Genomic DNA, 115,343 nt, shown 5'->3' on the forward strand with positions numbered 1-115,343 from the left:
CCTGCGCCGTCTCGTCGACTTGCGCGTGCACCGTTTCGGCACCGGGGCGGACCGCTTCCCCGTGCTCAGGCATCGTGTTCCCGGGGACCTCGCGGACGCCAACCCCAGTCTGCAGGCCCTCGCCGTGAACGCGTCGATGGCGCACCGGGTGGCTGGTGCCGAAGTCGTGCACAGTCACACGTGGTACACGAATCTGGCCGGCCGCCTGGCCCAGCAACTGCACGACATTCCGCACGTGGTCACCGCCCACAGTCTCGAGCCGCTGCGGCCCTGGAAGGCGCGGCAGCTCGACGGCGGCTACGAGATCTCCAGCTTCATGGAGCGCGAGGCGCTGCGGACGGCGGACCGGGTCATCGCCGTTTCCCGGGCGATGGCCAGGGACATCACCGACGCCTACCCGGAGGTCGATCCCGAGCGCATCGTCGTGGTGCACAACGGAGTCGACTCCGCGCAGTACGCCCCGGACCGCGGCACGGACGCACTCGACACCCACGGCATCGGGACGGAGCGCCCCATGGTGGTGTGCGTGGCGCGCATCAGCCGCCAGAAAGGGCTGCCGTATCTCCTGGAGGCTGCACGCCTCTTCGTCCCCGGTACCCGCCTGGTGCTGGTGGCGCAGTCGGCCGACACGCCCGCCGACCGTGATGACTTCGCCACCGCCGTGCGCGGGCTGCGGGACGCGGCCGTCGACGTCCAGTGGATCGACGGGCCGTTTTCGAAGCGGGCCCTGGTGCAACTCCTCAGCCACGCGAGGGTCTTCGTGTGTCCGTCCCTCTACGAGCCGCTGGGGATCGTCAATCTGGAGGCGATGGCCTGCGGTACGCCAGTGGTCGCGACGGCGACCGGAGGCATCCCCGAGGTCGTCGTCGAGGGGGAGACGGGCTACCTGGTCCCACTGCGGGCCGGTACCGCCTCGGGTGTGCCCGACGAGCCTCTGGTCCTGGCCAAGGAGCTTGCCGTCCGGGTCAACGCGCTGCTCGCGGACGCGGCGACTGCGGACCGCATGGGCCGTGCCGCCCGAGACCATGTGGTGTCCCACTTCTCCTGGTCCCGCGCCGCCCGCCGGGTTGCCGACCTGTATCGGTCGGTAGTTCGGTGACCTGTCCCCCGGGCCGACCGCCCGGGGCAATGGGACGGGCACCCGGAGGACCGTACTCCGGGGTGCCCGTCTGCTGTGGGGTCAGAACTCTGCGATCGGGTTTTTCAGGGTGCCCACCAGTTGGAGGGCGCCGGACGGGTCCGAGAGGTCGACCATCTGCTCGTTGTTGCGGAGCTGGAGGCGGTTGAGGCAGGACAGGGCGAACTCGGGGGCGAACATGTCGTACTGCTTGAACTTGTCGGCGAGTTCGGGCATCGAGTCCTGGTAGGCGCGGGTGACCTCCGCGACCGTGCGCCAGAAGTCGGCCTCCTCCAGGATGCCCTCGGAGGCGAGGTTCGCCGCGAGGAAGCGGAAGAAGCAGTCGAAGACGTCCGTGAAGACCGACAGGAGTTTCTTGTCCTCCGGGACCTCCACGCGCAGCCGCTCGACCGCCGGCGGCAGCACCGCGTCCGGGTCCATGACGGCGATCTCCTCGGCGATGTCCTTGTAGATCGCGCGCTGCACGACCCCGTCCTTCAGCACGAGGATGACGTTCTCGCCGTGCGGCATGAAGACCAGGTCGTAGGCGTAGAAGCTGTGCAGGAGGGGCGTGAAGTAGGCCTGGAGGTAGCGGCGCAGCCATTCCGTCGGGGCGAGGCCCGACTGCTCGATCAGGGCACCCGCGACCGACGCACCCTCGTGGTCGACATGGACCAGGGACGCCATGGTGGCCAGGGACTCGCCGTCCTTCAGGGACGGCACCGGGCTCTCCCGCCACAGCGCGGCGAGCATCTTGCGGTACGGCGAGTAGCGGTCCGTCGCCTGCTCGTACTCCAGGTGCCGGTAGCCGACGGCGGCGCGCTCCCGGATGATCGACAGGCCGGTCGACCTCAGGACCTCGTCGTTGTCGATGAGCTGGGCCAGCCAGTCGTTGATCGCGGGCGTGGCCTCCATGTAGGCGGCCGACAGCCCGCGCATGAAGCCCATGTTGATGACGGACAGGGCCGTCTTCACGTAGTGCTTCTCGGGGCTCGTCCGGTTGAAGAAGGTCCGGATGGACTGCTGGGCCAGGTACTCGTCGTCGCCCTCGCCGAGGCAGACGAGGTGCTTCCTGGCGACCTCGGCCGCGAAGGTGACGGTGAGCTTGTTCCACCACTGCCAGGGGTGGACCGGGATGAGGAGGTAGTCGGCCGGGTCCAGGTCCTGGTCGCGCAGGACGCCGTGGAAGCGCTCGACGGTCTCCGCGCCCAGCTCCTCGCGCAGGAACGACTCGTACTCGATGCCGACACCGGCCGTGAACGCGGCCCGCGAGCGGTGTGCCGCGAGCCAGACGAGCCGGACGGGGCTCGCCGTCTCCGGCGCGTACGACAGGTACTCGTGGACGCCGAAGCCGAGCCGGCCGTTGTTGGCCACGAAGCAGGGGTGGCCCTCGGTCATGCCGGTCTCGATGGTCTGGAAGTCGCTGCGCGCGAGCTCGGCGGCCGTGGTCTGCGGCTTGGTGAGCTTGTAGCAGGTGCCCGAGAGGGTGGAGGAGATCTCCTCCAGGTAGACGGGCAGGATGTCGTCGCTCAGACCCAGGGACTTCTGCATCTCGATGAAGAAGTCCAGGGCGGCGAGCGGGAGTTCGGCGCCGTCCCGGTGCCGGGTGATCGATTCGGCGTCGACCTGCCAGTGGTCGAGGGCGCGGAGCGTGGCCGTGAAGGTGTACCGGGTCTGGCCGTCGTCGCTGCGGACGACGTAACCGTCCCCGTCCTGCTCGGGGGTGATCAGGCGCTCGTGCGCGAACTCGGCGAGTGCCTTGCGGATCAGAAGGCGGTTGGCCCGCGCCCAGCGGTGGGGGGACAGATGCGCTACGGCGTCGGACAGGGTCATACGGCTACTCCTCGGGCGGCCAGGAACTGTTCGCGCGTGCAGAAGCTCAGCAGCGCGCGCTTCTCCGGCTTGTCGATCTCACGGACGGGTACGAAGCCCACGGCCTCGTTCAGCGCGTGCACGGCCTTGTTGCTCACGTCGGGCTCCACGACGACCCGCCGGGTGCGCGGGTCTGCGAACAGCTCGTCCATCACGGCGGTGATGACGGCCCGGGTGAAGCCGTGGATCGGCCGGTCGGTCGGCGCGACCAGGAAGTGCATGCCGACGTCGCCGGGCTCCGGCTCGTACAGCCCGGTCAGCTCGACGTACCGGGGGTCGTACTTCTCCATCAGGAAGGCCGGCCGGCCCTCGTGCAGACCGAGGTAGGCGTGGTGGTGCTCGTGCGCCGCGATGCGCATGTACTCGCGCTCGACGTCCTGGAGTTTCGCGTCCTGCATCATCCAGTAGGCCGCCTTGGGGTGGGTGACCCAGGAGTGCAGCAGCTCGGCGTCCTTCAGGGGGTCGAGCGGGCGGATGGTGAAGGTGCCGATGCCGGTGGTGGCGCTCATACCGAGAACTCCTGGAAGGCGATCGTCTTCTCGACCGGGTAGTACTCGGTGCCGAGCAGCTCGCGGATGATGTACGCGTTCCGGTACGGGCCCATCCCCAGGTCGGGGCTGGTGATGCTGTGGGTGTGGACGCCGGCGTTCTGGAGGAAGATCCCCCGGCCGGTGACGTCGATGGCGTAGTTGCGCGCGACGTCGAAGTTGCCCCGGGAGTCGTAGACCAGCCGGTCGCGGACGGGCTTGAGGAACTCCGGCTCGGCGTACCGGTAGCCCGTGGCCAGGACCAGGCCCTCGGTGGTCAGCTCGAAGTCCTTCTCCTGCTCCTCCTGACGGAAGCCGAGCGTGTACGTGCCGTTCTCGTACGCCGCGCCGGTCAGCGAGGAGTTGGTGAGCAGACGCGTGGGCACGGGACCGCCGAGGTTCTTCTGGTAGAGCAGGTCGAAGATCTCGTTGATCAGGTCGCCGTCGATGCCCTTGAACAGGCCCTTCTGCTCGGCCGTGAGGCGGTAGCGGGTGGCCTCGGGCAGCTCACGGAAGTAGTCGGCGTACTCCGGCGACGTCATCTCCAGCGTGAGCTTGGTGTACTCCAGCGGGAAGAAACGCGGGGAGCGGGTGACCCAGTTCAGCCGGTAGCCGTGGACGTCGATCTCGCTGAGCAGGTCGTAGTAGATCTCGGCGGCCGACTGGCCCGAGCCGACGATCGTGATCGAGTCCTTCTTCTGGAGCTCCGCCTTGTGGCTCAGGTAGCGGGAGTTGTGGATGAAGTCGCCGCCCAGGTCCTGGCAGGCCTCGGGGATGTGGGGCGGGGTGCCCGTGCCGAGGACGAGGTGACGGGCGCGGAAGACGTCTCCGGCCTCGGTGTGCACGAGGTAGACGTCGTCCTCGTACCGGACTTCCGTCACCGTCGTGTCGAAGCGGATGCTGCGGAGCCGGCTCGCGGCCCAGCGGCAGTAGTCGTCGTACTCGACGCGCAGCGGGTAGAAGTTCTCGCGGATGTAGAACGAGTACAGCCGGCCCTTCTCCTTCAGGTAGTTCAGGAAGGAGTACGGGGACGTCGGGTCGGCGAGGGTGACCAGGTCCGACATGAACGGGGTCTGGAGGTGGGCGCCGTCGAGGAACATCCCGGCGTGCCACTCGAAGTCGGGCTTCGACTCCAGGAAGACGCCGTCGAGTTCGTCGATCGGCTCGGTGAGGCAGGCCAGGCCGAGGTTGAAGGGGCCGAGCCCGATGCCCACGAAGTCGTGGATTCTGTTCGGGTTTTCAGGACGCGCGGTCAAGGGACTCTCCCAGGTACTGCTCGGCGTGGCCGGCGATCAGATCGAGGACGGCGGCGATGTCGGACGCCTGCGTCTCGGGGTTGAGCAGGGTGAACTTCAGGTAGTGACGGGCGCCGACCTTGGTGCCCGCGACGATGGCGTCGCCGGAGGCGAACAGGGCCTTGCGGGCGTAGAGGTTGGCGCGGTCGATCTCGGCGGGGTCGGTGACGGACGCCGGGATGTAGCGGAAGACCAGGGTGGACAGGCTCGGCTCCACGACGACGTCGAAGCGCGGGTCGGCGGCGAGCAGCTTCCAGCCCTCCCGGGCCAGCTCGCACACCTCGTCGAAGAGCTGCCCGATGCCGTCGGCGCCCATGGTCCTGAGCGTCATCCACAGCTTGAGGGCGTCGAAGCGGCGGGTGGTCTGCAGGGACTTGTCCACCTGGTTGGGGATACGTTCCTGCACCATGCGGCGCGGGTTCAGGTACTCGGCGTGGTAGGTGGCGTGCCGGAGCGTGGCCGCGTCGCGGACCAGCACGGCGGACGAACTCACCGGCTGGAAGAAGGACTTGTGATAGTCCACGGTGACGGAGTCGGCGCGCTCGATGCCGTTCAGCCGGTCCCGGTGCTTCAGGGAGGCGAGCAGGCCGCAGCCGTAGGCGGCGTCGACGTGCATCCAGGTGGCGAACTGCTCGCACAGCTCGGCGATCTCGGGCAGCGGGTCGATCGAGCCGAAGTCGGTGGTGCCGGCGGTGGCGACGACGGCCATGGGGACGAGGCCGTCCTGCTTGCAGCGTTCCAGCTCGCGGGCGAGGGCGACGGTCTGCATGCGCTTGTCGTGGTCGACGGGTATGGAGACCACGGAGTCCTGGCCGAGGCCCAGCAGTTTCGCGGACTTCTTCACGCTGAAGTGGCTGACCTCGGAGGCGAAGATGCGCAGTTTGGCGAGGGAGTCCGTCTTGCTCTCCTCGCGGGCCAGCAGCAGCGCCTGGAGGTTGGACTGCGTGCCGCCGGAGGTGAACACGCCGTCGGCGGCGGGGCCGAGACCGATGCGCTCGGTCGTCCAGTCGATCAGTTTGCGTTCGATGAGGGTGCCGCCGGCCGACTGGTCCCAGGTGTCCAGGGAGGAGTTCACAGCGGACAGGACGGCCTCGCCGAGCACGGCCGGGATGACGACCGGGCAGTTGAGGTGGGCCAGGTAGCGGGGGTGGTGGAAGTAGACCGCGTCCCGGAGGTAGACGTCCTCCAGTTCGTCGAGCACCGCGGCGGTGTCGTGCAGCGGCTTGTCGAGGTCGATCGCGTCGATGGCGGGAGCGAGGGCGTCGACGGTGACGCCGGTGAACGGCCGTTCGGTGGTGGCGATTTTGGCGGCCACCCGCTCGACTCCGTCGGTCACGGAGCGGCGGTACTGCTCCGCGGTGGTGTCGTTGAGCAGGTGCGAGCGCATGTAGGGGTCCTCCGGTGGGGACAGTCCGGTGCGGGACAGGGGCGGGCTGAACCGCGGGTTCAACTTAGGTAAGCCTAACCTAAGTTGTTTACCGTGGAACCAGGCCCTGCCGTGACTGTGGTCACTTGGGTCACATGGGTGGGGAGGGGGCGGGGAGGGGAGATGGGGGCGGGGATGCTGGGGTGCGGGCGGGTTGCGGGCTACCCCTCCGTCCGCAACTGCTCCTCGCTCACGCCACGACGCCAGTAGCCGACGAACGTGACCCGGCGGCGGTCGATCCCGCGCTCGCGCACGAAGTGCCGGCGCAGCTCCTTCACGCAGCCGGACTCGCCGGCGATCCAGACGTACGGCCGCTCGGCCGGGGGCAGTTGGGCCTCGCGGAGGGCGTCGAGGGCCATGGAGGAGTCCTCGCGGCCCGCCTCCTCCCGCACGAGCCAGGTGATCTCGGCGTCCGCCTCGGTCACCAGGTCCTGGATGTCCGCGGCGTGCGGCACCTCCAGCCAGACCCGGGCACGGGTGCCGGCCGGCAGCGACTCGACGATGGCCGAGGCTGCCGGTACGGCGGTCTCGTCACCCCAGACGACCACGAGGTCGGTGTCCTCGGGCGGCCGGAAGCGGATCGCCCGGTTGTCGGCGACGGCCGGCCCGAGCAGCAGCACCCGGTCTCCGGCGGCGGCCCGGGCGGCCCACCGGGAGGCGGGGCCGGCCTGGACCGAGGCGCCCGGCTCGATGCCGTGCAGGGCGAAGTCGATGTCGATCTCGTCCGGGTCGCGGCGCAGCTCCCGCAGGGTGTACGACCGCATCACGGCCCGTACGTCGTCCGGCAGTTCGCGCCAGCCCTGCCACCACCCGTCCCCGAGCTCCAGCGGGACGACCGGCTCGGGCTGCCCGGGGTGGGGCAGGAACAGCGACAGCGACTGGTCACGCCCGTCGGAGTGGAAGGCGTGCAGATCGGGCCCGCCGAAGGTGACCCGGACCAGGGACGGACCGAGCCGCCTCGTCCGTACGACCTGGAGCGAGAAGAAACGGAACGGGGCGGCCACGGCGGTGGTCATATACGACTCCTGATTTGTCGTCAGGCGGTGGGGTAGCGCCCTTTCAGGGGCGCGGGGAACTGCGCGACCAGCCACCGCGAACCCGCAGTCGCAGGCCGGCACAGCCCCCACGGCGCTGAATCCCTAGCTGACCTTCTTCGCGCTCTCGATGGCCTTGGCAAGGTTCTCCACCAGCGGCACACACTTGTCGTAAGACAAGATCGGCTCGGCCGACCGCGAGATGACCTGCCCCGCCTTCACCGCGGGCAGCTTCTTCCACGTCGCCTCGGTGATGTTCGCCGGCTGGATCGCCGAGGACCGGTCGTCCATCATGATGATGTCGGCCGCGTACTTGTCGACGTTCTCCCAGCTCAGGCTCTCGAACCAGCCGCCGCCCTTCGCCTTGGCCTTCTCCGGCGGTTCGACGAAGTTCACGCCGAGGGCCTTGAAGTACTCCAGGTCGACGGAGAGATTGGTGCCGGAGACGTAGAAGAGCTCCTGGCTCGCGGAACCGGCCATCACCTTGATGTCGGGGTGCGCCTTGGCGGCCTTGCGCAGCCGCTCGGAGGCCTCCTCGAAGCGCTTCTTGGCGTCGGTGACCTTCGCGGACTTCATGTCGCCGCCGAGGGACTCGGCCAGCTCCCACATGCGCTGGAGCGGGGCGGTGAGCTGACGGTCGTAGACGGAGATGCCGACGCTCGGGGCGAGCTTGGCGATCTTGTCCTTGGAGGCCTCGGGGACGTACCAGAGGGTGCCGACGGAGTCGAACATGGTGCTGATCAGCACGTCGGGGGCGAGGGCGGCGTACTTCTCGACGTTGAACTGGTCCCAGGAGTTGCCGAGGATGGTCACCTTGCTGATGTCCATGTCGCCGGCCTGGACGTCGGGCTTGCCGTCCTGCGTCTTGGTCGGGCCGAAGACGCCCTTGACGGAGACGCCGTAGTCGAACAGGGCGGCGGCGACGCCGGTGAAGGCGACGATGTTCGCGGGGACCTTGTCGAGCTGCACGTTCTTGCCGCGGTCGTCCTTGAAGGACCACGGGCCGGACTTGGCGGACGCCTTCGAGTCCGAGCCGCCGTCCGTCGAGTCCTCGCTGCCACACGCGGTCACGAGCGCACCGAGTCCGAGGGCACCGCCGGCGGCGAGGATGCCGCGACGGGAGAAACGGGCGGTTCTGGCGTTCGACATCGCTGGGTCTGCTTTCGTGCGTACGGAGCCACTGCGGGCACGGCTGACAGCCAGTTGGCTGGATTTAAGCTTAGGTTAGCCTAACCTCACGCTGTGTCCAGGGGGGCCCTGGTGCCTGTGCCCGGGGGAGGGCGTGGGGATGCCCTCGAGGTCAGTGATCCGGATCACGAAGGGACGTGCCGAAGTTCCCGAACGGGACTCCGCCTACGGCTTGAGACGGCGCGTCACGGCCCGGACCAGGTCGACACGGGCGACCTGCAGGGCGAATTCCTGTCCGCGTCCCGGCGCAGGCTTCGCGAACCAGGGGAGGCCGCGGCGACGCCACTTGGCGGGCACGAGGTTCCCGGGAATCGGCGGCAGGTCCAACGACCATGTGCTCAGTCGCAGTTGCCCCCTCCACAGCCCGGTCGGCAGCTCGGTGACCGGTACTCGTACGACGAATTCGCCGCCGGGCTGTGAGGCGGTGCGGGCGGGGAAGACGGCGGTTCCGCCCCGGCCGTCCCGCAGGTGGACCGCGAGCGCGCCGTCCGGGAAGGCGGCCAGCGTGCACCGGCCGGCCAACTCCAGTTCCGTCGACGAGCCCGGGGCCCACCGCACGCTGCGCAGGCTCAGTCGCGGCAGCACCTCGTGCTTGCGTTCACCGATGTCGAGCGTGAAGTTGCCGTGGGTGTTGGTGGTGTAGAGCGTCACGGCACGGGCCTCGCCGCCGCTGTCCACGATGTGCGTCGCCGGCGCGCCCGAGACCTCGCCGTCCCGCTTGCTGCCGATCCGGACCTCGCGGGAGATGCCCTGAACGCCGATCGCGAGGGAGATGTCCCAGAGTCCGTCGGGGAGTGGGCCGCCGTCACCGGCGGTGGTGATGTCGACGGAGGCCTCGAAACCGGCCTGTTCGTAGAGATACCGTCCCTCGTCCTCCTCTTTGCCGAGCCCCGGAGCCGCTGTGTGGGCTACCGGGAGGCGGTACTCCGTGCCACTGGCCCGCTCGCGCAGGACGAGTTCGGTGGAAACGTCGTCGGTGGCGATCCGGTGCAGATAGCCGTGGCCGGCCAGGTGCAGCGTGGTGCCGCGCAGCTCCGCGCGGGTGACGTGGTGGCGCACGCCGAGCTGGCGGGTCACGTCGTAGCAGGCGTCGGGGATGCCGCGGGACGGGTCGCGGAGGTAGGGGTAGCGGGCGTAGGCGCGGCCGCGGTCGACGAGGACGGGCGTTGCCACGCCGCTCCTGGCCAGCTCGGCCTCGAACCGGACCAGTTCGAGCAGCTCGTCCAGCATGGTGTGGCGTACGAGGTGCAGACGCAGGCGGGCCATCGCCGACAGTCGGTCGTTCAGCCCCTCGTGCCACAGCGGGGCGATGATTTCCGCGAGCCTGGCCAGGCCCTTCTGCTGCTCGGGGCGGGGCTCGTGTACCAGGTGGTCGAGGAGCTGCTGCACTTCCACGGTCAGGTGCCGGTGCGCCAGGTGGTCACGGCCTGGGCCGGGCGGCACCTGTTCGAGGAGCATGTCGACCACGCGGGGCAGAAAGCGCAGCCGGGGCTCGGAGCTGCCGGTCCGCAGAGTGATGTTGCCGCTGTCCTCGCGCTCGACCCAGAACAGGCAGTCGTAGTCGGCGAGTACGGAGATTCCGTCCGCGTGCAGGTAGGCCGGGCCGACGAACAGCTGGTCCTCGCCGATCTTCAAATCCGTCGGGAACCGCAGCTCCAGCCGCTCCAGTAGGTCGCGGCGGAACAGTTTCATGGGATTGAGAGTCCAGTACACGCGGGACGAGAAGACGTCGGTTCGCGGCTGGTTGCGCCGGAACATCGAGGTGGGCGCCCCGCGTCCGCCGACCCCCACCATCTTGCCGAGCACGATGTCGGTGCGGTTCTCCTCGGCCATGGCCACCATGCGTTCCAGGGCCTCGGGGCCCAGGTGGTCATCGGCGTCCAGGAAGAAGACGAACTTCCCCCGGGCGTGGTCGAGCCCTTTGTTTCGCGGCGCCGATGGCCCACCGGAATTCTCCTGGTGAAAGACCTGCAGCAGTGTCGGGTATTTCTTCGCGAGGCGGTCGAGTTCCTCGCCCGTGCCGTCGGTCGAACCGTCATTGACGGCCAGGATCTCCAATGCGTCCCGGCCGATGCTTTGCTCGGCGACGGATGCGATGCAACGCGTGATATAGGGCATCGCATTGTATGCAGCAATAACCACCGAAACGGCAGGGCCGGTCATCGTAACGCTCCCCCAGGCAAACGAGGCACGTTCCCTCATTCGGCTTGGTCAGAATGCGCGGGTGGTCTGTTCGCACGCAGGGGAAGGCGCCATATGCGCTGTGAAGATACCATGAAGTAAGCGTGGCTGCGAAGTGTCCTGGTAGAGAAGTGGCAGCTCGGAGCGCTTTTCGGCCGGATGGCTGGATGGATGGTTTGTCTCCTTCTTGGTGGGGATTGCCGCTTCCTGTGCAGCACGGTGGAGGGTTGACAGGCTTTACCCGCGCCATATTTAGTCTGCGCTTACAACTTTCATAGCGGGCGGGGGTGGGTCTGCCCGGATGAGCCCAAGGGGTGGGGTGTGCGTACGCGTATGCGTCCGGGCTGGGTATTTGCCGCGACGGCAGGAGTCTTTGCCTTGGCTATAGGCGGTTTGTCGGTGAGCTCTCCACAGGCAGTGGCGGCCACCTGCGCGGCAGGAACAACGAGTGACTTCAACGGCGACGGCGTGGCCGACACGGTCATCGCCGACCCGAAGGCCACGGTGAACGGGGCCAAGTCCGCCGGCCTGATCCGCATCGTATTCGGGGGCGGCAAGGGCGTTTCGGAGATCTCCCAGGCGACGAGCGGCATGGGAGCGACTCCCGAAGCCGGTGATCAGTTCGGCTTCTCCCGCACGTCGTACGACGCGGACGGGGACGGGTGCACCGACCTGGTCGTAGGTGCCCCGTACGAGGACGTCGCCAAGGACGGAAACCAACTGGTCGACGCGGGAGCCGTGTACGTCATCCACGGCACACCGACCGGCCTCGGAGCCGGCTCGAAGATCGAGGGATATACCCAGTCGGAACTCGACTCCAGCACCTCCACCGAGGCGTACGACTGGTTCGGTTACGCGGTGAGGGCAGGAGGCACGGCGAGCGGCTCGCCGTACCTGGTCGTCGGGGTGCCTGGTGAGAACGTCACCGTGGGCGGGACGACGTATGCCGACGCCGGCTGCGTCGCGTACGTGCAGGGGACGACGAAGGTGTCGGTCAGTCAGAAGGACCCGGGCGTCCCCGGCAACGTCGAGGCGCATGATCGCTTCGGCTACTCGGTGACAGGGACGAATCGGTTCTTCGCCGTGGGTGCTCCGGGTGAGGCGATCAGCGACGCCAAGTTCGCCGGCGGTGTGAGTGTGTTCAGCCACACGATGGCCGACGGACTGCCCACGCCCCTCGTCGGACTCGACCAGGACGGCTCTGGGATCGACGGCGTCGCCGAGGCCGGCGACGGGTTCGGTACCTCGCTCTCCATGACGGGCTACCGGCCAGGCGACCTGACGTACAACTCCGACGTGCTCCTGGCGGTCGGGACGCCGGGCGAGGACATCGACGAGACCGCCGACGCCGGCGGTGCCGCCGTGTTCCGGGTCCAGCCGTCCGGCTCGTACACCGAGGTGGCGGCGATCGACGCCGTGGACCTCGGAGAAACCCCGGCTGCCGGGGACTTCATGGGACAGCGCGTGACCATCGCCAACACCGACACCGCTGTCGTCACGACGTCCGCGACGGTCCGGCTCGCCGTCGGTGTTCCCGGTAGGGACACCGCCTCGGCCAAGGACGTGGGAGCCGTCCGGATCCTCCGCCCGCTGGACACGGCCGTCGGCTCGGCCGACAAGACCCTCGTGCGTGGTTCCGGCCTGCCCGGGACCGCGACCGCCCGCGACTACAACGGCACTGCCCTGACTTCCGGGTCCGTCTACCTCTACCTCGGAGTCCCCTACAGCAAGGCTTCCGACTCCCCCAAGGGAGCGCTCTATGTCCTCCCTTGGACGGACATCGACGGCGTGACCAAGGTCGGCACCACGACGTACCTGCCCGGCTCCGGCGGGTTGCCCAACGAGGGTGTGTCGTTCGGAACGGTCGGATGAGCAGCGGATCGGGAAGAAGGAAGCGCGTCACGATGAATACCCGACGCCGTACGGCGACGGTCGCCACCGCGCTCGTGGCCCTGCTCGCGGCCGGTATGAGCGGGGCGCCCGCCGCGGAGAAGGCAGTCGCCTTCGGCGCGCCAACTGGCGAGAACACCGATGTCCCGGCACTCAGCATGGCCGACGCCCGGACCAGGGCCGCGAAGTCAGGCAAGCCGGTCGAGATCCTCAGCTTGCGCGACGAGCACAGCAGCACCGTCGCCAACCCGAACGGGACCTTCACCAGCACCGAGTACGTACAGCCGGTCCGTGTGCGGAAGAACGGCACATGGACGGACATCGACACCACACTGGTCGAGCAGAAGAACGGCACCTTCGCGCCGAAAGCGGCTCTGACCGCGATGTCCTTCTCCGGCGGTGGCGGGACCACGTTCGCCGAGATCGAGAAGGACGGACGCACGCTTGCCCTGAACTGGCCGAACAAGCTGCCCAAGCCCAAGACGGACGGTTCGACCGCCACGTACGGCAACGTGCTGCCGGGCGTCGACCTCAAGGTGACGGCGCGCGCCGAGGGCTTCTCGCACGTACTGGTCGTCAAGAACGCCGAGGCCGCGGCCAACCCTGAGCTGGCCAGGCTGGCATTGCCGATCGACACGTCGTCGCTGAAGCTGTCCGAGACTGCGAGCGGCGGGCTCGCCGCCGCCGACAGCGGGGCCGGGGGGAACGTCTTCGAGGCGCCGCAGCCCGTGATGTGGGACTCCAGCAAGGGGGCGGTCCCGGAGGAGCCCTCCGCTCCTGACACGGCCGTCGGAGAAACGGCCACTCCGCCGGACGGCGCTCAGGTGGCCGACGTCGCCGTGGACCTGACGCCGGGCACCATGACCCTCACTCCTGACCCGGGAATGCTCACCGACGCGGACACCGTCTACCCGGTCTACATCGACCCCGTGGTCAGGACGGCGAACCGCAGCGGCTGGACCATGGTGTCGTCGCACTACTCGTCCGCGGAGTTCTGGAAGTTCGACGACGACGAGGGCGTCGGGCGGTGTCCCTCCGACGTGTCGTACCGATGTTCCAGCACCAGCGACGTCAAGCGTCAGTTCTTCGCGATCCCGACCGGCGGTTTCAAGGGCAAGGACATCGTCAGCGCCGAGTTCGCCGTGACGATGGTGCACACCTACAGCGATTCCGGGCGCGAGGTGCAGCTGGCCCGGGTCAACAGTACGGGCGCGAGCGCGATCAACTCCTCGACGAACTGGTCCAATCAGCCTTCGTCGAAGGAGACGGTCGCTTCCAAGTCACCGACGAATCCGGCGGGTTCGTGCACCTCAACCAACCAGAACGTGCGCTTCGGCGTGACGGACACGGTCCAGAAAGCCGCCGACAACGGCTGGGACACCACAACGTTCCGTCTCAAGGCCGGAAGCGAGTCCGACACCTCGTATTGGAAGCGCTTCTGCGGCAACGCGCATCTCTCCGTGACCTACAACCGGCCGCCGCTCAGGCCGGACCAGGACGACCTGAACATGACGCCCGGCGGCACATGCGAGTACGGGCGCGCCACCGAGCACTACGTCACCAAGGCGCCCGCCTTGTACGCCGTCGTCAAGGACTACGACCACGGTGACCTGGGTTCCAACTCAGAGGATCTTCAGGCCGAGTTCAAAGTGTGGTGGACCAACAGCTCCGGCGCAGAGGTCGTTCACTATGCGAAGACGGGCAAGAAGAGCACGGTCGACGCGAGCAAGGACGGCCAGACGGGCCAGGCGACATTCAAGTACACCGTCGGCTCCGACCTGTCGGGTGACGAGAAGCCAGGTTTCTCCCTCCCCAAGAACACCACCATCGGCTGGGCGGTCCGCGGCTATGACCAGAAGGCGTCCGGCCCTTGGTCCAGCGACGGCGACCAGACGCGTTGCGAGTTCATTCTCGACGACACCAAACCCCAGGCCGCCGCGGTCACGTCGCCCCGGTACCCGAGCGACGACGAGTGGCACGTCGGTGTCGGCGACTACGGCGACTTCACCATGGACTCGCCGGCCGCGGACGTGACGCAGTACAGGTACTACTTCACGGGTCCCCAGGCGGATACCACACGCAGGACGGTGAGTCCCCGGTCCACCGGTGGTCCGGTGACCATCCGCTGGATGCCACCGGCCGAGGGGTCGTACACCCTTCATGTCACCGCGGTGGACGGCGCGGGGAACCCGCAGAAGACACCGACCAGCCATGTCTTCCTGGTCAACGACGGCCGTGCGCCCGTGGCGGCCTGGACGCTCGGTGACGCCAAGACCTCCACGAAGGCCGCCGGCAGCAGTGGAGCGCCCGACGCCGCCGCCGGCTCCGGAGTGACGTTCGAAGCGGACGGGCCTCTGGGTTCCACCGATACCGCAGCCTCGCTGGACGGGACGGAGAAGGCCTACCTCGACGCCGGCAGATCCGCCGTCGACACCAGCGGCACCTTCTCCGTGAGCGCGTGGGTGATGCTGCCGTCGCTGCCCACCGAGAACGTCACCGTGGTCAGCCAGGACGGCATCGCGCAGCCCGGCTTCGAGCTGGGGTACGACGTCGACACCTCGTCGTGGACCTTCCGCATCCCGGTGAGCGACATCGAGTCGCTCGGCTCGTGGAAGGTCTCCGGTGCGGCGGCCGTGGCCGGGAGCTGGACCCACCTCATCGGTGTGTACGACGCCGAGCTCGGCAAGATGATGCTGTATGTCAACGGAGTGCTGGTCGCCGACGACGTTCAGGCGCGTCACACGGCCTGGAACGCGACGGGAGCGCTCCAGATAGGCCGCAGGATCGATCTCGAGGGATACACCAACCACCTCAAGGGCAGTGTGGCCGACGTTAAGCTGCACGACCGCGTCATCCCGCCCACCGAGGGGCAACAGCTCGGTGGCATCCAGCCCCACCAGCTCGCTTACTGGCAACTGGACGAGGCGGCGAACGGCCGGTCCCCGGAAGCGGCGGGCGGCGCCGGCCTGACTCTCGGCGGAGGTGCTTCCGTCTACGTGCCGGACGAGTCCTGCGATCCCACGGCCGACCCGGACTGCGTGCCTCCCGCCGCACCGCTGTGGGGTGACGGGCACCTGGCCCTGAACGGCACAGGGGCCTACGCGATGCGATCCGCCGGGCTGCTTTCCCCGGAGGACAGCTTCACCCTGACCACTCGCGCCCGGCTCGCCTCGGCGAAGCCGACAACGGATCAGACGGTGCTCGCCCTGACCGGAAGCAACGGCAGTGCGATCAGAGTGAAGTACAGCGCCGCGGCAGCCCGGTGGCAGCTCGTGGCGGCAGATGCTGGTTCTACCACCCCGGTGACGGTTCTGGACCCGAACCGTGTACCGAGCTCACAGGGAGCCGGAGACCACCTCGCGCTGGTCTACAACGCGGTCTTCGGCGAGGTGGTCCTCTACGTCAACGGCTCGGCCGTGGGTAAGACGGCCTGGGACAACACCTGGGACTTCAGCACGACGAGCCTCCAGGTCGGCCGGGCACTGACCGGAGCCACGGCCGGCGAGTACCTCTCCGGCGCCATCGATGAAGTCCGCATGTATCAGGGTCCGCTCGATGCCGCTCTGATGGCGATGGTGTCGGTCCTGCCGGCCGGCGCCAGCATCGAGGAATCCTCGGCCTGACACCCCTTAGCCATGGGGGCGGGCGGCGCAGTGGCCGCTCGCTCTCCTGGCTCCTGCGCTCTTGCTCCCCCGCATCCCCCGATCACTCATGGAGATGTCATGTCCTCGCCCCCATGGTTCCGGTCTGCGAGACCGGCCTGGCGCAGCGGCCGTCGCGGTGCGGCGGTGCTGCTCGGCCTGGCGCTGTCGATAGGCCTGCTTCCGCAATCCGCCCCCGAAGCCGCGGCCGACGAGGGCATGAAGAGGCCCAAGGCGCAGACGGACCTGGACGATCCGGTCCGCGGGAAGAACGCCAAGCCGAAGGTCTTCAAGAGGACCGATCAGGCCGAGAAGGCGGCGGTCAGGCAGGTCGATGACGTCCGCTGGCCCGAGGCCGGCAGCGCTGAGGTCAAGCTGTCCGGCACGGCGGTCAAGGCGGCGGGGCTGCCGGTGCGCGCCAAGGAATCCGGGGCCAAGAAGGCCGCGGAGTCCATACGCGTCGAGATGCTCGGCCGCAAGGCGTCCAAGGCGGCCGGCCTCGACGGCGTCCTGTTCACCGTGGTCCGCACCGACGGTGAAACGGCCCAGGGCGGCGCTCAGATCACGCTGGACTACTCGGACTTCTCCGACGCCTACGGCGGTGTCTACGGCTCCCGTCTCCGCCTCGCCCAGTACCCGGCGTGCGTGCTGACGACTCCGGAGAAGAAGGGCTGCTCGACACCGACGTACCTGAAGAGCGTCAACAACTCGGTGAAGGAGACGCTCACGGCGACCGTGAGCGCTGCCGGTGACACCTCCGGCGCGGCCCCCCAGTTCCTTGACGCACAGTCGAGCACCTCCACCGTCACCGTTCTGGCGGCCACCGCGAGCAGCAGTGGTGACGGCGGTGACTTCAAGGCGACCGGGCTCTCCGCCTCCTCCGAGTGGGGCGTCGACACCAGGTCGGGCGCCTTCACCTGGACGTACCCACTGACCACGCCTCCCGTCCCGGGCGGCCTGCAGCCCAGTATCGGACTGGGTTACAACTCCCAGTCGATCGACGGGCAGACAGCGACCACGAACAACCAGGGGTCGTGGATCGGGCAGGGCTTCTCCTACGAGCCCGGCTACATCGAACGCCGGTACAAGCCGTGCGCCGACGATGGTCACGACGACACCTACGGCGACCAGTGCTGGGCATACGACAATGCCACCCTCGCCTTGGCCGGCGGCACCTCCGGCGAGATCATCAAGGACGACGAGAAGGGCAGGTGGCGACTCAGCAGCGACGACAACTCCAAGATCGAGCGGCTGACCGATACCACCAACGGCGACGACAACGGCGAGTACTGGAAGCTCACCACCACGGACGGCACCCAGTACTTCTTCGGCCGGAACCGGCTGCCCGGATACACCACAGGCAACGAGGAGACCCACTCGACCTGGACGGTCCCCGTCTACGGCGACGATCCCAACGAGCCCTGCTACAAGGCCACCTTCGCAGACGCCTACTGCTCCCAGGCCTGGCGCTGGAACCTCGACCACGTCATCGACCCGCACGGCAACGTCATGTCGTACTTCTACGGCAAGGAGACGAACTACTACACGCAGGGCCTGAAGACGGGGGAGAACGGCAAGCCGTACATCCGCGGCGGATATCTCAAGCGGATCGACTACGGCCAGCGCGAGGACAAGGCCTACTCGACCAAGCCCGCGGCCCAGGTCATCTTCACCACGGCGGAACGCTGCATCGGCGCGCCGGCCGACTGTGAGCCCGGAGACCTCACGGATGCCACGGCCGCCAATTGGCCGGACGTGCCCTGGGATCAGAACTGCAAGGCGAGCACCAAGTGCGCGGGTCAGAACTCGCCCACCTTCTGGACTCGCAAGAAGCTGACGAAGATCACCACGCGGATCCGTACCGGAGATGCCACGTACAGCCCGGTCGACGAGTGGAGCCTGGACCACATCTTCACCGATAACGGTGACGGCTCCAAGTCACTGTGGCTCGACCGGATCGACCACATCGGCAAGGTCGGCACGGACGCATCCGTCCCGTCCGTGAAGCTGTACGGCAAGCAGCTCCCCAACCGCGTCGACAAGACCAGCGACAACATCCAGCCCTTCCACCGGTTCCGCATGTCCGGGGTGGAGAACGAGACGGGCGGCGCGCTGAGCGTCAACTACGCGCCCAACGAGTGCACGCCGAGCAACCTGCCTGCCGAGGACGCCTCGACCAAGCGCTGCTTCCCGGTGAAATGGAACCCGCCGGGCGAAGAGGATCCGATCGTCGACTGGTTCCACAAGTACGTCGTCGAGTCCGTGATTGAGACCGACCTGACCGGCGGCAACGACGACCAGGTCACGTCGTACACCTACGTCGGAGATGCGGGCTGGCGCAAGAGCAAGGCTGACGGCATCAGCAAGGCCGAGTACCGCACCTGGGGCGATTGGCGCGGGTACGGCAAGGTGCGCGTCGCCACCTCGAACGGAGCCAACTCTCCCTCCAACACCAAGACAGAGCACGTCTTCTTCCGCGGCCTCCACGGTGACGTGAACGCGAGTGGCGCAACGCGCTCGGCATCCGTGACCGACTCGAACGAGACCTCTTACGAGGACACGGAGTGGAAGGCAGGTCAGGAACTCGAAACCCTCACGTACAACGGCGCCGATGTCACCGAGAAGTCGGTAGCGGTTCCGTGGACCGCTGTGACGGCGACGAGCACCAAGGACTGGGGAACGCGCAAGGCGCGCTACATCGCGAACGGTACGACCGACACATATGTCGCGCTTGCCACGGGCGGCTGGCGTCGTACGAGGGCGACCACCCAGTACGACGCGGAGACCGGACGGGTCCGTCAGGTCGACGACTACGGCGAGGTCGGCGTCGCCGACAATCAGTGCGTCCGCACCGAGTACGCGGACAGCGAGAGCCGGCACATGTACGCGTACGTGTCGCGGGTGGAGAAGGTCAGCGTCGAGTGCGCCGCGACTCCCGATCGGCGCACCCAGGTCATCTCCGACGACCTGACCTACTACGACGGCTCCACCACGCTCGGCGCGGCCCCCACCAAGGGTGAGGTGACCACGACCAAACGCCTGGAGTCCCACAGCGGCACGACGGCGAGCTATCAGACGACCGCCGTCACGACGTACGACGACTTCGGCCGTCCGCTCGTGGTGAAGGACGCGGAGACGGCCTCGTCACCGACGGAGTACGCCTCCTCGACCACGTACACGGAAACGTACGGACTCGCCACGAAGTCGGTGGTGACCAACAGAGCGGGCTGGACGGCCACTACCGAGTACGCGCCGCAGTGGGGCGTGCCGACCGCCAAGGTCGACCAGAACAACCGGCGTACGAAGCTGGCATACGACGGGCTGGGCCGCCTTACGTCGGTATGGCTGCCGGACCGCATCGGTGCGAGCGAATCGATCAAGTACGAGTACCTGGTGCGCGGTAGCGCCGGCCCGACCGCCGTGCACACCCAGAAGATCGAGAAGGGCGGCCAGTCGTACGGCAGTGAATGGACGCTGTACGACGGTCTGCTGCGGCCCCGGCAGGAGCAGACCGAGGGGCCGGGAGGCGGCCGCATGGTCGCCGACACCCTCTACGACGGCTCCAACCGCGTGGTGCAGGTCAACGACACCTACTACGCCGCGGGTGCCCCGTCCCCGAAGCTCTTCGAACCGGTCAACGGTGATCTCACCGGGCAGACGCTGACGGAGTACGACGGGGCCGGCAGGGTCACCGCCTCGATCTTCAATGTGCAGGGCGAGGAGAAGTACCGCACTACGTACGTGCACGGTGGCGACCGTGTCACCACAACCCCGCCGACGGGCGGTGCGAAAACCACGGTCGTCAAGGATGCCCGGGACCACACCACGACCCAGATCCAGTATCCCCAGGACGCGGACGCGGTCACCACGTCTTATGGCTACACCCCTGCCGGTCAGCTGCAGAAGGTGACGGACGACGCCGGAAACGCATGGACGTACACATACGACCAGTTGGGACGTAAGAAGAAGGCGGTCGACCCGGACACGGGCACGTCGGAGTTCGCCTACGACGCCCTGGACCGCCAGATCTCGGTGACGGTCAACGGCAACAAGACGTCCACCAAGTACGACGAACTGGGCCGTCCCGTCTCCACCTGGCAGGGTGAGCCGGACACCGGCACGAGGCTGTCGGTGACGAAGTACGACACGGTCGTCAAGGGCGAGCTGTACGGCGTCTACAGCTACAAGGACGGCGCGGTCCATTCGTCGGTCACCTATCCGACCCTCGACGCGAACAACGACTACAAGCCGGTCTCGACGAAGTACTTCCTGTCGAAGACGGCCGAGCCGCAGCTGGGCGGGACCTACGAGTTCACCGCGCAGTACAACGACGACGGGACCGTGCAGGGTCAGGGCCTGCCGGCGGCGGGAGACCTGCCCGCCGAGGCCGTCGGCTACACGTACGACGAGCTGCAACGGCCGACGGGCCTGAACACCTCGCTGGGCGGACTGAAGTACGTCACCGACGTGTCGTACTCACCGACGTCCGACCTGGAGCAGGTGGAACTGTCCACCGGCGAGTCGACTGCCAAGAAGACCTGGCTCAACAACACGTTCGAGGCGGGCACACACCGCCTTGCCAACGCCAGTGTCAGGGTGGAGGGCGCGTCGAGCGCCGCCTACGACGCGGACTTCACGTACAACGCCGTCGGCGACGTCCTCTCGATCGCGGACACACCCACCAACGGCACGAGCGACGTTCAGTGCTTCAGGTACGACGGCCTGCGTCGTCTGACCGACGCGTGGTCCTCGTCGGTGAGCTCCAACGGGGCCAAGGGCACCGGCAGCGCGGATGCGGCCTGCACGTCGGCGGCGTCGTCCTCGACGGTCGGTGGGGTGTCTCCCTACTGGACGGAATACGGCTACGACGCGATCGGCAACCGGAAGAGCGAGACGCGGCACGGCCTGAACGGGGCCCCGACCTCCACCCGGACGTACACCTACGGGGAGAAGTCCGGCCCCAACGGGACCAACTCCGGTCCGCACACGGTGTCGTCGGTCGTCGAGAAGACGGCGGCCACGAGTACCACGCCCGAGGTCACCTCTCAGGACACCTACACCTACGACGTCACGGGCAATACCAAGACCCGTGTCCTCAACGGGGACACCCAGTCCCTGGACTGGGACAAGCAGGGTGAGCTGACCAAGGTCACCAACGCCGACGGCACGGTGACGCAGTACACGTACGACGCGTCGGGCGAGCGGATCCTCCGGGACACCTCCAGGGAGAAGACGTTCTACCTGCCGGGCATGGAGCTGCGCCTGGACAAGTCGACGTCCAAGGTGACGACGACCCGCTACTACTCGTTCGGCTCCATGCAGATCGCCATGCGGGACGCGTCCGGTGTCCACTTCCTGGCGTCGGACCACCAGGGAACGGCCCAACTGGCGATCAATGCCAAGACCGGTGAGACGACGCGCCGCCGCACGGACCCCTTCGGAAACCCCCGCGACGAGTCCACGGCGTCCACCTCGTCGCCCGCCTGGGTCAACGACAAGGGCTTCGTCGGCGGCACGGTCCAAAAGTCCACGGGCCTGACCACCCTCGGGGCGCGTGAATACGACTCCGACACGGGCCGCTTCATCTCGGCGGACCCGATCATCGACTACTCCGACCCGCAGCAGATCAACGGCTACTCGTACAGCAACAACAACCCGGTCACCTTCTCCGACCCCAGCGGCCTGAAGCCCGACGACTGTGTGAACGTCGGGATCACCTGCACCCTCGAGCGTGACGGTGGGTGGGAGGTCAAGGCGACCGACACCTACTACACGTACTACGGCGTTCAGAAGCCGAAGGAGTCGCCGGCGCAGTACCGGGCGCGCCAGCAGAAGGCCCAGGCGAACGCGGCCAAGCAGCGGGCCATCGCCGTCGCCAAGGAACTGGCGAAGATCGTCGCGGACGAGCTGGGCATCACGGACGCGCTGGACTGCTTCACCACGGGGGCGTTGGGCTCCTGCGGGGCCACGGCACTCAACGTGGTGTCGTCGCTCGTGGCCGGTGGGCCGCTGGCGCGGCTGGCCGCGAAGTACTGGAACAAGATGGACAAGGCCTGGGCCCTGATCAAACGGATCGGGGGCCTGAGCCGCAGGCTCTGGGAGAACTTCCAGGACTGGCGCAAGAGCAGCAAGGCGGCGGACGAGGCGACGGAAGCCGTGACCTGCAAGGTGGACAACAGCTTCACGCCAGACACCAAGGTGTTGATGGCCGACGGTTCCACCAAGAAGATCAAGGACGTCGACATCGGCGACAGGGTCTTGGCGACCGACCCGGAGACGGGCGAGACCAAGGCCGAGACGGTTACAGCCGAGATCAAGGGCAAGGGCCTCAAGCACCTCGTCAAGCTCACGATCGACACCGACGGTAAGAAGGGCTCCAAGACGGCGTCGGTTACGGCGACCGATGGTCATCCGTTCTGGGTGCCTGAGCTGGGGGGGTGGGTCGACGCCACTGATCTGAAGGCTGGAGCGTGGCTGCGTACCGGAGCGGGGACGCGGGTCCAGGTCACTTCGGTGGAGCAGTGGACGGTCGGTTCGGCCACGGTTCACAACCTCACGGTCAGCGATCTCCACACGTACTATGTGCTGGCGGGAGCCACATCGGCTCTGGTGCACAATTGCCCTAGCGCGAACGGCGGAAAGTATGGTGACCTGCAGCCTGCAGGGACCGGGAAAGAGATCAATCACGTCCCTGCTAATGCATCCAGCCCTCTCAGTAAGTACAGTGGTCCGTCAATTCGGATGGACTACGCTGACCATCGGGCGGTTTACAGCACGGGGTCTTCTCTCGCCTCCAAGGCTTGGCGGATGAGGCAGAAAGAGCTGATAGACGCCGGAGATTTCCGCGGTGCTATTCAGATGGATGTTGACGACATTCGTGCCCGCTTCGGTAACAAGTACGACGGGGCGATTGCTGAGATGTGGATGAGCCTCAGCTCCAACAAGGCCCTCCGCCAATGGGCGTCGGAGCGAAACTCCTAGCATGCTGCTGAATGAAACGAGGTTCGGATGTCGTCAGATTGGAAAGTTGAGATCGTCGAGTGTGGTGACCTCGTGCAGGATGATGACGAGAGTGCGCCTCCAGGCGAAGCTGAGCGTCGCTGGAACCGGTATGTCGAGTTGGCCGACTCGGTGACTGGGAGTGAGGGACCGGATGGCGTTGCGGCGATTGTGTCTTCTTTGCGGGCTGAAGAGGATTATGGGGCCTACCAGGCGGCACACGCAGCCTTGAGTCGATTCCCTTGTTCGGACCTCGGTCGAGGAGTGGCTGCGGCTGCCGGAGAGCTTCTCACCATCCCAAGAGATGGAAGTGGGAATGTTCTGCTGCTCCTGGTCCGTGCGGGTTCTGCTGCCGTGAGCAGTTTCAATGAGGCGATGCGGTCCCTGGATGCGTCAACGCAGCAAGAGATGCGCGAACTCGTAGAGCTTCACGAGTCTGAGGAGTGGCTGTCCGATGAGGCCGTTCAAAACGTTCTTCTGACGCCGCGGACATAATCTGGTGAGCGTGTTGAAAGCCCCGCCGGGTTGTAGCTGGTGGGGCTTTCAGCGATTGCGGCGCTGTATCAGCTGACCAGCCCCAACTCCCGGGCGATCAGCATCCGCTGGACCTCGCTCGTGCCCTCGCCGATCTCCAGGATCTTGGAGTCGCGCCACATGCGGGCGACCGGGTACTCGTTCATGAAGCCGTAGCCGCCGTGGATCTGGGTGGCTTCGCGGGCGTTGTCCACGGCGATGGTGGAGGAGTAGAGCTTGGCCAGGGCCGCTTCCTTCTTGAAGGGGGCGCCGGACACCAGGCGGGCCGCCGCGTCGCGCCAGGCGAGGCGGGCCGTGTGGGACTTCATCTCCATGTCGGCGATCTTGAACTGGATCGCCTGGTTGGCGGCGATCGGCTTGCCGAAGGCGTGGCGTTCCTTGGCGTACTTGACGGATTCGTCCACACAGCCCTGTGCCAGGCCGGTGGCCAGCGCCGCGATGGCGATGCGGCCCTCGTCGAGGATGCGGAGGAACTGGGCGTAGCCGCGGCCCTCCTCGCCCAGGAGGTTCGCAGCCGGGACCCGCACGTCCGAGAAGGACAACTCGCGGGTGTCCGAGGCGTTCCAGCCGACCTTCGAGTACGGGGCCGCGATCGAGAAGCCCGGCGTGCCGGACGGGACGATGATCGAGGAGATGAGCGGCTTGCCGTCCGGGGTGCGGCCCGTGACCGCCGTGACCGTCACCAGGCCCGTGATGTCCGTGCCCGAGTTGGTGATGAAGCACTTCGTGCCGTTGATCACCCACTCGTCCGTCGACTCGTCCAGGCGGGCCGTCGTGCGGGTCGCGCCCGCGTCGCTGCCGCCGTCCGGTTCCGTCAGGCCGAACGCGCCCAGGACCTCGCCGGAGCAGAGGCGGGGGAGCCACTCCCGCTTCTGGGCCTCCGTGCCGTAGCGGAACACCGGCATCGCGCCGAGCGAGACGCCGGCTTCGAGCGTGATCGCGACCGAGGAGTCGACCCGCGCCAGCTCCTCCAGGGCGACGCCCAGCGCCAGGTAGTCGCCGCCCATGCCGCCGTACTCCTCGGGGAACGGCAGCCCGAACAGGCCCATGCGGCCCATCTCCCGGACGATCTCGTACGGGAACTCGTGCCGCTCGTAGAAGTCGCCGATCTTCGGCGCCACGACCTCGTGCGCGAACTCCTCGACCGTGCGGCGGAGTTCCTCCAACTCGGGGGAGAGGCGGTAGTCCATGGTGATCACTGCTCCTCGGTGTCCTCATGGGACAGGGCTCGGACGGTGCGGGACGGGCTGGGTCGGCCCAGACGGTTGGCCATCCACGCGCTCGTGGCGACGAGGCGGCCGAGGTCGATTCCGGTGTCGATGCCGAGGCCCCGCAGCATCCACACGAGGTCTTCGGTGGCGAGGTTGCCGGTCGCCGACTTGGCGTACGGGCAGCCGCCCAGGCCGCCCGCGGAGGCGTCGACCGTGGTGACGCCCTGCTGGAGGGCCGCGAGCGTGTTGGCGAGGGCCTGGCCGTAGGTGTCGTGGAAGTGGACGCCGAGGACGGACGGCGGGATTCCTGCTTCGTCGAGGGCCGCGAGGAGCGCGACCACATGGCCCGGGGTCGCCACGCCGATCGTGTCGCCCAGGCTCAGCTCGTCGCAGCCCATGTCCAGCAGGGCCTTGCAGACCCGGACCACCTGGGGGATGGGGACCGCGCCCTCCCAGGGGTCGCCGAAGCACATGGAGAGGTAGCCGCGGACGTGGACGTCGTCCGCCTTCGCCCGGGCGACCACCGGGTCGAACATCGCCAGTGCCTCGTCCACCGTGCGGTTGAGGTTGGCCTTGGCGAAGGACTCCGTGGCGCTGGCGAAGACCGCGACCCGCCGGGCACCCAGGGCCAGGGCGCGGTCCAGGCCGCGTTCGTTCGGGACCAGGACCGGCAGTGCCACCGGGAGGTCGGCGACCAGGGGGTAGAGCTGCTCCGCGTCCGCCAGTTGGGGGACCCACTTGGGGTGGACGAAGCTCGTCGCCTCGATCGTCGTCAGGCCCGCTTCGGCCAGACGGCGGACGAACTCCGCCTTGACCTCCGTGGGGACCGTCGCCTTCTCGTTCTGCAGGCCGTCGCGTGCGCCGACCTCGTGGATGCGGACGCGGGTGGGCAGGTCCGTGGTCGGGACCACCATCGGGAGACCGTCGACTGTCATTCCGCCGCCTCCTCCTGCGGTGCCTCCTGGGGTGCGATGACCGCCAGTACCTGGTCCATGGCGACTGTCGAGCCCGGGGTCACGTCCAGTTCGGTGACCTTGCCGGCGTGCGGGGCGGAGATGACGTGCTCCATCTTCATCGCCTCCACCACCAGCAGGCTCTGGCCCGCGGTCACCTCGTCGCCGACGGCGACCTTCACCACCGTCACGGTGCCCGGCATGGGCGCGGTCAGCGAGTCGGCGCCCGCGTGGGCCGCGCGGCTCAGGGAGGCGGCCACCGGGTCGTGGTCGCGTGCGTGCCAGGCGTCGCCGTCGCGGCCGAGCCAGTCGGCGGCCCGGTGGAAGGTGTGGCGGACGCCGTCCAGCGTGACGGAGACCCGGTCGCCGGTGACCGTGGCGGTGCCGCGCGGGGTGTACTCCAGCGGGTCCTGGACCCTGAGGTGGAATGCGGGCGGTTTCCGTCCCCCGCCGAGCCGCCAGCCGCTGGGGACCGAGAAGGGGTCCGTCCAGCCGCCGGGCTCGGGCGTCAGCGCGTCCAGGCGTACGGCCGCCGCCGCCTCGTACACCTCCTCCGGCACGTCCGTGGGGACCAGACCCTCGACCTCCCGCTCGACCAGGCCGGTGTCCAGGTCGCCGGCGACCACCGCCGGGTGGGCGAGCAGCCGGCGCAGGAAGCCCGCGTTGGTCTGCACCCCGAGCGTGACCGTCTCCGCCAGGGCCGAACGGAGCTTGCGCAGGGCGGTCGCGCGGTCCGGGCCGTACGCGATGACCTTCGAGAGCATCGGGTCGTACAGGCTGCCGACCTCTGTGCCCTCCGTGAGGCCCGAGTCGGTGCGGATGCCGTCGCCCTGCGGTTCGCGGAGCTTCAGGACTGTGCCGCCGGAGGGCAGGAAGCCGCGCGCCGGGTCCTCGGCGCAGATGCGGGCCTCCACCGCGTGACCCGTGAGCCGTACTTCCTGCTGGGTGAAGCCGAGGGGTTCGCCGGCCGCCACGCGCAGCTGCCACTCGACCAGGTCCAGGCCGGTGATCAGCTCCGTGACCGGGTGCTCCACCTGGAGGCGGGTGTTCATCTCCATGAAGTAGTACGACGACGGGTCGGTGCCGGGGACGATGAACTCCACCGTGCCCGCGCCCCGGTAGCCGCAGGAGCGGGCCGCCTGGACCGCCGCCTCGCCCATCGCCGAGCGCGTCTGCTCGTCGAGGAGCACGCTCGGCGCCTCCTCGATGATCTTCTGGTGGCGGCGCTGCAGGGAGCACTCGCGCTCCCCGAGGTGGACGACGTTCCCGTGGCCGTCGGCCAGGACCTGGATCTCGATGTGGCGGGGGCGGTCGATCCAGCGCTCGACCAGGAGCGTGTCGTCGCCGAAGGAGGCGCGGGCCTCGCGGCGGGCCGCGGCGATCTCCTCCTCCAGCCGGGTCAGGTCCCGCACCAGACGCATGCCCTTGCCGCCGCCGCCCGCGCTCGGCTTCAGCAGCACGGGCGCGCCCAGCTCGCGGGCCGCATCGGCCAGGCCCGGGTCGCGTCCGCCGGGGACGACCGGCACTCCGGCGGCCTGGACCGTCTCCTTGGCGCGGATCTTGTCGCCCATGAGGGAGATCGCGTCCGCCGGGGGGCCGATGAAGACCAGGCCGGCCTCGGCGCAGGCGCGCGCGAAGGCGGCGTTCTCGGCGAGGAAGCCGTAGCCGGGGTGGACGGCCTGGGCGCCGGTGCGCGCCGCCGCCTCCAGCAGGCGCTCCACCGACAGATAGCTCTCGGACGCCGGGGCCGGTCCGATCCGGACCGCGGTGTCCGCCTCGCGGACGTGCCGGGCGTCGGCGTCCGCGTCGGAGAAGACGGCCACCGAGCGCACGCCCATCGACCGCAGCGTCCGGATGACGCGTACGGCGATCTCGCCCCGGTTGGCCACAAGCACTGTCTCGAACATCGTCGTCCGTCCCCTCACATCCGGAAGACGCCGAACTGGGGGTCACCCAGGGGCGCGTTGGCGCACGCGGTCAGGGCCAGGCCCAGGACCTGCCGGGTGTCCAGCGGGTCGATCACACCGTCGTCCCAGAGGCGGGCCGTCGCGTAGTAGGCGTTCCCCTGGCGCTCGTACTGGGCGCGGATCGGGGCCTTGAAGGCGTCCTCGTCCTCGGCCGGCCAGGACTCGCCGCGCGCCTCCAGCTGGTCGCGCTTGACGGTCGCGAGGACAGAGGCGGCCTGCTCGCCGCCCATGACGGAGATCTTGGCGTTCGGCCACATCCACAGGAAGCGGGGGGAGTACGCCCTGCCGCACATCGAGTAGTTGCCGGCGCCGTAGGAGCCGCCCACCACCACCGTGAGCTTCGGCACGCGGGTGCAGGCGACGGCCGTGACCATCTTGGCGCCGTGCTTGGCGATGCCGCCCGCCTCGTAGTCCTTGCCGACCATGAACCCGGAGATGTTCTGCAGGAACACCAGCGGGATGCCGCGCTGGTCGCACAGCTCGATGAAGTGGGCGCCCTTCTGGGCGGACTCGGAGAACAGGATGCCGTTGTTGGCGACGATGCCCACCGGGTGGCCGTGGATCCGGGCGAAGCCCGTGACCAGGGTCTGGCCGAACTCGGACTTGAACTCGGCGAAGCGGGAGCCGTCGACCACGCGCGCGATGATCTCCCGTACGTCGTACGGGGTGCGGGAGTCGACCGGGACCGCGCCGTAGAGGCCGTGGGGGTCGACCTTGGGTTCCGTGGGTTCCGTGACCTCCCAGGGGAGCTTCCCGCGCGCGGGCAGGGTGGAGACGATGGTGCGGACGATGCGGAGCGCGTGCGCGTCGTTCTCCGCGAGGTGGTCCGTGACGCCCGAGACGCGGGAGTGGACCTCGCCGCCGCCGAGCTCCTCCGCCGTGACGACCTCGCCCGTGGCCGCCTTCACCAGGGGCGGGCCGCCGAGGAAGATCGTGCCCTGGTTGCGGACGATCACCGCCTCGTCGCTCATCGCCGGGACGTACGCCCCGCCGGCCGTGCAGGAGCCGAGGACGGCGGCGATCTGGGGGATGCCGGCGCCGGACATGCGGGCCTGGTTGTAGAAGATCCGGCCGAAGTGGTCCCGGTCCGGGAAGACCTCGTCCTGCATGGGGAGGAAGGCGCCGCCGGAGTCCACGAGGTAGACGCAGGGGAGGCGGTTGTCGAGGGCGACCTCCTGGGCGCGGAGGTGCTTCTTGACCGTCATCGGGTAATACGTGCCGCCCTTGACCGTGGCGTCGTTGGCGATGATCACGGTTTCGCGGCCGCTGACCCGGCCGATGCCGGCGATGACGCCGGCGGCCGGGGCCTGGCCCTCGTACATCCCGTCGGCCGCGAGCGGGGCCAGCTCCAGGAAGGGCGAGCCCGGGTCGAGGAGGGTGTCGACGCGGTCGCGGGGGAGCAGCTTGCCGCGCGCGGTGTGGCGGGCGCGGGCCTTCTCGCCGCCGCCCTGCGCGGCTGCGGCCAGCTTGGCGCGCAGCTCCTCCACGAGGGCGTGGTGCGCCTCCTCGTTGGCCCGAAAGGCCTCCGACGCGGGGTCTGCCGCGCTCGTGAGCTCCGGTGCCTCGTGCATCCTGCGGTCCCCTCACCTTGTTAATGAGCGTTAACGCATTTCCTTCAGGTTAACGACCGCTAACCTCCCTGTCTAGAATTGTTTTCATGGCCACCAGAACCGACGCCCCCACCCGACGCGAGCAGATCCTCAAGGAGGCTGCCCGGCTCTTCGCCGAGCGGGGCTTCCACGGGGTCGGAGTCGACGAGATAGGCGCCGCTGTCGGGATCAGCGGGCCCGGGCTGTACCGGCACTTCGCGGGCAAGGACGCGATGCTCGCGGAGCTGCTGGTGGGGATCAGTGGGCAGCTGCTGACCGGGGCGAAGCGGCGGGTGGCGGAGGCGGACGGGGGTGCGGGTGCGGAGGCGGTCCTCGACTCGCTGATCGAGGGGCACATCGACTTCGCGCTCGACGACCGGCCTCTGATCACCCTGCACGATCGCGAGCTGGACCGCCTCCGGGACAGCGACCGGAAGATGGTGCGGCAGCTCCAGCGGCAGTACGTGGAGCTGTGGGTGGGGGTGGTGCGGGAGGTGTATCCCGGGCTGGGGGAGCCCGCGGCGCGGTCGGCTGTGCACTCGGTGTTCGGGCTGCTGAACTCGACGCCGCATCTGGGGAGGGCGGGGTCTTTGCCCGGCCGGGGGGCCACGGCGGAGCTGTTGCATCGGATGGCTCGGGGGGCGTTTGCGGCGGTAGGCGTATAGCGGGGAGTTTGCCCACCCGCCCGCCCGAACCAGTTGGGCAAGAGGTGCCCTCACCTCGGGGCTCCGCCCCGGACCCCGGCGGGGATTCCGGCCTCCCCCGCCCTCGGCGGATCCGGAGCCGCCGCCTGCCCCCACGGAGTGGATCAGCGACCGGCGTCGCCGACCCACCCGGCCGGGCACCTTGGCGATTCGGTCGGCGTGGCCTTTCTCGTCGTGCTGGAGGCGAAGGCCCCCGGCCGAGCCGGCTCAGGTGGCCGGCTCGGCACGGGCGCGCTCCGGCTCGGGCCCGACGAGGTTCGGGCTTGGACTGCCGGGCGGGTCTAGGCGGTCGTTCTCACCCGCAGGGCGTAGAAGCGGGTCGTCTGGGTCTTGTTCTCGTTGTCGTCGCTGGCCAGGAGGACCTTCAGGGTGTTCTTCGTCCGGCCCGTGATCGTCATGGCCTCGATGTTGTCGAGGAGAGGGTTCGGCTGGGGTTGCTTGGCCGTCGCTCCCAGGGAGGGGCAGGACGCCAGGTCGGTCAGGAGGGTCTTCCCGATCAGGCGGGCCTCGGGGCGGGCCGGGAGGGTCTCGATGCCGCTCGTGTCCGTCGCCCCGCGGGGGTCGGCCAGGTAGAGGCGGACCGTGTTGCCCACGCCGGAGGTGAAGCCGCGCTCCAGGACCAGGAGGCGGCCGTCGGGGGTCGCCTGGACCTCGGGGACGCCCAGGCCGGGGTCCGTGCGGTAGGCGTACTGGGCGCCGAGGGCGAAGTGGCCGTGGGCCGTCCTGCGCCAGGTCTGGAAGCGGACGATCGTCGAGTCGTCGCCGGAGAGCGCGTACTCCATGGAGGCGAGCAGGGTACGGCCGCCGGGGAGCAGGGTCAGGCCCTCGAAGGTGCCGTTGGGCTGCGCGCGGCCCGCGGGGCTCACGCGCAGGGCGTCCGGGACCGGGAGGCGGTCGAGGAGCCTGCCGGTGCGGGAGTAGCGGCGGATGGAGGGCTCCGTCTCGGAGGAGACGAGGTACGTGCCGTCGCGGGCGACGGCCAGGCCCTCGGAGTCGAGCGCGGTGCCCTGCTCGTCGGCGAGCGGGACCACGGACCGGGGCTTCAGCGTCCTCGCGTCCAGGCGGAAGAGCGACGAGCGGTCGGAGAGGGCGGCCAGGGAGCCGTCGCGCTCCATGGCGAGGGCCGAGAAGTTGCCGACGTAGGTGTTCTCGTACGTCGTCTTGTCGAGCGCGTCGGAGAAGCCGTCGATGGAGACGGCCGGCGAGCAGGCGTGCCCGGTGTCGTGCGCCTGGGCGGGGCCGGCGGCACTCAGGCAGGTGGCAGCCGCCAGGCCTGTGGTGAAGAGGGCGAGATGGGTTCTCAGGGGCATGGGCGTCACCGTAGGGCGGGCCGGTGACGCCGGGTAGGACGCGTGGTGAAGGGTCAGCTCGCGGCCAGGTCCTTGTGGATGACCTTGGCCACGGCCTGGATGGTCGCGATGCCGTAGTTCATGGTGCTGTTGCCGTGGGTGAGCACGGTCATCACGTAGTCGTGGCCGCCGCCCTTGAACGCGCCGACGCTGTGCACCCGCCAGCCGTTCGTGGAGCGTTGCAGCCAGCCGTTCTTCACGGCCACGGTGACGCCGGACGGCACTCCGTACGGCGTGCCCCAGCGCTGGGACGAGACGACCTGCCCCATCAACTTCAGGATGTAGGCACGGGAGTTGTCGCTCAGGACCGCGTTCTTGGCGGTGAGGAGCTTCAGCAGCTTCTGCTCGTCGGTGACGGTGATCTGCGTCAGGCCCCAGTAGCCGTTCGCGCCGGGCTTGGTCTGGGTCATGCCGGCGGCGGTGAGGAAGCCCTTGATCTTCGTCATGCCGAGCTGCTTCCACAGGGTGGAGGTCGCGGCGTTGTCCGACTTGGTGATCATGGCCTTGGCGAGGGTGTTCTCGCGGTCGGTGAGATACCGGTTCGTCTTCTTCGCGTCCCACAGCAGCGTCGCGAGGACGGTGACCTTGACGACGCTGGCCGAGTCGTAGGCGGAGCTCGCCCGCAGAGTGCAGTTCGTGTTGGTACTGCGGTCGTAGAGGCCGACGGCGACGGTGCCCTTGCGGGTGGCGAGCGCGGCGGTGATGTCCTTCTTCAGCTTGGCGGCGAGCCCGGCCTTGGCGGACGTGCAGGTCACGGCCGGAGTGGCGGCGGCTGCGGGCGTGGCGGCGGCGACGAGCGGCACGAGCACACCCGTACCCACGGCCGCCGCCAGCACTCTCGCGCGGCGGGATATCCCAGAAGTCATGCACACCATGACTCACCGGAAGGGGGCAAAGGTTGTAGCGATTGACGAAGACTTGTGCGAGTCGTTACCGGGCGCCGTGCGGTTTCACAGGACGCGGCCAGTTTCGTCACAGCGGCCACAAACCAGGTCTGTTCACGATGCCGGGGTGACGTCTGCCACCGAACCCCAGCTCCGCGCTCCCGTGCCGCCCTCACCCCAGCAGGCTCCTGGAACCTGTCCGGCTCAAGCCTGAACAGCTTCTACAGCGCCGCCGTGCTGAGCGGCACGCAGAGCTGGAAGGCCTGGTTCTTCGGCTCGTTGGACGCCGGGAACTTCCTCCGCCCTGGCCGAGGGCACGATGCACCCGTACTGCACGACCGCGCTCGCCCCGGGCGTCGCGGCGCTGTGCGCAGGCGGCGGTGTGCTGTTGCTGCGGGCCTTCCGCACGGACCGGCGGTGGGTGTGGGTGCTGCCCCCGGGCTGGGCGTCACGGCTGTCTGGGCGGCGGTGCTGCTGCGGCGGGCCTCCGGCTGGAACACCTGGCTGTGGCCTTCGATCCTGGTCGTCATGGCCCTCGCTCTCCTGGGCCTGTTCGTCTTCCGCTCGGGCGCCTCGGGGCTTCGGCTGCGGCTGCTGGCCGTGTCCGTGGCCGCGGCTGTGGTCGCGGCGGTGGCGGGACCGGCCGCGTACGCCTTTTCGGTGCCGTCCGGGTCGGGCGGTGGTGGCATGGCCGGTACGAACCCGACGGCGGGGCCGTCGACGGGCAACGGCTTCGGCGGGCCCGGGGGTGGTGGCGGTGGGGGTCGGGGATTCCCTCGCGCCGAGCGCAGTGGCGGCGGCTTCCCGGGAGGTGCGGCGCCCCCTGGTGGGCAGAACGGGCAGAGCAGGCAGGCCCCCGGCGGGACCAGCGGCTCCGGGGCCGGTGCCCGGCCCGGCGGCATGGACGCAGGCGCCGACAGCGAGCTCGTGGCGTACCTGAAGAAGCACCAGGACGGCGCCAAGTGGCTGCTGGCCGTGTCCAGTTCGCAGAGTGCCGCCCAGCTCATCATGAGCAGCGGGGAGCCCGTCATCTCCATGTGGGGCTGGTCCGGCAGCGACAAGGCGATGACGCTCGCCAAGCTCAAGGAGCTGGTGAAGAAGGGCGAACTGCACTACGTCCAGCTCGGCGGAGGCATGGGCGGGGGCCCCGGTGGTGACTCCTCCCTCAGCTCCGAGGTCACCGCGTGGGTGCAGAAGCACGGCACGGCCGTGAAGTCGACGGTCTACCGTCTCGACCCGTCCGACGTCGGCTGATCCCCGCCCCACCGGCGAACGGCCCCTGACTCCACGGTCGGGGGCCGTTCCACTGCCCCCTGCCGAAACTCTTGACGCCGCCTTTCCCACCGGGATACTTGCGGTCGACAGCGCGCCAACTGCCGTGTCAGCGAAGAGACTTCGTTGCCTCCGATCTGATGTCGAACAGCGGCTTCGCATGTCCGAGATCCCGAACGTCGTACGAGGTTTCGCAACCTTTGTCACGGCCACCCCCACAGGAGGATCCGCAATGAGCCCACGCAAGGCAGTCATAGCCGCCCTCACGGCCGCACTGCTGACCGGCCCGGCCGTCGCCCAGGCCGCCACCCCCCAGGCCACTTCCCAGGCCGCTCCCGCCCCGGCCCGCGAACGCGCCGCCGCGGCCACCATCACCTGGTCCCTCGTACGGGCGAGCAACCCCACCGAGGACCAGCGCACCGCCTACGACGCCATCACCCGGGCCATGAACGCGGCGGTGGCCCGCTACAACAACCTCAGCGACCTGGGCAAGACCATCACTGTCCGCTACGAGCCGGGCGTCCCCACCGCCGACGGCAACATCAACGGGACCATCCGCTTCGGCAGCAACCGCAGCTACATGAACGAGCGGACGGCCCTGCACGAGATCGCCCACACCATCGGCGTCGGCACCAGCTCGGGCTGGTCCCGCCTCGGCGGCAGCGGCACCTGGACCGGCGGGCAGGCGACCGCGCTGGTCAAGCAGTACGACGGCTCCGGCGCGAAGATCTCCACCGGCGGCGGCCACTTCTGGCCCTACGGCCTGAACTACGACAACGAGTGGTCGAACACGGCCGCCGACCGCCACGTCCACATCGTCGCCGCGATGGTCCGCGACGGCCTGTAGGCCGTGTTCGAGCCGTGCTCGAGAAGTAACTGGCGTCTGGGGTGGGCCGGCCGCAAGGTCGCGGGCGGCCCACCGCATCGTGTCTGTTGAGGAGGGCGCCGGGTACCCGGTTCATGCACGTGTGTGGGCCGAGGGAGAGGAGGCCGGGGCGGTGGCGGTGAAGGCGATGGGATGGGCGCACTCGTTCCCCATGTCCGAGGGAGTACGCGCCGGGCGGGAGTGGACACGCAGGCGTCTCGAATCCCTGCCCTGGGCCGCTGCGGAGCCGGACACGGTGGACGCCATCGTGCTGGCCGTGTCCGAGCTGATCACCAATGCGCACATCCACGCGCACAGCGACGCCCACCTGGTCCTCACCTGGGACGGCGACTGCCTTCATGTGAGCGTCCACGACGAGGACCCGACGCTGCCGCGCCAGCGCGAAGCAGAGCCGGGGGATGTCTCCGGCCGCGGAGTGGCGATCGTGCAGAAGCTCGCCGATGAGTGGGGGATGCGGTGCCAGCGGAACGGCAAGACGGTGACGGCATGCTTCTGCCCCGCTGACACCGGTACCGGAAACGACCGGCAGGACGGCAGCAGTAACTGAGTTCTGCTGATCAGAAGGGCATGCGGCCGCGGGAGCGACGACCTGCCGAACCGCTGCGGCTCACCGCGCGCGAACTGGTGTGGAAGGGCTTGCTGAAGAGCCGGCCCAGAATGCCGGGCGCCTTGCCGCCGACCCGGGCCCCGGCGCCGAGCGTACGTTGCGTGCCGCGTTCGGGGTGGCGGGAGAGACGGGGGACGAGGAAGGCCAGGACGGCCAGGACCACACACCCGACGATGACGGCGGCGACTACCATGATCAGCTCCCCTTCGCTGGTGGACGGATACATGGGTGCCCCGCTTTGTCCCGCCCATGTGAGGAGCGAAGGTGTGACCTTTCTCGAACGCGGCCCGGCCGGACCGGCCGGAGCTCAGTCCAGGTGCGTCGGCGCGAACATCCGCAGCACGGCCGGGAGCAGGACCACCGAGGGCCCCGGCGACGCGAGTTGCTTCGTGAGGTCCTGCTCCAGGTTCTCCGGGGTCGTACGGACCCCGGGGACACCGAAGGACTCCGCCAGTGCCACGTAGTCCGGCCGGGCCAGTTCCGTCGCCGTCGCCTCGCCGAACGCGTCGGTCATGTACTCGCGCAGGATGCCGTAGCCGCCGTCGTCGACGATCAGCCAGGTGACGTTCAGGCCGTACTGGCGGGCCGTCGCCAGCTCGGCGATCGAGTACAGGGCGCCGCCGTCGCCGGAGACGGCGAGGACCGGCCGGGTCGGATCGGCCACCGCAGCGCCGAGTGCCGCCGGGAAGGCGTAGCCGAGGCCGCCCGCGCCCTGGGCGGAGTGCATGTGGTTGGGGCCCTTGGCGTCGAAGGCCGACCAGGCCCAGTACGCGAGGATCGTCATGTCCCAGAAGGACGGGGAGTCGGCGGGAAGGGCCTTCCGCACCGACGCCAACACCTCCTGCTCCAGCGTGAGTTCCTGGGCGCTGATGCGTTCGGCGACCTTGGAGAGCAGCGCGCGGACGCGCTCAGGTGCCGTCGGGTCCTCCCGCTCGGAGACCGTCTCCAGCAGCGCCTGCAACGCGAGGCGGGCGTCCGCGTGGATGCCCAGGGCCGGGTGGTTGGACTCCAGTTTGCCGAGGTCGGCCTCGATCTGGATGACGCGGCCGCGCGGCTTGAACGTGTGGTAGTTGGAGGAGAGTTCGCCGAGGCCCGAACCGACGACGAGGAGTACGTCCGCGTCCTCCAGGAAGTCCGTGGTGTGGCGGTCCTCGATCCAGGACTGGAGCGACAGGGGGTGCGTCCAGGGGAACGCGCCCTTGCCGCCCGGTGTCGTGACGACCGGCGCCTGAAGCGTCTCGGCCAGCTGACGCAGCTTCTTCGACGCGTCCGCCCGGACCACCCCGCCGCCCGCGATGATCGCCGGACGGGCCGCCTTCGACAGCAGGTCGGCGGCCACGGCGGTCAGTTCGGGGCGCGGCGGCAGTTCCTCGGGAAAGGCGTCGCCGCCGGTCACCACCGGGATCGCCGTCTCGGCGAGCAGCACGTCCTGCGGGATCTCCACCCACACCGGCCCGTGCGGGGCGCTCAGCGCCGACGTCCAGGCCGCCTCGATCGCGGACGGGATCTGCGACGGGGTGCGGACGGTGTGGACCGACTTCACCACGCCCCGGAACGAGGCCGCCTGGTCGGGCAGTTCGTGCAGATAGCCGTGGCGGCCGCCGCCGAGCCCCGCCGTCGGGACCTGGCTGCTGATCGCCAGGACGGGGGCGCTGGCCGCGGCCGCCTCCTGGAGCGCCGCCAGCGAGGTCAGCGCTCCCGGCCCCGTCGACAGCAGCAGGGGCGCCGCCTCACCCGTGATCCGGCCGTACGCGTCCGCCGCGAACCCGGCGTTGTTCTCCACCCGCAGGCCGATGTACCTGAGGTCGGAGCGGCGCAGCGCGTCGAACATGCCGAGCGCGTGCTGGCCGGGCAGTCCGAAGACGGTCGTCGCGCCCAGCCCGGCCAGCGTCTCCACGACCAGGTCTCCGCCGGTGCGGCCGGGGGGAGGGTTCAGGGCGGCCTCCGTCTGGGCGGGCGTCGGGCGGAGCACCAGGTCGTGGTCGTGAGTCACTGCGCTTCCGAGTCCTTCCGGGCCGCGGCGATCTGGCGCGACATGATCGTGGTCAGTTCGTACGCCGTGTGGGACGCGGCCACCGACGTGATCTCCGCGTGATCGTACGCGGGGGCCACCTCGACGACGTCCGCGGAGACCAGGTTGCAGGACGCCAGCCCGCGCAGGATCTCCAGCAGTTCCCGCGAGGTCATGCCGCCGGCCTCGGGCGTGCCCGTGCCGGGCGCGTGGGCCGGGTCGAGGCAGTCGATGTCGATGGAGATGTACAGCGGCCGGTCGCCGATGCGCTGGCGGAGCTGGTCGGCGACCTCGTCGGCGCCGCGCCGGTAGACGTCCGCCGAGGTGACGATGCCGAAGCCCATCTTCTCGTCGTCGGTCAGGTCCTGCTTGCCGTAGAGCGGGCCGCGGGTGCCCACGTGGGACAGGGCGGAGGTGTCGAGGATGCCCTCCTCGACCGCGCGGCGGAACGGGGTGCCGTGCGTGTACTCGGCGCCGAAGTACGTGTCCCAGGTGTCGAGGTGGGCGTCGAAGTGGAGCAGGGCCACCGGGCCGTGCTTCTTCGCCACCGACCGGAGCAGGGGCAGCGCGATGGTGTGGTCGCCGCCGAGGGTCATCAGACGGGCGCCCGTCCCGAGCAGGTCGTCCGCCGCCGCCTCGACGGTCTCGACGGCCTCGTTGATGTTGAACGGGTTCACGGCGATGTCGCCGCCGTCCGCGACCTGGGCGAGGGCGAACGGGGAGGCGTCCTGCGCCGGGTTGTACGGGCGCAGCAGCCGGGACGCCTCACGGATCGCGTTGCCGCCGAAGCGGGCACCCGGCCGGTACGAGACACCCGAGTCGAACGGCACGCCCACCACGGCGACATCGGCCCGTCCGCCGACCTCGTCCAGCCGGGGCAGCCGGGCGAAGGTCGCGGGGCCCGCGTACCGCGGAACGCGGGAGGAATCGACGGGTCCGCGGGGGGTCTCGTTGCTGCTCATGAGGAAATGCCTTCTCTCCTACGCTTCATCGCGTATGTACTGCCATGCACTGCTATGTACTGCTTGCTCTACGACTCTACTGGGGAGCCGTGACCCGTTCGGACGGGAGTTCGGGGGACCGTCCGGCGAGCCGCTCGCGCCAGGCGGCGAGGACGGCGGCGTCGGTGGCGGGCGTGGCCAGGGAGACGGCCAGATAGGCGGCGAGCGAGGCGAGCAGGCCGTAGTAGACGGGCTCGTTGGCGAGGATGCCGTGGGTCGCCATCAGCACGATGACCGCGAGTCCGCCGACCACGACGGAGGCGAGGGCGCCGTACACCGTGCCCCGCTTCCACACCAGCCCGCCGAGGATCGGCACGAGCAGCCCGCCGACGAGGAGGTTGTAGGCGACGGTCAGCGCCTCCACGACGTTGTCGATCGCGATGGCCGTGCCGATCACCGCGAGGCCCATGATCAGGATGAAGGCGCGGTTGCCGCGCACCTCGTCGTGATCGGCGGAGGGCGCCTTGGCGAGCCCGCGCAGCCGGGACCAGATGTCGTTGTTGGCGACGGTGGCACAGGCGATCAGCGCGCCGGACGAGGTCGACATCACGGCGGCCAGGGCGGCGGCCAGCACCAGCCCCCGGACTCCGACGGGCAGTTCCTCCTTCACGATGGTCGCGAAGGCGTCGTCCGCGCTGCCGAGCTTCGGGTACAGCACCTTGGCCGCCGTGCCGATGACGGCACCGGCGAGGGCGTACGCGAGGCAGTAGGTGCCGGCGACGGTCCCGCCCCACTTGGCGGTCCGGTCGCTGCGGGCGGTGAACACACGCTGCCAGATGTCCTGCCCGATGAGCATGCCGAAGGTGTAGATCAGCACGTAGGTGAAGATCGTCTCGCCGCCGATGCCGAGCGGGTCGAAGTAGCCGGTGGGCAGCCGGTCCTTCATCTCGCCGAACCCGCCCGCCTTCACGACGGCGATCGGCAGCAGCAGGAGCAGCACGCCGATGGTCTTCACGACGAACTGCACCATGTCCGTCAGGGTGATCGACCACATCCCGCCGAGGGTGGAGTACGCCACGACGATCGAGCCGCCGAGGACGATCGCGAGCGTGCGGTTCATGTCGAACAGGACGTCGAAGATCGTGGCGTAGGCGATGGTCGAGGTCACCGCGAGCATGAGGGTGTAGGCCCACATGACGACCCCGGAGATGATGCCGGCCCGGCCGCCTCCGTACCGCAGGTCGAGCATCTCGGAGACGGTGTAGACCTTCAGCCGGGCGATGCGGGCGGAGAAGAAGACGGAGAGGGCGAGCAGGCCGAGGCCGATGGTGAAGACCATCCAGGCGCCGGACAGGCCGTACTGGTAGCCGAGCCCCACACCACCGATGGTGGAGGCGCCGCCGAGGACGATCGCCGCCATGGTGCCGGAGTACATGGCCGGGCCGAGGCGGCGGCCGGCCACCAGGAACTCGCTCTTGGAGCGGGCGCGGCGCATGCCCCACCAGCCCATGGCGAGCATCCCGGCCAGGTAGACGACGATCACGAGGTAGTCGACGGCCATGGGGCCTCCTTCGCGCACGCTCGCTCGGTGGGGACGAGGTTGACGAGCACTGACCCTAGGTGGCCGGAAAGCGACTGCGAAGTGTACGTTTCATCCACTGGAGCGGCGCTGGCCGGAGGGAACGCACATATGCCGGATTCGACGGTTCCCCCCACGCCCCCCGTTCCGCTGTCCGCTCTCCTGGCCCGCGAGGACCTGGCCCTGCGCCGGATCGCCGGCCCGGACGACCCCGGCACCGTCGTGCACTGGGTGCACACCTCGGAGATGGCGGACCCGTATCCGTATCTGCTGGGCGGGGAACTGCTGCTCACGGCGGGCGTGCACATCCCCGAGGCGGCGGGGTCCGGCACCTACTTCGACGACTACGTGTCCCGGATCGTGGCGGCGGGCGGCGCGGCCCTCGGCTTCGGGGTGGCGCCGGTGCACGACACCGTGCCGAGGGCGCTGGTCGCGGCGTGCGAGAGGTACGGCCTGCCGCTGCTGGAGGTGCCGGAGCAGACCACCTTCTCGGGCGTGGCCCGCGCGGTCTGGCAGCTGATGGCCCAGGCCCGCCTTTCGGAACTCCGCCGCGTGACGGAGGCCCAGCAGAGCCTGGCCTCGGCCGCCTCCCGCCCCGACCCGGTCCCGTCGGTCCTCCGGCAGCTCGCCCAGCGGCTGGGGGGCTGGGCTGTGCTGTACGGCCCGGAGGGGGCGGAGATCGCGAGCGCGGGCCGGGAGGCCGGGGAGGAGGCCGCCTCCGCGCTGGCGGAGCTGGCGGGGGTGGTGCGGCCGGCGGACGGGGGAGCCGGACGGCCCGCGGCCACTCCGAGCGCGCGCCCTCCGGCCGAGACTTCCCTGGCGGGCGGGGCGGCGCAGCCGGGCGGACCCGCCGACGCCAGGCGCCCGCGGCCGCGTGACGGGGCCGCCGATGCAGGCCGCCCTCAGCCTCAACCAGCCGGCCGGCCCTCGCCCCCACCTCAGCCCCCGGCGCCCACCCCCACCAACCGCCCCCACCCCACCTCCGCCACCGACACCGTCCCCGGCGCACACCTCGCCGCCTACGCCCTCGGTGCCGGGCGCGGCTTCGTGCTCGGGGTGGCCGCCCCGGGGCGTGCGCCGGGGGACCACACCATCGTGTCCGTCGCCGCCGTGCTGCTGTCCCTCCTCACCGGGGAGCAGCAGAGCGGCACCGGTGCCGCCCGCTCCTCGGCGCTGGTGCGGCTGCTGCTGGGGGCCGCGCCCGAGGATGTCGCGCCGCTGCTCGGCGACGGGCGGCGGTGGGTCGTCGTGCACGCCCGTCCGGACGGGGAGGGCGTACCCGACGCCGTCGCGGCCGCCGCACTGGGTGCCGCGCTCGGGTCCGCCCTGGTCGACCCGGCGGGTGACGTCGTACGGGTCCTGGTCCCGGCCGACCGGGCACCGGACCCGCTGCCCGGCTGGACCCTGGGCGTCAGCGCCGCGGTCGCCCCGGAGGACTGGCCCGCCGCCGACACCCAGGCGGCCCGCGCCCTGGCCCGCGCCCGCGCCACCCGCGCCCCGCTGCTCCGGCACGGCCCGCGCCCCGCCCTCGCCGACCTGGTCCCGCCCGACGAGGCGGCGGCCCACGCCCGCACCCTGCTCGCGCCCGTCACGGCCCATCCCGCGCTCCCCGAGACCCTGCGCACCTGGCTCTCCCTGCACGGCAGCTGGGACCGCACGGCCGTCGCCCTGTCCGTGCACCGCAACACCGTGCGGCAGCGCATCGCCCGGTGCGCGACCCTGCTGGAGGCGGACCTCGACGACCCGGACGTCCGCATGGAACTCTGGTTCGCGCTGCGGCAGATCTGAGTATGTGAGCGTGGTCCCGCTGAGTACGTGACGCACATCCCAGCGTGCGATACGCCAGGGCCGCCCACAGTCGGCTGCCTCACAATGGGAGCCATGCCGATACCCGGGACACCCAGCCGCGCCGAACTCGTCGACCACCTCGTCAGGACGCGCATCGCGGGCGACGTCGCCACCCCCCGCGAGAACAACCTCTCCCACTACCGCAAGCTGGCGAACGCCGACCGGCACTACTGGCTCGGCCTGGAACTCGGCGACCGCTGGAGCGACGAGCAGGACGTCCTCGCGGTGATGGCGGAACGGGTCGGCGTGAACGACGACCCCGAGCACCGGTACGGCCAGGACACCATCGACCCGGAGCTGACCGTCGCGGCCCTGGACCGGCTCGCCGGGCGGCTGCGCAAGGCTGCGGACGGGCAGCAGCGGGTCCTCTTCGCCACCGGCCACCCCGGCGGCCTGCTCGATGTGCACCGCGCGACGGCGGCGGCCCTGCGCGCGGCCGGCTGCGAGATCGTCGTCATCCCGGACGGGCTGACGACGGAGGAGGGCTACGTCATGCAGTTCGCGGACGTGGCGGTGCTGGAGCACGGCGCCACCCTGTGGCACACCCACTCGGGCGAGCCGATGAAGGCGATCCTGACGGCGATGGAGCGCGAGGGCCGCCCGCTGCCCGACCTGGTCGTCGCCGACCACGGCTGGGCGGGCTACGCGGGACAGCACGGCGTGGACTCCGTCGGCTACGCCGACTCCAACGACCCGGCCCTCTTCCTCGCCGAGGCGGAGGGCACCGTACAGGTGACGGTGCCCCTGGACGACCACGTGGTCAGCCCCCGCCACTACGACCCGATGACGGCGTACCTGCTGGCGGAGGCGGGCCTCAGCTAGTGCCCGCGTCCCGCGGGACGCGGACGACGCCCTCTTGGATCACCGTGATGGCCAGCCGCCCGTCCTGCGTGTGGATCCGGGCCTGTCCCAGTCCCCGGCCGCCGTACGCGGACGGGGACTCCTGGTCGTAGAGCAGCCACTCGTCGGCGCGGAACGGCCGGTGGAACCACATCGCGTGGTCGAGGGAGGCCCCGACGACATCCCCGACGGCCCAGCCGCCCCTCCCGTGCGCGAGCAGCACGGAGTCGAGGAGCGTCATGTCGGAGACGTAGGTGGCGAGGACGACGTGCAGCAGCGGATCGTCGGCGAGCTTGCCGTTGGTCCGGAACCACACCTGGGAGTGCGGCTCGCGCGGCTCGCCGAACTTCCCGTACGGCGGCTCGTCGACGTAGCGCAGATCGACGGCGGCCCGTGCCTCCAGGAACCTCTCCACGACCGTCGGGTCGAGATGGTCGTATCCGCGCAGCCGCTCCTCACCGGTGGGCAGCGTCGCGGGATCGGGCGCGTCCGGCATGCGCTCCTGATGGTCCAGCCCGTCCTCGTACACCTGGAACGACGCCGAGAGGTGGAAGATCGGCTTGCCGTGCTGGACGGCGACCACCCGGCGGGTGGTGAAGGAGCGGCCGTCGCGGATCCGGTCGACGGTGTAGACGATGGGCGCGCCGGGGTCACCGGGGCGCAGGAAGTACGCGTGGAGGGAGTGCGCGGGCCGGTCCTCGGGGACCGTGCGCCCGGCGGCGACGAGCGCCTGGGCCGCGACCTGCCCGCCGAAGACCCGGGGGACGACGGCGGACCGGGACCGGCCACGGAAGATGTCCTCCTCGATCTGCTCCAGGTCGAGCAGATCGAGGAGGTCTTGTAGTGCCTGACTCATGTGACTGTTGTACCGGCCACCGATTGCGGTCGGCTTACAGGCCCATGTCCTTCGCGATGATCGTCTTCATGATCTCGCTGGTGCCGCCGTAGATGCGGTTGACGCGGTTGTCCGCGTACAGGCGGGCGATCGGGTACTCGTTCATGTAGCCGTAGCCGCCGTGCAGCTGGAGGCAGCGGTCGATGACGCGGTGGGCGACCTCGGTGCAGAACAGCTTCGCGGAGGCGGCCTCGGCGGGCGTGAGCTCACCGGCGTCGAGGGCCTCGGTCGCCCGGTCGGCGACGGCCTCGGCCGCGTCCACCTCGGCCTGGCAGGCGGCCAGCTCGAACTTGGTGTTCTGGAAGTGCGCGACCGGCTTGCCGAAGACCGTGCGCTCCTGCACGTACTGCTTGGCGAACCGGACGGCGGCCTTGGCCTGCGCGTAGGCGCCGAAGGCGATGCCCCAGCGCTCGGAGGCGAGGTTGTGGCCGAGGTAGTAGAAGCCCTTGTTCTCCTCGCCGAGGAGGTCCTCGACGGGCACCTTGACGTCGACGAACGCCAGCTCGGCGGTGTCGGAGGTCTTCAGGCCGAGCTTGTCGAGCTTGCGGCCGACCGAGTAGCCCTCGGACTTGGTGTCGACGGCGAAGAGGGAGATGCCGTGACGGCGGTCCTCGGCCGTCGGGGCGGCGGTCCGGGCGCAGACGATCACGCGGTCGGCGTGCACACCGCCGGTGATGAAGGTCTTGGCGCCGTTGAGGACGTAGTGCGTGCCGTCCTCACTCAGCTTGGCGGTGGACTTCATGCCCGCGAGGTCGGAACCGGTGCCCGGCTCCGTCATCGCGATGGCCCACATCTCCTCGCCGGAGACGAACTTCGGCAGGTAGCGCTTCTTCTGCTCGTCGGTGGCGAGCATCTTGATGTAGGGCAGGGCGAGCAGCACGTGCACACCGGAGCCGCCGAACTGGACACCCGCGCGAGCGGTCTCCTCGTAGAGCACGGCCTCGAACTTGTGGCTCTCCAGGCCCGCGCCGCCGAACTCCTCGGGGACGTTGATCCCGAAGATGCCCAGCTCACCGAGCTTGTAGTAGAAGTCGCGGGGCGCCTGGCCCGCCGCGAACCACTCGTCGTACACCGGTACGACCTCGGCCTCGATGAAGGCGCGGATGGTCTCCCGGAACGCCTCGTGATCCTCGTTGAACACCGTACGGCGCACGCCGCCACCTCCAGGGACCTCGGTATGTCTAAGCGCTTGCTCAGACAAAGATACCGGCGAGTATCAACAACCGTCCAGGGTGGGGGCGGGGTAACGCTCGTCACGCCGCGGGATGAAAACAGCCTCCCACGGCGTTGGTGCCTTCCGGCAGACCAGGACGATCGGAGGGCACCCGCGTGACACCGCAACGGGGATGGGCACGACGACTGTGGGCCTATGCATGGCGCCACCCGAAGGACGTCGTACTCGCCCTCGGCTCCTCGCTGGGCGGCATGGCCGTCATGGCCCTCGTGCCGCTGATCACCAAGGTGATCATCGACGACGTCATCAGCGACCACACGCGCTCCATGACCACCTGGGCCGGCCTCCTGATAGCCGCCGCCCTGGTCGTCTACGTCCTCACGTACATCCGCCGCTACTACGGCGGCCGCCTCGCCCTCGACGTCCAGCACGACCTGCGGACCGAGATGTACGGCACGATCACCCGGCTCGACGGCCGCCGCCAGGACGAGCTGTCCACCGGCCAGGTCGTCGGCCGGGCCACCAGCGACCTCCAGCTGATCCAGGGCCTGCTGTTCATGCTCCCGATGACCATCGGGAACGTCCTGCTGTTCCTGATCTCCCTGGGGATCATGGCGTCCCTGTCGCTGCCGCTCACCCTCGTCGCCCTGGCCGTCGCCCCCGCCCTGTGGTGGATCGCCAAGCGCAGCCGCACCCGGCTGCACCCCTCCACCTGGTACGCCCAGGCCCAGGCCGCCGCCGTCGCCGGCGTGGTCGACGGTGCCGTCAGCGGTGTCCGCGTGGTGAAGGGCTTCGGGCAGGAGGAGCAGGAGACCGGCAAGCTCAGGGACGTCAGCCGCAGGCTCTTCGCCGGGCGGCTGCGCACCATCCGCCTGAACTCCGTCTACACCCCGGCCCTCCAGGCCGTCCCCGCCCTCGGCCAGGTCGCGATGCTGGCGCTCGGCGGCTGGCTCGCGGTGGGCGGGCACATCACGCTCGGCACGTTCGTCGCCTTCTCCACCTACCTCGCCCAGCTCGTCGGCCCGGTCCGCATGCTCGCCATGGTGCTCACCGTCGGCCAGCAGGCCCGCGCGGGCACCGAACGCGTCCTGGAGCTGATCGACACCGAGCCGTCTCTCGAGGACGGCCGCAAGGACCTGCCCGCCGACGCCCCCGCGACCGTCGAGTTCGACGACGTCTCCTTCGGCTACGGCGACGACCGCTCTGTGCTCGACGGGCTCTCCTTCGAGATCCGCCCCGGCGAGACCCTCGCCGTCGTCGGCTCCTCCGGCTCCGGCAAGTCCACGGTCTCCCTGCTGCTGCCGCGCTTCTACGACGTCACCCACGGTGCCGTCCTCGTCGGCGGCCACGACGTGCGCGAACTCACCCTGGAGTCCCTGCGGGCCGCGATCGGACTGGTCCCGGAGGACTCCTTCCTCTTCTCCGACACGGTCCGCAACAACATCGCCTACGGCCGCCCGGACGCCACCCAGGAGGAGATCGAGCAGGCCGCCCGCGCCGCCCAGGCCGACCGGTTCATCAGCGAGCTGCCCGACGGCTACGACACCACCGTCGGCGAGCACGGCCTGACCCTCTCCGGCGGCCAGCGCCAGCGCGTCGCCCTCGCCCGCGCCATCCTCAGCGACCCGCGCCTACTGGTCCTGGACGACGCCACCTCCGCCGTGGACGCCCGGGTCGAGCACGAGATCCACGAGGCCCTGAAGGAGGTCATGCGGGGCCGCACCACCCTGCTGATCGCCCACCGCCGCTCCACCCTGAACCTCGCCGACCGCATCGCCGTCCTGGACGGTGGCCGCCTTGCCGACATCGGCACCCACGACGAGCTCCAGCGGCGCTCCGCCCTCTACCGCCGCCTGCTCACCGACCCCGACGAGCTGGGCGCGGTCTCCCCGGGCCACACCCAGCCGGCCTGCCCCGAGGAGGACACCTCCGTCCGGGACGAGCTGGACGCCGAGTTCGACGCCGAGCGCGGGGTCACCCCACGGCTGTGGAGCGGCGACCGTGAGCGCAAGGACCTCGCCCTCGCCGAGAGCCCCGCCACCCCCGAGCTGCTCGCCCAGGTGGAGGCGCTGCCCCCGGCCACCGACGTCCCCGACGTCGACGAGAAGCAGGCCGTCCAGCCGGAGGAGTCCTACGGCCTGCGCCGGCTGCTGCGCGGCTTCGGACTGCCGCTGCTGGTCAGCCTCGGTCTGGTCGCCGTCGACGCGGGCATGGGCCTGCTGCTGCCGATCATGATCCGGCACGGCATCGACTCGGGCGTCACCCAGGTCGCGATCGGCGCCGTGTGGGCGGCGTCGCTGCTCGCGCTGCTGACGGTGGCCGTGCAGTGGGCGGCCCAGGTCGGCGAGACCCGCATGACGGGTCGTACCGGCGAGCGGGTGCTGTACTCGCTCCGGCTGAAGATCTTCTCCCAGCTCCAGCGCCTCGGGCTCGACTACTACGAGCGGGAGCTGACCGGCCGGATCATGACCCGGATGACGACCGACGTCGACGCGCTGTCGACGTTCCTCCAGACGGGCCTGGTCACCGCCTTCGTCTCGGTCGTCACCTTCTTCGGCATCATGGTCGCCCTGCTGGTGCTCGACGTGGAGCTGGCGCTGGTCGTCTTCGCGACACTGCCGCCGCTGATCATCGCCACGTACTTCTTCCGCCGGGCGAGCGTGAAGGCGTACGAACTGGCCCGTGAGCGCGTCTCCGTGGTCAACGCCGACCTCCAGGAGTCGGTGTCGGGGCTGCGGATCGTGCAGGCCTTCCGGCGCGAGCGGGACGGCGGGCGGCGGTTCGCCGGGCACAGCGACAGCTACCGTCAGGCGCGCATCCGGGGCCAGTGGCTGATCTCCGTGTACTTCCCCTTCGTGCAGTTCCTGTCGTCGGTGGCGGCCGCGGCCGTGCTGATCGTGGGCGGCGCGCGGGTCGACGACGGGACACTGGCGATCGGCTCGCTGGTGGCGTACCTGCTCTACATCGACCTGTTCTTCGCGCCCGTGCAGCAGCTCTCCCAGGTCTTCGACGGCTACCAGCAGGCGTCCGTGTCGCTGGGCCGCATCCAGGAGCTGCTCCAGGAGCCGACGTCGACGAAGTCCGCCGACGAACCCCGCGAAGTGCTGTCGCTGCGCGGCGAGATCGCCTTCGAGGACGTGCACTTCGAATACGGCGCTGCCGGTGAGGGCGAGGCGGCCCTCGGCGGGGTCGACCTGCGCATCCCCGCCGGGCAGACCGTCGCGTTCGTCGGCGAGACCGGCGCGGGCAAGTCGACCCTCGTCAAGCTCGTGGCCCGCTTCTACGACCCCACCGGCGGCCGGGTCACCGTCGACGGCACCGACCTGCGCACTCTCGACCTCACCTCGTACCGGCACCGTCTGGGGGTCGTCCCGCAGGAGGCGTACCTCTTCCAGGGCACCGTCCGCGACGCCATCGCCTACGGCCGCCCCGACGCCACCGACGCCGAGGTCGAGGCGGCGGCCCGCGCGGTCGGCGCGCACGAGATGATCGCCACGCTCGAGGGCGGCTACCTCCACGAGGTCGCCGAGCGCGGCCGCAACCTCTCCGCCGGACAGCGCCAGCTGATCGCGCTGGCCCGCGCCGAGCTGGTCGACCCGGACGTCCTGCTCCTCGACGAGGCGACCGCCGCCCTGGACCTGGCCACGGAAGCGCAGGTCAACCAGGCCACCGACCGCCTGGCCGGCCGCCGCACCACCCTCGTCGTGGCTCACCGCCTCACCACCGCCGCCCGCGCCGACCGGGTCGTCGTCATGGACCACGGCCGGGTCGCCGAGGACGGCACGCACGAGGAGCTGCTCGCGCGCGGCGGACGGTACGCCGAGCTGTGGCGGACGTTCATCGGCGCCGCGGAGCCGGAGGAGCCGGTCGGCGCGTCCCGCTGAGCGCGTCCGGGGCGGCGCTTTCGTAACGCTCGCGCAACCGTGCGACATACGTCATGCGTCCGTACACCTGTACGCCGATGGTCGCGGACGACGCGGTACGGGAGGACGACAGTGGACAGTGGAGCGATACGCCGGCGGTTCGCGCTCGGCCTGGCCGTGCTGACCGCCTCCGGCCTGCTGGCCGTCGCGGCGCCGGGCGAGGCGCAGGCCGCCGCTTCCGCATCCTGTCCCGGCCGCAAGGTCCGCACCCTGCCCTTCTCCACCGGAACCGTGCTCGTCTACAAGCGCGGCGGCTACGTCTGCGCCGTCACCGTCACCAGGAAGCCCGGCGTGAAACGGAAGATGTCGGTGAGCGTGCAGGCGCGCGGCAGCCGCCCGGTCGTCGACGAGGGCCGGTTCGCCTACCACGCCGGCCCGGTGATGGTGCACGCCGGCCGCCGCTGCGTATGGCTGAAGGGCAGGGTGGGGCAGGGCTCGGTCAGCTCCGGCTGGATCCTGTGCTGACGCCCGGCGCATAGAGGGTTATCCCCATGTCCCCTGGTGCTGGGGCGAGTTGATCCGCTAGCTTCCGGCGCACATCTGTCTCACAGGGGAGTGCGCATGCGCAAGGCGCTCAGATGGCTGCTGGCGCTCACGGTGCTCATAGGCACGTTGAGCACGGCCGGAGCGGCCACCGCCGCCGAGCCGGAGGCCACCGGCACCGACAGCACCACTGACATCAAGGAAAGGCTGCTCTCCATACCGGGCATGAGCCTGGTCGAGGAGAAGCCGTACACCGGCTACCGCTTCTTCGTCCTGAACTACACGCAGCCGGTCGACCACCGCAGGCCGTCGAAGGGCACGTTCCAGCAGCGCATCACCGTGCTGCACAAGGACGTCTCCCGCCCGACGGTCTTCTTCACCAGCGGCTACAACGTCTCGACGACGCCCCGCCGCAGCGAGCCGACCCAGATCGTCGACGGCAACCAGGTCTCCCTGGAGTACCGCTTCTTCACGCCGTCCCGCCCCGCCCCGGCCGACTGGTCCAAGCTGGACATCTGGCAGGCGGCCAGCGACCAGCACCGCGTCTTCAAGGCCCTGAAGGGCATCTACGGCAAGAACTGGATCTCCACGGGCGGCTCGAAGGGCGGCATGACCGCCACCTACTACGAGCGCTTCTACCCGCGCGACATGGACGGCGTCGTCGCCTACGTCGCCCCCAACGACGTCGTCAACAAGGAGGACTCGGCCTACGACCGCTTCTTCGCGGGCGTCGGCACCAAGGAGTGCCGCGACCGGCTGAACGGCGTGCAGCGCGAGGCGCTGGTGCGCCGCGCGCCGCTGGAGAAGAAGTACGCGGCCTACGCGAAGGAGAACGACCTCACCTTCGAGACCATCGGCAGCCTGGACAAGGCCTACGAGGCGACTGTCCTCGACTACGTGTGGGGCTTCTGGCAGTACAGCCTGCTGAAGGACTGCGACCAGATCCCCGCCGACGCGAAGAACGCCACCGACGACGAGATCTGGGACTCCGTCGACACGATCGCCGGCTTCTCCGCCTACGCCGACCAGGGCCTGACGACCTACACGCCGTACTACTACCAGGCCGGCACGCAGCTCGGCGCGCCGACGATCCACTTCCCGCACATCGAGAAGAAGTACATCCGCTACGGCTACCAGCCGCCGCGGAACTTCGTCCCGCGTGACATCCCGATGAAGTTCCAGCCGTCGGCGATGCGGGACGTGGACACCTGGGTCCGGCACAACGCCCGGCAGATGCTGTTCGTCTACGGCCAGAACGACCCGTGGGGCGCGGAGCCCTTCCGCGTCGGCAAGGGCGCGAAGGACTCCTACGTCATGACCGCCCCCGGCATGAACCACGGCGCCAACGTCGCGGGTCTCGTGCCCGAGCAGAAGACCCTCGCCACCGCCCGCATCCTCGACTGGGCCGGTGTCGCCTCCAGCGCGGTGCAGGCCGACCCGGCGGCGGCGAAGCCGCTGGCGAAGTTCGACGCCAAGCTGGACAAGCGGGACCCGCAGCGTGAGATGACGCTGCGGCCGTAAGGCCGGTGGTTCCTCCGTGTTGCCGCGCCCGGCTGCTCACAGCGGCCGGGCGCACCCCACGGGCCGGTCGCCGCCCAGCCGGACGTACAGGGCGGTCGAGACGGGGCAGTCGGCGCGCCTTTCGACGGCCTCGGTCACCTTGAACTCCGGCTCCTGCCCGCCCTTCCCGTCACACGCGGCCTCGCGGACCTGCCCGTCGCCGGAGCTGTAGACGCAGTCCCCGACGATGGTGCGCGGCCCGCCCCCGCCGCCCGGGTCGCCCGGGTGCGGCGGCTGGAGGTTGCGCATACAGGCGTAGCCCTGCGGCACCGCCCCGTCGCCGTCCTCGTCGGACGAGGGCCGCTGCTCGCTGATGTGCAGCACGAAGTCCGTGGTCGCCGGGCAGCGCGGCCCGTCCCGGACCGTGCCGTCGTGCCGCGCCACGACCCGGGCCGCCGCCCGCTCACCGGCGCACGGCACCTCGGTGAAGCTCGTCGTGCCGAACGAACTGCACTCGTCGACCGCGAGGAACACCGCCCCGTACCCGGACGGCCGGGTCACCGGCGGCGACCCGCCGGCGGCCGACGCCGAGGCAGGCCCGCCCAGCCGGCCGTCCTCCGCGACACCCGACGGGGGACTCTGGCACCCGGTCAACAGCACACCGGCCAGCACCAGCAGCCCCCACACCACCCCCGCCGAACGTGTCTCGCGCATTGCCGTCCCCCCGAGTGCCTTGGCACAGCGTGGCCCGGTGCGGGGGCGCACGCCAGGCACATGGGGCGGTTTGCGCACGTTGGGGGTGGTGCGCCCGGTCCATGGCGTACGTCTAGTACGTCAGCCCGTACCCGATCGGGTACAGCACCTGCTCCGGATCATCCGCCCGCTGCACCGGCACGGGGAGTGTGCCGCGTGGCTCCACCCGTCCCGCGATCACCCGTGCGGCGGCCCGCAGTTCGACGTCGGTCCAGGAGTACGCGGCGAGGCACGCCGGGACGGAGGGCAGCTGGGCCACGTCGTACGGATTGCGGATCGCGACCGCCACGACCGGCTTCCCCGTCGCCACGAGCTGGTCGACCAGCGTCTTCTGGCCGCTGCCCGCCGTGACGTTGTACGTCGCCGCCACCACCGCGTCCGCGTCCCGCGCCGCCGCGACCGCCCGGGCGATGGTCGCCGCGGACGGGGACGTCCCTGTCGACAGGGCGGTGGCGGTGAACCCGAGCCCGGTCAGCGCGGCGGCGAGCACCCCGGTCGGCGGCCCGGTCGTCCCCGACGGCGAGGCAGGATCCGCCCCGACCACCAGCAGCTTGGGGTACCGCCGCCGGGACAGCGGCAGCAGCCGCCCCTCGTTGACGAGCAGGGTGGTCGTCCGCTCGGCGATCCGGTCGGCCGCCGCCAGGTGCGCCCGGGTACCGACGGTGCGGTCGACACCGCCCTGACTGACGTACGGCGCACGGAACAGGCCCAGCTTCGTCTTCAGCCGCAGGATCCGCAGGACCGACTCGTCGAGCCGTGCCTCGGTCAGCTCGCCGCCGCGCACGGCATCCAGGACCGCGTGCCAGGCGAGGTCCAGGTCCGGCGGGTTGAGGAGCTGGTCCACGCCCGCCTTCAGCGCGAGCACCGGCACCCGGTCGTCGCCGTACTTGGTCCGCACGCCCTCCATGCCGAGGGAGTCCGTCACCACGACCCCGTCGTAGCCGAGCCGTTCACGCAGAATGCCGGTGAGGATCGGGCGGGAGAGGGTGGCCGGGTCGCCGGAGTCGTCGAGGGCCGGGACCATCAGGTGCGCGGTCATGATGGAGTCGATGCCCGCGGCGATCGCCGCCCGGAACGGCGGTGCGTCCAGCTTCTCCCACAGCTCCCGGCTGTGCGTGATGGTCGGGAAGCCGGTGTGGCTGTCGACGTTGGTGTCCCCGTGCCCGGGGAAGTGCTTGGCGGTCGCCGCCACCCCGGACCCCTGGTACCCGGCGACCTCGGCGGCCACCAGCGCGGCCACCGCCCGCGGGTCGGCGCCGAAGGACCGTACGCCGATGACCGGGTTGGCCGGATTGACGTTCACGTCGGCCACGGGGGAGTAGTCCTGCCGGATGCCCATCGCCCGCAGCTCACGCCCCGCGATCCGCCCCAGCGTCCGGGCATCGGACCGCGAGCCGCCCGCGCCGACGGCCATGGCGCCCGGGAACAGCGTCGCGGGCCTGCCCACCCGGGCGACGATCCCGTGCTCCTGGTCGGTGGAGACGATCACGGGCAGTCCGCGCGGCAGTTCCAGGGAGGCCCGCTGGATGCCGTTGGACAGATCGGCGATCTGATGTGGCTCGCGGGTGTTGTGCGCCCAGGCGAAGTAGATGATGCCGCCGACCCGGTACTTCGCGACGAGCTCGGCGGCCGTACGGACCCCGATCTCCTTCAGGTTGGCGTCGACGTCGGCCTGGTCGGGGGTGGTGGCGGAGTGGCCGTACACCCGCATCACGAAGAGCTGGCCGACCTTCTCCTCCAGCGTCATGCGCGAGACGAGGGCGCGGAGTTGCTTGTCGTCCGGGGCGCCGGCCGCGTGCGAAGGCCCGGCGGTCGCGAGGGCACCGGCGGCGCCGGCCGTGGCGGCGAGGACGGTGCGTCTGGAGGGCTGTGCGGTGTTTCCCGTGCTTCCCGTGCCGGTGTCGTGCACGTGCGCTCCTTCCGGAGGTGATCCGCTGGGATCCGCTGAAGGAAACTTCCAGAAGGTCACCAATAACCGGGAAGTTTCTGCCAGTCAAGGGAACGCACACTAACCGCACAGGGGCCGCCACCGGCGCGGTTGGAGGGGGACGCGCCGATGGCGGCGGGTGCCGCCGGCCGCGGTACGGCGGAGAGGGTGGTCAGCGATCGCAGCCAGCAGCGAGGGCCGACACCGCACCGTGGTGACTCTCCGGCGGCCTGCGATTGGACGACGGGAGTCCGGGCCGGGTTCCCGGCTCGGGCCGGATTTCCGAAGTCGGTACGGGGGGTGAACCAGGGGTCGACGGGGCGGATGAGCCGCGCCTTCCGGCCACTGCTCGCCGAGCACCCGGCTGCGGGTACCGGGTATTTCGTTCGACGGCCCGGGCCGCGTACGGAAGACTTGCCCGCGTGAGCTTCGCACTGGAAGGACCCGTGCTGGAGGGTGCCCTCGTCCGCCTGGAGCCCTTGGGTCACCGGCACGCCGCCGAGCTGGCGACGGCGACTGAGGATCGGGAGACCTACGCCTTCACCTGGGTACCGGGTGCCGACGAGGTGGGTGCCTACATCGACGCGCAACTCGCCCGCGCGGCGACGGGACGGCTCGCGCCCTACGCGCAGATCTCCACGGCCACGGGACGAGCGGTCGGCGCCACGGCGTACTGGGAACCACGTTCCTGGCTCTCGGACGACCGACTCGACGCGGTCGAGGTCGGCTTCACCTGGCTCGCCCGTTCCGCCCAGGGCACGGGTGTGAACGCCGAGGCGAAGCTCCTCCTCTTCCGGCACGCCTTCGAGGAGTGGGGCGTCTCGCGCGTGGACCTGAAGACCGATGCCCGCAACAGCCGTTCCCGCGCGGCCATCGAGAGCGTGGGCGCCCGCTTCGAGGGCGTGCTGCGCAACTGGTCCCGGTCGTGGGCCCCCGGTGAGGAAGGGCGGCTGCGCGACTCCGCGATCTTCTCGGTGACGGCACCGGAATGGCCGCGGTGCCGAATGCGGCTGGAGGAACGGGTGAACGGGTTCCTCGCACGGTCGTAGGCCGGCGGGGGCGTGGCCTACGACCGTGACGGATCACAGGTGTGCGCGACTCGCGAGGTGGGCGCGACTCACGAGGTGTGCTCGACGAACCTCGCCGCCGTCTCGGCCAGCACCTCCCGTCCGTCCCTCGCCCACAGCCCGTCGTTGAACAGCTCGACCTCGATGGCACCGGTGTAACCCGCGGCCTCCACGTACCGCTGCCACTCCCGCATGTCGATCGAGCCGTCACCGATCTGGCCCCGGCCGGTCAGCACGCCCTGAGGGAGCGGAGTCGTCCAGTCGGCGAGCTGGAAGGTGTGGATCCGGCCGCCCGCACCCGCCCGGGCGATCTGCGCGGGAGCCGTGTCGTCCCACCAGATGTGGTACGTGTCGACCGTGACCCCGACCTGGTGTGCCGGGAAGCGTTCGGCCAGGTCCAGGGCCTGGGCCAGCGTCGACACCACACAGCGGTCGGAGGCGTACATCGGGTGCAGCGGCTCGATGGCCAGGCGGACGCCGTGCCGCTCCGCGTAGGGGCCCAGTTCCGACAGGGCGTCCGCGATGCGTTCGCGGGCCCCGTGCAGGTCCTTCGAGCCCGCCGGGAGCCCGCCCGAGACCAGGACCAGCGTGTCGGTGCCCAGCGTCGCCGCCTCGCCGATCGCCCGGCGGTTGTCGGCCAGTGCCTCAGCGCGCTCCTGCGGGTCGATCGCCGTGAAGAAGCCGCCCCGGCACAGCGTTGTCACCGTCAGGCCCGCGTCCCGGACCAGCTTGGCCGTGGCCTCCAGCCCGTAGGTCTGCACCGGCTCGCGCCACAATCCCACGTTCGTGATGCCCAACTCGCCGCAGGATGCGACCAGTTCCGGCATCGACAGCTGCTTCACCGTCATCTGGTTGATGGAGAAGCGCTCCAGGCGTCCTGGCTCCGCGGTGCTCACTGGTCCACTCCGTACACACTCAGCAGCGTCTTCATCCGCTCCTCCGCCAGCTTCGGGTCGGGGAACAGGCCCAGACCGTCGGCGAGTTCGTACGCCTTCGCGAAGTGCGGCAGCGAACGGGCCGACTGGAGGCCGCCGACCATCGTGAAGTGGGACTGGTGGCCGGCCAGCCAGGCCAGGAACACCACGCCCGTCTTGTAGAAGCGGGTCGGGGTCTGGAAGAGGTGCCGGGAGAGTCCGACCGTGGGGTCCAGCAGGTCGCGGAAGCCCTGCGTGTTCCCCGTGTCGAGGACCCGGACCGCCTCCGCCGCCAGCGGGCCCAGCGGGTCGAAGATGCCCAGCAGGGCGTGGCTGAAGCCCTGGTCGTCGCCGGCGATCAGCTCGGGGTAGTTGAAGTCGTCGCCCGTGTAGCAGCGCACGCCCTGCGGCAGGCGGCGGCGGATGTCGATCTCGCGCTGCGCGTCCAGCAGCGAGACCTTGATGCCGTCGACCTTGTCCGGGTGGGCGGCGATGACGTCCAGGAAGGTGCGGGTGGCGGCGTCCAGGTCCGTCGCGCCCCAGTAGCCCTCCAGCGCCGGGTCGAACATCGGGCCGAGCCAGTGCAGGATCACCGGCTCGGACGCCTGGCGCAGCAGGTGGCCGTAGACCTCCAGATAGTCCTCCGGCCCCTTGGCGACCGCCGCCAGGGCCCGGGAGGCCATCAGGATCGCCCGCGCGCCCGACTCCTCGACGACCGCGAGCTGCTCCTCGTACGCGGCACGGATCTCGGCCAGGCTGTACGGGTAGCCGATCTCGGTGGCCGACAGCTGGTCGGTGCCCACGCCGCAGGCGATCAGGCCGCCGACCGACTTCGCCTCCGCGGCCGACCGGCGGATCAGCTCCGCCGCGCCCGCCCAGTCAAGACCCATGCCGCGCTGGGCGGTGTCCATCGCCTCGGCGACGCCCAGCCCGTGCGACCACAGGTGCCGGCGGAAGGCCAGGGTGGCGTCCCAGTCGACCGCGGCGGGGGAGTCGGGCGAGATGTCCGCGTACGGGTCGGCGACGACGTGCGCCGCCGAGTAGACCGTGCGGGAGGTGAAGGGCGTGCCGGGCGTCACCGGGAGCGGTTCGGTGCGCGGCTCGTAGGTCCGCGACGCCCCGTTGCTGTCCGGGAGTCGGATGGTCACGGCTGGATCTCCGGAACGTCGATACGGCGGCCCTCGGCCGAGGACTTCAGGCCCAGCTCGGCGAGCTGGACACCACGGGCGCCGGCCAGCAGGTCCCAGTGGTAGGGGGCGTCGGCGTAGACGTGCTTGAGGAACAGCTCCCACTGCGCCTTGAAGCCGTTGTCGAACTCGGCGTTGTCCGGGATCTCCTGCCACTGGTCGCGGAAGACCTCGGTGGCGGGGATGTCCGGGTTCCAGACCGGCTTGGGCGTGGCCGAGCGGTGCTGGACGCGGCAGTTGCGCAGGCCGGCGACGGCCGACCCTTCGGTGCCGTCGACCTGGAACTCGACGAGCTCGTCGCGGTTGACGCGCACGGCCCAGCTGGAGTTGATCTGGGCGATCGCGCCGCCCTCCAGCTCGAAGATGCCGTACGCGGCGTCGTCGGCGGTGGCGTCGTAGGGCTTGCCGTTCTCGTCCCAGCGCTGGGGGATGTGCGTGGTGGCGATGGCCTGGACGGACTTCACGCGGCCGAACAGCTCGTGCAGGACGTACTCCCAGTGCGGGAACATGTCGACGACGATGCCGCCGCCGTCCTCGGCCCGGTAGTTCCAGGACGGGCGCTGGGCTGCCTGCCAGTCGCCCTCGAAGACCCAGTAGCCGAACTCGCCGCGCACGGACAGGATCCGGCCGAAGAAGCCGCCGTCGATGAGGCGCTTCAGCTTGAGCAGGCCGGGGAGGAAGAGCTTGTCCTGGACGACGCCGTGCTTGATGCCGGCCTCGTTCGCCAGCCGGGCGAGGGCCAGGGCGCCGTCGAGGCCGGTGGCCGTGGGCTTCTCGGTGTAGATGTGCTTGCCGGCCGCGATGGCCTTCTTGAGGGCCTCCTCGCGGGCGGAGGTGACCTGGGAGTCGAAGTAGATGTCCACGGTCTCGTCGGCGAGGACCGCGTCCAGGTCGGTCGAGACGTGTTCCAGCCCGTGCTGCTCGGCCAGCGCCTTGAGCGCGTGCTCACGGCGGCCGACCAGGATCGGCTCGGGCCACAGCACGGTGCCGTCGCCGAGGTCGAGGCCGCCCTGCTCACGGAGGGCGAGGATGGAGCGGACCAGGTGCTGGCGGTAGCCCATGCGCCCGGTCACGCCGTTCATGGCGATCCGCACCGTCTTGCGTGTCACGTCGTTCCCTTCGTACGCGGTCGTCGCGCCGCGTACGCCCGAACTGGTGAGCGGTACAGCAAGCGCTTTCTATACATGAAGAAGCTAGCCTCTGAACCGCGGTCCGGACAAGACCGTGACCAGGACGAGTTGTTCGAGGGGGCGAACAACCCGGGGTCGGGGGCTTAAGGTCTGCTCGGAACCATGGCCATGGGTTCATGGGAGCCAGGGCGTCGGTTCCAACGGAACGAAGGCCGCAGGTCTGTAGGAACCAAGGCCACAGGTCTGTATGTGTACGAGGGCGACTCTGTATGTGTACGAGGGCGGACGACTAGATGCGCGACCGGAGGACGACGAGATGACGGTGACCCTGGCGGACGTGGCGGCCCGCGCGCAGGTCTCGCCCGCGACGGTGTCGCGCGTGCTGAACGGGAACTACCCCGTGGCCGCATCCACCCGGGATCGGGTGCTGAAGGCCGTGGACGAGCTGGACTACGTGCTCAACGGGCCCGCTAGCGCCCTGGCCGCGGCCACCTCCGACCTGGTCGGGATCCTGGTGAACGACATCGCCGACCCGTTCTTCGGGATCATGGCGAGCGCGATCCAGGCCGAGATCGGCGGGCCGGGCGGTCGCGCGGGCGGGGAGCGGCTCGCGGTGGTCTGCAACACGGGGGGCTCTCCCGAGCGGGAGCTGACGTATCTCACGCTGTTGCAGCGGCAGCGGGCGGCGGCCGTGGTGCTGACCGGCGGGGCGATCGAGGACGCGGCGCACCAGGCGGCGATGGACACGAAGGTGCGCAAGCTCGCGGACGCCGGGACGCGGGTGGTGCTGTGCGGGCGGCCGCCGGCGCCGGAGACCGGGGCGATCGCGCTGACCTTCGACAACCGTGGGGGCGGGCAGAAGCTCACCGAGCACCTGATCGGGCTCGGACACCGGCGGCTCGGCTACATCGCGGGCCCGGAGGAACGGACGACGACCCGGCACCGGCTGGAGGGGCACCGGGCCGCACTCGCCGCGCACGGCATCGAGGAGGACCCTCGGTGGACGGTGCACGGGCGGTACGACCGGCGGTCCGGCTACGAGGCGACGCTGGAACTGCTGCGGCGCGACCCGTCGCTGACGGCGGTCGTCGCGGCGAACGACTCCGTCGCGCTCGGGGCGTGTGCGGCGCTGCGGGACTCCGGGCTGCGGATTCCGGAGGACGTGTCGGTGGCCGGGTTCGACGATCTGCCGTTCAGCATCGACGCGGTGCCTGCGCTGACGACCGTGCGGCTGCCGTTGGCGGAGGCCGGCGCGCGGGCCGGGCGGATCGCGATGGGGCGCGAGGAGGCGCCGCCCGGGGGGATCGCGTCGGTGCGGGGGGAGTTGATGGTGCGGGGGTCTTCGGGGGTGCCGCGGGTCTCCTGACCTCGGCGCCGCTGCCCCTGCACACGGGGAACTACGCCTTCACCCCGAGGAACCCGAACAGATCCGGCACCCCGTCCGGCCCCGCCTCCGCCGTCCGCTCGATGCGCAGCCCCGCTGTCGCGGCCCCGTTGAGCAGGTCGGACAGCGGGACGTGCCAGGCGCCGAGGCGGGCGCGGACGCCCGTGGCGTTCCAGGAGGCGAAGGTGCGGGAGCGGTCGCTGTAGCGGGAGTCGACGACCGTCCTCGACGCGTCTGTGCGGTCGGCGAAGGCGCCGACGAAGCACGGGTGCACTCCCAGATGGACGAAGCGGCCGCCGGGGGTCAGCACGCGGGCGATCTCGCGGAGTACGGCCGGGTAGTCGGGCACGTCCGTGCTGGCCAGGACGCACACCGCGGCCGGCACCGAGCCGTCGGCCAGGGGCAGGGCGGTCGCGTCGGCGACGGCCACCGGCAGGCGGTGGGCGGCGTGGCGGAGCTGGTTGCGGGAGAGGTCCACGCCGACGGGCGTCCAGCCGAGGCCGGCGACGGGGGACGCGTGGGCGCCGGTGCCGCAGCAGACGTCGAGGCAGGTGCTTCCGTCGCCGGGCCCGAGCAGGTCGCCGAGGGTGGCGTGGACACGGCGGATGTAGTCGCCCTCGCCGGTCGGTGACATGAACTCGTTGTACCAATCGGCGTGTTCGTCGTATACGGCCGTCACCTTCGAGGACACCATGTCCCGGACGCTAATCCCCTTCCGTCGGCCGCGAGGGGGTGTTCGCCGCGGGCGTGACGTGACGTACGGACCCTGCCGGCGATGAGTTTCGTGTCGTACCCGGGTCTGCAGTGCCGTCATCGCACTGACGAGAAAAACGGAGTGAGTCCCATGCGCATCGTGATCACCGAGTTCATCAGCCTGGACGGCGTCGTGCAGGCCCCGGGCGGGCCGCAGGAGGACACCGACGGCGGGTTCGCGCACGGTGGGTGGTCGCACCCGTACTTCGACGAGGAGGTGCTGGGCGGTGCCTTCGACGCGGGGCTCGCCCGGGCCGAGGCGCTGCTGTTCGGGCGGCGTACGTGGCAGACGATGGCGGGCGCCTGGCCCGAGCGGGCCGGGGACCCGTTCGCCGACCGGATGAACGCGCTGAAGAAGTACGTCGTCTCCAGCACCCTCGGCGAGGCCGACCTCACCTGGAACAACTCCTCACTCATCCCCGGCGACCAGGCCGTCGCCCGCATCCGGGAGCTGCACGAGGCCGAGGGTGGCGACCTCGCGATGATGGGCAGCCCGACGCTCGTGCGCACCCTCCTGTCCGAGGGCCTGGTCGACGAGCTCCAGCTCATCGTCATGCCGGTGCTGCTGGGCGGCGGCAAGACGATCTTTCCCGACGACGGCGGCAAGCGGCCGATGGAGCTGGTCTCGACGACCACCGCGAAGACCGGCACGCAGGTGTGCGTCTACCGGCCCGCCACCGGGGGCTAGTACCGGAGGTCCTGGACGTCTAGGCTCGACCCCGACGGGAATCTCTGACTGAGTCAAACATCGGGGGTCGTGGCCATGACCGTCCAGGACATCCGCTCCTTCAACCGCTTCTACACGAACGTCATCGGCGCGCTGGACTACGGCCGTCACCTCTACGCGCCCTACACCCTCACCGAGTCCCGCGTGCTCTACGAACTCGCGCACGCGCCGCGCACGGACGCCGCCGACCTGCGGACCCAGCTGCACCTGGACGCCGGGTACCTGAGCCGCATCCTGAACAAGTTCGAGGAGGACGGCCTGGTCGAGCGCGGTCCGTCCGAGACGGATCCGCGCCGCCGCAGTGTCACCCTCACCGAACGCGGCCGGGAGGCCGCCGCGCTCCTCGACGAGCGGGCGCGCGAGACGGTCGGGGCGATGCTGGACACCGTGCGCGCCGAGGACCGGCCGCGACTGGCCGATGCGCTGCGGACCGTCCGGACGATCCTGGGAGAGGGCCGGGCGCCACGCCCCGAGGACGTCGTCCTGCGCGAGCCCGCCCCCGGCGACCTCGGCTGGATCGTGCAGCGCAACGCCGCCCTGTACGCCGCCGAGTACGGCTTCAACCTCGACTACGAGGGCCTGGTCGCCCGGATCGTCGCCGAGTACGCCGAGGACCACGACCCGCATCTGGAGCGGACGTGGATCGCCGGGCTGGACGGCCGGCCGGTGGGGTGCGTCATGGTCGTTCGGGACGACGCGCCGGGGGCCGCCCGGCTCCGGTTGCTGCTCGTCGAGCCGGACGCGCGCGGCCTGGGCATCGGGGACCGGCTGGTCGGGGCCGTCGTCGCCTTCGCGCGCGAGGCCGGCTACCGCGAGGTCGTCCTGTGGACCAACGACATCCTCGCCGCGGCCCGACGCATCTACCAGCGCCACGGCTTCGTGCTGGTCGCGGAGAAACCGCACCGCTCCTTCGGCCAGGACCTGGTCGGCCAGGACTGGCGACTGGATCTTCTCGCAACACCCGAGTGACCAAGGGGAGTCGCCGGCAGGGGTGCCGGGTAGGGTCCGTCCACATGAAGCTGGCGTTCTCCACCCTCGGTGTCCCCGGCCTGCCCCTGCCCGACGTCCTGCGCCTCGCGACCGCGCACGGCTACCACGGCGTGGAGCTGCGCGCCCACCCCGAGGAACCGGTCCACCCCGGCCTCGGTTCCGCCGAACGGGCCGATGTCGCGGCCGAGTTCAAGGGGTCGGGCGTAGAGATCCTGGGCCTGGCGGGCTACGCGCGGGTCGCCGCCCCGGGCGACGACGAGCCCGTCCTGGCCGAGATCCGCTCCCTCCTCGACCTGGCCCGTGACCTCGGCGCCCCGTACATCCGGGTCTTCCCCGGCGGCGACCTGGACCTCCAGACCCCCGAGGAGGCCGACGCGACGGCCGCCCGGCGGCTGGGCACGGCCGCCGAGTACGCGAACGACCTGGGCGTCCGCATCCTCCTGGAGACCCACGACTCGCACCGCACCGCCGCCGACGCCATGCGCGTCCTCGGGCTGGTCGGCCACCGCCAGGTGGGCGCGCTGTGGGACGTGATGCACACCTGGCTGGGCGGCGAACAGCCCTCGGAGACCTACGCGGCCCTCTCCCCGCACCTCGGCTACGTCCAGGTCAAGGACATCGCCTCCGCCGAGGACACGACCCCGCTGCCCCTCGGCGAGGGCGTCCTGCCGCTGGCCGAGTGCGTGGAGGTCCTCTCCCGCCACGGCTGGGACGGCTGGCTCTGCTGGGAGTACGAGAAGCGCTGGTACGAGTCGGCCCCCGAACTGCCCGGCCTGCTGGGCCCGGGCCGCGAGCACCTGAGCCGACTCCTCAACGACTCGGCGTGACGGGGCGCGGCACGCCGACGCCCGGGAGTCCGGGATGGCGGCAGTCCGGTGCGGTCAGATCACGCGGAACAGGTCGGCGGCGGCATGGACGTCGGTGAGGTCCTCCACGGAGCGGAGGTTGTCGCACAGCGCCTCCAGCACCGAGCCGGCCTCGCCGACGCGCGGGGCGCCGACGACCAGGCCGAACACCCGGAAGCCGAGCCGGCGCTTGGCGTCGTTCCAGCCGCGCATCCACTCCTCGGTGACGCCGCAGTCGTCGTCGGTGATCATCACGATGTCGCCGCGCCCGCGGGCGGTGTCGTCGAACTCCTCCTCCAGCAGCTCTCCGGCCGCCGACAGCGGCGTCTGGTAGCTGGTGCCGCCGCCGAGGAAGGTCTCCGCGAAGTCGAGGACCCGGTCCGTCCCGGCGGACCGGCCGGCCGGGAAGCGGAAGACCTGGATCCTGCCGGGGGCGGAGAACAGGATGCCGACGAAGTCACGCCCCGCCTCGCGGGCCTGGTCCAGCAGCGCCAGGGCACACCCCTTGGCCCACGCCTCCCGGGTGATCCCGCCGGGCCCGGCCTCGTACATCGAGTGCGAGGTGTCCACGCACGCGATGACCGCGCCCCGGCCGGTGGCCTGCTCCCCCTGGCTGTCGTAGAGCATCAGCTCACCGGCGGCGTAGCGCACGGCGAACACCGCGCGCAGTTCGGGCACACCGAGGCCCGCCAGCTCGGAGGGGATGACCCGGGAGAGGTCGTCGCCGAGCGTGACGCCGACCAGTTCCCCGGTGGCGTTCTCCACCTTGCGGGCGCGCTCGCCCCTGGCCATCTGCCGGAAGCGGCCGATCAGCTCGGCCCACTGCGCGAGCCGGCCGGTGCGCAGCCGCTCGGCGAGCCGGGCGCGCTGGTCGAACGGCATCCGTTCCAGCTCCCCGGGACCGACGCCCCACGCCCGCAGCAGAGCGGACTCCTGCCGCACGGCCTCGGCCGCCTGCGCCGCCGCGTTCCGCGCACCGGCCCGGACAGCGGGGGCCGTCGCCCCGAGGGCCCGCGCGGCGTCCTGGGCGGCCTGCCGCGCGGCGGCCTCGGCGGCTTCGGCGGTCTCGACCGCCTGTCGTACGGCGTCGGCGGACGGAGCCGGCACGGTGCCGGCCTCACCGGCCTCCTCGGCGGCCTGCCGCAGCGCCTCGGCCACGGCGGACGCCGCCTCTTCGGCGTCCTGCTGCCCCTGCCCCGCCCGCCCGGCCCGTTCCCGGGCCTCGCGGGTGCGCTCCAGCAGCCCCCGCAGTGCGGTGGCCTGGGCGAGTACGGCCATGGCGGCGGCGTAGGGGTCACCCGCCGTCTCCCGGCGCAGCTCGGTGAACCCACGTGACTCCACGAGTGCGGTGACGACCTGGTGGTCGACCAGCCGGGAGGGATCCATCTCGGCGGGCTCGCGCAACCGCGGGCCGGCCTTGTAGGCCGCCAGGAACACGTCGGTCAGGAGGTCCGTGGCGTGGTCGTGGCGCGCGGCCAGCTCCCGGGCCAGCTCGCGCAGTGCGGCCGACTGCTCGTAGGTGTCGCGCCAGGTCATCCGGTCGAACCGGTCCGCGACCACGGCCGCGGTGTGCCGCGCGGGCACGGCGGAGGACAACCTCAGCCACTTCCCGGCCAGGCTCGCCAGCTCGTCCGGCCCGCTCGAAGCCCCCTCCACGGTCCCCCCGGATTCAGAGCTGCGCCTGCACCATGCTCGCGTCCATGCCGAGGGCCTCGGTGAGAACCCGGGCGCGGACGGCGCGCTGGCGGCCGGTGACCCGGTCGATGGCGGCGGTGGAGCGACCGGCCGCCACCGCCTCCGCGCGCAGCTTCTCCAGCCGCTTGCCCGCCGTGGCGAGCTTGTGGTGGGCCTTCTTGATGACCCAGTCGCTCAGCGCCTCGCGGGACTGCCCGGCCATGGCGTCGAGCTGCGCCTCCAGTTCGTCGATGGCGTCGGCCAGGTCGAGCGCCTCCTTGGCGTCGGGGTTGACCAGGTGCAGCACCTCGCGCTCGACGGTGGGCCGGTCGGCGGGGGAGTCCCACAGCACGTGCGTCAGCATCGACAGGTCGGTCTCGTCGACCGCCGGGCGGCCGTCGAGGTACGCGGAGGCCTGGAGCAGCCCCACCGCCTGCCGCCAGCGGCGGTCGGAGGCGACGAGTTCCCTGCGGCGCAGGGCGGCGCGCAGCGTGCACACCGCGTCCACGATCGCGTCCGGGACGTCCACGGCCGGAACGGCTTCGCGCACGGCGTGCTGCAACGCGGCCAGTTCGACGGTGGTCCTGACCGGTGCCGCCGGCTGCCGGACGGCGGACCGTACGAGCGCGGCGAAGTTCGAGGGGTTCTCCAGGTATCCCACCTCGATCCGTACCAGCAGCCGGTCGTAGATCGCCGCCGCGTCGTCCTCACTCGGCAGTTCGTTGCTCGCCGTGATGGCCCCGATGAGAGGGCAGCGGATCGGCTCGCCGCCGTTCTCGGGGTGGTAGAGCCGCTCGTTGAGGTAACCCAGCGTCTCGTTCAGCGCAGCCGTGGAGCACTTGAAGATCTCGTCGATGAACGCGACGTGCGCGGTGGTGGCGCGGCCGTCGTAGACCTGGCGGTACTCGCCCCGGGCCAGCGCGGCGACGTCGATGGGGCCGAACATCCTCGTCGGCGCGGTGAACTTCGACAGCAGGATCTCCCAGTAGGCCGCGTCCTCGATCCGGCCCGTGAGCTCCCGCGCCATCTCGGACTTCGCGGTCCCGGGCGGACCGAGCACCAGCGAGTGCTGCCCGGCCAGCAGCGCCACCACCAGCGTCCGCACGACATCGGCCCGCTCGTAGAACCGCTCCGACATCTCGTCGCCGATCCTCCGCAGCCGCCTGGCGGTGTCCTGCGCGTCCACGTTCAACTCCTTTCCTGCGACACCGTGTTGATCCGACGAGACGGGCCCTGTGACCCGAACCTACGATGAAATGAACGGTAGCCTGGTCCACGATGACGAACGGCGACAGCGGTGACACCACGGCACTCGACGACCCGGTGGGCGAGTCGCTTCGAGGCCGCCACGCGGAGCTCGGCCGCCGGGCCGGCCGGGCCGCCACCTACCTGCCGGGGGTCGCGACCTTCTCGGCGGTACCCGCCGAAGCGAACGCGGCGGACTGGGCCGATCTCGCACGGCTCCTCGGCCGGGACGCGTTCGCCGACATGTTCAGCTGCCCGGCGACCCCGCCGCCGGACTGGGAGCCGGTCTTCGTCCTCGAAGGCCGCCAGATGATCTGGCCCGCCGGCAGCCGGCCCGCTCAGGCCCGTGCCGCGACCGGCGGCACCGACGTGGTCGAACTCGGCGAAGCCGATGTGCCCGAGATGCTCGACCTGGCCGCACGAACCAGACCCGGGCCGTTCTGGCCGCGCACCCGCGACCTCGGCACCTACCTCGGCGTCCGCGACGGCGGCAGGCTGGTCGCCATGGCGGGCGAGCGGCTCCGGCCTCCCGGATGGACCGAGATCAGCGCCGTCTGCACGGACCCCGAGGCACGCGGGCGAGGCCACGCCCTCCGCCTGGTCACCGCCCTCGTCACCCGCATCCTGGCCCAGGGCCAACGCCCCTTCCTGCACGTGGCGGACACGAACACCGAAGCGATCGCCCTCTACGAACGACTCGGCTTCACCAGCCGGAAGCGCGTGACGTTCCGCGGCTTCCGCACCCCGTGACGCTCCCGCGGAAAGTGCGTTGCACCCCCACTGTCCGCATGGCTAGCGTCACCCCCCATGCCCCCGACCCTGCGCACCGCCCGCCTGCTCCTCGACGCCTACACCCCGGAGGACGAAGAGGACTTCGTCGCCCTGTTCCAGGACACCAGGGTCTCCCGGTGGATGGGTGACGGCCCCGCCGCCGAGGCGGACGACCGGGCCCTGTTCGGGCGGATCTTCACCAAGGTCTACGCCCGGGACCTGTTCGACGTGTGGGCGGTCCGGCGCGGTGGGCGACTGGTCGGGCACGCGGAGATCAAGCGGACGGACGCGGTCGACGGTCACGAGATCGTCTACGCCCTGGCCCCGGAGGCCTGGGGCAGCGGGCTCGGGACGGAGCTGGCGGAGGCGCTCGTCAGGTACGGCTTGGACACACTCGGGCTGACCGAGGTGCACGCCACCGTCGCCGCGCAGAACGAGGCCTCCCTGCGCCTGCTCGGCCGGATCGGATTCGCGCACGTCAGGGACGTCGAGGAGGACGACGGCGGTCTCACCCGCGTGCTGACCCGGCCGGCGCGGTGATCTTTCCGAGAATCCGGCAAGAATTTCTTACTTTGCCGTGCAACCCTTCCCGCCCCTCGCGGGTCGTACTTGGTGTCAGGACTTCTGGAGGGGGATCTGGGGGGATCGCGGGGGTTCCTGACGGGAGGGGAAAAGCCGAGGGGGCCCGGTCGACGGACCGGGCCCCCTCGAAACCTTTTCGGGCCTTTCCGGCCTTTCCGGGTCTCATCCGGGGTCTCAGAAGAAGACGCCGCAGCGCAGCAGCACGTTCGCGTACGGCCGTGCCTCGCCCGTGCGGACGATCAGCCGGGCCCGGGCCGACAGTTCCTTGAGCCGCTCGTGCGACACCAGCTCCAGCGACGGGAAGTGCCCGTCCAGGAGCTCCGAAGCCTCCCGGTTCGCTTCCCGTACCTCCTCCGCCGCCGTCGCCCCCTCGACGACCAGCTCGGCCAGCAGCCCCTCCAGCACCTCCGCGAACGCCGGCACCCCGGCCCGGAAGGCCAGGTCCACCACCCGCGGGCCGTCGGGAACGGGCATGCCCGCGTCGCACACCAGCACCCCGTCGCCGTGGCCTAGCTCGGCCAGCGCACCGGCGAGGTGACGGTTCAGTATTCCGGCCTTCTTCACTGCGCAGCGACCTCCGCCGCCGTGGGGAAGGACGCCTGCGCGCCCTCCTTCGTCACGGTCACCGCCCCGACCCGCGCCGCGTACGCGGCCGCCTCCGCGAGGGACTCACCGGCCCCCAGCCGGAAGGCCAGCGCGGCGGTGAACGCGTCACCCGCGCCGGTCGTGTCCACGGCGCTCACCTTCACGGACGGCACCCGGGTGACGCCCTGCGCGGAGGCGACCAGCGCGCCCTCCGCGCCCAGCGTCACCACCACCGACCGCGGTCCCTTCGCGAGCAGGATGCGCGCCCAGTCCTCCGGGCTGTCGCCCACGGCGGCCGAGCCCAGGATCACCTTCGCCTCGTGCTCGTTGACGATCAGCGGATCGCACGCCGCCAGCACCTCCTGCGGAAGCGGGCGCGGCGGCGAGGGATTCAGCACGAAACGGCTCTCCGGCGCCAGGTTCCGTACGACCTTCACCACCGTCTCCAGCGGGATCTCCAGCTGCGCCGAGACCACCCGGGAGGCGTGGAAGAGGCTCCCTGCGGCGCTGACGTCGTCCGGGGCCAGCCGGCCGTTCGCACCCGGCGAGACCACGATGCTGTTGTCCCCGGACGGGTCGACCGTGATCAGCGCGACCCCGGTCGGCGCGCCGCCCACCAGGACACCCACCGTGTCCACGCCGGCCGAGCGCTGCGAGTCCAGCAGCAGCCGTCCGTACGCGTCGTCGCCGACCCGGGCCAGCAGAGCCGTACGGGCTCCGAGCCGGGCGGCCGCGACCGCCTGGTTCGCGCCCTTGCCGCCCGGGTGGACGGCCAGGTCGGAGCCGAGCACGGTCTCGCCGGCACCGGGCCGGCGCTCGACACCGATCACCAGGTCGGCGTTGGCCGACCCCACGACCAGGAGGTCGTAGTCGTACATGAGTTTCTCCCCAAGTGAGTGACATGGGCGGGCGGCCCCACCAGGAGTGGATGACCGCCCGCCGTTCCCCGATGTCAGCCGCTGAACCCGGCCACGTTCTCCTTCGTGACCACCTTCACCGGCACCTTCACCGTCTCCTCGACCTTCTTGCCCTGGAATGCCTTCAGGGCGTTGTCCACGGCGATCTTCCCGAGCTGGGACGGCTGCTGCGCCACGGACGCGTACAGCGTGCCGCCCTCGACCGCCTTCAGTCCGTCAGGCGTGCCGTCGAAGCCGACCACGGAGACCGACTTGCCGGCCTTGGAGCCCAGGGCCTTGATCGCGCCGAGCGCCATCTCGTCGTTGGCGGCGATGACGCCCTGGACGTCCGGGTGGGCCTGGAGCAGGTTCGACATCACGTCGAGGCCCTTGGTGCGGTCGAAGTCGGCCGGCTGCTGGGCGACGACCTGGATGCCCGGGTAGGCCTTGAGCCCGTTGGCGAAGCCCTGGGCGCGTTCGCGGGCGGCGGAGGTGCCGGCCTGGCCCTGGAGGATCACGATCTTGCCCTTGCCGCCCAGCTTGTCGGCGATGGTCTTCGCGGCGAGTTCGCCGCCGGTGACGTTGTCGGAGGCGACGAGGGTGTCGGTCCTGGCGTTGTTGACGCCGCGGTCGACGGCGATGACCGGGATCTTCGCCTGGTCGGCGGCCTTCACGGAGTTGCCCGCCGCGTCCGAGTCGACCGGGTTGACGATGATCGCGCCGAGTCCGGAACTGGTGAAGTTCTGGAGCTGGTTGGCCTGCTGGGAGGCGTCGTTCTGGGCGTCCGTGACGGTCAGGTCCACGCCCAGCTTCTTCGCCTCGGCCTGGGCGCCCGCCCGGATCTGCACGAAGAAGGGGTTGTTGAGGGTGGACAGCGACAGTCCCATCTTCGGGGTGCTCGCCGAGGAGGAGCCGTTGTGCAGGAAGGAGGTGGCGCCGACGATCGCGACGGTGACCACGGCCGCGAGCGCGTACGTCGTCGCCTGCTTGCCCTTGCCGCCGCCCGCGCCGCCCGCGACCGGGGTCACCCCGGCCTTGCGGCGGGCCGTGTCCAGCAGCACCGCCAGCGCGATGACGACGCCGATGACGACCTGCTGCCAGAACGCCGACACGTTCAGCAGGTTCAGCCCGTTGCGCAGCACGGCGAGGATCAGCGCGCCGATGAGCGTGCCGGACGCCTTGCCGGTGCCGCCCGCGAGGGAGGCGCCGCCGATGACGACCGCGGCGATCGCGTCCAGTTCGTAGCCGTCGGCGGCCTGGGGCTGTGCGGAGGACAGCCGAGCGGCGAGCACGACACCGGCGACGGCGGCGAAGACGCCCGAGAAGGCGTAGATCGCGAGCTTCTGCTTCTTCACGCGCAGGCCGGACAGCCGCGCGGCCTCCTCGTTGCCGCCGATCGCGTACATGGAGCGGCCGATGTACGTCCGGCCGAGCACGAACGCGGCGATGAGGCCCATCACGACCATGACGAGCACCGGCACCGGCAGCCAGCCGCCGAGCGCGTCGCCCAGGCGGGAGACCGAGTCGGGGAAGGCGATCGGCGAGCCCTCGGAGATGACCAGCAGCAGACCGCGGGCCACCGACAGCATGGCCAGCGTCGCGATGAACGGCGGCAGCTTGCCGTAGGAGATCAGGATGCCGTTGACCAGGCCGCACGCGATACCGGTCGCAAGGGCGAGCAGGACGGCGAGGAACACGGGGACGCCCGCCGAGGTGGCGCTCCACGCGAGGACCGTGGCCGACAGCGCGGCGACCGAGCCGACCGACAGGTCGATGCCCGCCGAGACGATCACGAAGGTGACGCCGAAGGCGAGGATGGCGGTGACGGCCGCCTGTACGCCGACGTTCAGGAGGTTGTCGGTCGTCAGGAAGTCGCCGGACAGCGCCGACATCGCGACGACGAGGACGATGAGCGCGGTGAGCGCGCCGTTGTCGAGCAGGAGACGGCGCAGGCCGCCCGAGGCGCCACCCGCGCCCGTCGTGCTCTTGAGCGTGTCAGTGGCCACGGGCGGCCTCCGTTCCGGTCGTGATCGTGGTCGTGGTCGTCGGAGTGCTGACGGCGAGTGCCATCACGGCGTCCTGGGTCGCCTCGTCGGCGGAGAGTTCGCCGGCGATCCGGCCCTGCGCCATCACCAGGACCCGGTCGCTCATGCCGAGCACCTCGGGCAGGTCGCTGGAGATCATCAGGACGGCGGCTCCGGCCGCGGTGAGTTCGTTGACCAGCTGGTAGATCTCGACCTTGGCGCCGACGTCGATACCGCGCGTCGGCTCGTCGAGGATCAGCACCTTGGTGTCGGCGAGCAGCCACTTGCCGATGACGACCTTCTGCTGGTTGCCGCCGGAGAGCGTGCGCACGTGCTGGCCGAGGCCCGCCATCCGCACACCGAGCTGCCCCGCGATCCGCTCGGCGGCCTCGCGCTGCCCCTTGAGGTCGACGAGCCCCGCCCGGGTGGCCGAGCGCAGCGTCACCAGACCGAGGTTCTCCTCGACCGACGCGTCCAGCACCAGGCCCTGGCCCTTGCGGTCCTCGGGGACGAGCCCGATGCCCGCGGTCATCGCCGCGTTGACGTCGTACTTGGGGACGCCGGAACCGGCGACCTTCACGGCCCCCTTGTCGTACGGGTCCGCCCCGAACACGGCCCGTACGACCTCCGTACGGCCGGCGCCCACCAGCCCCGCGATGCCGACCACCTCACCGGCGTGCACCTCGAAGCTGACGTCGTGGAAGACACCGTCCCGGGTGAGTCCCTCGACGGACAGCAAGGCGGCACCGCGGTCGGCCCGCTCGCGCGGATACTGCTGCTCGATCGACCGCCCCACCATGAGCCGTACGAGCTCGTCCTCCGGAGTGGAGGCCGGGACCTGCCCGACGCTCCTGCCGTCCCGGATGACCGTCACCCGGTCACCGAGGGCGGCGATCTCCTCCAGGTGATGTGTGATGAACACGATCCCGACGCCGTCCTCTCGCAGCGTGCGCGCGATCGCGAAGAGCTTCTCGACCTCCTCGGAGGTGAGCACGGCGGTCGGCTCGTCCATGATGAGCACGCGCGCGTCGAGGCTGAGCGCCTTGGCGATCTCGACCATCTGCAGGCGCGCGATGCCGAGTTCGCGCACCCGCGCGCGGGGCGACACGTTCACACCCACGCGCGCGAGGAGGACCTCGGCGTCGGCCTCCATCCGCTTCCGGTCGATCACCCCGAACCGGCGCGGCTGCCGCCCCAGGAAGATGTTCTCGGCGACCGTCAGGTCCGGAACGAGGTTGAACTCCTGGTAGATGGTCGCGATCCCGAGCCGCTCGGAGTCCTGCGCACCCTGGATGCGCACCTCCTCGCCGCCGACCAGGATCCGCCCGGCGTCGGGCGTGTAGGCGCCGGAGAGCATCTTGATGAGGGTGCTCTTGCCCGCGCCGTTCTCACCGAGCAGCACATGCACCTCGCCCCGGCGCAGGTCGAAGTCGACGCCGTCCAGCGCGACCACACCCGGGAAGGTCTTGCGTATGCCCTCGATGCGCAGCAACTCGTCCGGGTTGCTCACGTCGTGCTCCTTTGCACTGGGGAGGGGGACTCGCCGCACGAGCGGCGTACGACGAGACGGGCGGGGAGGGTGACGGACTCGCCGGGCCGCCCCTCGATGCGGTCGACCAGGGCCCGTACGGCGGCCCGGCCCAGCTCGCCCGTGGGCTGGGCGATCGCGGTGACCGGCGGGTCGGTGTGCACGAACCAGCGGATGTCGTCGAACGCGGCCAGCGCGATGTCGTCGGGAACCCGCAGTCCACGCGCGCGTACGGCGTCCAGCGCGCCGAGCGCCATCAGGTTGTCCGCGGCGAACACGACCTCGGGCGGTTCGGCCAGGTCGAGGAAGCCCTCGGTGACCCGCCGCCCGCTCTCGGCCTGGAAGTCGCCCTGGCCCGTGTAGGCCTCGGGGAGGTCGAGCCCGTGCTCCTGGAGAGCCTCCCTGAAGACCTCCACGCGCTCGCGTCCGGTCGTGGTCGCCGCCGGACCCGCGATGATCGCGACCCGCCGGTGCCCGAGCCCGTACAGATGCGCCACGAGATCCCGCACGGCGGCCCGGCCGTCCGCACGGACCACCGGCACGTCCACGCCCGGGATCCACCGGTCCACGAACACCATGGGCGTCCCCGCCCGCACGGCGTCCAGCATCAGCGGCGAGCCGCCGTCCGTGGGGGAGACGAGCAGCCCGTCGATCCGCCGGTCCAGCAGGTTGCGTACGTGGTGGTCCTGGAGGTCGGGCCGCTCGTCGGCGTTGCCGATGATGACGCTGTAGCCGAGCGCGCGGGCCTCCTCCTCGACGGAGCGGGCCAGTTCGGTGAAGTACGGGTTCAGTACGTCGCTGATGACCAGGCCGAGGGTGTGGGTCTGGTCGGTGCGCAGCGAGCGGGCGACGGCGTTCGGGCGGTAGCCCAGGGACTCGACGGCGGCCAGCACGCGCGTGCGTGCGTCGGCGCTGACCGACGGGTGGTCGTTCAGGACGCGCGAGACCGTGGCGACGGATACGCCGGCCTCGGCAGCGACGTCCTTGATGCTGGCCACCGCCGCTCCACCTCCTTGTGGATCAGTCGTGGGAGCACGTGCTGAGTGCTCGTGGAATCGATTACATCGACGGAGGGATGGAATCGATTACACGCCGGTAAATCAAGACCCCGAGGACACCTCTTGACCGGATCGTGATGTCGCGGGCCGCTCCCCGGCGGTTCAGGGTGGAGGGAGGAGGTCCGTTGTCGCGAGGCCCGGCGGGGCCGGAGCGGAGGAGTCATGACGGCGGCGACCCGGAACGACGTACCCGTCGCCCTGGAGGGCAACGGCGTGGAACTGCGCCTCATGCCGATCGGGGGCGGCATGTCGGTGGGCTACATCAGCCTGCCCCGGGGCACGGACATGGGCCCGGCCCTCAAGGGCCTGCCCGACGACGCGTGCCAGTGCCCCCACTGGGGCTATCTGCTGAAGGGCCGGATCAGGATGAGCACGGCCGCCGGCGAGGAGGAGTACGAGGCGGGACAGGCGTATTACTGGGGCCCCGGCCACGTCCCGGTCGCCCTGGAGGACAGCGAGTTCGTGGAGTTCTCCCCGAGCGAGGAATTCCAGCAGGTGATCGAGCACGTGGTGGCACAGTTGGGGTGAGCCGGAGGCGGGATTTCCCTACGACCGATGAGATTCGCCGGCCGGAGCGGTCCAACCCTCATCGACTACAGGAGGAGCGTCGTGCCTCAGCTACTGCGCGTGCAGAACTTCAACGTCTCGAGCGACGGATTCGGTGCCGGTGAGCACCAGAGTCTGGAGCGGCCCTTCGGCCACGCCGACCCGGGGCAGATGTTCGCCTGGGCCGGCGCCACGGCGAGCTGGCCCAACCGCACCGAGCCCGGCGGCAGTCGTGGTCTCGACGACTACCTCACGCGCGACTTCACGAACAACATCGGCGCCGAGATCATGGGCCGCAACAAGTTCGGCCCCCAGCGCGGCCCCTGGCAGGACTACGAGTGGAAGGGCTGGTGGGGTGACGAACCGCCGTTCCACACGCCGGTGTTCGTCATGACCCACCACGAGCGCCCTTCGTTCACCCTCTCCGACACGACGTTCCACTTCGTCGGCGGCGACCCGGCCGAGGTGCTCGAACAAGCGCGTCGGGCCGCACAGGGCAAGGACGTCCGACTCGGCGGTGGCGCCACGGTCATCCGGCAGTTCCTCGACGCCGACCTCGTGGACACGCTGCACGTGACGGTCTCGCCGGGGGTGAAGCTCGGATCCGGTTCACGGCTCTGGGAGTCACCGGAGGAGCTGTTCGACCGGTTCCACTGCGATGTCGTGCCGAGTCCGAGCGGGGTGACGCATTACCTGTTCTGGCGGAAGTGAGGCAGGTCAGTCGCGTCCGCCCCAGTCCAGACGGTCGGCCAGCCCTGCGGCGGTGAAAGCCGCCTGCAACTCGTCACGGCCCTCGGTGAAGTGGGCCCAGCTGTCGTAGTGGACGGGGACCACCCGGCGGGCGCCGAGGATCCGCGTGGCCTCGGCGGCCATGGCGCTGTCCAGGACGATGACCTCGTTGTCGAAGAGGGCGGAGAAGCGGGGAGCGCCCGCGAAGAGCACGGCGGTGTCCACCGGGGCGAAGCGCTCGGCGACCTCCTTCACCGCGTCGAGTGAGGCGTTGTCGCCGCTGACGTAGACGGTGGGCAGCCCGTCACCGGTCAGGACGAAGCCGACGACCTGACCGGTGACCGGCTCGACCTCCTCGCGGGGGCCCGGGCCGTGCACTGCGGGCACGCCGGTCACGGTGACCGTGCCACCGCCGGGCCGGTCCAGCTCGACGGACGCCCAGTCGGCCAGGCCCCTGGCCTTCTCTCCCAGGCTCTCGCGCAGCCGCTCGCCGCCGCCGGGCGTGGTCAGGGTCAGCGGTATGCCGGCGAGGAGGGCCCGGCCGGAGGTGTCGAGGTTGTCGGCGTGCTCGTCGTGGGAGAGCAGCACCACGTCGATGCGGCCGAGGTCGGCGGTGGCGGTGGCGGAGGCCGCGGTCTTCGTCAGGAACCCGCCGTCACCGCGGGGGTAGTCGCCGGGAGCGTCGAAGGTCGGGTCGGTCAGGAACCGCAGGCCGCCGTACTCGAAGAGGGCGGTCGGGCCACCGAAGACGCGGACGGGGAAGGGGGCGGTCGTCGCAGGAAGGACAGACACGAAAAACCTCACGGATAGATGCGTTTGAACCGTGAGGCAACCGTAGCCACTTCTCACGGATAGGCGCAAGCCATACCATGAGAAGCATGGAGGAGCCCGTGATCGAACAGCCCGCCCCGCCGCCCGCGCAGGGCGAGGAGGAACACCCCTCTCTCGCTCTCGTCAACAGCGCGATCACGCTGCCCGGGGGGCACACGCTCGACCTCCTGGGCACCCCCGCGCAGACGAACCACTGGCTGACCCAGCGCGGCCTCGCTCCGGTCGACGCCGGCATGCGGGAGATGTGCGCGACCCAACTGCGATCCCTGCGCGAACAGATCAGGTCGCTGTTCGCCGCCCGCGCCGAAGGCCTGCCCGCCCTCCCAGCGGCCGTGGCGGCCGTCAACGAAGCGATGACCCGGGTCCCCACGGCCCCGCTGCTGCGGTGGGACGACAAGACCGGCCCCTACCGCACGGCCCCCCACCCCACCACCGCGATCGTCGACCTGGCCCTGGCCACGCTCGCCGCCGACGCCGCCGACCTGCTCACGTCCCCCGACGCCGAACGCCTCACGGCCTGCGGATCCCCGCCCTGCAACCGCTACCTGCTCCGCCACGGCCGCCGCCACTGGTGCTCCACCCGCTGCGGCGACCGCGCCCGCGCGGCTCGCGCCTATGCCCGCCGCAGCAACTCGCGGTGACTCGGTCACTCCTTCACCCGTGTGGGACGGTTCGACCATGACCAGTGACTACGACCGTCTCCGTAACGGCATCGAGTTCATGACCGCCTACGTCTCCGGCAACGACCTGCTGACGGCCTACGTGACGGAGCGACGGCGCGAGGACCCCATGGCGACCGAGGCCCTCCTGGACGGGGCGGCGGCCCTCTGCGCCCTGCTGCTGCGCAAGATGGCCCGGGAGTCCGGGAAGACCGAGCACGAGCTGCTGCAGGGACTGGCCCGCGGCACCCACCGGCACGAGCAGCAGTCCGGAGAGTGACGGCCGTCAAGGAAAGTCACATGAAGGCCTGACTGTCGGACCCCGGCCGGCCGTACCGGCGGCTCACGCCCCATGCGCCGGCCGGGCCTGCGCGGGAATGCGAGGGACGGAGCCGTAGCGGCGGGTGCGGCGGGCGTACTGCTCGATCGCGTCCCAGAGGTCACGGCGGTCCACTTCCGGCCACGGGGTGTCGAGGAACAGCAGCTCGGCATAAGTGGCCTGCCAGGGCAGGAAGTTGGAGGTGCGCTGGTCGCCGCCGGTGCGCAGCAGCAGGTCGACGTCCGGCAGCTCGGGGACGTGCAGGTGGCGGGCGAAGGCGTGCTCGGAGACCGAGGCGGGGTCGATCCGCCCGGCGACCGCCTCTTGCGCGAGGTGTGCCGCTGCTGCCGTGATCTCGGCCCGGCCGCCGTAGTTGAGGCACACGGTCAGGGTGAGCCCGGTGCGGTCGCGGGTGCCCTGCTCCGCGTCGACGAGTGTCTCGATGACGTCGGCCGGCAGGCGGGAGCGCAGTCCGGCCCAGCGCACGCGGACGTCCAGCGGCTTGGCGTCGTCCGTGATCCGCCGCAGCTGCCGGGGCACCTCCTGCATCAGGGCCTGCAGTTCGTCAGCCGGGCGTTTCCAGTTCTCGGTGGAGAACGCGTACACGGTCAGGTACTTCAGGCCGATCTCCAGGGCGCCGTGGACGACGTCGACCAGTGCGTCGGCGCCCGCCCGGTGGCCCTCGGGGCGCGGCAGGCCCCGGGCGGTGGCCCAGCGGCCGTTGCCGTCCATCACGATCGCGACGTGGCGCGGCACGGCCCCGGCGGGCAACCGGGGCGGGCGGGCGCCGGACGGGTGCGGTGCCGGAGGGACCACCGGCCGCCGCTCGGTGGTGAGAGGGCGTGCTTCGGTCGCTTCGGCCCTGGCCGGTCCTGCGGGCGGGCCGGCCGGTTCCGGCGGCGGGCAGGGGCGTACGGGGAGCGGGAAGAGGGTCCAGGCCAGTGCGACCCGCGTCCGGGCGGGCAGCAGCACGCGCAGCCGGGCACCTCCCGGCACGGCCGGGCGGCGCAGCAGCAGCGCGGCCGGAGCGTCGGCGGCGGCCCTCAGGCGCAGCCGGTACAGGTCTGTGTACGCGCCGAGCGCGATGCCGACCGCCGGGTGCAGCACGGGCGGCACCGGTGTCCGGTCCAGCCAGCAACGGGCCCTGTCGGCCAGGCGGCGCACCAGTTCCTCGAAGGCGGGGGTGCTGCGCCGGTCCAGGAGGTCGGCGCGGCGTACGCCGGCCTCGTCCAGGGCCTCCTGCGGCAGCGGCACATGTCCGTCGGCCAGGTCTTCGGAGAGGTCGACGAGGGCATCGGTGAGGAGGATGGCGTCGGCTGCCGTCTGCCACGCCACCGCCGCCTCCGGTACGCCTGAGGCGATCGACTCGGGTTCGGCGGACAGGCCCGCGACCCGCATCATCAGGGAGGCCGCGCGCAGCAGGAACGGGGTGGTGACGAGGCCGTTGTAGCGTCGCCACTCCTCCCACGTGGCGAACCGGCGCCCGTGGGCGTCCAGGCGCAGCTGCTCGAACTGGGTGTGCATGAATCCCGGCGGCAGGTTCCACGTGAGCATGGTGTGGATCAGCGCTTTCCGTACCGGGTCGGTGCTGCGGCCGTCGCGCAGGTCGGCGTCGAACGCCGAGATCCACGCCTCCAGCCGCTCGGCGCGCCCGGCGTCCTTCGTGTCCGACGGCTGTGCCGTGTCGGCCAGGCAGTCCACCGTCACCCCGGCGCCGTACAACGCCCAGGTCGCGATCCGCAGGGGCGGCGGGAGCAGCAGCGAGACGGCGTACTCGATCTCGCCCCTGGCGCGGGTGGCGCGGCGGCATTCCTCGTAGCCGCGGCGCAGGACCGGGTCGTGGATGCCGCTGCTCCGGTAGACGCGGGCGGGGTGCACGGGCAAAGGCCTCACCTCACGCCTCCTCTCGAGTCGAAGGCGCCTGCTGGGGGATCCAGGCCAGGGCCAGGGCGCTGCCGACGGCGGTGAGCAGGAAGCCGAGGAGCAGGCCGCCGAGGTTGGCGGCGACCAGGCTGACCAGGGACAGCACGCCGGCCAGGACGCCGGAGAAGTAGCGCAGGGCGGGGTTGCGCCACGTCGTCACACCGGCGACGACGAACAGGGCGCCCAGGGTCCATGAGGCCGCGCCCGCGGTGCCGGTGAACCGCAGGAATCCCAGCCCCACCCAGGAGACGCCGATCAACTCCAGCCCGCCGAGGGCGAGCAGCAGTCCCGCCGCGAACGGACGGCCCTGACGCCACGCGGACCACCCGGCAGGCCACGCGGACCACCCGGCGGGCCGGATCACCGCGCTCATCGGGCCGCTCCCGGCTCGCAGCCGCCCTCGGCCCGGCGCACCTCGATGGCCACACCCCGGGAGGTGATCGTCCCGGCCGTGAAGGCGTGCGGCTGCGTGGTCACCCGGCTGCCGCTGACCTGCTCCGCGCCGACGGTGAACAGGCCCGTGGGCCGGTCCGGGGCCCTCTGCGGTGTGCCGAACGTCGCGCCGGACAGCTTCACCGACCCGGCAGTGGTCTTGCCCGTCTCCACGGTCAACCCGGTGGCCGACGCACGCTCGATCCGCACGACGGCCGTCACTGCGCCGACGACCGGCAGGCGGGCGGTGGAGGTCACGCAGGCGTCGTGCACGGTGGCCCGCTCCACCCGCGTGGCCAGCGCCGGCAGCAGACCGCCATGCCCGGAGGCGCCCGGAGAGGCCGAGACACCCGACCCGGCCACCCGAGCGGCATGGACCGTGACCGGCACCTCCCCCGCGAACGCCACGGAGACGGCCCCCGCGGCGCTTCCGGCCAGCAGGGCGGAGGCACCCAGGAGCAGGGGTGCCAGGGCCAGTGCGAACCGCAGGCGGCTCGTGCGCCCGGTCCGCGCCGTCACGGGACTGTTGTTCTTGATCACGCCTGGCCCAACGACCGTTCCGGACCGAAGTACTGCCGAACTCACTATCGGCCGATACGACCGGACCCACGCCCCTCACCGCCCACTCCCGCTGTCACCCCCCGGCGGTACGGTCGGATCATGCCCAACCAGACGGGAACCCCCGCCGGCGAACGGCGGCTCGCCGTGCTCGAAGGCGTTCTCGAGCGCATCACGTACGCCAACGAGGAGAACGGCTACACGGTCGCCCGGGTCGACACCGGCAGAGGCGGCGGCGATCTGCTCACGGTCGTGGGCGCGCTGCTCGGTGCCCAGGTCGGGGAGTCGCTGCGCATGGAGGGCCGCTGGGGCTCGCACCCCCAGTACGGCAAGCAGTTCCACGTGGAGAACTACACGACGGTCCTGCCGGCCACCGTCCAGGGCATCCGCCGCTACCTCGGCTCCGGGCTGGTCAAGGGCATCGGCCCGGTCTTCGCCGACCGCATCACGCAGCACTTCGGCCTGGACACCCTCCAGATCATCGAGGAGGAGCCCAAGCGGCTCATCGAGGTCCCGGGCCTCGGGCCCAAGCGGACGAAGAAGATCGCCGATGCCTGGGAGGAACAGAAGGCCATCAAGGAGGTCATGCTCTTCCTCCAGACCGTCGAGGTGTCCACGTCCATCGCGGTGCGGATCTACAAGAAGTACGGCGACGCCTCCATCTCCGTGGTGAAGAACCAGCCCTACCGCCTCGCCGCCGACGTCTGGGGCATCGGCTTCCTCACCGCCGACAAGATCGCCCAGTCCGTCGGCATCCCGCACGACAGCCCGGAGCGCGTCAAGGCGGGCCTGCAGTACGCGCTGTCGCAGGCCACCGACCAGGGCAACTGCTACCTCCCGGAGGAGCGGCTGATCGCGGACGCGGTGAAGCTGCTCCAGGTCGGCACCGGGCTCGTCATCGAGTGCCTCGCGGAGCTGGCCGAGGCCCCCGAGGACGGCGGCGACCCCGGGGTCGTACGGGAGAAGGTCCCCGGTCCCGACGGCGCCTCGGAGCCGGTCACCGCCGTCTACCTCGTCCCCTTCCACCGCGCCGAACTCTCCCTCTCCGCCCAGCTGCTGCGTCTCCTGCGCACCGAGCAGGACCGGATGCCGGGCTTCCGGGCGGTCACCTGGGACAAGGCCCTCGGCTGGCTGAGAACCCGCACCGGCGCCGACCTCGCCCCCGAGCAGGAGGCCGCCGTCAAGCTCGCACTGACCGAGAAGGTCGCCGTCCTCACCGGCGGCCCCGGCTGCGGCAAGTCCTTCACGGTCCGCTCCATCGTGGAGCTGGCCCGCGCCAAGAAGGCGAAGGTCGTGCTCGCCGCCCCGACCGGCCGGGCCGCCAAGCGCCTGTCCGAGCTCACCGGCGCCGAGGCCTCCACGGTCCACCGCCTGCTGGAGCTGAAGCCCGGCGGCGACGCGGCCTACGACCGGGACCGCCCGCTGGACGCCGACCTGGTGGTGGTCGACGAGGCGTCCATGCTGGACCTGCTCCTCGCCAACAAGCTGGTGAAGGCCGTTCCCCCGGGAGCCCATCTGCTGTTCGTCGGGGACGTGGACCAGCTGCCCAGCGTCGGCGCGGGCGAGGTGCTGCGCGACCTCCTGGCCGACGGGAGCCCGATCCCCGCCGTCCGCCTCACCCGGGTCTTCCGGCAGGCCCAGCAGTCGGGCGTGGTGACGAACGCGCACCGGATCAACGCCGGCCAACACCCGCTCACCGACGGCATGAAGGACTTCTTCCTCTTCGTCGAGGACGACACGGAGGAGGCGGGGCGGCTCACGGTGGACGTGGCGGCGCGGCGGATCCCGGCCAAGTTCGGGCTGGACCCCCGCCGGGACGTGCAGGTCCTCGCCCCCATGCACCGGGGCCCGGCGGGCGCGGGCACCCTCAACGGCCTGCTCCAGCAGGCCGTCACCCCCGGCCGCCCCGACGTGCCCGAGAAGAGATTCGGCGGACGGGTGTTCCGTGTCGGCGACAAGGTCACCCAGATTCGCAACAATTACGAGAAGGGCAAGAACGGCGTCTTCAACGGCACCGTCGGTGTGGTCACCTCGCTCGACCCGGTCGACCAGCGCCTGACGGTCCTGACGGACGAGGACGAGGAGGTCCCCTACGAGTTCGACGAGCTCGACGAGCTGGCTCACGCCTACGCCGTGACCATCCACCGCTCCCAGGGCAGCGAGTACCCGGCGGTCGTCATCCCGGTCACCACGGGCGCCTGGATGATGCTCCAGCGGAACCTGCTCTACACGGCGGTCACCCGGGCCAAACAGCTGGTCGTCCTCGTCGGTTCGCGCAGGGCGATCGGCCAGGCGGTGCGCTCCGTTTCCGCGGGCCGCCGGTGCACGGCACTCGACTTCCGGCTCGGTTCGCAGAAAAATGATCGATCAAATGAGTCGTGAAGGTCACAGAGCACTTCCAGAAGGGGAACACAGGGGGCAGGATGAGGAAGTTGGCGGCACTCAGTGCCGTCAATAGGCCCGATGGTCGACCCCGAGTGCACTCTCCTGAGCCGAGTGGGGGATGGTAGAGACAGTCAGGGCACCTCGAAGAAGAGGCACAACGTCGGTGAGGGATGACGTGAGCGACAACTCTGTAGTACTGCGGTACGGCGACGGCGAGTACACCTACCCGGTGATCGACAGCACCGTCGGTGACAAGGGCTTCGACATCGGCAAGCTCCGCGCCCAGACCGGTCTGGTGACGCTGGACAGCGGCTACGGCAATACCGCCGCCTACAAATCCGCCATTACCTACCTGGACGGCGAAGCGGGCATCCTGCGGTACCGCGGCTACCCGATCGAGCAGCTGGCCGAGCGCTCCACCTTCCTGGAGGTCGCCTACCTGCTGATCAACGGCGAGCTGCCGACCGTCGACGAGCTCTCGTCGTTCAAGAACGACATCACGCAGCACACCCTGCTGCACGAGGACGTCAAGAACTTCTACAAGGGCTTCCCGCGCGACGCCCACCCGATGGCCATGCTGTCCTCGGTCGTCTCGGCGCTGTCCACGTTCTACCAGGACAGCCACAACCCGTTCGACGAGCGTCAGCGCAACCTCTCCACGATCCGCCTGCTCGCCAAGCTCCCGACGATCGCGGCGTACGCGTACAAGAAGTCGATCGGCCACCCGTTCGTCTACCCGCGCAACGACCTGGGCTACGTGGAGAACTTCCTCCGCATGACCTTCTCCGTCCCGGCGCAGGAGTACGAGCTGGACCCGACCGTGGTCTCCGCGCTCGACAAGCTGCTGATCCTGCACGCCGACCACGAGCAGAACTGCTCGACCTCCACGGTCCGCCTGGTCGGCTCCTCGCAGGCGAACATGTTCGCCTCGATCTCCGCCGGCATCAACGCCCTGTGGGGCCCGCTGCACGGCGGCGCCAACCAGTCCGTGCTGGAGATGCTGGAGGGCATCCGCGACTCCGGCGGCGACGTCGACTCCTTCATCCGCAAGGTGAAGAACAAGGAGGACGGCGTCCGCCTGATGGGCTTCGGCCACCGGGTCTACAAGAACTTCGACCCGCGCGCCAAGATCATCAAGGCCGCCGCGCACGACGTGCTGTCCGCCCTCGGCAAGTCCGACGAGCTGCTGGACATCGCGCTGAAGCTGGAGGAGCACGCGCTCTCCGACGACTACTTCGTCTCGCGCAGCCTCTACCCGAACGTCGACTTCTACACCGGCCTGATCTACCGGGCCATGGGCTTCCCGACCGAGATGTTCACGGTCCTGTTCGCCCTCGGCCGGCTGCCGGGCTGGATCGCCCAGTGGCACGAGATGATCAAGGAGCCGGGCTCCCGCATCGGCCGCCCGCGGCAGATCTACACGGGCGTCGTCGAGCGCGACTTCGTGCCCGTCGAGGAGCGCTGAGGCGCAGTACTACCGCTCGGCCCCCGTATCCGCGCTTGTGCGGGTGCGGGGGCTCTTGCGTAGGTGCGGGGCGAGCAGGCCGTAGGAGAAGAGAAGCAGAAGAAGGGGCCGAGAAGCAGAAAAGAAGGCGCCCTGTCGCCGGTCCCCCCACGGGCCGACGACCAGGGCGCCTTCCCAGTCCCGGTACGGATTCCCCCCACGGGATCCGGCCGGGCGTCTGTGAGGACAGCGCCTGAATCGCTGTTGAGCAAAACGAGCAAAACTCGCCGTACTGCTGTGTGCGGTCTGCCGGGACAACGCACGACCGGGAGGGCCGCTCAAAGCTTCCCGGTGTACGTGCCCCGGCAACGCATCTCTGGAGAAGTCCCCCAAGACATCTCCAAATGCCAGGTGACGCCCCCCAAGACGCTCCCTGACATCGTCAACTTAGACCTTCGAACCCCTTCGATGGTTACGTTCACATCACTGTGATCTGCGTCTCTTGCATATGTCCGGTAGATGCGCAAGAGCCCGGATATGCCGTCCGGGACTCAAGCGTAAGGATGATGCGCGAGCCTTGTGAAGAGCTTATGTGAGCCGGGCCCGGGACTCCAGAGGGGCTCATATCACGTTCGCCGCGAACTTAGGGCGAATTCGGGTGACTTCACCGGAATGTCCGGAGCCGAAGGCTGTTCGTGACGACGAAAACCGACGAGAAGGCCATCGCGGCCCCGGCGATCATCGGGTTCAGCAGTCCCGCGGCGGCCAGCGGCAGCGCGGCCACGTTGTAGCCGAAGGCCCAGACGAGGTTCCCCTTGATCGTGGCCAGCGTCCGGCGGGACAGCCGGATCGCGTCCGCGGCCACCCGCAGATCGCCCCGCACCAGCGTCAGATCGCCCGCCTCGATCGCCGCGTCCGTGCCGGTGCCCATGGCCAGGCCCAGATCGGCGGTGGCGAGCGCGGCCGCGTCGTTGACGCCGTCGCCCACCATGGCGACGACCCGTCCCTCGGCCCGCAGCCGCCGTACGGCCTCGACCTTGTCCTCGGGCAGGACCTCCGCGATCACCCGGTCGATCCCGACGGCCTCGGCCACCGCTTCGGCCACCGCCCGGTTGTCCCCGGTCAGCAGCACCGGCGTGAGCCCCAGCGCGCGCAGCTCGCGCACCGCCTCGGCGCTGGTCTCCTTGATCGCGTCCGCCACGGCCAGCACGGCCCGCGCCGTCCCGTCCCAGCCGGCCAGGACGGCCGTACGGCCGGCCCGCTCGGCCTCGTCCCGCGCGCGGGCCAGCTCCGGCGGTACGTCCCCGAAGAGCCGCCCCACGGCGACCTCACGGCCCTCCACACGTCCCCGTACGCCCCGCCCGGGGACGTTCTCGAAGTTCTCGACGCCCGGGAGCTGTCCGGCCCTCTCCTCGGCCCCCAGCGCGATCGCACGGGCCACGGGGTGCTCGGAGGCGTGCTCGACGGCGCCGACGAGCCGCAGCACCTCCTTCTCGTCGGCGCCCCCGGCGACATGAACCTCCTGGAGGGTCATGCGGCCCGTGGTGACCGTGCCGGTCTTGTCCAGGACGACCGTGTCGATCCGGCGCGTGGACTCCAGGACCTCCGGGCCCTTGATGAGGATGCCGAGCTGGGCGCCGCGGCCGGTGCCGACCATCAGTGCGGTCGGGGTGGCCAGGCCCAGCGCGCACGGGCAGGCGATGATCAGGACGGCGACGGCGGCGGTGAACGCGGCGACGCCGTCGCCGGTCAGGCCGAGCCACACGCCGGCCGTGGCGGCGGCGATCAGCAGGACCACCGGCACGAAGACCCCGGCGATCCGGTCGGCGAGCCGCTGTACCTCGGCCTTGCCGTTCTGCGCGTCCTCCACCAGCTTCGCCATCCGCGCGAGCTGGGTGTCGGCGCCGATCCGGGTGGCCTCGACGACGAGCCGGCCGCCCGCGTTGACCGTCGCGCCGGTGACCGCGTCCCCGGCCGTCACGTCCACCGGCACCGACTCGCCGGTCAGCATCGAGGCGTCCACCGCCGAGGCGCCCTCGACGACCGTGCCGTCGGTGGCGATCTTCTCGCCCGGCCGTACGACGAACCGGTCGCCGACGGCCAGCCGCTGCGCCGGGATCCGCACCTCGCGCCCGTCCCGCAGCACGGCCACTTCCTTGGCGCCCAGTTCCATCAGCGCCTTGAGGGCCGCGCCCGCACGGCGCTTGGAACGGGCCTCCAGGTAGCGGCCCAGGAGGATGAAGGCCGTGACGCCGGAGGCGACCTCCAGGTAGATCGAGGAGGCGCCGTCACCGCGCGAGACCGTGAGTTCGAAGGGGTGCCGCATGCCGGGCATGCCCGCGTCGCCGAGGAACAGGGCCCACAGGGACCAGCCGAACGCGGCCAGCGTGCCGAGGGAGACCAGCGTGTCCATGGTGGCGGCGCCGTGCCGGGCGTTCGTCCAGGCCGCCCGGTGGAACGGCAGCCCGCCCCAGACGACGACCGGTGCGGCGAGGGTGAGCGAGAGCCACTGCCAGTTGTCGAACTGGAGCGCCGGGACCATCGCCAGCAGGACGACGGGCACGGCGAGGGCGGCGGAGACGACGAGGCGCCGGCGGAGGGCCGACAGGTCGGGGTCCTCCCCGGCGGCGTGCGTGCCCTCTGCGGCGGGCTCCTCCTCCCGCGCGGGCGCCGGCTCCTCGGCGGTGTACCCGGTCTTCACCACGGTCGCGATCAGGTCGGCGACCTCGGTGCCCACGGGGTAGGTCACCCGGGCCTTCTCCGTCGCGTAGTTCACCGTGGCGGTGACGCCGTCCATGCGGTTGAGCTTCTTCTCGACGCGGGCCGCGCAGGAGGCGCAGGTCATCCCGCCGATGAGCAGCTCGACCTCGGCGAGCGCCGGTTCGCGGTCGGCCGGTGCCTTGGCGGTGGTGCTGGTCATGTCCGTACTCCAGGAGATGCGGGGCGCCCGGGAAGCGGGACGGGCCGTACGGGCCGGGGGCGGCGGCGTACGGCCCGTACGTCGGTACGTCGGTACGAGTGCCAGGACCGGGGTGTCCCAGGCCTGTGCGTCTCGGGCTCTCGAAACCGGCGAAGGTCCTTCCGGTCAACGGGCTCAGGCCTTACTGGCTGACGGGCTCAGGTTTTGCCGCCTGACGGGCTCAGGCCTTCCCGGCCGACAGCTCAGGCCTTGCCGGCCAGCTCGAAACCGGCCTCGTCGACGGCCGCACGCACGGCATCGTCGTCGAGCGGGGTGGCGGAGACGACCGTGACCTCGCCGGTCGAGGCGACGGCCGTCACCGAACTGACGCCGGAGATCTGGGAGATCTCGCCGGAGACGGCGCCCTCGCAGTGTCCGCAGCTCATGCCGCTCACCTTGTAGACGGTGGTGACGGGGCCCGTGGTGTCGGTCTGGGCGGTCATGTCGTTACTCCTCGTCGAGGCATGTGGGGCCATGGGGACCTCTGGGGTCCGCATATCCCCCCACTGTACCCCTAGGGGGTATCACTTCACGACGTCCCCGACCAGTGGACTCAGGTAGCGCAGGAGGGTGACCTTCAACTCCTGGACGTACGCCTCGCGCTCAGCGCCCTCGTGGGCCAGGACCAGCTCCAGGCCCGCCTTGTAGATGCCGACGCACATCTGGGCGGTGCGGGCGAGGGCCGGTGCGGGGGTGCCGGGGGTGAACGGGGCGAGGAGCGCCTCGACCCGGGCGGTCAGCGTGCGATGCAGCGCGTCGTGCTCCTCGGCGATGCGTCCGGGGATGTCGGGCCCGTGCATCAGCGCGAAGAAGGCCGGGTGGCGGCAGTTGAACTCGATGAAGCGGTCGACGGTCCCGGCGATCACCTCCTCGATCGGGGTGGCCCCGGGGTCGATCGGGGTGAGGACCTCGTCGTAGGACTGCCGCATCTCGTGCATGAGCCGGCTGCCCAGCTCGATCGCGATCGCTTCCTTGTTCGGGAAGAACTGGTAGAGCGTCCCCGGTGAGACGCCTGCCTCGCGGGCGATGGCATTGGTGCTGGCGGCCGTGTAGCCGGTCGTGGAGAAGACGGTGGCGGCGGCGTCGAGGAGCTGGGCGATCCGGCGCTCGCCGCGCGCCTGACGGCGGCGCGGCCGGTCCTCGGTCGCCGTCGTCGTCTCGGCTCCGGGTTTCGCCGTTCCGGGTTTCTCGGTCTTCTCGGGCACGCGTTTTCCCCAGGTCTCAGCACGCGATTGACAAACACGAGTGGCCGCTCGCATTCTGGAGTCAGCAGAAATGCGAGCGATCTCTCGTGTCTGCCAGTCTATGGCAGCCCCGTGCTGTCAGGCTGCGCCTGGACACGGGGCACGGTGAAGGGGACACCGCACGATGACCGAAGTCAACACGCCACCACGCGTCGGAGCCTGGACCCGCTTCGTGACCACCCGGCCCAGACTGTCGCTGCTGGTGGCGCTGGTGCTCACCGCGCTCGCGGTGCTGGCCGGCAGCGGCGTCGCCGACCGGCTCGGCGCCGGCGGCTGGGAGGACCCCGCCGCCGAGTCCACGTACGCGACCAAGGCCCTGGAGCGCGAGTTCCCCGGCTCCCAGCCCAACCTGCTGCTCCTGGTCGACGCGGGCGACGTCTCGGTCGACGACCCGGCCGTCGCCGCCCGGGCCGAGCGCCTCGCCGAGCGACTGGCGCACGAGAAGGGCGTCACCGGCGTCGGCTCCTACTGGCAGTCCGGCACCCCGGCCCTGCGCGCCGAGGACGGCCACGAGGCACTGGTAGCAGCCCGCATCACGGGCGACGAGAAGACCGCCGGCGAGACCCTGGAGCGCATCGCGCCCCACTATCGCGGCGTGCACGGCCCGGTGGACGTCACCATCGGCGGCCCGGTCGCCGTGCGGCACGAGATGCAGACGATCATCCAGGAGGACCTGACCCGGGCCGAGCTCATCGCCCTGCCGGTGACGCTCGTGCTGCTGGTGATGGTCTTCGGCAGCGCCGTCGCCGCCCTGCTGCCGCTCGGCATCGGCATCGTCGCCATCCTGGGGACGAACGCGATCCTGCGCGGCCTCACCGAGCTCACCGACGTGTCCGTGTTCGCGATCAACCTCACCACGGCCCTCGGCCTCGGCCTCGCCGTCGACTACGCGCTGTTCATCGTCCGCCGCTTCCGCGAGGAACTGTCCACCGGCGCCGAGCCCCTGACCGCGATCGGCACCACGCTGCGCACGGCCGGCCGCACGGTGCTGTTCTCCGCCCTCACGGTCGCGGTGTCCCTGGCGGCGATGCTGGTCTTCCCGCAGTACTTCCTGCGGTCCTTCGCCTACGCCGGTATCGCCGTGGTGCTGCTGGCCGCGGCCGCCGTGCTGATCCTGCTCCCGGCGGCGCTGACGCTGCTGGGGCACCGGGTCAACTCCCTCGACCTGCGTCGCGTGTTCCGGCGTGGACACCGGCCGAGGCCCGCCGCGGAGGAGGGCAGGGCCTGGGCGCGCTCGGCGTCGCTCGTCATGCGCCGCGCCCCGTTCTTCGCCCTGGGCACCACCGCCGTCCTCGTCCTGCTCGGACTGCCCTTCCTGGGCGTCAAGTTCGGCACGGCCGACGACCGCCAGCTGCCCTCGACCTCCGAGTCCCATGTCGTGCAGCAGCACATCCGGGACGGCTTCCCGGGCAGCCCCGGCGGCGGCCTGGAAGTGCTCGCCGAGGGCCGCGCGACCGAGGCGCAGTACGGCGCCTACAAGGAGCGGATCGCCGGGCTGCCCGATGTGCAGCGGGTCGACGGGCCGCTGGTGAAGGGCGACTCGGCGTACTTCACGGTGCTGCCGAAGGGCGAGGCGGTCGACGACCCGGCCCAGCGCCTCGTCGGCGAACTGCGCGAGGTCCGGGCCCCCTTCGACACCAAGGTCACCGGCACGGCGGCCGTCCTGGTCGACTCCAAGGACGCCATAGGGGAGCGCCTGCCGCTCGCTGCCGTCTTCATCACGATCGTCACCCTGCTCCTGGTCTTCCTCCTCACGGGCAGCGTGCTCATACCGGTCCAGGCGGTCGTCCTCAACGCGCTCAGTCTGACGGCCATGTTCGGCGCGGTCGTCTGGATCTTCCAGGACGGCCATCTCTCCGGCCTGCTCGGCTTCACCAGCCCCGGCTCCATCGAGACGACCCTCCCGGTCCTGATGTTCTGCGTGGCCTTCGGCCTGTCCATGGACTACGGCGTGTTCCTGCTCTCCCGCATCAAGGAGGAGTACGACCGCACCGGCGACCACGACCAGGCCGTCCGCCACGGGTTGAAGCGCACCGGCGGGCTGATCACGGCGGCGGCGGTCATCCTGGCCGTGGTCATGGTCGCGATCGGCACGTCCCGGGTCACCAACACCAAGATGCTCGGCCTGGGCATCGCCCTGGCGGTCCTGATGGACGCGATGATCGTCCGCAGTCTCCTGGTCCCCGCTGTCATGCGCCTCACCGGTCGCGCCACCTGGTGGGCCCCGGGCCCCCTGCGCCGCTTCCACGAACGCTTCGGCCTGAGCGAGTCCGGCCCGGAACCGGCCAGAGCACCGGAACCGGCCCGGGAAAAGGCCGGAACCCCGGGCTGAAGCACCGGCCCGTACGGCACGGGCTAGCGTTCGCCGAGGCACTGACTGCCCGGGGCGCCGGGATCCACGGCGACCCCGGACTCGAAAGGAAGGCGGGTAGACCATGCGGGCCGTGGTGTTCGAGCGGTACGGGGAGCCGGCCGAGGTGCGGGACGTCGCCGATCCGGAGCCCGCGGAGCACGGGGTCGTCGTGCGGGTCGAGGCCACGGGGCTGTGCCGCAGCGACTGGCACGGTTGGCAGGGCCACGACCCGGACATCGCGCTGCCGCATGTGCCCGGGCATGAACTCGCCGGGGTCGTCGAGGCGGTGGGCGACCGGGTCACCCGCTGGCGGCCCGGAGACCGGGTCACCGTGCCGTTCATCTGCGCCTGCGGCACCTGCCCGTCCTGCGCGGCCGGCGATCACCAGGTGTGCGAGCGGCAGACCCAGCCCGGCTTCTCGCACTGGGGCTCCTTCGCCCAGTACGTGGCCCTGGACCACGCCGACGTCAACCTCGTGGCGCTTCCCGGGGAGCTGTCCTTCGCGACGGCGGCCTCCCTGGGCTGCCGGTTCGCCACGGCGTACCGGGCGGTGGTGCGGCAGGGCCGGGTCGCGGCGGGGGAGTGGGTCGCGGTGCACGGGTGCGGCGGGGTCGGCCTCTCCGCGGTGATGATCGCAGCGGCGTCGGGCGCCCGGGTCGTGGCCGTCGACGTGTCGCCCCGAGCACTGGACCTGGCCCGGAGGTTCGGGGCGGCGCACTGCCTGGACGCGTCGGCCGTGCCGGACCCTGCGGTGGCGGTCCGTGACCTCACCGGTGGCGGTGCCCATCTCTCCCTCGACGCCCTCGGTTCCCCTGCCACCTGCGCCGCCTCCGTGAACGGCCTGCGCCGTCGCGGCCGGCACATCCAGGTCGGCCTGCTGCCCTCGCCGGCCGGCACGACACCCGTGCCGATGGCCCGCGCGATAGCCCTGGAGCTGGAACTCCTCGGCAGCCACGGCATGGCCGCGCACGGCTACCCGCCGATGCTGGAGCTGGTCCGCAGCGGCGTCCTGCGCCCCGACCTGCTGGTGACCTCCACGATCCCGCTCGACGAGGCCCCGCAAGCCCTGGCGGCGATGGGGACGGCGCCACCGGCGGGCGCGACGGTCATCGAGCCGTGGCGCTGACCGTCCCCCGGAGGCAGCCGTGCCCCACGCGGCGGTGGGGCACGAGGGCGGGCCGGCATGGTCAGTCGGCTCTTCGGGCACGGTTGGCGGGCCGGGACGCCACCCAGGCCCGGACCGTGTCGGCGTACCAGTAGGGCTTGCCGTTCTCGACATGGTCGGGCGGGGGCAGCAGACCGTGCTTGCGGTAGGACCGCACGGTGTCCGGCTGCACCCGGATGTGTGCCGCGATCTCCTTGTAGGACCAGAGCCTTCGGTCGGTCATGACGTGTACCTCCCCGCGCGCACCACGGCGGCGACCGGGGACGGCCGTCCGGGGGAGCCGGGCGCTGCGCTGGCGATCAACGAGCCTGTGTCCGGTCAACGACGCTCGGTGACACAGGGCAGGGCCTGTGCACGGGTGTGACGGAAGGTCCGCGTACACGGGACACCCGTGACAGGAAGGGGGCGTTTGTGACACAGCCGGGGCAAACGCGCCGTCCAGGCTCCGGCGGGGTGCCTTGACGCGGCATCAGGCGAAGACTGAAGAACGAGGGCGCACACACGGCGGACACCTGCGCACGACACCGGAAAGCGCTGTCATGATCTGGTCCGAATGTCCGGACAAAACATTGACAGGGCTTCGGGTAGGGGACTACAAAGCCGGGGAGAGCCGACACCAAGGGGAAGCCGATGGCGTACGACCTGATCACCATGGGGCGCATCGGAGTGGATCTGTATCCGCTCCAGACGGGCGTCCCGCTGCCGCAGGTCACGTCCTTCGGCAAGTTCCTCGGCGGCTCGGCCACGAACGTCGCGGTCGCCGCGGCCCGCCTGGGACGGCCCACCGCGGTGATCACCCGCACCGGCGACGACCCCTTCGGCACCTACCTGCACGAGGCACTGAAGGGCTTCGGCGTGGACGACCGCTGGGTCACCCCGGTCCCCGGCCTGCCCACCCCGGTCACCTTCTGCGAGGTCTTCCCGCCGGACGACTTCCCGCTGTACTTCTACCGGCAGCCCAAGGCCCCCGACCTGGAGATCGACGCCCACGAGCTCGACCTGGACGCCATCCGTGACGCCCGCGTCTTCTGGGTCACGGGCACGGGCCTGAGCGAGGAACCGAGCCGTACGGCGACCCTCGCGGCCCTGGCCCACCGCGCCAAGTCCGGCACGACGGTCTTCGACCTCGACTGGCGCCCGATGTTCTGGACCGACCCCGACGCGGCCCGCCCCTTCTACGAGGAGGCCCTGCGCCACACCACCGTCGCCGTCGGCAACCTCGACGAGGTGGAGGTCGCCACCGGCGTGCGCGAGCCGCACGCCGCCGCCCGGGCCCTCCTGGACGCCGGTGTCGAGCTGGCCGTCGTCAAACAGGGCCCGAAGGGCGTCCTGGCCGTGAACCGCGACGGTGAGAGCGCCGAGGTCCCGCCGCTGCCGGTGAACGTCCTCAACGGCCTCGGCGCCGGAGACGCCTTCGGCGGCTCCCTGGTCCACGGCCTCCTGGCCGGCTGGGACCTGGAGAAGACCATGCGGCACGCCAACGCCGCCGGCGCCATCGTCGCCTCCCGCCTGGAGTGCTCCTCCGCGATGCCCACTCCGGACGAGATCGAGGCGGCCGTCACCGCGGGGGCCGTCAAGTGACCGTCGACGTCTCCGAACTCGTCCGCCTCCGCAGCCACCGCCCGGAGGCGATCGCCGAGGCCGCCGCCCGCCGCCCGCGCCGGCCCCTGCTGAACGACAACGGCCGGCTGATGATCGTCGCCGCCGACCACCCGGCCCGCGGCGCCCTCGGCGTCGGCGGCCGCAGCCTGGCCATGGCCAACCGCGCCGACCTCCTCGAACGCCTCTGCCTGGCCCTGTCCCGCCCGGGCGTGGACGGCGTCCTCGCCACCGCCGACATCCTCGACGACCTGCTCCTGCTCGGCGCCCTCGACGGCAAGGTCGTCCTGGGCTCGATGAACCGCGGCGGCCTCCAGGGCGCGTGCTTCGAACTCGACGACCGCTTCACCGGCCACCGCCCCGAGGACATCGAGCGCCTCGGCTTCGACGCGGGCAAACTGCTCCTGCGCATCGACTACGACGACCCGGGCTCGCTCACCACCCTGGAGTCCACCGCCCGCGCCATCGACGACATGGCGGCCCGCCGGCTCCCCGTCTTCGTCGAGCCGTTCATCTCCCGCCGCGACGAGACGGGCCGGCTGCGCAACGACCTGTCCGCCGAGGCCGTCACCCGGTCCATCGCCATCGCCTCGGGCCTGGGCGGCACTTCGGCTTACACCTGGCTGAAGGTGCCGGTCACCGACAACCCCGACGACATGGCCGAGGTCATGGCCGCCTCCACGCTGCCCGCCGTGCTGCTGGGCGGCGAGGTGGGCGACGACCAGGACGGGGCGTACGAGAAGTGGCGCGGCGCTCTCCAACTGCCCACCGTGCGCGGTCTGGTGGTCGGCCGTTCGCTGCTGTACCCGGCGGACGGCGACGTGGCCGCCGCCGTGGACACCGCCGTAGGACTGCTGTGAGGGCCGCTTCATGAGCAGTGAGCCGTACATCCCCCAGGGCACCACGACCCGCGTGCGGATCGTGCCGCCCCTCCCGGGCGTCCCCGACACCCGGGCCCAGATCGCCTCCGGCGCGGGAGGCCGCTTTGCTTTGGCAGGAGCGAAGTGCGAGCGACAACTCCCCGCCCGCTACGGCCCCGCGCCGGAGGTCCCTCACGCCAGGGCGTGTCCGCGGCGCACGCGGCCTCGTCGTGCCGTGCCGGAGACCTGCGTGTTCACACCCGGTGGTGAACACCCGCGGCGGCCACTGCGTACCCGTGACCATCCATAGGGAGGGGAAACCGATGACCTCGACGACGAGGCTGACGGTCGCTCAGGCGCTCGTACGCTTCCTGTCCGCCCAGTACACCGAACGCGACGGCGTACGGCAGCGGCTCATCGGCGCCACCTGGGGCATCTTCGGCCACGGCAACGTCGCCGGCATCGGCCAGGCGCTCCTGGAACACACGGACGCGATGCCGTACCACCAGGGCCGCAACGAACAGGCCATGGTGCACGCCGCGGTCGGTTACGCGCGCCAGTCGGGCCGCCTGTCCACGCACGCGGTCACGACCTCCATCGGCCCGGGCGCCACCAACCTCGTCACCGGCGCCGCGCTGGCGACCATCAACCACCTGCCGGTGCTGCTGCTGCCCGGCGACATCTTCGCCACCCGCCCCGCCGACCCGGTCCTCCAGCAACTGGAGGTGCCGTACGCGGGCGACGTGTCGGTCAACGACTGTCTGCGCCCGGTGTCGAAGTACTTCGACCGGATCACGCGCCCGGAGACCCTGATCCCGTCGGCGCTGAACGCGATGCGCGTGCTCACCGACCCCGTCGAGACCGGCGCCGTCACCCTCGCGCTGCCCCAGGACGTGCAGGCCGAGGCGTACGACTGGCCCGACGAGTTCTTCGCCGAGCGCGTCTGGACCGTACGGCGGCCCGGCGCCGACCCGGCGGAGCTCGCCGAGGCGGTACGGATCATCCGCGCGGCGAAGCGGCCCCTGGTCGTCGCGGGCGGCGGCGTCCACCACAGCCGCGCCGAGGAGGCGCTCGCCGAGTTCGCCGAGACCACCGGCATCCCGGTCGCCTCCACCCAGGCCGGCAAGGGCTCCCTGCGCCACGACCACCCCCAGGACGTCGGCGGCATCGGCCACACCGGCACGGCCACCGCGGACGAACTCGCCCGCACCGCCGACCTGGTGATCGGCGTCGGCACCCGCTACACCGACTTCACCACCGCCTCCGGCACCCTCTTCACCGGCGAGAACGTCCGGTTCCTCAACCTCAACATCGCTTCCTTCGACGGCCACAAGCTCGCCGGGCAGCCCCTGGTCGCGGACGCCCGCACCGGCCTGGAGGAGCTGACCGAGCGGCTGGAGATGCACGGCCACCGGGTCGCGCCGCTGTACGCCACCGAGTACACCGAGGACAAGGAGCGCTGGGAGCAGCGGGTCGACGCCTGCTACGAGGTGGACGAGCCGGACACCCGCCCGTCCCAGCCGCAGGTCCTCGGCGTCCTGGACGCCCTGGTCGACGAGTCGGACATCCTCATCAACGCCGCCGGTTCCCTCCCCGGCGACCTGCACAAGCTGTGGCGGACCCGGTCCCGCGACCAGTACCACCTGGAGTACGGCTACTCCTGCATGGGCTACGAGATCCCGGCCGCCATCGGCGTGAAGATGGCCGCCCCCGACCGTCCCGTGTGGGCGCTGGTCGGCGACGGCACGTATCTGATGATGCCGACGGAGATCGTGACGGCCGTGCAGGAGGGCATCGCGATCAAGGTCCTGATCATCCAGAACCACGGCTACGCGTCCATCGGCGGACTGTCCGAGTCGGTGGGCGGCGAGCGGTTCGGCACCGCCTACCGCTTCCCGTCCGAGGACGGCACGTACACGGGGCCACCGCTGCCGGTGGACCTCGCCGCCAACGCGGCCAGCCTCGGCATGCGCGTGCTGCGCGCGAAGACCGTGCGGGACCTCCAGGCGGCGCTCGCCGAGGCCCGGGCCGCCGACACTCCCACATGTGTCTACGTGGAGACCCAAACGGCAGACACAGTGTCGGGCGCGCCTCCCGCGCAGGCCTGGTGGGATGTACCCGTGGCCGAGACCGCGACACGGCCGTCCGCGGTCAAGGCACGCGAGCTGTACGAACGGCACGTCTCCACCCGACGCCGCCATCTGTGAAGGAGTTCCCGGCCATGACGAAGATCGTCAACCACTGGATCGGCGGCAAGACCGTCGAAGGCGCCTCGGGCACCCACGGGCCGGTGACCGATCCGGCGACCGGCGAGGTGACGACGAAGGTCGCGTTCGCCTCGGTCGACGAGGTGGACGCGGCGGTCGCCGCCGCCAAGGAGGCCTTCGCCACCTGGGGCCAGTCCTCCCTGGCCCAGCGCACCTCGATCCTCTTCAAGTTCCGCGCGCTGCTCGACGCCAACCGCGACGAGATCGCCGAGCTGATCACCGCCGAGCACGGCAAGGTGCACAGCGACGCCCTCGGCGAGGTCGCCCGCGGCCTGGAGATCGTCGACCTGGCCTGCGGCATCAGCGTCCAGCTGAAGGGCGAGCTGTCCACGCAGGTGGCGAGCCGCGTCGACGTCTCCTCCATCCGCCAGCCGCTCGGCGTCGTCGCCGGCATCACGCCGTTCAACTTCCCGGCGATGGTGCCGATGTGGATGTTCCCCCTCGCCATCGCGTGCGGCAACACGTTCGTGCTGAAGCCGAGCGAGAAGGACCCGTCGGCGTCGATCAAGCTCGCCGAGCTGCTCGCCGAGGCGGGCCTGCCGGACGGTGTCTTCAACGTCGTCCACGGCGACAAGGTGGCCGTCGACCGCCTGCTCGAACACCCGGACGTCAAGGCCGTCTCCTTCGTCGGCTCGACCCCGATCGCCCGCTACATCCACACCACCGCGTCCGCCAACGGCAAGCGCGTCCAGGCGCTCGGCGGCGCCAAGAACCACATGCTGGTCCTCCCGGACGCCGACCTGGACGCCGCGGCCGACGCCGCCGTGTCCGCCGCCTACGGCTCGGCCGGCGAGCGCTGCATGGCCATCTCCGCGGTCGTCGCGGTCGGCTCGACCGGCGACGAACTGGTGGAGAAGATCCGCGAGCGCGCCGAGAAGATCAAGATCGGACCCGGCAACGACCCCGCCTCCGAGATGGGCCCGCTGATCACCAAGGTCCACCGCGACAAGGTGGCGTCGTACGTCGAGGGCGCGGCGGCCGAGGGTGCCGAGGTGGTCCTCGACGGCACCGGCTACACCGTGGATGGCTTCGAGAACGGCCACTGGATCGGCATCTCGCTCCTCGACAAGGTGTCGACGAGCGCGAAGGCCTACCAGGACGAGATCTTCGGCCCGGTCCTGTGCGTGCTGCGCACGGAGACCTACGAGGAGGCCCTGGACCTGATCAACGCCTCGCCGTTCGGCAACGGCACCGCGATCTTCACCCGGGACGGCGGCGCCGCGCGCCGCTTCCAGCTGGAGGTCGAGGCCGGCATGGTCGGCGTGAACGTCCCGATCCCGGTCCCCGTGGGCTACCACTCCTTCGGCGGCTGGAAGGACTCCCTCTTCGGCGACCATCACATCTACGGCAACGACGGCACGCACTTCTACACCAGGGGCAAGGTCGTCACCACCCGCTGGCCCGACCCGGCCGACGCCCCGGCGGGCGTGGACCTGGGCTTCCCGCGCAACCACTGAGGCGTACACCACCCGCAGTACGCCGAAAACTCCGTGTACACCCCTGGAAGGCCTTGCACTTCGGTCTCTGGTCGACAACTCATCGACAGGTTGACCCCGTACCGTTGACGCATGGATCTTCGACTGCCCGGACTGAACGGGCTGCTTCGGAGGCCCCGGAGGCTCCTCGCCGCCGGGGCCGCCGTCGTCGTGCTCGCGGGCGCGGGAACGTGGACGGCCGTCGCCGGCGACGAGGCGCCCCCGGTCCACCGCACCGACCGGCTCCTGCGCACCCAGGACGGCGTGCGCGTCGACACCTCGTTCTTCACCTCCGGAGGAGACCGCCGCCGTCCCGCCGTCCTGCTCGGCCACGGCTTCGGCGGCAGCAAGAACGACGTACGGCAGCAGGCCGAGGATCTCGCCAGAGACGGTTACGCGGTCCTGACCTGGTCGGCGCGCGGTTTCGGCAAGTCCGACGGGAAGATCGGGCTGAACGACCCCAAGGGCGAGGTCGCCGACGTCTCCAAGCTCATCGACTGGCTCGCGAAGCAGCCCCAGGTCGAACTCGACAAGCCCGGCGACCCCCGCGTGGGCATGGCCGGCGGCTCCTACGGCGGCGCGATCGCCCTGCTCACGGCGGGACACGACGACCGGGTGGACGCCATCGCCCCGGCCATCACGTACTGGAACCTCGCCGACGCCCTGTTCCCGAACGGCGTCTTCAAGAAGCTGTGGGCCGGCATCTTCGTCAACTCCGGTGGCGGCTGCGAGCGGTTCGAGCCCGCGCTGTGCCGGATGTACGAGCGAGTCGCGGAGTCGGGCAAACCGGACGCCGAGGCCCGCAAGATGCTCGACGAGCGTTCGCCCTCCGCGGTCGGGAACCGCATCAAGGTGCCCACCCTGCTGATGCAGGGCCAGTCGGACTCCCTCTTCCCGCTCGGCCAGGCCGACCAGGCAGCGAAGGCCATCCGGGCGGGCGGCGCCCCCGTCGACGTCGACTGGATCGCCGGCGGCCACGACGGCGGCGACATGGAGACGAGCCGGGTCCAGGGCCGCGTGCAGAGCTGGTTCGACCGCTACCTGAAGGACGACAAGGGCGTCGACACCGGCCCCGCCTTCCGCGTCACCCGCACCCTCGGCCTCGGCTCCGGCGACGGCGAACCCCGCCTGACCGGCGTGACCTCGGACCGCTACCCCGGCCTGGAGAGCAAGCAGCGCTCCATCGCCCTGGCCGGCCGCGAGCAGAGCTTCGGCAACCCGCCCGGCGCCAGCCCGCCCGGCGTCTCCGCCCTGCCCGGCCTCGGCGGCGCGGGCGGCCTCAGCCAGCTGTCCTCGCTCGGCGTCGGAATCTCCCTCGACTTCCCCGGCCAGTTCGCCGCGTTCGAGTCGGCCCCGTTCCGCGACGACGTCCAGATCACCGGCTCCCCGACGGCCACCGTCCATGTGAAGTCCACCAGCGACGACGCCGTGCTCTTCGCCAAGGTCTACGACGTCGGCCCCGGCCGCACCCAGCCGGTGCTGCCCTCCCAGCTGGTCACGCCCATCAGGGTCGAGGGCGCCAAGGCAGGCAAGGACGTCACCATCACCCTCCCGGCGATCGACCACGAGGTCGACGACGGCCACCGGCTGCGCCTGGTCCTCGCCTCGACGGACCTCGGCTACGCCTCCCCGGCGACCCCGGCCACGTACACCGTCTCCCTCAAGGGCGACCTGAAGGTTCCCTCGGCGCTCGGCGAGAGCAATGCACAGGGCTCGCTGCCCGCCTGGGTGTGGTGGATGCCGGCCGCCGGCGCCGCGATCGCCCTGGCACTGGTCGTCACGGGACGCCGCCGCACGGCCGCACCCGCCCCGCCGGACCCCGAGCTGGCCGAAGTGCCCCTCCAGATCACGGACCTGACCAAGCGGTACGCCAAGTCCTCCGACCGGTACGCGGTCAAGGACCTGTCGTTCCGTGTGGAGAAGGGCCAGGTCCTCGGCCTGCTCGGCCCGAACGGCGCCGGCAAGACCACCACCCTGCGCATGCTGATGGGCCTGATCAAGCCGGACGGCGGGGAGGTCCGCGTCTTCGGCCACGCCATCAGCCCGGGCGCCCCGGTCCTGTCCCGGGTCGGTGCCTTCGTCGAGGGCGCGGGCTTCCTGCCGCACCTGTCCGGCCGCGAGAACCTGGAGCTGTACTGGCGCGCGACCGGCCGCCCGGCCGAGGACGCGCACATGGAGGAGGCCCTGGAGATCGCGGGCCTGGGCGACGCGCTCGCCCGCGCGGTGCGCACCTACTCCCAGGGCATGCGCCAGCGCCTGGCCATCGCCCAGGCCATGCTCGGCATGCCGGACCTGCTCATCCTCGACGAACCGACCAACGGCCTCGACCCGCCCCAGATCCGCGAGATGCGCGAGGTGATGATCCGCTACGCCGCCGCGGGACGCACGGTCATCGTCTCCAGCCACCTCCTCGCGGAGGTCGAGCAGACCTGCACCCACCTGGTCGTGATGGACCACGGACAGCTCGTCCAGGCGGGGCCGGTCGAGGACATCGTCGGCTCGGGCGACACCCTCCTGGTGGGCACGGCCACGCCCGTGGACGAGCCCGTCGTCGAGAAGGTCGCCGCCCTGCCGGGTGTCGCCTCGGCCGTGCCCGTCGACGAGGGCCTCCTGGTCCAGCTCGACGCCGACGGCACCCCGCAGCGCCTGGTCGCCGAACTCGTACGGCTGGACGTGCCCGTGCGGTCGATCGGCCCGCACCGCCGCCTGGAGGACGCCTTCCTCACCCTGATCGGAGCCGAAGCATGAGCAAGCTCGCCGACCGGGCCGCGCCCGTCGAGGTCGCCGACGGCTACCGCGCGGGCCGCACCCTGCCCTTCCGGGTCGAGCTGGTCCGGCAGCTGAAGCGGCGCCGCACGATGGTCATGGGCGGTGTCCTGTTCGCCCTGCCGCTCATCCTGCTCATCGCCTTCCAGGTCGGCGGCGACCCGGGCGGCAACAACAACCGCGTGAACCTGATGGACACGGCGACGGCCTCCGGCGCCAACTTCGCCGCCGTCAACCTCTTCTCCGCCGCAGGCTTCCTCCTCGTCATCCCCGTCGCCCTGTTCTGCGGCGACACGGTCGCCTCGGAGGCCAGCTGGTCGTCCCTGCGCTACCTGCTCGCGGCCCCCGTGCCCCGGGCCCGGCTGCTGTGGTCCAAGCTCGCCGTCGGACTCAGCCTGAGCCTGGCCGCGCTGGTGCTGCTCCCGATCGTCGCCCTCGTCGTCGGCACGGCCGCCTACGGCTGGGGCCCGCTCGAGCTGCCCACCGGCGGCACTCTGCCCACCGGCACCGCGGCCCAGCGCCTGCTGATCGTCGTCGTGTACATCATGGTGTCCCAACTGGTCACCGCGGCCCTCGCGTTCTGGCTGTCGACCCGGACGGACGCACCGCTCGGCGCGGTCGGCGGCGCGGTGTTCCTGACCATCATCGGCAGCGTCCTCGACGAGGTGACGGCCCTCGGCGACTGGCGTCACTTCCTGCCCGCGCACTGGCAGTACGCCTGGCTCGACGCCGTCCAGCCGCAGTTGCAGTGGACGGACATGATCCAGGGCACGTCGATTTCCGTAACGTACGCGCTCGTGCTGTTCGCCCTGGCCTTCCGCGGTTTCGCCCGCAAGGACGTCGTCTCCTAGGTCAACGGAGGATCACCCACCGGTCTCGAAGGCCGGTCCCCGTGGCCGCTTCGAGACGCTTCCGCAACCCCCCGTACCGCACGTTCGGGCCCCCTGCGCCGTCACAGTCGCAAGAAAGCCGACGCCAACGGACCAAGGGGGCACGGACGATGAAGCCGTACGAGCGGTACCGGACACGCAGGCTGCTGCTGGCGCTCACGGCGGCGGGCGGGCTGCTGCTCACCGCGTGCAGCGGGGGAGCCGGCAGCAGCGAGGGCAGCAATGCCGCCGACCGCGACACCTCGGGTCTGCCCGCGCCCGCCCACGGGGACGAGGACGGCACGAGCGAGCAGGAGGACCGCGAAGCCGCCCCCGACCACCTCTCCACCTTCGCCCTCGACGTCGACACCGCCTCCTACGACTACGCCCGCCGCGCCCTGGCCGACGGCCGGCTCCCCGACCCGTCGACGGTCCGCCCCGAGGAGTTCGTCAACAGCTTCCGCCAGGACTACGAACGCCCCGACGGCGACGGCTTCTCGGTCACCGTCGACGGCGCCCGCACCGACGACGAGGACTGGTCCCTGGTCCGCGTGGGCCTGGCCACCCGCACCACGGAACGCACCGGCGAACGCCCGCCCGCCGCCCTCACCTTCGTCGTCGACGTCTCGGGCTCCATGGCCGAACCCGGCCGTCTGGACCTCGCCCAGAAGTCCCTGTCCGTGATGACGGACCGGCTGCGCGACGACGACTCGGTCGCGATCGTCACCTTCAGCGACGAGGCCGAGACCGTCCTGCCCATGACCCGCCTCGACGGCAACCGCGACGAGATCCACGACGTCATCTCCGAGCTGGACATCCGGGACTCCACCAACCTCGGCGCGGGCGTCGAGACCGGGTACGAGACGGCCGTCGAGGGCCTGCGCGAGGGCGCCACCAACCGGGTCGTCCTCGTCTCCGACGCCCTCGCCAACACCGGCGACACCGACGCGGACACGATCCTGGAGCGGATCTCCGGCGAACGCCGCGAACACGGCATCACCCTCTTCGGCGTCGGCGTCGGCAGCGACTACGGCGACGCCCTGATGGAGCGCCTCGCCGACAAGGGCGACGGCCACACCGTGTACGTGTCCGGCACCGAGGAGGCCCGCAAGGTCTTCTGCGAGCAACTCCCGCGCAACATCGACCTCACCGCCCGCGACGCCAAGGCCCAGGTCGCCTTCGATCCCGAGACCGTCGAGGAGTTCCGCCTGGTCGGCTACGACAACCGCCGGGTCGCCGACGAGGACTTCCGCGACGACCGCGTCGACGGCGGCGAGGTCGGCCCCGGCCACACCGTCACCGCCCTGTACGCCGTCCGCACCGCGCCGGGCGCCGAGGGCCACCTGGCCACCGCCACCGTCCGCTGGCTCGACCCGGACACCCGCGACCCCCACGAGGAGTCCGGCGACCTCGAGACCGACGCCCTCCACGACTCCCTGCGTGCCGCCCCCAGCCGTTTCCAGGTCACCGCGGTGGCGGCCTACTTCGCCGACGCCCTCCGCTCCGGTGACGACCGCTACCACCGCCTCCCCGGAGCCCCGGTCCCCTTCGCCGAACTCGCCGGCCGCGCACGTGCGTTGGCCGGAACCACGGAGGACGGGGCGGTGCGCGAACTCGCCGAGGCCATCGGACAGGCCGACCGCCGCCGGGATTGAACACGGTTGCGGTCTTTCGACATGCGACGCGGGCCAACCGGGTGAACCTGCGGAACCAATTCTCCCGCACCGGGTTGATGAGGCAGTAGAGCATGCGGCGCTACGAGAAAGGAACGCGCAGTGCTCAAGGAGGCTATGAACGTCGCGGCCGCCGCCGCTTCTGCCATCGACATGCCGACGACGGCCGCTGCCCCGGCGCCGGCCGTCGCGATGGGCCAGGGCGAGGAACGCTGAACCGCCTCCGCGGCCCCTTCGGCGCGAGCGAGCACCCCCTACGCCTCATTCCTGTTCAGCGCTGCGACTTTCCACGCGCCACACCGCCGACCTTGGATGTGGATCTCCGTTCCGCGGCCGGCTGCCCCAATTCTTCAAGCAGGAGGACAACTGCAATGCGACAGACCCTGAGCAAGGGAGCGTTCGCGGCGGCCGCCGCCACGGGGATTCTGTCCCTGTATGGCAGCCCCGCCTTCGCTGACTCCGACGCGTCGGGAGTGGCGAAGGACTCTCCCGGTGCGTTGTCCGGGAACAACGTGCAGGTGCCGGTCGACGTGCCGATCAACCTGTGCGGCAACACCGTCGAGGTGCTCGGTGCGCTCAACGAGTCGTTCGGCAACCTCTGCCGCAACAGCTCGCACAAGGGGAAGGGCTCCGGCGCGGACGCCTCGGGAGTCGCGAAGGGTTCCCCCGGCGTGGGATCCGGGAACGTCGTGCAGGTGCCGGTCGACGTGCCGGTGAACGCGTGCGGCAACAACGTCGCCGGCCTCGGGGTGTTCAACGAGGCGTCCGAGAACTCCTGCCACAACAGCTCGGGCGGCGGCCACGGCGGCTACGGCGGCGAGGACGACACCGAGAAGCCGCGTGGTGAGGACCGGACGGTCCCGCCGGCCAAGGACCGTCCCACCCCGCACGACGAGGAGACGCCGGACTCCCCGCCCGCGCCCGAGGAGGACAGCAAGACGCCGTCCACTCCGGAGAAGGAGAGCGGCCCGCTGCCCCAGCTGGCCGAGACCGGAAGTGAGGCCCTGGTGGCCGCCTCGGTCGCCAGTGCCGCCCTGATGGCCGGCGGGGTGATGCTGTACCGCCGCGGGCGCACCACCTGGTCCCGCTAGCCGGCACCGGGTGCCGGACGCGACCCGCCCGGCACCCGCACCCACCCCGGACCGGCGCCCGCCACCACCAGAGGCAGGCCACAGCCGGTCCGGGGACCACACGCCCCGTCACTTTCCTGGTCCCGGCGCGAGGCCCCTGGCTTCCCGGGACACGCATCACCCGCACCCCCCGTCGACATGATCCGGGGGGTGTCGGCCGTCGCGTCACACCGCACCCGCCACCGCCGTCCCCCGGCGCCGGCACAAGGGCGGGCCGCTGACGGCTCCGTCGCCGTCAGCGGCCCCGTGTCACCCGCGCGGTTCCCCGTCAGCGCCGTACCGGCGACGGCGACTCGCTCCGGCTGCCGTCCACCGGTGCGGGGACGGTGCCGCCCACCGGTGTCGCCCCGAGCCGGCGGCGCACACCTCGGACGAGGGTCGACGCCGTGAAGGACGCGCCCTGCACGAAGCGCATGGCCGGGCCGAAGCCCGAGGCCGTCACCAGGCCCGCGAGGAACAGGCCGCGGTAGGAGGACTCGAAGCTGCGCCCGACCTCCGGGGAGCCGTCCGGCAGTGCCGCGAGCGTTCCGCGCAACTCGGGGGAGAGCAGTCCCAGCCGGTCGCAACGCGCCCGGAACCCGGTCGCGGCGATGACGTGTTCGGTCTCCAGGCTGCGCAGGGCACCCGCGCGGCTCACCGTGTCCAGCCGTACCCCGCCCGGCACCGCACAGGCCGCGGTGACCTCATGGCCCGGCAGCAGCTCCACCACGCCCTCCACCCGGTCCCGCACCCACCACGCGCCCGCCGGCCCCAGCGCCGTGGTCGCGATGCGCGCCCGGGTCGGCTCCGGCAGCCGCCGGAAGAGGCCCGGACGCTCCGCGTAGAACCAGTTGCGCCATCCGGGGCCGAGCCCGCTGTGGGGCGAGCGGGCCGACTGCCACCAGGGGCGCTCCCAGGGCGGCGGCACATCGTTCCACCGCAGCTGTTCCGCCCGCGCCAGCACCCGGACGCGCGTGCCCTGTTCGGCGAGCAGCGCCGCCGTCTCCAGGGCCGCCTGACCGCCGCCGATCACTGTGACGTCCTTGCCGCGGAAGCGGTCGAGGTCGCTGTGGTGGCTGCTGTGCGTCACCAGCGCGGGGTGCAGTCCGCGCAGTGCCTGCGGTACCTCGACGAACGGCATCACACCGACCGCCAGGGCGACCGTCCGCGCGTGCACCTCCTCCCCGTCCTCGGTGACCGCCGTGAAGCCGCCGGGCCCGGCCGACACACGGGTCACCGTGCGCTCGTCCACCTCCGGCACGGCGTGGCGGGCGAACCACAGGCCGTACTCCGCGAACGCCTCGACGGGAATCGGCTTCGCGTGACGTGCCGTCAGGCCGTGCTCCGCGCAGTAGACGTCCAGCCGCCACCGGCCGGCCGGGTCGGAGAGGTTGGACGCCCACGGTTCCGACTTCAGGAACATGCCGCGGGGCATGTTGTCCCGCCAGGAGGCCATGGGCCGGCCGAACACGCGCAGGTTCAGCCCGGCGGCCGCGGCGTGGGACGCGATAGACAGGCCGTACGGGCCTGCGCCCACCACCAGAAGGTCGTACACCATCAACTGCTCGCTTTCTCGTTGTCGGTCAGGGAGGGCGAGGCCGCCCGGGGGATCAGCGGGGGCGTCGGCGCGGTCGTCGTGGTGCCCAGCCGTTCACGCAGCCGGCGGGACACGTGCCGGCACCACTGGGCCCACATGACCCGTCCGGGGGCGCGGTCGTCCGCGGCGTACCAGGCCAGTTCACGCCCGCCCGGCGCCGCACGCAGCGCCGCCAGCGGCGCGTAGTTCTCCACCACGAACGCCCGCCCGGCCAGCGGGGCCCCGGCCGGCAGTGGACGGCCCGTCAGATCCAGGTGCAGGGCCCGTACGACGTCCAGGCCCGCGCTGTCCGCGAAGAGCCGGAACTGGGCGCCGGCGCGCGGGTTGAAGTCGAGCAGGTGGTAGCGCCCCGTCGCGCCGCAGCGGCGGAAGTCGAGGTCGAAGATGCCCCGGTAGCCCAGCTCGTCGGTGAGCCGCTCGGACAGCGCCTGCACCTGCGTGTTGGGCGTCCAGCAGCCGACCGCGGTCAGCCCCGCCCCGCGCGGCCAGGACAGCTGCTTGCGGCCCGGTCCGCCCGCGCGCACGGTGCCCGAGTGGTCGGCGTAGCCGTGGAAGAACCAGTCCCGGTCCGGCCCCGGTGCCAGGTACGCCTGGAGCAGCAGCCGGCTGCCCGCTTCCCCGGTGCGCAGGAACAGCTCCCGCGCCTGCTGCACGGAGCGGACCAGTACCGTGCTGCGCAGCCCGCTGCCGACGGGCAGCAGCCAGGGCCGGCTCCACTTCGCCACCACCGGCAGCCCGAGCCGCCGCATGGCGTCGGTGACCTCCGCGGGACTGTCCGGGATCAGCGTCGTCGGGTGCGGGACGTCGGTGGACGCGCACACGGCGGCCAGTTCCGCCTTGTCGGCGACGCGTTCGGCCAGAGTGCCCGGCATCGAGGGCAGCAGGTAGGAAGGGGCGAGTTCGTCCCGCATCCGTCCCACGGCGATCGCGCTCGCGTCGTCCAACGGGACCAGCACGGCGGGGCGCGCGATTTCGTCGGCCACGCGGCGCAGCACGGCGAGAACGTCGTCCGGGGACGCTCCCGGGAGCGGCGGGGGATGCATCTGGCGTACGTAACGTGACGCGCCCACGGGACTTCCCGCGGAATCCGCGACGACGTGCACCTCCACTCCTGACCTGCCGAGCGAACGCGCGGCCCCCAGGGTTCCGTGGTGAAAGGGATTCCGGTCGATCCGCAGCAGCACAGCGGGGACGCGGGTGTCGAGCAGCGACACGAATTCTCTCTTTCTCTTCGATCGGCTCACCCGCACGGGCGAGCCCGGCACTCGAAAGTCGTAACGGTTGTGGCGCTATTGGCTTTTCTGTGACTGACTTCATATGACTGCCCGTCAATAACACAAACGCTGGCAGTGGTCCGGACGAGAGCGAAGAAAGGAACAGGCATGGCCCCACAGCACAAGCGGGCCGGGGTCCGCCGGCTGGCCTTGGGCGCGGCAGCGGTCGCCGCGTCGGCCGCCCTGGCGTCCGGCCTCGCAGCGGGGGTGGGGGTGGCGCGAGCCGCCGATCCGCGGGCTCCGGCACCGAGCCCGACGCCCGTGGCCACGCCCTCGGCCCTCACTCCTCCGGCCGTCCCCCTGCCCTCGGCGCCGGCCCCGGCCACCACCCCGGCGGTGGGCGGGCAAGCCCCGGCCTTCGGTGTCTTCCTCAAGTCCGACAGCCGCGGTGTGGCGCGCATGCCGCTGTTCAGCCACTGGCTGGGCGGCACGGAGCTCCGCGCCGGCCACACCTATCTGCCGGGCCACCGCTGGCGCGACATCGAGGGTTCCGCCGACTTCCTGAAGGTGTGGGCGCACTGGCGCAACAAGAAGCCCGACCGGATGCTCGTCCTCAACGTCCCCATGCAGGAGCGCAACGAGGAGGGCGTCTCCGACAGCGAGGTCCGGCGGCTGCTGCGACAGGGCGCCGCCGGGGAGTTCGATCACCACTTCCGTGTCCTGGCCGAGCGGCTGGTGGAGTTGAAGGTGCCGGACACGATCGTCGTGCTCGGCTGGGAAATGAACGGCACCACGTACACCCATCGGTGCGGGCCGGACCCGGAGGCCTGGAAGAAGTACTGGAATCGGATCGTCACCACCATGCGTTCCGTGCCGGGCCAGAAGTTTCGGTTCGATTTCACGCCGAGTCGAGGCGTGGACGCCGTTCCCTGGACGAAATGCTATCCGGGAGACGACACGGTGGACATCATTGGCATGGACTCCTATGACCAGCCGGCCGGGATGTCGTTCGACCAACAGGTGAAAGAACCCTACGGGCTGCAGCACCACGTGGATTTCGCGAAGGCTCACGGCAAACCCATTTCCTATCCGGAATGGGGTCTCTTCCGCAACGGTGACAATGCCGAGTACATGCGGCGCATGCTCGCCTGGATGGAGGAACACAAACCGCTCTACAACACGCTGACCGACTACTGCCCGCACGGTGTGTGGCAGTGCGGGGCCAACCCGAGGTCGTCCCACCTCTACCGGTCCGCCCTGTTCGGCCGCACCGACCCGGGGACCCCGCCCCTGACGCCCACGCCGAAGCCGACCCCGCCCAGCACGCCGCCGCCCCCGGCGGACTGCACGCCGCTCGACCTGGGCAGTTGGGTGGAGGAGTGGCTCGGCGGGAAGCTCTGCCTGCGCTTCGACTGGTGGTAGAGCACGGCGAAACAGCGCTCCCCGGCGCCGTGTCCGGCCAGGCCCGCCGTCGTCACCGTTGTCCGCGCACATCGGCGGCGGCGGCCGGGCCGGGCACCGAGGGGGCCGGGGCGGGTTCGTCGTCCTGGCCGGTCTTCCGCGGCCGCGCCAGCAGGGCCAGACCGCCCAGCAGACCGCCCGCGCTCGCCCCTACCAGACCGGTCACCGCCGGGGACGCGGACGTCGGCTCGCTCGGCTCCACCGCCCGCGAGAACTGCACGAGCCGCACGTTGGTGTTGCCCCTGGTGTCGTCCGCGTGGCGGGTCAGCGAACGGGTGACCGCGTTCGCCATGTCGACGGCGAGGCCGGGGCGCGAGGAGGTGGCCGAGACGGCGACCATCGGCGCGTCCGGCGACGTCGCCGTGCGCACACTGCGCTGCAGGGTGTGCACGGGCACCCCCGCGTACACCTGCGCGTCCCCGAGCACGGCGAGCTGGGTGGCGACCCGGCCGTACGCCTGGGCGAAGCCGAGGGCGGCGTCCGGCGTGGACTTGTCGGTCGGTACGGCGATGACGTAGCTCGTGGCCGTGTACGTGGAGGGGGTGAGCAGGCCGTACGCACCGCCGAGCAGCCCCCCGGCGAGGGTGCCGGCCGCGAGCACGGACCACAGGGGAAGCCTCTTGAGACGAGCCAGGGACAGGCGGCGCCGGCGGGTCGGAGTGTCGGTCATGAGGAGGTGGCTCCCAGAGGTGAGAGGGACGGTGAACCGGAGACCGCTGCCGCGTACACGTCCGTCAGACGGGCCGCGCAGTGGGTGATGCTGTAGTGGTGGGCGACCTCCGAGGCGGTGCGCGGCCGGGCGCCGGCCTCGCGGACCTCGGCGATCGCGCGGGCGTATGCCTCGGGGCCGCCGCACACCCGCCGGGCGCCGGCGGCGGACGGCGGCCGCACATCTTCGATGGCCGGACAGGAGGCGTAGAGCACGGGCAGGCCGGACGCCAGCGCCTCCACGGCCGCCAGACCGAAGGCCTCGTCCGTGGACGGGGACGCGAGCAGGTCCATCGCCGACGTGAGCGAGGGCAGGTCCGGGCCGGGCGAGCCGTCGGGCACGTAGGGACGTTCGCCGGTGAACACGACGCGGCCGGCCACGCCGGCCTCGTGGGCCGTGCGACGCAGGGCGTGCTCCTCGGGGCCGCCGCCCACCAGCAGCAGCCGGTGGTCGTCCGGGAGCAGGGTGAGCGCGCGGACGAGGACGTCGAACCGTTTCCCCGCGGTGAGCCGCCCGACACCGCCCACCACCCAGGCGTCCTCCGGCAGGCCGAGGCGCCGGCGGGTCTGCTCCCGCCGCTCCGGGTCGAAGCGGAAGCGGTCCAGGTCGATGCCGTTCGGGACGACCTCGATGCGGGGCGCGGGCACGCCCCAGCGCTTCAGGCGCTCGGCCACCGTCGGGGAGACGGCGACCGTCGCCGAACCGAGCCGCTCGCTGGCGAGGTACAGCCGGCGCACCCCGGCCGTCAGCCTGCGGCCCTCCATCTGCGAGTCGCCCAGGGAGTGTTCCGTGGCGACGACCGCCCGGACCCCGGCCAGGCGTGCCGCGAACCGGCCGTAGACGCAGGCGCGGTACAGGTGGGTGTGCACCAGGTCGTAGCCGCCGGCGCGGATCAGCCGGACCAGGCGCGGCAGCGCGGCCAGGTCACGGTTGCCGCCCATGCCGAGATGCATGACGCGGACGCCGTCGGCCGCGAGGCCCTCGGCGACCGCACCGGGGTTGGTGAGCGTCAGGACGTCGCAGTCGACGGGCAGGTGACGCAGCAGCAGGCGCAACTGCTGCTCGGCCCCGCCGACGCCGAGGCCGGTGATGATGTGCAGAGCCCTCATCTCACAGGCCCTCCACCGGACGCCGGCGCAGCCGGTGCAGCCAGTGCTTGAGGTTCAGGCGCCATGCCGTGTCGTCCTGGCCGACGTACACGCGCGGCAGGGCGTGCGGACCGGTCAGCGGGCCGGGGTCGATGGCGCAGGCGTAGGTGTATCCCGCTTCCCGTACGGCCCGGACGGCGCGGGCGTCGATCGTGCCGTAGGGGTAGCAGAAGCCGGCGACCTGGGCGCCGGTCAGCTCCTCGAGCTGGGCGCGGCTTTCGACGACCTCGGCCTTGAGGGTGAGGTCGTCCGCCTTGGTGAGGTCGACGTGCGTCAGCCCGTGCGAGCCGATCTCCACGCCTTCGGCGGCCGCGTGCCGGATGCCGTCCGCGGTCAGCAGCGGCTTGCGCGGGCCGAGCGGATCCCAGGCGTTGTCGCCGCCGAGCCGTCCGGGCAGCACGAAGAGGGTGGCGCCGCAGTCCCAGCGGTGCAGCAGCGGCAGGGCGTCGGTGACGAAGTCGGCGTACCCGTCGTCGAAGGTCAGCCCGACCAGGTTCCGCCCCTCGCCGCGGGCGCGGGCGGCGAGCAGCTCGGTCACGGACACGCCCCGCAGCCCGCGCCGGCGCAGCCAGGCCAGCTGCCTGCCGAGCCGCTCGGGCGTGACCGTGATGCGGTACGGGTCGTCCGAGCAGTCGCCCACCGAGTGGTACATCGCCACCCAGGGGACCGGACTCCGGTGCGGGGCCGGGGGTCTGCCGGTGTCGAGGGAATCAACGGAAGCGGCCATGTGTGAGCCTTCGTGTGACGGCGCGTAGGAAGCGCAGAGCGGACGCGGGACTCTGGGCACCGAGGGCCCAGGTGAGCGGGACGAAGACGAAGGTCACGGTCAGGCAGCCGGCCGCGAGGCCCGACGCCGGGGACGGCAGCCGGCTCGCGGCGAACGCGCCCGCGGCCGTGGCAACGACCGCGGCGCACACCAGCCTGGTCAGTTCGGCCAGGACCCGCCGGACACGGACCGAGACGCTGTGGGGGCTGTTCAGCCGGCCCGTTCGCAGCCCGGCGAGCAGCAGGGCGGCCGTGACGGTGATGCCGAGGGCGTTGGCGGCGGCGATCCCCGCCACGCCCCAGGAGTGCACGGTGGCGGCGCCGATCCAGGACGTCACGGCGATGCCCGCCGCCATCGCGCCGAGGGGGTACCAGCTGGCCCGGCCCGCCGAGAAGTAGGAGCGCACGAGGGCGCCCACCAGGGTCTGGCCCAGCAGTCCGAGGGCGTACACGCGCATGACGTCCGCCGTCGCCGCGGTGTCGCTCGCGGTGAACGCGCCCCGCTGGAAGAGCAGTTCGATCATCTGGGGGGCACAGGCGATCACCGCGCACATGCCGAGCAGCACCAGACACGAGGCGAGCGCCAGATCCCGCTCCACGCGGCTGCGGGCCCGCGCGGTGTCGCCGTCCGCGAGGGCCCGCGCCACCACCGGGAAGGTGACGGTGCACACCATCAGCGACAGCGTCATCGGGATCTGGGCGACCTTCTGCGCGTAGTTCAGGTGCGAGATGGCGCCGGCGGGCAGGCCGGAGGCGAGGAAGCGTTCGGCGAGGACCTGCGACTGGCGGCACAGGGCGAAGAGGAGCACGGCGGCGACCAGGGCGAGTTGCATCGGCCGCTCCTCGACCTGTGCCCCGGCCCTGGCGACGGGCGGCGTACGCGACGCCAGCCGCCGCCACAGCGACGGCAGTTGCACCGCCACCATCAGACAGCCGCCCGCCGCGACCCCGACCGCGGCGGAGCGCACGCCCCAGCCTTCGCCGAGGAGGAACATCGCGGCGATGATGCCGGTGTTGTAGGCGACGTAGATCGCCGCGGGCGCGAGGAAACAGCGGTGGGCCCGCAGGGCGGCACTGCAGTACCCGGCGAGCCCGAAGGCCAGCACGCAGGTTGCCGTGATCCGGGTGCAGTCGGCGGCGAGCCCGGGGTCGGGCAGGCCGGGGGCGAGGGCCCGGACCAGGTAGGGAGCGGTGCCGGCGACCAGCGCGGCCACCGCGGCGAGGGCGAGGCACAGCCGGGGCAGGGTGGCGCCGACCAGGGCGCGGACCGGATCGCCCGGGGCGCCCCGGGCGCGGCGGGCCAGCGCCATGCTGAACGCCGGGATCAGTGCGATCGCCAGCCCGTCCTCGATGAGCAGTGTGGAGGCGAACTCCGGAACGGTCCACGCGACCAGAAAGGCGTCCGTGTCGCTCCCGGCGCCGAACAGCCGCGCCAGCGACTGGTCGCGCACCAGGCCGAGCAGTGAGCCGACGATGGACAGCGACGCCGTGACGAGCGCGGCCCTGGCCAGGAAGCTTCCGGAGACCGACGCCGCGGAGGCCGGGTCGGCGCCGTCAACGGCCTTGGTGGCGGCACGCGCCGGGGGCACGGTCGCCATGTCGTCCGTTTCGGGCCCGGGGGACTGCGAGGGCACCACCGTCATCGCGCCAGGGCCTCCTCGGCGGGTTCCCGCACCCCGCTGCGGGGCGCGTCCCCACGCGTCTCGCCGGTCAGCGCCCACCACGCCCCGAGCCCCATGGCCACGGCCATCAGCACGGTCGAGGGACCGCCGATGTCTCCGTACATGAAGTCGGTCAGCATCCAGACCAGCAGCCCGCAGGCGACGAGACCGCAGTCGAGGCCCGGGCCGCGGGCGCGGACGCGCACCAGGCGCCGCAAACCGCACACCAGCAGCGCCAGCCAGCTCCCGGCGAGCGCGAGCAGCCCGATCAGGCCCTGCTCGCTCAGGACCAGCAGGTACATGTTGTGCGGGGACAGCAGCGGCTGCTTCTGGTACGCCATACCCCCGCCGTCGGTCTCGCTGCCCGACGACAGCGCGAGCGTGGCGTGCCCGTCCCGGTACTCGGGGAAGCCCTTCAGCCCGACACCCGTCAGCGGGTGCTGCCGCCAGATCTCCGTGGCGGACGCCCACAAGGTGTACCGGTCGACGACGGACTGGTCGGGGGCGTCGGCGACCTGGGCGATGCTGTCGATCCGCTGCTGCAGAAGCGCCGAGCCCACACCGAACCCGCCCACCAGGATCACACCCGCGGCGAACGTGGCCGCCACCACCTTGAGCGCGCGCCGCAACCCGGCCAGCACCAGCTGCAGGGTGCACGTCAGGACGGTCGCGATCCAGGCTCCGCGGCTGAAGGAGAGCGCGAGCGGCAGCAGCAGCACCACAGCGCACGCGGCGGCGGTCACCCGCTGCCGTACGGACAGCCGGCCCAGCGCGATCCCGACCGCGCACACCAGGCCGAGGGAGACCGCCGTCGCCATGCCCATCACGTCGTGCGCCCCGAAGGTGCCGACCGCCCGGATGTTCTCGCCCTGGTAGGAGGCGCCGGTCCGGGTGACGAACTGGTGGACGCCGACGGCCCCCTGACACAGACCGAGCCCCACGAACGACCAGGCCACCAGCCGGAGGCCGGCCCGGTCGCGGAGCAGCAGCAGCACGGCGGCCGGAACGAGTACGAAGGTCTGCAGATAGCGTCCCAGGCCGGTGAGCCCGGCCTGGGAGGAGAACGCCCCCATGGCGGCGAGGGCGAGCCCCACGACCGGCAGGCCCAGCACCACGGCAGCGGCGGGCGACAGCGGGCGCCGCCGTTCGAACATCAGACGGATCACGCAGTACACCACCATCAGCCCGGAGAGCACGTCGGCGGGCCCCGCGCCGTCCGGCGTCAGCGGCAGCGCCAGCAGGGCGGGTACGGCCACCACGGGCAGGGCCGGTGCCAGCGCGGCGACGCGGCGGGGGAGCGGTGTCAGTGCGAGGCTCACCTCTGTCAGCTCCCCGTGGGACGTACCACCGTGGCCGCGGTGCGCAGCAGGATGCAGACGTCCTGCCACAGGGACCAGTCGTCGATGTAGGCGTTGTCGAACCGGCAGCGGTCCTCGATCGAGGTGTCGCCGCGCAGACCGTGGATCTGGGCGAGGCCGGTGATGCCGGTCCGCATGCGGTGGCGGACCGTGTAACCGGGGTAGGTCTGGCCGAACTGCGCCACGAAATAGGGGCGTTCGGGGCGCGGCCCGACCAGGCTCATGTCGCCCCGGAGCACGTTCCACAGCTGCAGCAGTTCGTCGAGCGAAGTGCGCCGCAGCATCCGGCAGAACCAGCGCATCTCGTTCTCGTTCGCCACGCTCCACCGGGTCGCCGACTCGTGCTCGTCGACCGGGCGGTGCGTACGGAACTTCAGCAGCGTGAACGGCTCGCCGCCCCTGCCGATGCGCTCCTGCCGGAACACCACGCCCGGCCCGTCGCTGATCCGCAGTGCCACGGCGAAGACCAGCAGCAGTGGGCTGACCAGCACCAACAGCGTCCCGGACACGAGAATGTCGAGCGCCCGTTTGGCCGCGCTGCCGCGCCGGGCCGGGGACATGTCCAGGCGCCGGCAGGAGAACCCGGCCAGCCGCTCCCGCGTCGCGTACGACGGGGAATCGGCGTCGACCTCCCAGACCACGCAGCCCGACTCGGCCAACGCCCGCAGCAGCGGCTCCTGTTCGGCGCGTACGGAGGGGTGAACGGCCAGCACCGCCCGCACCCCGTTCTGGATGACCGCACGCTCGACCTCCTCAGGGGTCGTCAGCACCGGCAGGCTCTCGGTGCCGTCCGGCTGCTCGGCGACGATCCCCACCGGCCGCACGCCGCACCGGGGGTGACGCAGTACGGCGGCGGCCACGCGCTGCGCGGTCGCCGCCGGGCCGAGGACGAGTGCGGTGTGCGGGTGGCGCAGCAGCGCGCCGCGCCGCCGCGCGTGCACGGCTCCGCGCAGCACACAGCCGGCCGCCGCGTGCAGGGCGAGGCCTGTCAGCACGGTACGGAGGGTCAACGCGTGCTCCGGCCGGTACGCCGCCAGGAGCGCCGCGAGTGCCAGCCAGGCCACCGCGATGCGTCCGCACACGGCGGGCAGTTCCTCCAGCAGCCCCGGTACCGGCGGCCGCCCGTCGCGCCGGCGCAGCAGCAGCGACATGACGATCAGCAGGGTGACGAACAGTGGATGGCGCTGGGCTTCGGTGAGCACCGGCGCGCCCGCCAGGGCGGCGACGCCGTCCGCGACGAGCAGCGGGACGGGGGAGGCGGGGCGGGCCGGGCGCCCCGGGGCGGACGGCCGGAAACCGGTGGCGGTGCCGCGTGGCGGCATGACCGAGACTGGTGAGGATCCGTGGTCCCGTGGCGGTACGCCGGGGGAGGGCACGGTACGTTCGGCGGTCACGAGTGGATGGACTCCCTGTACTCGGTGGGCTCGACGCGCTGTGGTGTCCGGTTCGCCTCGGCGCCACGTCCGGTGCCGAGCGGCTGACCGCGCTCAGCGCTGGGGGTGGTGGCGGTCCATGGGCCGAGCAGGTCGCGATAGACGTCCGAGACGGCCTCGGCGGTGTACCGCACGTCGTGGGTGGACAGCACGTGCCGGCGGCCCTGGCTGCCGAGCGACTCGCGCAGCAGCGGGTCGGCCAGCAGCTCGGTGACGGCCCGGGCCAGCGCCGCCGGGTCCTCCGGCGGGACCAGGCACCGGGCGGCGAAGGAGGGTGGCAGGCTCTCGCGGGCGCCGTCGACGTCCGTGACCACCACGGGCCGCCCGCAGGCCATCGCCTCCAGCGGCGCCAGGGCCATGCCCTCCCAGCGGGACGGCAGGACGACGAGATCGGCGGCCTGGTACCAGGGGGAGGCGTCGGCGACGGCTCCCGCGAACACCACGGACGGCGGGGCGCCTTCGCGAAGCCGGTCGTGGTCCGGCCCGTCGCCGACCAGGACGAGGCGGGCGTCGGGCACCTGCTGCACGACGGCTTCCCAGGCCCGCAGCAGGACGTCCTGCCCCTTCTGCCGGCACAGCCGCCCCACGCACACGGCGAGCGGTGCCGCCGGGTGGATGCCGGCGAGCGGTGCGAGCCCGGCCCGCACGGCGCCCGCGGCGGCCGGGTGGAAGCGCTCGGGGTCGATGCCGTTGGGGACGACGGTCCACCGGCCGGTGATCCTCGCGTCCATGCCGGTGGCGCGTTCCGCCTCGCTCACACACACCACGCGTGAGGCCCAACGTGCCCCCCAGCGCTCCCACATGAGCGCCAGGGCCGCGGTGCCCCCGCTGACCGCCTCGAACGACCAGGCGTGCGGCTGGAAGACCGTCGGAATCCGCCCGCGTACCGCGAGCCGTCCGGCGAGCCCGGCCTTCGCGCTGTGCGCGTGCACCAGGTCGGGACGCACCTCGTCGATCACCCGCGCCAGATGCCGTACCTCCCGGACGAGCGACGTCCCCGGCGACCGCGTCGCGTGCCAGTGCCGTACGCGCGCGCCGAGCGTCCGCAGCTTCGTGGTCAGCGCGCTGTCGGGGCAGGCCACGGTGACGTCCAGGCCGTCCGACAGTTGTGCCCGGACCAGATCCGTCACGACGCGCGCGACGCCGCCGTCCACCGGTTGGGTGAGGTGCAGGACTCTTGGGAGAGGGGCGGTGGATGGCAGGTGCATGTGGGCGGATTCCTTGCTCGCGAAGGTGTTCGGGGCGGGCGGCGACAGAGTCACCGCCGTGCGTCCACGGCGACGAAGAGCACGCCGGCCCACGCCGCGTCCTGCTGGGAGTGGAGCCGGAAGGTCGCCTGGTCACCGGCGTGCTGCAGGCCTCCGAGATCGAACACGTCGGAGTCGTAGCCGAGGTTGTTGGCGTACGCGGGCACGCGCGCCGCATCCGCCCCGGGCTCACTGATGGTGGAATTGAGGACGTCGCCTTGGGGG

Annotated in this window: 86 protein-coding genes and 2 pseudogenes (2 of these 88 only partly in view); 38 read left to right on the forward strand and 50 right to left on the reverse strand. The window is 71.1% G+C overall.

Annotated elements, in window-relative coordinates; genetic code table 11:
- Positions 1–1,099: the 3' portion of a glycogen synthase gene (glgA, locus tag MQE23_RS28350; RefSeq protein WP_020273308.1), read on the forward strand. 95 nt of this gene lie to the left of the window's left edge; 1,099 of the gene's 1,194 nt are visible here — the last part of the coding sequence; its start codon lies beyond the left edge, outside the window; it ends in the stop codon at positions 1,097–1,099.
- 81 nt (positions 1,100–1,180) lie between these two features.
- Here glgA and MQE23_RS28355 read toward each other — a convergent pair whose 3' ends face one another.
- The 7 genes from MQE23_RS28355 to MQE23_RS28385 form a co-directional block, all read right to left on the reverse strand.
- Positions 1,181–2,950, reverse strand: a complete 1,770-nt coding sequence (locus MQE23_RS28355) for an IucA/IucC family siderophore biosynthesis protein (protein ID WP_243380612.1) — start codon at positions 2,948–2,950, stop codon at positions 1,181–1,183.
- On the reverse strand, positions 2,947–3,498 hold the full coding sequence (locus MQE23_RS28360; protein WP_020273310.1) for a GNAT family N-acetyltransferase: 552 nt from the start codon (positions 3,496–3,498) through the stop codon (positions 2,947–2,949). The genes MQE23_RS28355 and MQE23_RS28360 overlap by 4 nt, the downstream gene beginning before the upstream one ends.
- Positions 3,495–4,772, reverse strand: coding sequence for a lysine N(6)-hydroxylase/L-ornithine N(5)-oxygenase family protein (locus tag MQE23_RS28365; protein ID WP_243380613.1), 1,278 nt, complete (start codon positions 4,770–4,772; stop codon positions 3,495–3,497). The genes MQE23_RS28360 and MQE23_RS28365 overlap by 4 nt, the downstream gene beginning before the upstream one ends.
- Positions 4,756–6,198, reverse strand: a complete 1,443-nt coding sequence (gene desA, locus MQE23_RS28370) for a lysine decarboxylase DesA (protein ID WP_243380614.1) — start codon at positions 6,196–6,198, stop codon at positions 4,756–4,758. The genes MQE23_RS28365 and desA overlap by 17 nt, the downstream gene beginning before the upstream one ends.
- Before the next feature lie 200 nt (positions 6,199–6,398).
- Positions 6,399–7,253, reverse strand: a complete 855-nt coding sequence (locus tag MQE23_RS28375) for a siderophore-interacting protein (RefSeq protein WP_243380615.1) — start codon at positions 7,251–7,253, stop codon at positions 6,399–6,401.
- Between the two features lie 123 nt (positions 7,254–7,376).
- Positions 7,377–8,420: an ABC transporter substrate-binding protein gene (locus MQE23_RS28380; RefSeq protein WP_243380616.1), complete on the reverse strand. Its 1,044-nt coding sequence runs from the start codon at positions 8,418–8,420 to the stop codon at positions 7,377–7,379.
- Between the two features lie 204 nt (positions 8,421–8,624).
- Entirely contained in the window at positions 8,625–10,661 is a 2,037-nt protein-coding gene (locus MQE23_RS28385) for a glycosyltransferase family 2 protein (protein WP_347710148.1), read from the reverse strand.
- 378 nt (positions 10,662–11,039) lie between these two features.
- Between MQE23_RS28385 and MQE23_RS28390 the strand changes: the two genes are divergently transcribed.
- The 3 genes from MQE23_RS28390 (at position 11,040) to MQE23_RS28400 (ending at position 23,152) form a co-directional block, all read left to right on the forward strand.
- Positions 11,040–12,512, forward strand: a complete 1,473-nt coding sequence (locus MQE23_RS28390) for an integrin alpha (RefSeq protein WP_243380618.1) — start codon at positions 11,040–11,042, stop codon at positions 12,510–12,512.
- 32 nt (positions 12,513–12,544) lie between these two features.
- A complete protein-coding gene (locus MQE23_RS28395) occupies positions 12,545–16,153 on the forward strand; it encodes a LamG-like jellyroll fold domain-containing protein (RefSeq protein WP_243380619.1) in 3,609 nt (1,202 codons plus the stop codon).
- 99 nt (positions 16,154–16,252) lie between these two features.
- Positions 16,253–23,152, forward strand: a complete 6,900-nt coding sequence (locus tag MQE23_RS28400) for an RHS repeat-associated core domain-containing protein (RefSeq protein WP_243380620.1) — start codon at positions 16,253–16,255, stop codon at positions 23,150–23,152.
- Positions 23,153–23,733: 581 nt separating this feature from the next.
- On the opposite strand, the gene MQE23_RS28405 is transcribed toward MQE23_RS28400, so the two are convergent.
- Genes MQE23_RS28405 through MQE23_RS28420 form a run of 4 tightly spaced genes read right to left on the reverse strand, consistent with a single transcriptional unit; the run spans position 23,734 to position 29,406 of the window.
- Entirely contained in the window at positions 23,734–24,894 is a 1,161-nt protein-coding gene (locus MQE23_RS28405; RefSeq protein ID WP_243380621.1) for an acyl-CoA dehydrogenase family protein, read from the reverse strand.
- Between the two features lie 5 nt (positions 24,895–24,899).
- Positions 24,900–25,850: a hydroxymethylglutaryl-CoA lyase gene (locus MQE23_RS28410; protein ID WP_037669874.1), complete on the reverse strand. Its 951-nt coding sequence runs from the start codon at positions 25,848–25,850 to the stop codon at positions 24,900–24,902.
- Positions 25,847–27,775, reverse strand: a complete 1,929-nt coding sequence (locus MQE23_RS28415; protein WP_243380622.1) for a biotin carboxylase N-terminal domain-containing protein — start codon at positions 27,773–27,775, stop codon at positions 25,847–25,849. Before MQE23_RS28415 ends, MQE23_RS28410 begins: the two co-directional genes overlap by 4 nt.
- A 14-nt stretch (positions 27,776–27,789) precedes the next feature.
- Complete coding sequence (locus MQE23_RS28420; RefSeq protein WP_020273323.1) at positions 27,790–29,406, reverse strand: carboxyl transferase domain-containing protein; 1,617 nt, start codon at positions 29,404–29,406, stop codon at positions 27,790–27,792.
- An 86-nt stretch (positions 29,407–29,492) separates the two neighbouring features.
- Between MQE23_RS28420 and MQE23_RS28425 the strand changes: the two genes are divergently transcribed.
- Positions 29,493–30,089, forward strand: a complete 597-nt coding sequence (locus MQE23_RS28425) for a TetR/AcrR family transcriptional regulator (RefSeq protein WP_020273324.1) — start codon at positions 29,493–29,495, stop codon at positions 30,087–30,089.
- A gap of 320 nt (positions 30,090–30,409) precedes the next feature.
- Here MQE23_RS28425 and MQE23_RS28430 read toward each other — a convergent pair whose 3' ends face one another.
- Entirely contained in the window at positions 30,410–31,438 is a 1,029-nt protein-coding gene (locus MQE23_RS28430) for an esterase-like activity of phytase family protein (RefSeq protein WP_243380623.1), read from the reverse strand.
- A 53-nt stretch (positions 31,439–31,491) separates the two neighbouring features.
- Positions 31,492–32,343, reverse strand: coding sequence for a serine hydrolase (locus MQE23_RS28435; RefSeq protein WP_037669882.1), 852 nt, complete (start codon positions 32,341–32,343; stop codon positions 31,492–31,494).
- A 319-nt stretch (positions 32,344–32,662) separates the two neighbouring features.
- Here MQE23_RS28435 and MQE23_RS28440 point away from each other — a divergent pair.
- The 3 genes and pseudogenes from MQE23_RS28440 to MQE23_RS28450 all read left to right on the forward strand — a co-directional run.
- Positions 32,663–33,576 (forward strand): annotated as a pseudogene (locus tag MQE23_RS28440) (hypothetical protein); the annotation flags it as partial.
- A 289-nt stretch (positions 33,577–33,865) separates the two neighbouring features.
- The gene (locus MQE23_RS28445) at positions 33,866–34,480 is read left to right on the forward strand and encodes a hypothetical protein (RefSeq protein ID WP_020273328.1); all 615 of its coding nucleotides are present in this window, start codon (positions 33,866–33,868) and stop codon (positions 34,478–34,480) included.
- Positions 34,481–34,631: 151 nt separating this feature from the next.
- Entirely contained in the window at positions 34,632–35,066 is a 435-nt protein-coding gene (locus MQE23_RS28450; protein ID WP_037669900.1) for an ATP-binding protein, read from the forward strand.
- 10 nt (positions 35,067–35,076) lie between these two features.
- Here the strand turns inward: MQE23_RS28450 and MQE23_RS28455 are convergent, their stop codons facing one another.
- The 4 genes from MQE23_RS28455 to MQE23_RS28470 all read right to left on the reverse strand — a co-directional run bounded on the left by MQE23_RS28455 (position 35,077) and on the right by MQE23_RS28470 (position 39,639).
- Positions 35,077–35,319, reverse strand: a complete 243-nt coding sequence (locus MQE23_RS28455; RefSeq protein ID WP_037669902.1) for a DUF6411 family protein — start codon at positions 35,317–35,319, stop codon at positions 35,077–35,079.
- 114 nt (positions 35,320–35,433) lie between these two features.
- Positions 35,434–37,119 carry a thiamine pyrophosphate-binding protein gene (locus MQE23_RS28460; RefSeq protein WP_243380624.1) on the reverse strand — a complete coding sequence of 562 codons (1,686 nt, stop codon included), beginning with the start codon at positions 37,117–37,119 and terminating at the stop codon, positions 35,434–35,436.
- Positions 37,116–38,099: an agmatinase gene (speB, locus tag MQE23_RS28465; protein ID WP_020273332.1), complete on the reverse strand. Its 984-nt coding sequence runs from the start codon at positions 38,097–38,099 to the stop codon at positions 37,116–37,118. The genes MQE23_RS28460 and speB overlap by 4 nt, the downstream gene beginning before the upstream one ends.
- 76 nt (positions 38,100–38,175) lie before the next feature.
- Positions 38,176–39,639 carry a sodium:solute symporter gene (locus MQE23_RS28470; protein ID WP_020273333.1) on the reverse strand — a complete coding sequence of 488 codons (1,464 nt, stop codon included), beginning with the start codon at positions 39,637–39,639 and terminating at the stop codon, positions 38,176–38,178.
- A gap of 129 nt (positions 39,640–39,768) precedes the next feature.
- Here MQE23_RS28470 and MQE23_RS28475 point away from each other — a divergent pair, with 129 nt between their 5' ends.
- Entirely contained in the window at positions 39,769–41,445 is a 1,677-nt protein-coding gene (locus MQE23_RS28475) for a PucR family transcriptional regulator (protein WP_243380625.1), read from the forward strand.
- 93 nt (positions 41,446–41,538) lie between these two features.
- Positions 41,539–42,327: a phosphatase gene (locus MQE23_RS28480; RefSeq protein ID WP_020276752.1), complete on the forward strand. Its 789-nt coding sequence runs from the start codon at positions 41,539–41,541 to the stop codon at positions 42,325–42,327.
- On the opposite strand, the gene MQE23_RS28485 is transcribed toward MQE23_RS28480, so the two are convergent.
- Together MQE23_RS28485 and MQE23_RS28490 are read right to left on the reverse strand one after the other, a co-directional pair.
- A complete protein-coding gene (locus MQE23_RS28485) occupies positions 42,320–43,201 on the reverse strand; it encodes an acyl-CoA thioesterase II (protein WP_020276751.1) in 882 nt (293 codons plus the stop codon). The genes MQE23_RS28480 and MQE23_RS28485 overlap by 8 nt on opposite strands.
- Before the next feature lie 34 nt (positions 43,202–43,235).
- The gene (locus tag MQE23_RS28490) at positions 43,236–44,393 is read right to left on the reverse strand and encodes an acyl-CoA dehydrogenase family protein (protein WP_020276750.1); all 1,158 of its coding nucleotides are present in this window, start codon (positions 44,391–44,393) and stop codon (positions 43,236–43,238) included.
- A gap of 176 nt (positions 44,394–44,569) precedes the next feature.
- Here MQE23_RS28490 and MQE23_RS28495 point away from each other — a divergent pair, with 176 nt between their 5' ends.
- The 3 genes from MQE23_RS28495 (at position 44,570) to MQE23_RS28505 (ending at position 50,341) form a co-directional block, all read left to right on the forward strand.
- Positions 44,570–48,298, forward strand: coding sequence for an ABC transporter ATP-binding protein (locus MQE23_RS28495; RefSeq protein WP_243380626.1), 3,729 nt, complete (start codon positions 44,570–44,572; stop codon positions 48,296–48,298).
- Positions 48,299–48,409: 111 nt separating this feature from the next.
- The gene (locus MQE23_RS28500; protein ID WP_020276748.1) at positions 48,410–48,802 is read left to right on the forward strand and encodes a hypothetical protein; all 393 of its coding nucleotides are present in this window, start codon (positions 48,410–48,412) and stop codon (positions 48,800–48,802) included.
- Positions 48,803–48,898: 96 nt separating this feature from the next.
- Positions 48,899–50,341 (forward strand): S28 family serine protease, encoded by a 1,443-nt coding sequence (locus MQE23_RS28505; RefSeq protein WP_243380627.1) that lies wholly within the window; start codon positions 48,899–48,901, stop codon positions 50,339–50,341.
- 36 nt (positions 50,342–50,377) lie between these two features.
- On the opposite strand, the gene MQE23_RS28510 is transcribed toward MQE23_RS28505, so the two are convergent.
- The gene (locus tag MQE23_RS28510; protein WP_020276746.1) at positions 50,378–51,034 is read right to left on the reverse strand and encodes a hypothetical protein; all 657 of its coding nucleotides are present in this window, start codon (positions 51,032–51,034) and stop codon (positions 50,378–50,380) included.
- A 112-nt stretch (positions 51,035–51,146) separates the two neighbouring features.
- Positions 51,147–52,982 carry a glycoside hydrolase family 3 protein gene (locus MQE23_RS28515; protein WP_243380628.1) on the reverse strand — a complete coding sequence of 612 codons (1,836 nt, stop codon included), beginning with the start codon at positions 52,980–52,982 and terminating at the stop codon, positions 51,147–51,149.
- 440 nt (positions 52,983–53,422) lie between these two features.
- On the opposite strand from MQE23_RS28515, the gene MQE23_RS28520 reads away from it, so the two are divergent.
- Entirely contained in the window at positions 53,423–54,049 is a 627-nt protein-coding gene (locus tag MQE23_RS28520; RefSeq protein ID WP_243380629.1) for a GNAT family protein, read from the forward strand.
- Positions 54,050–54,117: 68 nt separating this feature from the next.
- Here MQE23_RS28520 and MQE23_RS28525 read toward each other — a convergent pair whose 3' ends face one another.
- The 3 genes from MQE23_RS28525 to MQE23_RS28535 are packed head-to-tail and all read right to left on the reverse strand — an operon-like array spanning position 54,118 to position 57,277.
- Positions 54,118–54,915, reverse strand: coding sequence for a sugar phosphate isomerase/epimerase family protein (locus tag MQE23_RS28525; RefSeq protein WP_243382785.1), 798 nt, complete (start codon positions 54,913–54,915; stop codon positions 54,118–54,120).
- Positions 54,916–54,959: 44 nt separating this feature from the next.
- Positions 54,960–56,129 carry a dihydrodipicolinate synthase family protein gene (locus MQE23_RS28530; RefSeq protein WP_020276742.1) on the reverse strand — a complete coding sequence of 390 codons (1,170 nt, stop codon included), beginning with the start codon at positions 56,127–56,129 and terminating at the stop codon, positions 54,960–54,962.
- Positions 56,126–57,277 (reverse strand): Gfo/Idh/MocA family oxidoreductase, encoded by a 1,152-nt coding sequence (locus tag MQE23_RS28535; RefSeq protein WP_020276741.1) that lies wholly within the window; start codon positions 57,275–57,277, stop codon positions 56,126–56,128. The genes MQE23_RS28530 and MQE23_RS28535 overlap by 4 nt, the downstream gene beginning before the upstream one ends.
- Positions 57,278–57,614: 337 nt before the next feature.
- Between MQE23_RS28535 and MQE23_RS28540 the strand changes: the two genes are divergently transcribed.
- Positions 57,615–58,664 (forward strand): LacI family DNA-binding transcriptional regulator, encoded by a 1,050-nt coding sequence (locus tag MQE23_RS28540; protein ID WP_037673292.1) that lies wholly within the window; start codon positions 57,615–57,617, stop codon positions 58,662–58,664.
- Between the two features lie 31 nt (positions 58,665–58,695).
- On the opposite strand, the gene MQE23_RS28545 is transcribed toward MQE23_RS28540, so the two are convergent.
- Positions 58,696–59,376: a methyltransferase domain-containing protein gene (locus tag MQE23_RS28545; protein ID WP_243380630.1), complete on the reverse strand. Its 681-nt coding sequence runs from the start codon at positions 59,374–59,376 to the stop codon at positions 58,696–58,698.
- A 150-nt stretch (positions 59,377–59,526) separates the two neighbouring features.
- Between MQE23_RS28545 and MQE23_RS28550 the strand changes: the two genes are divergently transcribed.
- From MQE23_RS28550 to MQE23_RS28560, 3 genes are all read left to right on the forward strand, one after another.
- Positions 59,527–60,123, forward strand: a complete 597-nt coding sequence (locus tag MQE23_RS28550) for a dihydrofolate reductase family protein (RefSeq protein ID WP_020276738.1) — start codon at positions 59,527–59,529, stop codon at positions 60,121–60,123.
- A gap of 75 nt (positions 60,124–60,198) precedes the next feature.
- Positions 60,199–61,131, forward strand: a complete 933-nt coding sequence (locus MQE23_RS28555) for a bifunctional helix-turn-helix transcriptional regulator/GNAT family N-acetyltransferase (protein ID WP_243382788.1) — start codon at positions 60,199–60,201, stop codon at positions 61,129–61,131.
- A gap of 44 nt (positions 61,132–61,175) precedes the next feature.
- Positions 61,176–61,979: a sugar phosphate isomerase/epimerase family protein gene (locus MQE23_RS28560; RefSeq protein ID WP_020276736.1), complete on the forward strand. Its 804-nt coding sequence runs from the start codon at positions 61,176–61,178 to the stop codon at positions 61,977–61,979.
- Positions 61,980–62,033: 54 nt separating this feature from the next.
- Here the strand turns inward: MQE23_RS28560 and MQE23_RS28565 are convergent, their stop codons facing one another.
- Both MQE23_RS28565 and MQE23_RS28570 read right to left on the reverse strand, forming a co-directional pair.
- Positions 62,034–63,653, reverse strand: coding sequence for a VWA domain-containing protein (locus tag MQE23_RS28565; protein WP_243380631.1), 1,620 nt, complete (start codon positions 63,651–63,653; stop codon positions 62,034–62,036).
- Between the two features lie 13 nt (positions 63,654–63,666).
- A complete protein-coding gene (locus tag MQE23_RS28570) occupies positions 63,667–64,863 on the reverse strand; it encodes an AAA family ATPase (protein WP_037670090.1) in 1,197 nt (398 codons plus the stop codon).
- A gap of 86 nt (positions 64,864–64,949) precedes the next feature.
- Between MQE23_RS28570 and MQE23_RS28575 the strand changes: the two genes are divergently transcribed.
- Together MQE23_RS28575 and MQE23_RS28580 are read left to right on the forward strand one after the other, a co-directional pair.
- Positions 64,950–65,666: a GNAT family N-acetyltransferase gene (locus tag MQE23_RS28575; RefSeq protein ID WP_020273583.1), complete on the forward strand. Its 717-nt coding sequence runs from the start codon at positions 64,950–64,952 to the stop codon at positions 65,664–65,666.
- Positions 65,667–65,723: 57 nt separating this feature from the next.
- Positions 65,724–66,227: a GNAT family N-acetyltransferase gene (locus tag MQE23_RS28580; protein ID WP_020273582.1), complete on the forward strand. Its 504-nt coding sequence runs from the start codon at positions 65,724–65,726 to the stop codon at positions 66,225–66,227.
- A gap of 216 nt (positions 66,228–66,443) precedes the next feature.
- On the opposite strand, the gene rbsD is transcribed toward MQE23_RS28580, so the two are convergent.
- The 5 genes from rbsD to MQE23_RS28605 all read right to left on the reverse strand — a co-directional run bounded on the left by rbsD (position 66,444) and on the right by MQE23_RS28605 (position 72,300).
- Positions 66,444–66,833 carry a D-ribose pyranase gene (rbsD, locus tag MQE23_RS28585; protein WP_020273581.1) on the reverse strand — a complete coding sequence of 130 codons (390 nt, stop codon included), beginning with the start codon at positions 66,831–66,833 and terminating at the stop codon, positions 66,444–66,446.
- Positions 66,830–67,732: a ribokinase gene (locus MQE23_RS28590; protein WP_243380632.1), complete on the reverse strand. Its 903-nt coding sequence runs from the start codon at positions 67,730–67,732 to the stop codon at positions 66,830–66,832. Before MQE23_RS28590 ends, rbsD begins: the two co-directional genes overlap by 4 nt.
- A gap of 74 nt (positions 67,733–67,806) precedes the next feature.
- Positions 67,807–69,756: a substrate-binding domain-containing protein gene (locus tag MQE23_RS28595; protein WP_243380633.1), complete on the reverse strand. Its 1,950-nt coding sequence runs from the start codon at positions 69,754–69,756 to the stop codon at positions 67,807–67,809.
- Positions 69,746–71,284: a sugar ABC transporter ATP-binding protein gene (locus MQE23_RS28600; protein ID WP_037670088.1), complete on the reverse strand. Its 1,539-nt coding sequence runs from the start codon at positions 71,282–71,284 to the stop codon at positions 69,746–69,748. Before MQE23_RS28600 ends, MQE23_RS28595 begins: the two co-directional genes overlap by 11 nt.
- Positions 71,281–72,300, reverse strand: a complete 1,020-nt coding sequence (locus MQE23_RS28605) for a LacI family DNA-binding transcriptional regulator (protein WP_020273577.1) — start codon at positions 72,298–72,300, stop codon at positions 71,281–71,283. Before MQE23_RS28605 ends, MQE23_RS28600 begins: the two co-directional genes overlap by 4 nt.
- Before the next feature lie 222 nt (positions 72,301–72,522).
- Between MQE23_RS28605 and MQE23_RS28610 the strand changes: the two genes are divergently transcribed.
- The gene (locus MQE23_RS28610; RefSeq protein WP_020273576.1) at positions 72,523–72,888 is read left to right on the forward strand and encodes a hypothetical protein; all 366 of its coding nucleotides are present in this window, start codon (positions 72,523–72,525) and stop codon (positions 72,886–72,888) included.
- Between the two features lie 81 nt (positions 72,889–72,969).
- Positions 72,970–73,617, forward strand: a complete 648-nt coding sequence (locus tag MQE23_RS28615; RefSeq protein WP_243380635.1) for a dihydrofolate reductase family protein — start codon at positions 72,970–72,972, stop codon at positions 73,615–73,617.
- A 6-nt stretch (positions 73,618–73,623) separates the two neighbouring features.
- Here MQE23_RS28615 and MQE23_RS28620 read toward each other — a convergent pair whose 3' ends face one another.
- Complete coding sequence (locus MQE23_RS28620) at positions 73,624–74,427, reverse strand: MBL fold metallo-hydrolase (RefSeq protein WP_243380636.1); 804 nt, start codon at positions 74,425–74,427, stop codon at positions 73,624–73,626.
- Between the two features lie 86 nt (positions 74,428–74,513).
- Here MQE23_RS28620 and MQE23_RS28625 point away from each other — a divergent pair, with 86 nt between their 5' ends.
- Together MQE23_RS28625 and MQE23_RS28630 are read left to right on the forward strand one after the other, a co-directional pair.
- Complete coding sequence (locus MQE23_RS28625) at positions 74,514–75,107, forward strand: ABATE domain-containing protein (RefSeq protein WP_020273573.1); 594 nt, start codon at positions 74,514–74,516, stop codon at positions 75,105–75,107.
- Between the two features lie 37 nt (positions 75,108–75,144).
- Positions 75,145–75,405, forward strand: a complete 261-nt coding sequence (locus MQE23_RS28630; RefSeq protein WP_037670084.1) for a hypothetical protein — start codon at positions 75,145–75,147, stop codon at positions 75,403–75,405.
- 63 nt (positions 75,406–75,468) lie between these two features.
- On the opposite strand, the gene uppS is transcribed toward MQE23_RS28630, so the two are convergent.
- Genes uppS through MQE23_RS28645 form a run of 3 tightly spaced genes read right to left on the reverse strand, consistent with a single transcriptional unit; the run spans position 75,469 to position 78,339 of the window.
- On the reverse strand, positions 75,469–77,337 hold the full coding sequence (gene uppS / locus MQE23_RS28635; protein WP_243380637.1) for a polyprenyl diphosphate synthase: 1,869 nt from the start codon (positions 77,335–77,337) through the stop codon (positions 75,469–75,471).
- Between the two features lies 1 nt (position 77,338).
- A complete protein-coding gene (locus MQE23_RS28640) occupies positions 77,339–77,740 on the reverse strand; it encodes a DUF6114 domain-containing protein (protein ID WP_020273570.1) in 402 nt (133 codons plus the stop codon).
- Positions 77,737–78,339, reverse strand: coding sequence for a DUF6230 family protein (locus tag MQE23_RS28645; protein ID WP_243380638.1), 603 nt, complete (start codon positions 78,337–78,339; stop codon positions 77,737–77,739). Before MQE23_RS28645 ends, MQE23_RS28640 begins: the two co-directional genes overlap by 4 nt.
- Positions 78,340–78,459: 120 nt before the next feature.
- On the opposite strand from MQE23_RS28645, the gene MQE23_RS28650 reads away from it, so the two are divergent.
- Together MQE23_RS28650 and MQE23_RS28655 are read left to right on the forward strand one after the other, a co-directional pair.
- Complete coding sequence (locus MQE23_RS28650) at positions 78,460–80,739, forward strand: ATP-dependent RecD-like DNA helicase (RefSeq protein WP_243380639.1); 2,280 nt, start codon at positions 78,460–78,462, stop codon at positions 80,737–80,739.
- Positions 80,740–80,917: 178 nt separating this feature from the next.
- Positions 80,918–82,207, forward strand: a complete 1,290-nt coding sequence (locus MQE23_RS28655; RefSeq protein WP_020273567.1) for a citrate synthase — start codon at positions 80,918–80,920, stop codon at positions 82,205–82,207.
- A gap of 643 nt (positions 82,208–82,850) precedes the next feature.
- On the opposite strand, the gene MQE23_RS28660 is transcribed toward MQE23_RS28655, so the two are convergent.
- The 3 genes from MQE23_RS28660 to MQE23_RS28670 all read right to left on the reverse strand — a co-directional run bounded on the left by MQE23_RS28660 (position 82,851) and on the right by MQE23_RS28670 (position 86,245).
- A complete protein-coding gene (locus MQE23_RS28660) occupies positions 82,851–85,106 on the reverse strand; it encodes a heavy metal translocating P-type ATPase (protein WP_020273566.1) in 2,256 nt (751 codons plus the stop codon).
- A 242-nt stretch (positions 85,107–85,348) separates the two neighbouring features.
- Entirely contained in the window at positions 85,349–85,588 is a 240-nt protein-coding gene (locus MQE23_RS28665; protein ID WP_020273565.1) for a heavy-metal-associated domain-containing protein, read from the reverse strand.
- Between the two features lie 81 nt (positions 85,589–85,669).
- Positions 85,670–86,245: a TetR family transcriptional regulator gene (locus tag MQE23_RS28670; RefSeq protein ID WP_243382792.1), complete on the reverse strand. Its 576-nt coding sequence runs from the start codon at positions 86,243–86,245 to the stop codon at positions 85,670–85,672.
- 268 nt (positions 86,246–86,513) lie between these two features.
- On the opposite strand from MQE23_RS28670, the gene MQE23_RS28675 reads away from it, so the two are divergent.
- Together MQE23_RS28675 and MQE23_RS28680 are read left to right on the forward strand one after the other, a co-directional pair.
- Positions 86,514–88,721, forward strand: coding sequence for an MMPL family transporter (locus MQE23_RS28675; protein ID WP_243380640.1), 2,208 nt, complete (start codon positions 86,514–86,516; stop codon positions 88,719–88,721).
- A gap of 103 nt (positions 88,722–88,824) precedes the next feature.
- Positions 88,825–89,868, forward strand: coding sequence for a zinc-dependent alcohol dehydrogenase family protein (locus tag MQE23_RS28680; RefSeq protein ID WP_243380641.1), 1,044 nt, complete (start codon positions 88,825–88,827; stop codon positions 89,866–89,868).
- 61 nt (positions 89,869–89,929) lie between these two features.
- Here the strand turns inward: MQE23_RS28680 and MQE23_RS28685 are convergent, their stop codons facing one another.
- Complete coding sequence (locus MQE23_RS28685) at positions 89,930–90,130, reverse strand: MerR family transcriptional regulator (protein WP_010046844.1); 201 nt, start codon at positions 90,128–90,130, stop codon at positions 89,930–89,932.
- Between the two features lie 407 nt (positions 90,131–90,537).
- On the opposite strand from MQE23_RS28685, the gene iolC reads away from it, so the two are divergent.
- The 9 genes and pseudogenes from iolC to MQE23_RS28730 all read left to right on the forward strand — a co-directional run bounded on the left by iolC (position 90,538) and on the right by MQE23_RS28730 (position 102,507).
- Positions 90,538–91,488, forward strand: coding sequence for a 5-dehydro-2-deoxygluconokinase (gene iolC, locus MQE23_RS28690; RefSeq protein ID WP_243380642.1), 951 nt, complete (start codon positions 90,538–90,540; stop codon positions 91,486–91,488).
- A complete protein-coding gene (locus MQE23_RS28695) occupies positions 91,485–92,366 on the forward strand; it encodes a hypothetical protein (RefSeq protein ID WP_020273560.1) in 882 nt (293 codons plus the stop codon). The genes iolC and MQE23_RS28695 overlap by 4 nt, the downstream gene beginning before the upstream one ends.
- A gap of 79 nt (positions 92,367–92,445) precedes the next feature.
- A pseudogene (locus tag MQE23_RS28700) lies at positions 92,446–92,559 on the forward strand (5-deoxy-glucuronate isomerase); the annotation flags it as partial.
- 130 nt (positions 92,560–92,689) lie between these two features.
- Positions 92,690–94,573 carry a 3D-(3,5/4)-trihydroxycyclohexane-1,2-dione acylhydrolase (decyclizing) gene (gene iolD, locus MQE23_RS28705; RefSeq protein WP_243380643.1) on the forward strand — a complete coding sequence of 628 codons (1,884 nt, stop codon included), beginning with the start codon at positions 92,690–92,692 and terminating at the stop codon, positions 94,571–94,573.
- 14 nt (positions 94,574–94,587) lie between these two features.
- Positions 94,588–96,090: a CoA-acylating methylmalonate-semialdehyde dehydrogenase gene (gene mmsA / locus MQE23_RS28710; RefSeq protein WP_243380644.1), complete on the forward strand. Its 1,503-nt coding sequence runs from the start codon at positions 94,588–94,590 to the stop codon at positions 96,088–96,090.
- A 111-nt stretch (positions 96,091–96,201) separates the two neighbouring features.
- Positions 96,202–98,856, forward strand: coding sequence for a CocE/NonD family hydrolase (locus MQE23_RS28715; protein WP_243380645.1), 2,655 nt, complete (start codon positions 96,202–96,204; stop codon positions 98,854–98,856).
- The gene (locus tag MQE23_RS28720) at positions 98,853–99,725 is read left to right on the forward strand and encodes an ABC transporter permease (RefSeq protein ID WP_020273556.1); all 873 of its coding nucleotides are present in this window, start codon (positions 98,853–98,855) and stop codon (positions 99,723–99,725) included. The genes MQE23_RS28715 and MQE23_RS28720 overlap by 4 nt, the downstream gene beginning before the upstream one ends.
- A 149-nt stretch (positions 99,726–99,874) precedes the next feature.
- A complete protein-coding gene (locus MQE23_RS28725) occupies positions 99,875–101,398 on the forward strand; it encodes a VWA domain-containing protein (RefSeq protein ID WP_243380646.1) in 1,524 nt (507 codons plus the stop codon).
- 389 nt (positions 101,399–101,787) lie between these two features.
- Positions 101,788–102,507, forward strand: coding sequence for a chaplin (locus MQE23_RS28730; RefSeq protein ID WP_243380648.1), 720 nt, complete (start codon positions 101,788–101,790; stop codon positions 102,505–102,507).
- A gap of 307 nt (positions 102,508–102,814) precedes the next feature.
- Here MQE23_RS28730 and MQE23_RS28735 read toward each other — a convergent pair whose 3' ends face one another.
- Together MQE23_RS28735 and MQE23_RS28740 are read right to left on the reverse strand one after the other, a co-directional pair.
- Positions 102,815–104,083: an NAD(P)-binding domain-containing protein gene (locus tag MQE23_RS28735; protein WP_243380649.1), complete on the reverse strand. Its 1,269-nt coding sequence runs from the start codon at positions 104,081–104,083 to the stop codon at positions 102,815–102,817.
- Positions 104,083–105,336, reverse strand: a complete 1,254-nt coding sequence (locus tag MQE23_RS28740) for an ATP-grasp domain-containing protein (protein WP_243380650.1) — start codon at positions 105,334–105,336, stop codon at positions 104,083–104,085. Before MQE23_RS28740 ends, MQE23_RS28735 begins: the two co-directional genes overlap by 1 nt.
- Positions 105,337–105,504: 168 nt before the next feature.
- Here MQE23_RS28740 and MQE23_RS28745 point away from each other — a divergent pair, with 168 nt between their 5' ends.
- Complete coding sequence (locus MQE23_RS28745) at positions 105,505–106,758, forward strand: glycosyl hydrolase (protein WP_243380651.1); 1,254 nt, start codon at positions 105,505–105,507, stop codon at positions 106,756–106,758.
- A gap of 52 nt (positions 106,759–106,810) precedes the next feature.
- On the opposite strand, the gene MQE23_RS28750 is transcribed toward MQE23_RS28745, so the two are convergent.
- The 8 genes in view from MQE23_RS28750 to MQE23_RS28785 are tightly spaced (at most 50 nt apart) and all read right to left on the reverse strand, a layout consistent with a single transcriptional unit that may run on beyond the window.
- A complete protein-coding gene (locus tag MQE23_RS28750; protein ID WP_037670077.1) occupies positions 106,811–107,467 on the reverse strand; it encodes a hypothetical protein in 657 nt (218 codons plus the stop codon).
- Entirely contained in the window at positions 107,464–108,615 is a 1,152-nt protein-coding gene (locus MQE23_RS28755; protein ID WP_020273547.1) for a glycosyltransferase, read from the reverse strand. Before MQE23_RS28755 ends, MQE23_RS28750 begins: the two co-directional genes overlap by 4 nt.
- A gap of 1 nt (position 108,616) precedes the next feature.
- Positions 108,617–109,381, reverse strand: coding sequence for a polysaccharide deacetylase family protein (locus tag MQE23_RS28760; RefSeq protein WP_082319910.1), 765 nt, complete (start codon positions 109,379–109,381; stop codon positions 108,617–108,619).
- A complete protein-coding gene (locus tag MQE23_RS28765) occupies positions 109,365–111,062 on the reverse strand; it encodes a lipid II flippase MurJ (RefSeq protein ID WP_243380652.1) in 1,698 nt (565 codons plus the stop codon). The genes MQE23_RS28760 and MQE23_RS28765 overlap by 17 nt, the downstream gene beginning before the upstream one ends.
- Positions 111,059–112,399, reverse strand: a complete 1,341-nt coding sequence (locus MQE23_RS28770) for an O-antigen ligase family protein (protein ID WP_243380653.1) — start codon at positions 112,397–112,399, stop codon at positions 111,059–111,061. Before MQE23_RS28770 ends, MQE23_RS28765 begins: the two co-directional genes overlap by 4 nt.
- A gap of 5 nt (positions 112,400–112,404) precedes the next feature.
- A complete protein-coding gene (locus tag MQE23_RS28775; protein ID WP_243380654.1) occupies positions 112,405–113,832 on the reverse strand; it encodes an exopolysaccharide biosynthesis polyprenyl glycosylphosphotransferase in 1,428 nt (475 codons plus the stop codon).
- Positions 113,829–115,079: a glycosyltransferase gene (locus MQE23_RS28780; protein WP_037667369.1), complete on the reverse strand. Its 1,251-nt coding sequence runs from the start codon at positions 115,077–115,079 to the stop codon at positions 113,829–113,831. Before MQE23_RS28780 ends, MQE23_RS28775 begins: the two co-directional genes overlap by 4 nt.
- Before the next feature lie 50 nt (positions 115,080–115,129).
- Positions 115,130–115,343: the 3' end of a hypothetical protein gene (locus MQE23_RS28785; protein WP_037667365.1), read on the reverse strand. 872 nt of this gene lie beyond the right edge of the window; only the last 214 of its 1,086 coding nucleotides appear in the window; its start codon lies off the right edge, out of view — the gene reads right to left on this strand; its stop codon occupies positions 115,130–115,132.

Origin of the sequence: Streptomyces sp. HP-A2021, from assembly GCF_022807935.1 — a bacterium.
In the GTDB taxonomy this organism is placed as follows: domain Bacteria; phylum Actinomycetota; class Actinomycetes; order Streptomycetales; family Streptomycetaceae; genus Streptomyces; species Streptomyces afghaniensis.

Coding starts and splice junctions, on each gene's coding strand:
- MQE23_RS28355 (WP_243380612.1), bottom strand. CDS start 2,950: ATGACCCTGTCCGACGCCGTAGCGCATCTGTCCCCCCACCGCTGGGCG.
- MQE23_RS28360 (WP_020273310.1), bottom strand. CDS start 3,498: ATGAGCGCCACCACCGGCATCGGCACCTTCACCATCCGCCCGCTCGAC.
- desA (WP_243380614.1), bottom strand. CDS start 6,198: ATGCGCTCGCACCTGCTCAACGACACCACCGCGGAGCAGTACCGCCGC.
- MQE23_RS28375 (WP_243380615.1), bottom strand. CDS start 7,253: ATGACCACCGCCGTGGCCGCCCCGTTCCGTTTCTTCTCGCTCCAGGTC.
- MQE23_RS28380 (WP_243380616.1), bottom strand. CDS start 8,420: ATGTCGAACGCCAGAACCGCCCGTTTCTCCCGTCGCGGCATCCTCGCC.
- MQE23_RS28385 (WP_347710148.1), bottom strand. CDS start 10,661: ATGAGGGAACGTGCCTCGTTTGCCTGGGGGAGCGTTACGATGACCGGC.
- MQE23_RS28395 (WP_243380619.1), top strand. CDS start 12,545: ATGAATACCCGACGCCGTACGGCGACGGTCGCCACCGCGCTCGTGGCC.
- MQE23_RS28400 (WP_243380620.1), top strand. CDS start 16,253: ATGTCCTCGCCCCCATGGTTCCGGTCTGCGAGACCGGCCTGGCGCAGC.
- MQE23_RS28405 (WP_243380621.1), bottom strand. CDS start 24,894: ATGGACTACCGCCTCTCCCCCGAGTTGGAGGAACTCCGCCGCACGGTC.
- MQE23_RS28410 (WP_037669874.1), bottom strand. CDS start 25,850: ATGACAGTCGACGGTCTCCCGATGGTGGTCCCGACCACGGACCTGCCC.
- MQE23_RS28415 (WP_243380622.1), bottom strand. CDS start 27,775: ATGTTCGAGACAGTGCTTGTGGCCAACCGGGGCGAGATCGCCGTACGC.
- MQE23_RS28420 (WP_020273323.1), bottom strand. CDS start 29,406: ATGCACGAGGCACCGGAGCTCACGAGCGCGGCAGACCCCGCGTCGGAG.
- MQE23_RS28425 (WP_020273324.1), top strand. CDS start 29,493: ATGGCCACCAGAACCGACGCCCCCACCCGACGCGAGCAGATCCTCAAG.
- MQE23_RS28430 (WP_243380623.1), bottom strand. CDS start 31,438: ATGCCCCTGAGAACCCATCTCGCCCTCTTCACCACAGGCCTGGCGGCT.
- MQE23_RS28435 (WP_037669882.1), bottom strand. CDS start 32,343: ATGACTTCTGGGATATCCCGCCGCGCGAGAGTGCTGGCGGCGGCCGTG.
- MQE23_RS28445 (WP_020273328.1), top strand. CDS start 33,866: ATGAGCCCACGCAAGGCAGTCATAGCCGCCCTCACGGCCGCACTGCTG.
- MQE23_RS28455 (WP_037669902.1), bottom strand. CDS start 35,319: ATGGTAGTCGCCGCCGTCATCGTCGGGTGTGTGGTCCTGGCCGTCCTG.
- speB (WP_020273332.1), bottom strand. CDS start 38,099: ATGAGCAGCAACGAGACCCCCCGCGGACCCGTCGATTCCTCCCGCGTT.
- MQE23_RS28470 (WP_020273333.1), bottom strand. CDS start 39,639: ATGGCCGTCGACTACCTCGTGATCGTCGTCTACCTGGCCGGGATGCTC.
- MQE23_RS28475 (WP_243380625.1), top strand. CDS start 39,769: ATGCCGGATTCGACGGTTCCCCCCACGCCCCCCGTTCCGCTGTCCGCT.
- MQE23_RS28480 (WP_020276752.1), top strand. CDS start 41,539: ATGCCGATACCCGGGACACCCAGCCGCGCCGAACTCGTCGACCACCTC.
- MQE23_RS28485 (WP_020276751.1), bottom strand. CDS start 43,201: ATGAGTCAGGCACTACAAGACCTCCTCGATCTGCTCGACCTGGAGCAG.
- MQE23_RS28505 (WP_243380627.1), top strand. CDS start 48,899: ATGCGCAAGGCGCTCAGATGGCTGCTGGCGCTCACGGTGCTCATAGGC.
- MQE23_RS28510 (WP_020276746.1), bottom strand. CDS start 51,034: ATGCGCGAGACACGTTCGGCGGGGGTGGTGTGGGGGCTGCTGGTGCTG.
- MQE23_RS28525 (WP_243382785.1), bottom strand. CDS start 54,915: ATGACGGTGAAGCAGCTGTCGATGCCGGAACTGGTCGCATCCTGCGGC.
- MQE23_RS28540 (WP_037673292.1), top strand. CDS start 57,615: ATGACGGTGACCCTGGCGGACGTGGCGGCCCGCGCGCAGGTCTCGCCC.
- MQE23_RS28545 (WP_243380630.1), bottom strand. CDS start 59,376: ATGGTGTCCTCGAAGGTGACGGCCGTATACGACGAACACGCCGATTGG.
- MQE23_RS28550 (WP_020276738.1), top strand. CDS start 59,527: ATGCGCATCGTGATCACCGAGTTCATCAGCCTGGACGGCGTCGTGCAG.
- MQE23_RS28555 (WP_243382788.1), top strand. CDS start 60,199: ATGACCGTCCAGGACATCCGCTCCTTCAACCGCTTCTACACGAACGTC.
- MQE23_RS28560 (WP_020276736.1), top strand. CDS start 61,176: ATGAAGCTGGCGTTCTCCACCCTCGGTGTCCCCGGCCTGCCCCTGCCC.
- MQE23_RS28575 (WP_020273583.1), top strand. CDS start 64,950: ATGACGAACGGCGACAGCGGTGACACCACGGCACTCGACGACCCGGTG.
- MQE23_RS28580 (WP_020273582.1), top strand. CDS start 65,724: ATGCCCCCGACCCTGCGCACCGCCCGCCTGCTCCTCGACGCCTACACC.
- MQE23_RS28590 (WP_243380632.1), bottom strand. CDS start 67,732: ATGTACGACTACGACCTCCTGGTCGTGGGGTCGGCCAACGCCGACCTG.
- MQE23_RS28610 (WP_020273576.1), top strand. CDS start 72,523: ATGACGGCGGCGACCCGGAACGACGTACCCGTCGCCCTGGAGGGCAAC.
- MQE23_RS28625 (WP_020273573.1), top strand. CDS start 74,514: ATGGAGGAGCCCGTGATCGAACAGCCCGCCCCGCCGCCCGCGCAGGGC.
- MQE23_RS28630 (WP_037670084.1), top strand. CDS start 75,145: ATGACCAGTGACTACGACCGTCTCCGTAACGGCATCGAGTTCATGACC.
- MQE23_RS28640 (WP_020273570.1), bottom strand. CDS start 77,740: ATGAGCGCGGTGATCCGGCCCGCCGGGTGGTCCGCGTGGCCTGCCGGG.
- MQE23_RS28650 (WP_243380639.1), top strand. CDS start 78,460: ATGCCCAACCAGACGGGAACCCCCGCCGGCGAACGGCGGCTCGCCGTG.
- MQE23_RS28660 (WP_020273566.1), bottom strand. CDS start 85,106: ATGACCAGCACCACCGCCAAGGCACCGGCCGACCGCGAACCGGCGCTC.
- MQE23_RS28665 (WP_020273565.1), bottom strand. CDS start 85,588: ATGACCGCCCAGACCGACACCACGGGCCCCGTCACCACCGTCTACAAG.
- MQE23_RS28675 (WP_243380640.1), top strand. CDS start 86,514: ATGACCGAAGTCAACACGCCACCACGCGTCGGAGCCTGGACCCGCTTC.
- MQE23_RS28680 (WP_243380641.1), top strand. CDS start 88,825: ATGCGGGCCGTGGTGTTCGAGCGGTACGGGGAGCCGGCCGAGGTGCGG.
- MQE23_RS28685 (WP_010046844.1), bottom strand. CDS start 90,130: ATGACCGACCGAAGGCTCTGGTCCTACAAGGAGATCGCGGCACACATC.
- iolC (WP_243380642.1), top strand. CDS start 90,538: ATGGCGTACGACCTGATCACCATGGGGCGCATCGGAGTGGATCTGTAT.
- iolD (WP_243380643.1), top strand. CDS start 92,690: ATGACCTCGACGACGAGGCTGACGGTCGCTCAGGCGCTCGTACGCTTC.
- mmsA (WP_243380644.1), top strand. CDS start 94,588: ATGACGAAGATCGTCAACCACTGGATCGGCGGCAAGACCGTCGAAGGC.
- MQE23_RS28715 (WP_243380645.1), top strand. CDS start 96,202: ATGGATCTTCGACTGCCCGGACTGAACGGGCTGCTTCGGAGGCCCCGG.
- MQE23_RS28720 (WP_020273556.1), top strand. CDS start 98,853: ATGAGCAAGCTCGCCGACCGGGCCGCGCCCGTCGAGGTCGCCGACGGC.
- MQE23_RS28725 (WP_243380646.1), top strand. CDS start 99,875: ATGAAGCCGTACGAGCGGTACCGGACACGCAGGCTGCTGCTGGCGCTC.
- MQE23_RS28730 (WP_243380648.1), top strand. CDS start 101,788: ATGCGACAGACCCTGAGCAAGGGAGCGTTCGCGGCGGCCGCCGCCACG.
- MQE23_RS28735 (WP_243380649.1), bottom strand. CDS start 104,083: ATGGTGTACGACCTTCTGGTGGTGGGCGCAGGCCCGTACGGCCTGTCT.
- MQE23_RS28745 (WP_243380651.1), top strand. CDS start 105,505: ATGGCCCCACAGCACAAGCGGGCCGGGGTCCGCCGGCTGGCCTTGGGC.
- MQE23_RS28750 (WP_037670077.1), bottom strand. CDS start 107,467: ATGACCGACACTCCGACCCGCCGGCGCCGCCTGTCCCTGGCTCGTCTC.
- MQE23_RS28755 (WP_020273547.1), bottom strand. CDS start 108,615: ATGAGGGCTCTGCACATCATCACCGGCCTCGGCGTCGGCGGGGCCGAG.
- MQE23_RS28760 (WP_082319910.1), bottom strand. CDS start 109,381: ATGGCCGCTTCCGTTGATTCCCTCGACACCGGCAGACCCCCGGCCCCG.
- MQE23_RS28765 (WP_243380652.1), bottom strand. CDS start 111,062: ATGACGGTGGTGCCCTCGCAGTCCCCCGGGCCCGAAACGGACGACATG.
- MQE23_RS28780 (WP_037667369.1), bottom strand. CDS start 115,079: ATGCACCTGCCATCCACCGCCCCTCTCCCAAGAGTCCTGCACCTCACC.